This window comes from Marinomonas gallaica (assembly GCF_049821165.1).
Lineage (GTDB): Bacteria > Pseudomonadota > Gammaproteobacteria > Pseudomonadales > Marinomonadaceae > Marinomonas > Marinomonas gallaica.
In genome coordinates this window covers 2,607,284-2,722,626 of record NZ_CP187511.1, presented here as the reverse complement: position 1 = coordinate 2,722,626, position 115,343 = coordinate 2,607,284, and the positions used below count along the sequence as shown (strand labels likewise).

Below are 115,343 nucleotides of genomic sequence, written 5' to 3'. Positions count from 1 at the left end.
AATGTTGCCGGAGCAAGAAGCAACGCAGATTGTGGTGCTGGCATTGTCCTCCATGGGTATTTCCGGTGATGAATTATTGCATGCGGGCAATCTTGTTTGTCCTGTCACTCCCTTGGCACCTTTACCGCAATCCATTTTAGAATTAGAGAAAACACAAGCGGGTTATGTCTAACATTGTATTATACGGCACTTTAGGGTGTCATTTATGTGAAGAAGCAGAGATATGGCTACGTCATTTCTTTGGTGATGTTGGTCTAACGCATATTGATATTGCTGATGATGAACAGTTAGTTAATCAATACGGATTGCGTATTCCTGTGCTTTCAAATGGAGTAATCGAAGCAGATTGGCCGTTTAACGAGGCTAAAGTTGATAAAGTGCTGTCGACACACTCAACGAGTCCGGTCATTCCTGCAAACGATCCCAAATCTGCGGACATTTCAGTCCGCAAACCTCGGCGTATCTTCTTGGTGGGCTCTTCGAAGTAATCAAATTAACGGGTGTTAGAAAAACAACGCGTGAGTATTACGGTTGGCAGCGTTGATCACATCTACCAGTGAAACATGTTTAACATCAGCCACCCCTTGAGCGATGTATTGCAAAAATTTCGGGTGATTTCGTTTCGGCCGAGGCCGAATATTACGTGGTAATAAATACGGCGCATCGGTCTCAAGCATGACTCTGTCTAATGGAAGATATTTGACAGCTTCGACAAGCGCTTGGTTGCGACGCTCGTCTAACAGCCAGCCTGTAATACCCACATACAATCCAAGATCAAGATATGTTCTTAGTTGATCCTTATCTCCAGTAAAACAATGGATCACCCCTTGTCTGGGTAAGTGAGCTTGAGCAAGCCGTTGGGTTAGCTCCGCAAATGCGTCCCGCTCATGTAAATAGACAGGTTTATTGGCTTGGCTGGCAATAGTAAGCTGCGCCTCGAACGCATAGATTTGTTCGTTGGGGGTCGAGTAGTTACGATTAAAATCGAGTCCCATTTCACCTACAGCGATGGCTTTTGAATCAGTTTTGAAGGTTTCTAATAAAACTTTAGTGTGGCTATCTTGCCAAGTCGAGGCGTGGTGTGGGTGGCAGCCAAATGTATAGTGCATGTCAGGATAAGGCGAACAGGTTGTGACTAACTTTTGAGCTTCTTCTAAGTTCGAAGCGATACAAATAATACCCTCGACCTCAGCTTGTTGGTATTGCTCTCGAAAAGCGTTTAGGTCTTTAAGGTAAGATGAGTGATCTAAGTTAACGCCAATGTCTAGCATACTATCTCCAAGTTGATCTTTGGTAACATTTTACCAGCCTATGGTGAGCGAACAGAATCCTTTGTCGTAGTTGTGTATCGAAATTGTATGAATTTCTTTGTAGATCATGACTTAACAGTTTTATACTGCAAAAAATTACTGTTATGTTAGGCATAATTAACTATCATTATTAAAGTTGTACCTTGAGTATAAAACTTACGTTTCGGAGTATGTTATGGCGGGAATGTTAGATGCAGTAGACCAGAGAACACAGCTGGTTGGTGAAAACCGACTGGAGTTGTTGATGTTTCGTCTGGGGGGCATGCAGCTATTTGCTATCAACGTATTTAAAGTGCAGGAAGTGGTTCAGCTGCCTCGTCTGAATTTAATGCCGCACCGTCATCCATCTGTAGCAGGCGTGACCCATTTTCGTGGCCGTACTGTACCTGTCATCGATTTGTCTGAATCGATTGGGCTTCGTCCGATTGATAAAGATAAACCCTGTAATCTCATCGTGACAGAGTATAACAACACAGTTCAAGGGTTCATGGTTGGTGAAGTAGACCGAATCATTAACATGAACTGGAGTGAAATTCTCCCACCACCCGATGGTACGGGCCGTACGCATTATCTAACTGCGATTACACGTGTGAATGATCGCCTAGTGGAAATCATAGACGTAGAGAAAGTGCTCGCGGAAATATCGCCATACGACACTCGTGTGTCGGATGAAGTCATTGACAAAGATTTATTGAACTTAGCCGATGGTCTCGAAGTTTTGGTGGTAGACGACTCATCTGTTGGTTTAGCTCAGTGTCGTTCAACCCTAGATCATTTAGGGATCGCAGTGCATACAGCCACAGATGGTAAACGAGGTTTGGATCTGCTTAAAAAATGGGCCGCTGAGGGGGAAGATGTTCCCAACAAGCTGCTCATGATGATTACCGATGCAGAGATGCCGGAGATGGATGGCTATCGTCTGACTCGAGAAATTCGTGAAGATCCTCGCTTGAAGGATCTATACATTGTGTTGCATACCTCTTTGAGTGGTAGCTTTAACAAAGCTATGGTTCAAAAAGTAGGGTGTGATGATTTTTTATCTAAATTCCAGCCAGATAAATTAGCGACCGTGATTCAAGATCGAATCCGTAGTGTTATGGAAGCGGAATAATTTGCCCCATTAAAACACCCTGATTGATCAGGGTGTTTCTCCTTATGCTGTTATCTATATATATTGTTCTATCTTCGCTGTGTGCTGTAATCGTAAATAAACGATTACGCTTAGACCCATTTATTATTATCATCCCGTGCAGTTTGCTCGCTTTAGACGACGTCACAACCTTGCTTTCGCTGTTTGTGAGTTTGATGCCTTTCGCTCTTACTTACGCAGGATGTTGCGTCTTTAAAGAGCGGCAAAGTCTAAATATAGAGTCCGTTACCCGTTTAGGGGCAGGATTGTCACTTGGGAGCTTTGTCGGGGTTCAGCTAGTCTTTTTATTGCCATGGGGTTTTGTCGGACTGCTGAGTTTATTAGGCTTAACAACACTGGTAAATTTTATAGGGTGGCGCTGGCCAAAGCTGGATTTGCAGAGAATCCCTCAACGACTGTCAATCATTGTTGGGCTGCTTATCGGTCTCCCTCAATGGCTCGGATTAAGCTCAGGAATGTCAATTTTATCGGGGTTAAATCAACATACTAACTCCGCGAATCGTTGTGCATTATGGTGTTTTTCACTCATTGGCGCATTGGTTGGAATACTGGCTCTACCGGCTGGAATGATGTTTGATTACCTGTCGCCACTTATCGCTTTAGCTGGGTTGGTAGGTCTTTTATTAGGACTGCTACTGTCACAACGTATTCATGTTAGTCAATTTGAATCCAAAGTACTGGATTGGATCGTATTGGCGATGTGTCTAAGTGTCTGGGCACACTTGATTTTTAAGCACATTATCTTTTCTACGTAACGGAATGACTATGAATCAGAAAAAAAGTTTAATCGGTGTGTTACTTATTAATTTAGGAACACCGGAAGCACCCACTCCTAAAGCTGTGCGAAAATACTTGAAGGAGTTTCTCTCTGATCCACGAGTTGTTGATGTGAATCCTTTGATTTGGAAGCCTATTTTAAACGGTGTTATTTTGAATATTCGTCCTAGAAAGGTAGCCAAAGTGTACCAAGAAGTATGGATGGATGAAGGCTCACCGTTACTGGTGTTAGGCCAGAGATTAACCAAGAAACTGGATGAAAAATTAAATGCCGATGGACAGCGTTTTGTAACGATCATGGCTATGACGTATGGTGAACCCAGCGTCGAGGCAGCAGCTAAAGTGTTTCGGCAACATCATGTTGAACGCATTGTGGTATTGCCAATGTACCCTCAGTTCTCGCGTTCAACCACTGCGGCGGCTTATGATAGGTTGATGTCATCCCTAAAGCGTTGTCCGCATTGGCCAGCCCTCAATCTGTTGCAAGATTATGCGGATCATCCGCAATATATCGACGCGCTTGCCGCAAGTATTGAAAAGCAATGGGCCGTTCAAGGCAGTAAGCGACATTTGATGTTTTCGTATCATGGCATACCAAAACGTTATGTGACAGAAGGCGATCCTTACCAATCTCGTTGTGAAGCAACTACACAAGCTGTGGTGGCAAAGCTTGGCTTAAATGAGTCAGAGTATACACATGCCTATCAATCACGATTTGGTCGAGAAGAGTGGTTAAAGCCTTATGCTGATGAAACCATTCGTGCGATGCCTAAGAAGGGGATTAAGTCTTTGAATATGATCAGTCCAGCATTTGCTATTGATTGTATTGAAACGCTTGAAGAAATAGACCTGCAATTACGAGACGAGTTTATGGACGCTGGTGGAGAGGCGTTTGACTACATTGCTGCACTTAATGACAGCAAAGATCATGTTAGTCTTTATGAAACGCTTGTACTTGAGAACACTCAACACTGGATGAATTGATTTGCAAAAACCTATTATTACCACCATAGCCTTTGATGCCGACGATACGCTTTGGCGCAATGAAGATGTATTTCTGAGCACCCAGCAGACCTTTGTTCAAATGCTTGAGCCGTATCACTCTCGAGAGTACATACTTGAGCGTCTGAATGAAGTTCAGATTGAGAATTTATCGAACTTTGGCTATGGCATTAAGGGTTTTACACTTTCTATGATTGAAACCGCGATCGTGCTGACAGAAGGCCGTATCACTGGTTACGAAATCCATGAGATTATTCAGTTGGCGAAGCAAATGCTGGCTGCGCCGATTGAGCTGCTGCCAGGCGTAGAGGCATTATTGAAATCACTAAAAGGTAAATGCCAGCTTATGGTGATTACCAAAGGCGATTTGCTTGATCAAGAAGGTAAGCTGGCTCGGTCTGAATTAAGTGATTACTTTGATTGGTATGAAGTCGTTAGTAATAAAAATACACCGACGTATCAAAAGTTGTTTGAAAGTCTGCAAGTCGAGCCAAGTGAACTGTTAATGATCGGAAATTCAATGCGGTCGGATATCCTGCCTGTGATGGAGGCAGGGGCACATGCATTGCATGTGCCTTATCATACTACGTGGAGTCATGAGCAGGTTAGCGAAGCGGAATTAGCGCAGTACCCTGATATATCAGCAGTGTCTTCCGCAGAGCAAGTAGAGGACTGGATTCGTAAGCATTTTACGTTGATTGGTGAGGTTGATTCATGAAGGTTTTTAAATGTATGCCGGCTATAGCCGTCATCTTTGCAGTTTTTGTCTTGCCAGTGCAGGCGAATGAGACTGTTGATGGTATTCGCGACACAGCCAGTAAAGTGGTTGAGAAAACACGTGAAGTAGCAGGTAATGTGGCAGATCGTACTCGCGAAGTGGCAGGCGATGCGGCAACTCGCTCTAAAGAAGTAGGCAAAGATGTTGGTGAACAAAGCGCTAAAGTATGGGATAAAGTAAAAGAGGCGGGTAGTGCGACGGCAGAAGCTGCCCGCGATGGCGCAAATAAGGCGAAAGACTATATCAATTCAAATGCTTGTGATAGCAAAGATAAATTGAACTGCGTTGAGGAATAACTCAATTTGAGTCGGGATACACCAAAACCTACACATCATTCTCCTAAGCCCATAACAGATGCTTGGGAACAAGAGTTCTTGTCACAAGATGGCTCTGGCTACATTGGTGCGCCAAGTAAGCGTTATCGATGTCCAAAGTGCCAAGGTGTATTGTTGCTTAAAAGTGGTAAAAATGGTGCGTTTTGGGGGTGTGAAAATTTTCCCAGTTGCGATTACACTGCTAATAACGATGAAGGGCGTCCTGTACGTGCCAAAAAATTCTTTTGTCCATTATGCAACGGACAACTGCGTAAGAAGTCGCATGGTGAAAACGTATTTTGGGGGTGCAGTAATTACCCAGAGTGCAAGTTGACGTTAGATGATCTAAATGGCGAACCGTCATCGTCCAAAAAATATCCGTGTCGCGCTTGTGGCCACTACCTTGTCCGTAAGAAGGGTGCAAAAGGGTATTTTTGGGGGTGCATTAAATACCCAGAATGCAAGCACACACTTCAAGATGACAAAGGTCTTCCCGTACCCAGAAAGCTTCGTCCAAATAGTAGCGATTAAAGCCTCATTTAATTGAGGCTTTTTAATGCATCATCAAGCTGCGCGTACTCAAACTCGAAATGTTGATCCAACAGGGCTTTTGGCACAACATGTTGACCTTGTGTCAACAAAGAGCTCATATTTCCAAAGATAGTTTCAAGAACAAACGCAGGGGTTGTAAACGGCGTAGGTCTCTTTAGAGCGTTACCGTAACTTTTAGCAAACTCTGCTTGAGTGACACTGTGTGGCGCGACTAAGTTATATTTACCCTCGTAGCGGTCGTCCTCCATGGCAGACAAGATAAAGCGGCATACATCATGAATATGAACCCATGGGAAATATTGCTTACCGGAAGCGATTTTACCGCCCATTCCAAACTTGTAAGCCCATTTCATTTTCGCTAAAGCACCACCATCACCTAATACAACGCCCAAACGGAAAATGACTGTTCGTACACCCGCTTCCGCAAATCGTTCTGCTTCCTTTTCCCAAGCGGCACATAAATTATGCGTAAAACCAGAGTTGGGAGCAGTGTCTTCCGTAAATGTCTTATATTGATCGAAGCCGTAATAGCCGACAGCCGAAGCATTCAATAGGACGTTAGGCTTATGTTTCAGTTTATCAAACAGTTTATGGGTAAGTTGTACACGGCTATCAAATAGCTCCTTTTGGCGTGCTGGTGTCCAGCGTTTATCGGCAATGCCAGCTCCAGCTAAATTAACGACGACATCGAAAAAATGTTCGCCTAAGTCATCTAAATGTAAAGTTTGCACGTAACTGGGTATGGCGTTTTGATGCTTATGAACCAGTGCGAAGGTTTGATGGCCTGCAGCGGTGAGCATTGGGTACAAATTGCTCGCAACAAAGCCGTTAGCGCCCGTGACTAAAACTTTCATATCTGGCTCCTAAAAGTGAAGGTTTTTTAAGTTTACGCCATATTTTGAAAAATAGATCAATTAGATACGTGTTTTAATTCCTTTAAGGTTGGGTAATCCCTTCTTTTTAAAGGGGTAAATCGCTAAAATGTCCTCATGTAAAGAAAGGTAAAACCATGCAACTAGAGCAATATGACCATATTATTTTATTGGCCCACGGCAGTAGCGATCCGCGTTGGAAAATACCTTTTGAGCAGTTATTAGCAAGGGTCACTGGTGTCGTATCAGAAGATAAGGTAACTTTGGCTTATATGGAATTGTGCAAACCATCGATCGAGGATGTGTTGGCTATACTTCCACCAGAAACGGCAAACATCGCTGTATTCCCTTTGTTTTTTGCTCAGGGTCGTCATCTACGTGTTGATGTGCCAAAACAACTAGAAGAATTGAATACCGAGCAACGTACTTTGACGCTCCTTAATCCTATTGGTGATGATCCCGAAGTGGTGAGTGCCATGGAAAAAGCGATAACTTCCAAGCTGACCGATGACTAAATTTAGGGTGGGTCAGCTTTAATATAATGAATGGATTGGTTCTGAATGCTATTCACCCATTTGCCCGATGAGATATTCCAAGCTTTATCGGGCTCCAACAAAACGCTAATAGAAGCCGTTTTATTTGATCTATCCGATGTCTTTTATGACCACGCGGAAGATCCGATAAAAGACAAATCAGCCATAATTGAAGCGATAGAAGACTCGCTTCACAAGATCGATACACTCGCTTGGCATGATGATCACAAGGATGGCTTCGATTCCCCCAAAACAATACACGAATACGCTTTACGTATTTATCATCGTTTAGTACACACAGGTTGGTTGATCGAAGAGCAAGAGCTGTATCGCGTAAGTGTATTGATGTCTCCGCAAGTTTCCATGCTGTTGCGCTCGTTGGTTGAAATCAGTCGACACGGTAAACGTAACTATGGTGCGACCGTACTGAGTATCTTAAGCAACCTTGAGTCCGTGGCCAATCATCCGCAGGAACGAGGGGTCACGCTTAGTCAAACCGCTGAGGCATCGCGTGATTTCTCTGCGCATTTGAATCAAATTCTGTTAGGTATTCGCAGTTTACAACGCGACTTGTTTGCTAAGCGTGACCCAAAAGAAATCGTGGCAGGCTTTTTTGACCTGTTTGTCGAAGGTATCTTGATCGCCGATTATAAAACGATCAAAACCAGCAATAACCCATTTCGTTTTCGTCGCCAGATTTTGGAGCTCACACAAGGCTTTTTAGCCGAGCCAACATTAATGGGCAATATTGCGCAATGTTACGCTGACCAACAGTTAATTTCAGTAGATCAAGCGCTCGCCGCGGTTGAGAAAGATTGTCGCGACATCATTCAAACATTTACGACGATTGAGCAGCGCTTAGAACGCATTGACGAATACCGATATCGCCTTGAGAAGCGTGCTGCAGATACCGCGCGATACATGGATTCTTCTCGCCCAGGCTTAGCAAACAAAGTCGCTGGTATTATTACGGATGTAGCAAAATTCGAAACCTTACCTGTTTTGAAAAATGTGGTTGGTGTCAAAGTGGTTGGTGTCGAGTCAAGTGCGCAACCGGCCAAGCGCCGTGAAGCTCCGCCACCGCGTGTCATAACGCAAGCGGAAGTGTCGCAATCGGCAATAGCCTTTCGCGATCGTCAGCGCCGCTTCCATGAGGCTCGCCAAGTCAGTGTTGCCAAGTTACAAAGCTATTTAGACCGACAGTTATCTGAACAGTCCACCATGCATATTTTGGACTTTACCATCGATTCTGTTGAAGATTTTGTCTGCTTTGACCATTTACGTTACATCGGCTCATTAGGTGTGAATGCTAAGCGTATTGAAAAAACCTTTGATGTCATTTTTACAGATCAATATATCAATGTTCACGAGTTCGTAGAATGTCGAGAATTTAATGTAGTACGCAGGAGCAAATCGAATGCTTAGAGAATTAAAACGGGTCGTAGAAGAGTCCGGTAAAGACCCACAAGAGTTTCAGCAGACTGCGAACTATTTACTTGCTAACCAATTTGTCAGTGCTTTCAAACATGGTCAACGTCGCCATTTTTTATTAGTCGAGATGTACCAGCAATACTTTGGTAACCTGTTTGATGCCTTAGGTATGAAGCTATACGTGAACGAAAATGAACGTTTAGCTGGCTTATTGCCGATAGAGCGTGAAGCGTTTGTTCGTTTGAAAACGGATGAAACACTTTTCTTATTGGTTCTACGTCAAATCTACGAAGAAAAAGTAGAAAATTTTGAAATTGATAACGGTTTTGTAGCCACTAACAGCGTGGCCATTCTTGAACGCTATGTGCAGTTGGTGAAACGTGAAATTCCAACGGAAACACGCTTTAAAGACATTTTAACGTTGTTTAGTAAGCATGGTTTGATTATCCGAGGCAAAGCGTTCGAAGAGGATGCAAAAAACATCATGGTTAACATCACGCCAGTGGTGCGCTTGGTGGTAACGGAAGCTTACTTACGTCAACTTGAATCCTTCAATGGAACTGATCCAGAAGAAGATGAAGTCGTTGACGAGCAAGTTGAACAGAGCCCAGAAGCACAATAGGAAATGGCATGAAAAAGTTAAATCGAATTGTTCTTATAAACTGGTACCTATTGGGCGCGGAAGAAATCAATATCCGGGGTAATACGGCGATTATTGGTCCTACGGGTTCTGGTAAATCGTCATTACTCGACGCTATTCAGACAGTGTTAACAGGAGCCAGTAAACGTCATCTGAACTACAACGCCAGTGCCAACGACGGTAAAGCATCAGGACGAAGTATTCGCTCCTACATTTTAGGTATGATCGATTCGGGTCAGGCGAGCGACAAAGTCAATGGCGCACAAACACGTCAAGATGCGATTTCTTACCTAGCATTGGTATTCGAGGATTCGAATACAGGCAAAGAGTCGACCGTTGGCCTGTGTTTAACGGCTTCTTTAGCGAGCCCAGAGGAAGACGTATTAGGACGTTTTGTCTTGTCCAACTACGGTGTTCGTCGTGAAGATTTCATCGATGTGATGGGGGAAAAACAATACAAATCTAAGTCTTGGCCTGAAGTGCGCGAAGCAATGAAGAAAGTGTGTTTAGACCCCTACATTAAGTCTGGTAGCGCTTCTGCAACGCAATACATGAATCGCTATTTAGAAGAGCTAAGCCCAAGCGCTGAGCAATTGATCACGCTGGACTCTTTTCTTAAAAACTTTAAAAATGCCCTTAAATTTGTACCGATTGCATCTCCTACGCGGTTTGTTCAAGACTTCGTACTTGCAGAGCAGCCTCTACAAGTGGGCGCGTATCAGAAGTCTTTGCTGGAATATCGCCAACTAGAAGCAAAAACTCAAGAAGTAGCGAAACGAATTGATGATTTGCAAGCCATTCAAGTTGAGTGTGACAAGAAGCATCAACAAGAACAAACTGTCGTCAATTATCAGTGGATCGCTACAGAAGCCCGTTTCGATCAGCTCGGTAGCAAGCAAGATGAGATCCAAGATCAATACGAAAACTTCAAAGAACGTGAAGAGGAAATTGACGAAGAGATTGTCGCGCAAGCGAACCTTGTTAAACAGTTGCAAGGGCAGTTAGTTCGTCTAGAGCAGCAATACGAACACTCTGATGTTGGCCTGAAACTGCAGCAGCTTGAGCAGAGCAAAAAGCTGCTGACTCTTGAGGGTCAACAAGACCGTAAAACAGTGATTCAGGCGCATCAAGTGTTGCAGCTGCTTGGCGCTTTGCAAGTGTTTGAAGATGTCTTGCCGAAAGACATTTGCGCGATGATTAGCGAAGCGCAATCGTTAGCTAATAGCATTGATGCAGACGGTAACATTGTTGGTAATATCAAAGCCGTTAGTAAATTATTGGGGCGAATCAATGATGCGTTTGATGAAGGTAAAAGCGCTGTTTTCCAGCAGCGTACCCAGTTAAACCGCAACATCTTAAATCTCAAAGATGAATGTCGCCAGCTAGAAGCGGATGTTAAGTCTTTGAAAGGCGGATCGAGTCCACTATCTCCCAACGTCAAACGCTTAATTGATTTACTTGACCAAGCTAATATTAAAGCGACGCCACTGAGTCACTTAGCAGAGGTTACAGATCACAAATGGCAAGATGCCATTGAAGGTTATTTAGGTGGGCAGCGCGAAGCGTTGATCGTTGAACCGGATGATGCTGAAGAAGCGATTCGTATTTTCCGAGCGCACCGTCGTCAATTGATGGGCTGTCGTGTGATTGACACGACGCAAACCCGTCTGTGGTTGAACCGTGGTGATAACAACTCGGTTCTACGCTATATTCGTTGTAATAATGATCATGCTCAAGCGTATTTAAATCGTCGCCTTGGTGGTATCAAGCCAGTCAATACGGAGCGTGAACTATTACGTGAAGACAGCGCTATGACGGCCGATGGCATGTTGAAGTTGTCAGGCACGATCTCGACCATTCGATTCCAACCACATATGATGGTGGGGATTAATACCGATGGCATGCGTCAATCGCGTGAAGCTCAGCTGCAACAGCTCAGCGGCGAGTTGATGGACTACATGAAAACTGACCAGCGTTTAGAAAAAGCGGATTCTATGCTGGGGCGCGTAATGGCCTCCAATCAGTTTGATGCGGAATCACTGCAAGACGCGGGGGCCTCCAATACGCGTGTTGCGCAAGACCTGGCAGACGTTGAAGCGCAAATTGCCGCTTTACAGCAACGTGATGACACGGATTTACAAGAGCGCATCGATGCCTTGAAAGCACGTATTGCCTCAATCGAATTAGAGCGTAAAAAACTGGACCGTGAGCGTCAGCAAATCGCTGAGCAGTACGGCTCATTGAATACTCAGAAAACACAGCTTGCCGAAGCCTTGTCGGCACTGGATGAAGAGCGAACAAGAATTACCTCAAACGCTTTATTCAATGCCGAGTTCGCCAGCGAGCGTTATGAGTTGCTAGAATCGAGTATGGTAAACGGTGCTGCGATTTACAAAGAAGCGCTGAGTCGTGCCGAGAAAGCCACTGAAAAAGTCAAAATATTCGATCAAAAAGTCCGTAAAGAAGTGGCCGATCATTACGCGAAATACCACAACAGCAGTATGGACGATGATATTCAATTGGATTACTTAGAGTCCAAATTTGAAGAGTTTGAACATTACGTCACACATCAGATTACGGTGCTGAGTGAAACTGAGCTTGCAAAGTATGCGAAGCGTGCTGAACTTGCCCGTCGTGAAGCAGAAGAAACGTTCCGCAGTGATTATGTGTCTAAACTAAAAGACTCATTGGACCAAGTGGCGCTGATTATCAAAGAGCTTAACAGCAGCTTGAAACGCCGCCCGTTTAACCAAGAAGTATATCAATTCCGCTTTTACCCAAACGGCGATATGAAAGATATCTTAGATTTGGTGGCCAAGTTCAGTTCAATGGATCAAGCTAATGTAGGCGGGCTATTTGATCCGGAACAAACAGGGGACCCAGAGCACGCTAGAGCAATTGCTGTGATTCAAGAGCTGATCACCGATGAGGAAAAGCAAAAAGACCTTGCTGATTACCGTAAGTTTTATAACTTTGAAGTCGATATTTTGGACACAGAAGGCAATAAGAAAACGACTTTATCTCAACGAATCCAAACCGGTTCGGGTGGTGAGCACCAAATTCCGTTCTATTTGGCAATTGCGGCCGCTTTATCGACCACTTACCGTCTCCATGAAACCATGGATGGTGACATAGTTGGTGGATTCTCGCTGGCCATGTTTGATGAAGCCTTCAACAAGATTGATATGGCGAAAACATCGACCTGTATGGGCTTCATGCGTGACATTGGCCTACAGGTGATTGCAGCCGCACCGGATGATAAGCGCGCGGTGATGGCGGCCAATATGGACACTATTATCAGCGTTTGGCGTGAAGGTGGCGCGGTATCGATTGATGTCGCTTACCCTCAACAACGTGGTCAGGCCTTGCTAAGTGGTGACCATGAGTTAGATAATGCAAACAAAGACGAATTAACGGAAGCTGAATAAGCGACTCGTGGAGGAAGTATGAGTAGTATTGAGAATGAAATTCGAGAAACTATCCAGCGAGCGTTTAATGTTGATCACATTGAGCTGGAAAACGAAAGCTACAAACATAATGTGCCGCAAGGCAGCGAATCTCATTTTAAGATGACACTTGTGAGCAACGCGTTTACTGATAAACGAGCGGTACAGCGTCACCAGCTTGTGTACGGCGCATTAACTGATCAAATGCAGAAAATACACGCATTAGCGCTACACTTATATACAGATGAAGAATGGGAAGCTCGCCGCTTTGAATCCCCACAGTCACCAGATTGTATGGGAGGCGGCCATTAAGCGGGATCGCGAAGGTCAGAATATATGAGTATTACTGTTACCGAATATAAGAACAAAGGAATGGTCGAAATATCTGTTGTAGGTAGCTTTGACTTCTCTTTATTCAACGATTTTAAAGAGGCTTACGAACAGTTTGTGGACAGTCGCTATAAACACTTCACGATCGATATTGAGAGTGTTGAGTATTTAGACAGTGCCGCATTGGGGATGTTGCTTAGTATGAAGGCTTCGTTAGGCGAAAACGTCGATATTAAAATCGCAGGGGCAAACGGCTTTATTCGCAATATCCTGATGATCTCTCGTTTCGATAAGCGGTTCACGATTGTGTGATATCCAGTAAGCTCCGGCAGGTAGTTGTTGGAGCTTACTCCCATGTAACACCTATCAAGCTGTTTCAATAAATTTATGCATGTAAATTTATTGAAAATCTCAAACTTACCTCTTTTGCAATTTACTTAGCCTTTTGTATAGTAGCGCTCCTCTAAGGAGCGTTTAGAAAAGGATTTCATACATTGTTTTCGTAGAGCCGTAGTTTACGGTGTCTCGAGGTATTCCCGCCCCAAACCTTGCCTTTTGCTCCTTGAGATTCTTTTAACGTCTATAGAATCAATGAAGGATTATCATGCTTGAGCACACTCTGTTAAGTATTTTACGTTTTTGCTTATATTTCGGCTCAGCGCTGGTAGCGCTTGTCATTTTTAAGTCAGTCTATACTCTGATTACACCCCAAGATGAGTGGAAGCTTATTAAAGAGCAACGCAACGTAGCCGCCGCTATTGGGCTGGGTGGTAGTGTTGTTGGCTTTTCATTGGCCTTAGCCAGCGCCATTAGTAATTCAGTTTCATTGTGGGATTGCATCACTTGGGCATTTGTTGCGCTGTTGGCACAAACATTCGCTTTTGCCATCGTGCGTTTTATTTACATGCCGAAAATAGTCCAGCGTTTAGAGGAAGGTGAAGTCAGCGCAGGAGTGATACTAGCGTCGGTGAGCATTGCGGTAGGAGTCCTTAACGCCGCCTGCATGACGTACTAAGGAAGGTAATATGAAACGCACCAAAAAAATTAATACGTCACGTTTTCTGAAACGCTCTAATTTACGTCGTGCGCCGCTCGTGCTGTTTGCAGGCGCTTTTATCTACAGCACCTTTTTTAACGAAGAAGAGGTGACGTACGTAGAAAACGTTGATGACTGTATGGCTGATACGTCTCTAAGTCAGCAAGACTGTGAGATGGCGTATAAGAATGCCCTTGCCGAGTCGGAAAAAACAGCTCCGAAATTTGATACTCAAGCTCGCTGTGAACAAGATTTTCGTGAAGATGGTTGTTATGAAAGTGACAACGGTACTTTTATTCCTATGATGAGTGGCTTTATGATTGGCTCGGCTTTAAATCGCTACGATCGAAATCGCTATTATCATCCAGCGTATTCATACTTATCATCCTATGGAACTCAAAAAGTGATGTCTGATGGTACACCATTGAATAGAGCAGGAGGTTCTCGTTATACAGTGCCTAGGGGAACAACTGAAACGTCGAAGCCGCGCTCTACCTCAACCATCTCGCGCGGAGGGTTTGGGCAAATCGCTTCACGAAATGCGTCCTATAGCTCAAGTCGTTCGAGCTGGGGAGGGTAAGATGTTTCGTATTCCTATCAAAGAACGAGACGATTGGAAAATGTTAGCCGAAGAGTACGGTTTTCATTTTCATACCATGCATGGTGAACGCTATTGGGATGAGTCTGCTTATTATCAATTTACCTTAGCGCAAATTGAACATGATCTAGAAGCGCCCAGTGAAGATATTCATCAGATGTGCTTACATGTAGTGGATAAAGTAATAAAAGACGAAAATTTGATGCAGCGCTTTGGTCTGCCTGCTAAACATTGGGATTTCATTGCCCAGTCATGGCAGGCAAAAGCCCCAAGTCTTTATTCGCGACTAGATTTTGCCTACGATGGAAAAAGTCCTGCGAAGCTTTATGAAAACAACGCAGATACCCCCACGAGTCTTTACGAAACGGGCTTTTGGCAATGGCTATGGTTAGAGCAAAATGTAAACCAAGGCCGTTTAAGCATTGATTGTGATCAATTCAACAGTCTTCAAGAAAAGTTAATCGCTAGACTGAGGCAAATTCTTCAAATTGAACAAACTAAGCGAGCAGGGCAAACACTGCATTTCGCCTGCTGTAAAGACTCTATTGAAGATCGTGGCACTGTTCAATACTTAGAAGACTGTGCCGCCGAAGCTGGCATCGCCACAGAGTTTGTCTATGTTGAAGACATTGGCCGCGACCTTGCAGGTCAACTAACCGATAGTAAGAACCAAGTTATCACTTGGATATTTAAACTGTATCCATGGGAGTTTATGCTCAACGAGAGCTTTGGTGACTTGCTCGGACGTCACCCGGTGAGCTTTATTGAGCCGCCTTGGAAAAGTCTGCTTTCTAACAAAGCCTTGTTGCCCATGCTATGGCGCGAATTCCCAGATCACCCCAATTTACTGCCAGCTTACTTCGGAGATGAAATACACAATGTTACCAGCGAAAGTACTTGGGTGAAGAAGCCCCTTTTTTCTCGAGAAGGTGCTAATGTTTCGATTATACAGTCTGGAAATACCGTGGTAGAAACCGATGGTCCATACGGCCAAGAAGGCCATATATACCAGCAAGCTCACATGCTACCGAAATTCGATAACAGCTACACCCTGATTGGAAGCTGGCTTGTTAACGACCAAGCCGCGGGGATATCGGTCCGCGAAGACAGCAGTCCAATCACTCAAGATATGAGCCGCTATTTGCCGCATGTCATACGTGGTTGAAAGTTGCTTTGTTGTTTAAGTCATAATTTTGAACTGAAAAGGTTCAATTTTTGCGTGTGATGCTTTATGGTGCACGCTTCAAAAAATGATGGTGTATCTTCATGGCTTCAAGTACGACTCCGACGCTGTTCCAGCGTTATATGAATAGTAGCTTAGTATTGCTGATTATTTTGGGTATTGTATGCGGTGTGGCCTTGGCGTCCGTTTCGCCAAGTGCAGGTCAGACAGCTGGTATCTTGGGTGCTTTTTTTGTTAAAGCGCTAAAAGGTATCGCACCCATTCTTGTTTTTCTCTTGGTGGTAGCATCGATTGCAAATCACAAAAAGAACCAACAAACCTTTATTAAACCGGTGTTGGTGCTTTACGCAGCAGGTACCTTAATTGCTGCCTTAACAGCGGTCGTATTCAGTTTTGCATTCCCAACACAACTAAGTCTGGTGTCTGCGGAGCTCGGTCGAGCTGCGCCACAAGGCATTGGTGAAGTGCTTGGCGCTTTGGCGTTTAATATGGTTGATAATCCCGTCAATGCTTTGGCGACGGGTAACTTTATTGGCATTTTGGCGTGGGCCATTGTAATTGGTATTGGCTTACGTCAGTCGTCTGATACAACCAAAGTGCTGCTACAGAATATTGCTGACAGTATCACGACGGTGGTTGGCTTTGTTATTCGCTTAGCCCCGTTTGGTATTTTCGGCTTAGTGGCGAATACCGTTGCGACTACAGGCTTTGATGCCTTGCTTGGTTATTCACACCTTTTGATGGCATTGATCGGTGCGATGTTATTCATCGCCTTAGTGACAAACCCATTATTGGTATTTCTTGCGACGCGAAAAAATCCCTACCCATTGGTGTTTAAATGTCTAAAAGAGAGCGGCATAACTGCGTTCTTTACGCGTAGCTCCGCGGCGAACATTCCAGTGAATATGTCTTTATGTGAGCGCTTAGAATTAGACGAAGACACGTATTCGGTATCCATTCCCTTGGGCGCGACTATTAATATGGCGGGTGCAGCGATCACGATCACTGTTCTAACATTAGCTGCGGTGAATACCTTAGGTATCCCTGTTGATTTCGGCACGGCTGTGTTACTAAGCATCATTGCCGCTGTGTCGGCTGGCGGTAGCTCTGGTGTAGCGGGTGGTTCGCTATTACTGATTCCGTTGGCTTGTAGCTTGTTTAGCATACCAAATGATGTCGCCATGCAAGTGGTTGCGGTTGGCTTTATCATTGGTGTATTACAAGATTCTGCCGAGACAGCGCTAAACAGCTCTACCGATGTATTGTTTACGGCAGCGGCGTGTCATAAAGCTTAATCACAACAGAAATATCTAGTGTTTCCAAAAAAGCGAGCTTCGGCTCGCTTTTTTGGATCTGATTAGACAGGTTTAAATCACGCGCTGGAAAAAAGCGCAATTTTGTCCAATCGAAGGAAGGTGGCAGTCGCTATAATCACTGTGTTGAATAAGAACAGAGGCTGTGGTTGAAGATGTCTGAAGACAACCGATTCAAATTCATTAACAGTGATGGTGTCGATCATCTGATGTTACTGCACGCATCAATGACAGACTTTGCGTACAGTACCCACGCCCATGAAGAGTATTCCATCGGGGTGACTTTATCGGGCCGCCAAGATTTTTACGCTCATGGAGCGTTTCATCACAGTCACCCAGGACAAATAATGGTGTTTAATCCTGGTGATGCCCATGATGGAGAATCGGGGGCTGATGCGGTACTGACCTATACTATGTTGTATGTTCATCCTGATCAGTTGATGCCTTCCCTTGAGGCACTTAATGTAACATCACCGGAGCTGTTTCGTATTCAAGATGCTGTCTTTAATGATCCTTTGGTAAAGCAGCAAATTATGCGTCTAGCGCAATTAATTGAATTGAATCATGCCACCGTTAGTGAATATGAGTCACTGCTATTCGAGCTGACAGAACAGTTGGTACGCTACCAATCAAAGCAGTCTTTGCTGCCGGAGACACGCCGCCAACGGCTGCTAGATCAAGCGAAAGATTACTTGCAAGAGCATTACCAAAAAGAAGTCTCACTTGATGACCTTTGCCAAGTTGCTTGTATGTCAAAGTACCACTTTCTTCGCAGCTTTAAAGCCTACACCGGCATGACGCCACACCAGTATTGGCTGAATGTACGCATTCATCGCGGCAAGCAGGCGTTACGCGCTGGCGTATCTGTCATGAACGTTGTAGATCAACTGGGATTCAATGACTTAAGCCATTTTAACCGCCGCTTTAAACCGGTGTTTGGTATGACGCCCCGACAATATCAGCGCTTACTGCTAGCGCGCTAAATTTCAATCAAACCTAGCGTTTTTATATCCATTGAGTGACCGTTGGAGGCTGCTTTATGCTCGAAATATTCCTGTTTGCACTGGCGATGATGTACAGTCCAGGCCCGGTTAATATGCTTTCTCTGTTTGCTGGTATTACAAACAGTAATTGGCGTGTACTGAGGTTTTGTGCGGGAGTTGGTGTGGCCATGACAATGTTATTTGTCATTACTGGTTATTTAGGCAGCTCGATTATGACGCCCAGCTTACAAGGCGTCGTTGCATTAGGTGGTAGCGCTTACATTGCTTACTTAGCAATTAAAATCTTTATGGCGAGCTTTAATAAGCACCAGGCGATTCAAGAAGGCCAGCGTAATTTCTCTTTTATCTCTGGCTTTGTAATGCAATTAACCAACCCAAAAGCCATGATTGCGGTGTTACCCATTGTCACCATTCAGTTTCCAAATGCGCACATTGAAGGCATTTCCATCTTGATGATGTCGATAATATTGGGGGCAATGGCCGGCGGTGCACCGACCAGCTACTTTATTGCAGGTAATAAGTTAAAGCATGCCGTGCTTAACCCCAAAATTCTAAGCACTGTAAAGCGATCAATGGCGGCCTTATTGTTGTTAGTATCTGGTCAGTTTGTTTATGAAGCGACTCAACTCCTTGGGTAGTTGTAGCAAAGAAGAGGCTTAGTTTATGTCCTATTGCCATATCCGATATCTTGTATCGGATATGGCAAATCGATATGGTCTAGACTTAATTTTTAGCTTTGTAATAAAAGTCAAAGCTGATGCTTTGTAAGTCAAGATTGTCGCTATGCTTTTCACCGCTCAGGTGGCTGAACTCTATACGATAACGCATGTCTTTATTCTCACCTTGAATGCCCATGTCATTGCGCTCTGTGTCTTCGGTACTTGCCGTAAACAATTGGTAAGCAAATGCTTTTAAATCCAAGCTAACAGGCTCCATATCGGCTACAGTAACAATTAGGTTTGGTGCATTGAATTCAACGTTAAAAGTCTTTTCATTATCAAATGTTAACTCATATTTATCAAAAGCTTGCTTATCCGAAAACTTGTGCAGGTAATTGTTTTCAATTAAGCGATCATAGCCAGCGATATCCTTATAGTTATAACTTTTCGAGTTGAATCTAAATTGATTTTCATCGACGAATTCTTCGAATGAGTAGACAAATTCAAATCCCATTTCTTCGGTTAAATCGTATTGGTCACACTGAAACTCAGTATCTTCTTTTGATGGTGTAAACCAGATTTCAATCAGCTCATCTCGTTTCGTTTGGCACATATAGGCAAGGATAGAGCTAATATTTTTTCGCGCTTCAAAGCTTGGCTCACTCTTTGGAATGACTACTTTATCATTAATTAAAATGTTGTTTTCTACTAGTAGTGTTTCCAACCTTGCCTTTTGGCTCTGTCCTGAAACAGACACAGCACTCCATGGGCCAACCGTTGCAACTAACATTAATATTGCCAGCGACATAGGCACAGCTCGTAAAGGTAGACGCTTGAGTGTTCCTGCAACGGCCAAATACGCAAACCATATGGCAGAAATTGCCAGCATATAACGCGACTCGGTGACACCGTATGCACTGACTCGCTCCCAAATCGCATAGAAATGAAACGCGACAGGCACAATCAATGCGGGAAATAGGATACGATAAAATAAGCGTAATTGGGGTGAGCTTTCGTCACGTAAAGGGTGTGCTAATAGATAAGTAATGATTCCAGCGCCAATAAAGCCGCTAATCATATAAGCCAAATGTCCATTCGGCACTTCGCCTGTCACAAGGATCTTAATAAAGTACGCGTACAGAACACCAAGGTAGAGAAACACCATCGGTGCTGAAATCCAGTTAACAATAAACTTCAACCCAGAAGGGGCGTTGCAATCTTCCTTGTTAAACGTAAAGCGTTCTGGCACCCAGCTGAGTGCATACAAAGGTCCCAAAACTAAACACGCAAACGCCCAAATGTCGCTATATACTTCCTCCACTATGTTTACATCAAACAGTACATGCACTGCCCATAAAGCGGTACAGAGACCACCCGCGAAAAGCAGTAAAGCCACATAAGACACCACCACTCCGAACCACATGCTGCCGTTAAAAAACCAAACCGAAAGATCATCTCCAGCTTTTATATAAGGGGCAAACATCAGCACAAGCAAAAGTGCTGGCACCAAATAGTAAAAATGCATCCACCATAGAGTCGGTAACCAGGTTAATGCAATAACCCCAACCGCACACAATATGGATATACTGTATTCTTTGGTGCGACTTAAGCCTTGGCTTTGCGCCGTTAAACGAGTGATCCCGAACATAAGGTAGCAGCTACCAAGAAAAACGAATAATCGCTGAATAAATTCGTCTTCAATGTCCACCACGTTATGGATCAATAGAATGCACATCACAAACAGCGACAATGCAGATAGCACAGATAAGGGAAAACGCTTCACAGTCCCCATCAAATCATCGAGTGGGAATAGTTTGTTTATTAATTTCAAAGTGGTAAATCCTTTTAATTACTGAGGCCCTTAAAACAGGCTTTGTTAGCCTGTCATAAAGAAAGAAGTGAAGGTGAGAGTTAGGCGTGATGTTTTGTCACACTATCAACGTCTAACTAATTTTAAGTGGTTTTAGCGTTTGTAAACGTAATGCTTCTGTAAGCTGATTGAAAAGTCTAAGTGATGGTCATCGAATTCATTGGTTTGACGGTGCCCCAGTAGCGCGGAATATTGTTACACAAAAAAAGCCTGATTTTCGTTATCATTAGGTCATGTCTGAACTGAATCTCGTACAAAAGACATTTGAACATCTATTAGCTAGAAACTGATTCATTGGAAGCTCAATAGCTCGCGAACTACATGCAGAGTCGACAGTTGGGAATAGGGGAATAGTCAAAGAGTAACTATAGCTGTAGTCACGTTTTTAGTAGCAATGAGCCCTCGCACAGCCAGGTTATATGGACCCGCCCGACTGTTGCAAGCTATTTCGATAAGACAGAGTAAAGTTGCACGCTTATATTCGACCTACTTTTATTGAGCATATCTGCTCGGCCATAAAGAGATGTGCGCTCACTTTCTCTAAACAGGTACTCGGCTTCGTTGAGCCAGCGGGTTGCTCAGGGTGAGTGAACCGATTTTATCTGTTCTGTCTTAATAGTCTGCGCAACGCTTTGGGTGTGCCTGCTATAAACTTTTTATTTCTTCATTTAATCTTTTAATAACTAGCTCTGATAGTGTGCGTCTGCTCTTGAAAGCAAACTCCATGCGATTCGAACCAGCTTGTTTGCTAGTGCAACGACTATCTTATTCGTATGCTTACCACCGCTTTTCATGCGCTTTACCCATTCCGCCAAACGGTCAGTTGCTCCTTCTTTTTGTAGGACGCGATACGCTGCTCTAGCACAGCGAACCAACTGTTTTCTCAAATATTTATTGCCCTGCTTACTAATCCCTTTATGCTTTTCTTTCTCGCCACTGGACGGTTGTTTAGGCACCAGCCCTAATGAGGCTGCCCCATGCCGACCACTTTCGAAGCGTTTAGCATCGACGATATAACACCAGAGCAGTGAGGTGTTTATGATGCCAGACCAGGAATCTCCATCAGCTTTTGGCATTCCTCATTGCCTTTTGAGTACTCTTTGAGTATCTGATCGTAACGCTTCATATGCGCTTCTTTTTCCAACCATTGCGATCTCAGATTATCCAATAACAATCGTCCGCGATGACTAATGGGGTGCTCGGCATCCTCCAGTAATACAGGTTTAATAGCCGCGTCACTGTTTGGTATAACAACCCCCATATCTGCTAGTAAGTCACGGATTTCATTACCTGTTGCAGCGTTAGCGGCAGCATCTAGTTGATCGTTCTTATTAACACGTACAAATGGCTTAATATACTGAGGTGCCAGTAGTTTTACTTGGTGCCCCATCTTCACAAACTGTCGAGCCCATACATGGATATCAATGCATGCTTCCATTGCAATCAAACAAGGAGGCAAATTGGTGATGGTGTTTCTCAGCTCTTCTCGACGCAGTGTTTTTTTAGAACCTGTTTGTATTGTTTGTTCTAACCATGCAATTAGAAAACATTTTTCGCCAAATCGATGCTTAAGATACTAATGTTCTTCATAGGGCTCGCTCCTTTTAACTTGGATGCCGGCAAAGGCTTTTGTTTGCACATTAAGCATGGCACATAGATAGGAGGGCGAGTCCATCTTATTACGTACGAGCAGATTCCATCTGCGACCAAACAATGCGCTTGAACGAGCACATCACTTGATATGCGCACTGTGACCAGTTTGTCCTAGTGCCGTAGCGATTTGGCAGCGCTTGAGAAGTATGAGTGTAAAAAAAGAGTAAATAATTACTCGTTTCATCTGGTTGATGCTAGCATTGCAGCCACTTTTAATGGGATTTTTATAAAGAGAAAGGAGTATCTCATGTCTACTGAACAACATCTTTTAAACTTCGGTATCTCCATGGCCGAGGCAAAAGACTTCCTCTTACAGAACTTAGATCGTCCAGGTTTTATCTTTTCTACGGCCGAGTCGTTTGGTATTACTAACGAAATGTTGGGCGATATTTATGGCGGTGCCAGTCAATCTGATGTCGTTGACTTTTTTCAAACTCAAGGTATCGATAGCACCGTATTAGAATCGAACGCTGAGGATACGATCTCTAACTCAACGTCGGATCGCTCTACTGGTGCGTCTCAAGTGAACTACTGGTTGCTTAACCAAGATTCTTCTGACTATGTGAATGCACCGCTTTTAAACAGCGGGCGTGCAGGGGTGAGCTTCACGCTGGACGATCAAGCGTACAACGTCATCATAGAACCATCTATTGCCGAAGCCGCTGACACTTGGGAAGCGTTCGCAGCCGCGCTCCAAACTGTTCTTGACAACACTGTTGCCGCCGGCAATACCGATCTTGAAGGTCTAAATGTAACGATTGATGAAACCAACACAGACGTTACATTTACCGATGCGGGTGAGCGTGTAATCATTCCAGCGATCACAATCACTGACGCTCAAGGTCGTGACTTAGTGCCGACGGGTTTCGTCAGTCTGGAAGATCAACCCTTTGCGTTCAACGTTTATGGTCATTTCAACAATGCTCAACCTGAAGCCCAAACTGAACCGGCGTCTTTCGATGCCACTCCGGATACAGCGGATGTCAGGGCGGCCATCGATGCAAACCGAGCGGATACCTTCGAGTTGTCCTCAGTGGATGACACCGTCACCGTCACAAATTCTACGGTTGATGCAGGCTTCTACTTAGGTGAGGGCGATGACTTGAACGCTCTAAACATCACGGGGTTTCAAGTGGCAAACGTGGCATTGTCTGACGGTGTGGCAGAGTCTACTCAGGCTTACATGGATCAAGCGATTGAAGAGCTGGCTGCTGGCGAAATGGGCTGGTTCCAATATGACGGTAATACTTTCATTGTCGTGGATCAGTCTGGTGCGGACGTTTACCAAAATGGTACGGACGTTGCGATCATGATGACAGGGCTGGTTGATCTATCAAACACTGCGTCATTCAACGCCACAATGGATGCGTTAGACATCGCCTAGTCTCTGTAAAGAGAACGACAGGCTTCTCGCCATTAACGAATACGTGAACTCTAAAAAACCATCTCTTTGAGATGGTTTTTTTATCCGAACTCCCTTCCCAGTAAGGCTTAAAAAATCAAGCGTTTAGGCCGACCAAAAGGCTCATTGCGCATGCAATGCACTCGTACAAAACGAAAAAGGCGAATCCTCGGATTCGCCTTTTTAATGTCTTAACTAGCCAGAGATTAGTTCTGGTAGCTTTCTACTGGTAGACACTCACAGAACAAGTTACGGTCGCCGTAAACGTTGTCAATACGGCCCACTGGTGGCCAGTATTTGCGTGCTTGAATCCATGGTAGAGGATAAGCTGCCTCTTGACGTGTGTAGGCGTGTGACCAGTCACTTTCAAGCAAGCAAGCCGCTGTGTGTGGTGCGTGTACTAGAGGGTTGTCTTCCAGTGGCCATTCACCCGCTTGTACTTTTGCAATTTCAGAGCGAATCTGAATCATAGCGTCACAGAAACGGTCTAGCTCATCACGGCTTTCAGACTCAGTCGGCTCGATCATCAGTGTGCCAGCTACTGGGAATGACATGGTTGGCGCGTGGAAGCCAAAGTCCATTAGACGCTTCGCAATGTCTTCTTCAGAAATGCCTGACTCTGCTTTGATCGGACGAATGTCGATAATACATTCGTGTGCAACAGTTCCGTTTTTACCCGTGTAAAGAACAGGGTAGTGCTCACCAAGACGCTTCGCTATGTAGTTCGCATTTAGAATGGCATTGAACGTTGCATCACGTAGGCCGCGATCGCCCATCATCTTGATGTACATCCAAGTGATCACAAGAATACTTGCGGAACCGTAAGGTGCTGCAGAGACTGCGCCGTGTTGCGTTTCGTTCTGTAGCACAGGCGATACAGAATGGCCTGGCAGAAATGGTGCTAGGTGTGATTTCACACCGATAGGACCCATACCTGGACCACCACCACCGTGTGGGATACAGAATGTCTTGTGTAGGTTCAAGTGCGATACATCGCCGCCAAAGCTACCTGGAGGTGCAATACCTACTAGGGCATTCAAGTTTGCGCCGTCGATGTACACTTGGCCACCATGATTGTGAACAATGTCACATACGTCACGGATTTGCTCTTCGAACACACCGTGAGTGGAAGGGTAAGTCACCATGATACAGCTTAGGTTGTCTGCGTGCTTTTCTGCTTTTTCAGTCAGATCAGCAACGTCAATGTTACCGTTCTCGTCACACTTAACGATCACAACCTTCATGCCTGCTAGCGCAGCTGACGCTGGGTTAGTGCCGTGTGCAGAGCTTGGAATTAAACAGATGTCACGCTGATCGTCGCCACGAGATTTGTGGTATTTGTCGATCGCGATTAGACCTGCGTATTCCCCTTGCGCACCAGAGTTTGGTTGCAATGAAATTGTGTCGTAGCCAGTCGCTTTAGAAAGCATCGCGATTAGGTCGTTAAGCAGTGCTTGGTAACCTGATACTTGTGCTTTTGGTGCGAATGGGTGGATGCGGCCAAATTCTTCCCACGTTACAGGGATCATCTCAGAAGCGGAGTTTAGCTTCATCGTACATGAACCCAGTGGAATCATGCTTTGATTTAAAGCGATGTCTTTAACTTCCAGCTGACGCATGTAGCGCATTAATTCTGTTTCGCTGTGATGCGTATTGAATACTGGATGCGTTAGGATTGCATCGTCACGTAGCATGCTTTCTTCTATGCCGAAGTCTACTTCTGAGTCTAATAGGTCTTCAGAAAGTTCAACGCCGAAGCTGCTTGCTAGGTTGTATAGGTCTTCAACGGTGCTGGTTTCACTGAACGAAAGTGATAGTTCAGTGCTGCTAGCATGGTACAAGTTGATGTTCTTTTCCGCAGCGCTTTTTAGGATTTCATCGGTTTTATCAAGTGTCTTGACTACCAAAGTATCAAAATGCGTGCCGTTGAACGAGTAAGTGCCTTTAAGTGCTTTGGCAAAAATACTGGTGAAGCTGGCAACACGTGACGCAATTCTCTTTAGACCGTCAGGACCATGGTAAACCGCGTAGAAGCCCGCCATCATGGCCAGTAAAGCTTGAGCCGTACAAATATTGGATGTCGCTTTCTCGCGACGAATATGCTGTTCACGAGTCTGCATTGCCATACGTAATGCTGGCTTGTCATGGCTATCTTTTGATACACCGATAACGCGACCTGGCATAGAGCGTTTGAATTTGTCTTTTGTCGCTAGGAAAGCAGCGTGTGGGCCACCGAAGCCCATCGGTACACCAAAGCGCTGAGCACTTCCGACTACGATGTCAACACCCATCGCAGCAGGAGATTTCAATAGAACCAAAGACAACAGATCCACTGCAGTGGTTACCAAGGCGCCTTGTTCATGAGCTTGGTTGATTGCATCGGTTAGATCGGTGACGCTACCATCGATGCCAGGGTACTGTAGGATGGCACCAAAGACATCGTAGTTTGTTAGGTTTTCTAGGTCATCTACTATGACTTCAAAGTCCAACAACTCTGCACGTGTTTTGACAACGTCGATGGTTTGCGGCAAAACATTGCTGGCAACAAATACCGTGCTCACTTTCTTTTTGCTGGAGCGCTGCATAAGCGTCATAGCTTCTGCTGCGGCTGTTGCCTCGTCTAATAAAGACGCGTTTGAAATTTCCATACCCGTTAAATCAATAATCACTTGTTGGAAGTTCAACAATGCTTCCAAGCGACCTTGCGAGATTTCTGGTTGGTAAGGTGTGTAAGCGGTATACCAGCCAGGGTTTTCTAGCAGGTTGCGTACGATTGGAGTAGGTACGAATGTGTCGTGGTAACCCATGCCGATGTAACTGCGGGCAATCTTATTGCGCCCTGCAATTTCTTTTAGCTGCGTTAGTGCTTCGAATTCACTGACTGGCTGCTTAGACATATCAAGATTGGCCAAACGGATCGCGTTTGGAATGGTGTTCTCAATCAGTTTGTCTAAGGAGTCATAGCCTAGAGAATTGAGCATCGATGATTGCTCGTTCACATCAGGTCCGATGTGGCGCGCAATGAATTCGTCTTTGCCTAACAAATCGCGGATACACGAAGTCATGGAAAGTCACCTATAAAAGAAATTGCAAGAAATGGGGGAGAGTTATAAAACACCCCTACGGAGTAGGGGTGTTGGTATCGATTACTCGATAGAGCTAGCGTACGCGTCTGCGTTCATTAGCTTGTCTAGTTCGCTAGGATCGCTAAGCTTGATTTTTGCAATCCACGCATCTTCGAAAGGAGATTCGTTAACAAGTTCCGGAGAATCGTCCAAAGCTTCGTTTACTTCAACTACTTCGCCTGATACAGGGGCATAGATGTCTGATGCGGCTTTTACAGACTCAACAAGTGAGAATTGCTCTGCGGCAGTAGTTTCAGCACCCACTTCTGGAAGTTCAAGGTAAACAACGTCACCTAAAAGTTCTTGGGCGTGATCCGTGATGCCAACAGTTACTGTGCCGTCACCGTTGTCTAGGACCCATTCGTGTGAGTCTGCATATTTCAAGTTTGATGGAATGTTGCTCATGGCGATCTTTCCTATTAAGTAGCCCGAGGGATCACCTCGGGCGAGAGCGAATTAGCGGTATAGAGGGAAGCGTTTGCAAAGCTCTTGTACTTCTGCTTTTACGCGAGCTTCTACTTCTGGGTTGCCTTCAGGCATTTCTACTAGACCGTCAAGAACGTCACTGATTAGGTGACCTACTTTACGGAATTCTTCTTCACCGAAACCACGTGAAGTCGCTGCAGGTGTACCTAAACGGATACCAGAAGTGACCATTGGTTTTTCAGTGTCGAAAGGAATACCGTTTTTGTTACAAGTGATACCAGCGCGTTCTAGTGCTGCATCTGCTGCGTTACCTTTAAGGCCTTTCGGACGAAGGTCAACAAGCATTAGGTGCGTGTCAGTACCGCCAGTAACGATATCACAACCACGCTCAACCATTACTTCTGCAAGTGCTTTAGCGTTTGCTACAACTTGGTTGATGTAGTCTTTGAATTCTGGTTTAAGAGCTTCACCGAATGCAACCGCTTTACCAGCGATAACGTGCATTAGTGGGCCACCTTGGTAACCAGGGAATACTGCAGAGTTGATCTTCTTAGCGATGGCTTCATCGTTAGTCAGGATCATACCACCACGCGGGCCACGTAGAGTTTTGTGAGTTGTTGTTGTTACAACGTGTGCGTGACCGAATGGTGTTGGGTGAACGCCTGTCGCTACAAGACCTGCGATGTGTGCCATGTCTACCATTAGTAGTGCGCCAACTTTGTCAGCGATTTCACGGAAACGAGCGAAATCGATTTGACGTGGAATAGCAGAACCACCAGCAATGATAAGCTTAGGCTTAGTTTCGATTGCTTTTGCTTCTAGTGCATCGTAATCGATTAACAGAGTTTCAGGGCTAACTTCGTACTGAACAGCGTTGAACCATTTGCCAGATTGAGCAGGCGCTGCACCGTGAGTCAAGTGACCACCAGAAGACAGTGACATACCCATAATTGTGTCACCAGGCTGTAGAAGTGCTAGGAAAACTGCACCGTTCGCTTGTGCACCTGAGTGAGGCTGAACGTTTACGAAATTACAGCCGAACAGTTGTTTAGCACGGTCGATTGCCAGTTGCTCAGTAACGTCAACGGCTTCACAACCACCGTAGTAACGTTTTTCTGGGTAGCCTTCAGCATATTTGTTCGTAAGAACAGAACCTTGAGCTTCGATAACCGCTTTAGATACGATGTTTTCAGAAGCGATAAGTTCGATGCCTGTTTCTTGGCGTTCTTGTTCTTCTACGATAGTGGCGTATAGCTCAGCATCGCGGTCTTTAAGTGCTTGGCTGAAAAAGGCTTCAGTGTTAGCCATGTTAAGATCCTCTTATTTGAATATTCATGTCGATGACATCCAGAGACGACGTTTATTCTAACATTTGTATACACAAATGAAGTGAAAAAAGATCATCTCACCTTTCGTACTAATCATCTGCATTGTTATGAGATTTCTGCATCATAAACAAAAAGTTTCCGATTGGAAACACGTCTGCTCCAACAAAATTTGAAGTTTTTCGAAAAATGTCGCAAAGAGAAAAATTGATCACGCGAATCTTTTTATTTTGTTCTTCCATAGAGTTTACGCGTTCAGCCGATTAAACGTAGTGGTTTGTATCATATAGTTGCAATCAATAAAATTTACTAAGATACTTTGTTTCCGATTGGAAACACACACAATAGATTCATTGTTAACCAGAGGTGCTCATGAAACGTACTCCTTTATATCAAGCGCATGTAGATGCTGACGCGCGCATGGTCGAATTTGCTGGCTACGAGATGCCAGTTCAATATCCATTGGGGGTGAAGAAAGAGCACCTTTGGACACGCGATTCTGCGGGTCTATTTGATGTGTCGCACATGGGACAAATCGTTTTACGTGGCGATAACGTCAAGACAGAACTTGAGGCATTGCTGCCAGTTGATGTACTTGGTCTTGAATTAAATCATCAGCGTTACGGTGTGTTTACGACCACGAATGGCGGTGTTTCAGATGACCTAATGTTTACGAATCTTGGTGACCATGAGATTTACATGGTGGTCAATGCTGCATGTAAAGAGCAAGACATAGCTCACCTTAAAAACAATCTACCTACAACAGAAGTAGAGGTTGTTGACCGTGCTCTTGTGGCTTTGCAAGGCCCGAAAGCACGCGAAGTGGCCGCTCAAGTTTTACCTGAGCTTAAAGATCTATTGTTTATGCAGTCGACTAAGCTTGAATGGAACGGTATCGAGCTTTGGGTTAGTTGCTCAGGCTATACAGGTGAAGACGGTTACGAAATTTCCGTGCCAAATAACGCCGCGATTGAATTTTGTGCGGTATTAACGGCGTACGATGAAGTTGAGTGGATTGGTCTTGGTGCTCGTGACTCACTTCGCTTAGAAGCTGGTTTGTGTTTATACGGTCATGATATGGATCAATCAACAACGCCAGTTGAAGCGTCTATAACATGGGCCATTCAAAAAGTTCGCCGAGCAGGTGGAGAGCGTGAAGGTCATTTTGTTGGTGCAGATGTGATCTTAAGTCAATTTACCAAAGGCGTTTCGCGTAAACGTGTTGGCTTCATTGTTGATGCTAAAGCGCCCGTTCGCGAGGGTGTTGATATCGTAACGGAAGCAGGTAATCTTGTGGGGTCCGTGACCAGTGGCGGTTTTGCTCCTTCTCTTGGCAAGCCAATTGTTATGGCGTATGTACAAACTGACCGTTTAGATCAGCCGCTTTTTGCATCGTTACGTGGTAAACTTATTCCATTAACACCAGCAAAAATGCCTTTCTTCCCATCACGTTACTACCGTGGTTAATCATTAAGCCACGTTTAAGCCTTCGTGTGGGCACGAAGGCTTAGATTTAGAGAGAAAATGTGAACGCAAGTTTTTTAGAAAAGACGTTTCACGACGTCTTTTTTTCTGCTTATAGCACCGTCTTAAAAGGCGGTTTTGATGAGCCTTTTTATCTAGCAAAAGACCCTCAAGGTATCAGCCAAATTCAATATCGCTATGATTACCCTTCCAGTGCTTTGCACGAAGTGAGTCATTGGTGTGTGGCGGGTTATGAGCGTCGCAAGCAGGATGACTTCGGCTATTGGTATGCAGAAGATGGACGTAGCCTAGAACAGCAAAAAGAATTCGAGCGCTTCGAAGTTCAGCCGCAAGCTTACGAGTGCATTTTTCATTGGGCTTGCGCAATGAGTTTTGAGGTCAGTGTCGATAATCTGGCATTGCCTGATTACGATGCAAAGCCATTTCGGAACGCAGTGTTAGAAAAAGTTCGTACGTTAATCGATAGCGACATACCTGAGCGGGTATTAACGTATGCCGAAGCTCTGTATACCAATCATTATCAAGCACCTGCTGCAAGTCTGTTGCACCATTTAAGAGAATGCCATGAAAATTATTGCCGATGAGAACATGCCTAATGTTGTCTCATTATTTAGCGATTTAGGGGACGTTACACTTGTAAACGGAAGGTCTCTAACAAAAGAACAACTCATGGATGCGGATATTCTGCTCGTACGTTCGGTTACTAAAGTTAATGAGGCATTATTAAGTGGGACGCCCGTTAAGTACGTTGGCAGCGCGACGATTGGTACAGATCATATTGATACGAATTATTTGACCGAACAGGGCATTGGCTTTAACAGTGCGCCGGGATGTAATGCAGATGCGGTCGCAGATTATGTTTTCAGTGCGTTGTCATATTTGTATATGACCAAAGGTGTGCGTTGGCTTGATGCCCGCATTGGTGTGGTGGGGCAGGGGAACGTAGGTCGATGTGTGGCATCACGTTTCGTTGCACTAGGATGTGAAGTGGTCGCTTATGATCCCTTCTTGCAGAAAAGTGTCCCAGGTGTCGCGCTGACAGATTTGAAAGATGTTATGGATTGTAATGTTGTCTGTTTACACGCACCGTTAACTAAGGCGGGCTTGTACCCAAGCTTTGATATGATCAGTGATGAATATGTCAACAAGTTAAAATCTGGCCAGACTATTATTTCCGCGGGTCGTGGTGGTGTGATTAATGAACCTGCATTGATCAAGCAGTTCCATGCTTTAGACGGTAAGCTAAACTTAGCGATAGATGTTTGGCTAGGTGAGCCCCATCCTAATATGGAGTTGGCTGCGCTGTGTGATATTGCTACCCCGCACATTGCAGGCTATAGCAAGCAAGGACGAGAAAAAGGCACGTGGTATATTTATCAGTCCGTTTGCCAATTCTTTGATATTTCGCCAAAAAGTAGTTTTGCTGACGCGATCAGTCAGGGTAGTATTTGTGAAATAAAGATGAATTCAAGCCTCGAACGAGATGAAACCATCGCGCGTGCCATTCAATCTATATTCGATGTTGCCCGTGACAGTTCACGATTTAAACATGTGATGTCGAGTGGTATGGATAGAGGCTTTGATTGGCTACGCAAAAATTATGTTGAGCGTGATGAGTTTAATACCACTTTAGTGAAGCATCCTAAGTATTCGCGTGAATTGCATGCACTAGGTTTTCTTCAGAATAGTCAGTAGGAGTTGTAATGGCGGAAGTCACTCAGGTTGATTTTAAAGATATAGTCGTCCCAATGGGGACGAATATTCAAATTGAGTTTATTTCGCCTCCTGGTCGTTATTCAGTGCGCGTATTAGGTCGTATTCCGGGCAGATCATTAATTGTTTCCTGCCCAAAAGTAAATGGCAAAAATATCATTGTGCGCGACAATCAGATTGTAAATGTGCGTTTGATGTCAGCCACTTCAGTGTGTGCATTTTCGACTAAGATTGCCAAAAGCTTTCTAGAGCCTGCAGGGCATTTGCATATCGCTTACCCTGAATATGTTGAGACCTCTGAAGTACGTCAAGCGGTGCGTGTTGAGGCGCGCTTAATTTGCTCTCTCGAGCCAAATGGCGAGCAACCAATCTATAGTCAATCAACTGGCGTGGTCGTTGACCTCAGTACAGGTGGTTGTAAGATTGTGTCAAAGGAGGATTTTGGTTCGGTCAATCAAACCATGAAACTCGCATTAAACCTACAGATAGGCGAATTTAAGCATATCCTTAAATTGGATTGTGAGATTCGTAACCAAGAAATTCAAATGATGGAACAGCTTCAGGCGAGCATTGCCGATAATGCTTTTTTATCGCGCATGGGGGTTGAATATATGTATGTGTATGGCATTAAATTCAACAACATTGAGAAAGAGCAGGGCATTCCATTGTTGGCATATATTTTAGATGCGACGGCTAAAAAGCAGCGATAGGTTCTGATACAGCTAAAAAAAGGTCCGTTAAGGACCTTTTTTGTTATGTGAATGATTTCAGTTAAAGTTTTTGCAGCGCGGCAATTCGGTCGTTGATGGGTGGGTGGCTTGAGAAAAGCTCACCAAAGCTAGATTTGCGTCCGCGGCGAATACCAAAAGCCACCATGGTGTCAGGCATATGCGATACTTCGTGCTCGCTTTGGATGCGGGCAAGTGCTGCAATCATTGCGCCTTTTCCTGCTAGACGCGCACCAGCCTCATCGGCACGAAATTCGCGGTAACGCGAGAACCACATCACAATCATGCTTGCCAAAATACCGAATAAAATCTCAAACACCATTGTCGCAATGTAGTATCCCCAGCCAACAGACCCTTCACCTTCGTCATCGCGGCGCAAGAACTGATCGACGGCATAGCCAGCAATACGGGCAAAGAACATAACAAATGTGTTCACAACGCCTTGAATCAGCGTCAAAGTGACCATATCACCGTTGGCTACGTGGCCGATTTCATGAGCCATGACGGCACGGATCTCGTCAGGCGGATAGCGATCTAGCATGCCACTTGAAACAGCTACCAAAGCGTCATTTTTATTCCAGCCTGTTGCGAAAGCGTTGGCTTCGTGTGCTGGGAATACCGCTACTTCAGGCATTTTGATGCCTGCTTCATTAGCAAGCTCTTGCACCGTAGTTAATAGCCATTGCTCTTTATGATTGCTTGGCTGTTCAATTGTTTGCGCTTTGGAACCCCATTTCGCCATTTTCTTTGAGAGTAGTAGGGAAATGATACTGCCAGTAAAGCCGAACACAGCACAAAAGATCAGTAGAGAAGTTAGATTTAAACCGCTACCAGAAATGTAGCGCTCAACGCCCAAAACACTCAATACAATGCTGGCAACGACCAGAACTGCAATGTTGGTTAAAAGGAATAACATAATACGCATTATAGTGATGCTCCAGAGTGAAAGTACTATGGAGCATCATAGGGGCAGTTAGTTCCTTTTCAAGAGCTAATTAGTTGCGCAAACGAGATAAGAAAGCAGCAAAGCGTTCCATTGCTGGTTGCAGTTCGATGACGTGAGGTAAAAACACGATGCGTAAGTGATCCGGGGTGGGCCAATTAAAGCCCGTACCATGTACCAAAAGCACCTTCTCTTCTTTTAGGAATCGCAATGCAATGTCTACATCGTCTTTGATGTGATACATCTTTGGATCAAGTCGAGGAAATAAGTACAGTGCGCCTTCAGGTTTATGGCAGTGCACACCAGGAATGCTATCCAGTATTTCCCAAGCGAGGTTACGCTGTTCGTACAGGCGACCGCCAGGCGCTGTGAGTTCGTCAATTGTCTGGTAGCCACCTAATGCAGTTTGTACCGCATGTTGAGCGGGTACATTGGCACACAAGCGCATAGAGCTTAGCATGTCGATGCCGGAGATGTAGTCTTCAATACCGCTAGTAGGCCCCGTGATAATCATCCAGCCAGAACGGAAGCCCGCTGTACGATACACTTTTGAAAGGCCACCAAATGTTACGCAGGGCACACGTCCTTCAGTCAGTGACGCTGTTGGAATGTGCTTGGCACCGTCATACAGAATACGATCGTAAATTTCATCTGAAAACAGCAGCAATCCATGTTCTTCAGCCAACGCAACCAACTCTTTTAAAATAGCTTCGGAGTAAACCGCGCCAGTAGGATTGTTTGGGTTAATGATGACAAGTGCTTTTGTTTTGTTGGTGATCTTAGATTTAATGTCGGCAATATCTGGTTGCCAACCTGCATCTTCATCACATAGATAATGCTTAACATATCCACCTGAGAGTGTCGCAGCCGCTGTCCAAAGTGGGTAGTCTGGCGCAGGAATAAGAATTTCATCCCCATCATCAAGCAAAGCTTGCATGGCCATTACGATCAACTCACTGACACCGTTGCCCATCCATACATTTTCAACGTTAGCAGAACGAATGCCCAGTGCTTGATATTTTTGCATGACGGCTTTGCGTGCAGAAAATAAGCCTTTTGATTCACAGTAGCCTTGTGCATTCGGTAAGTTTTTAATAACGTCCACAAGTATTTCATCCGGCGCTTCAAACCCAAATGGTGCAGGATTGCCGATGTTTAGCTTAAGAATGCGGTGGCCTTCATCTTCCATACGCATGGCTTCTTTGAGGACAGGGCCTCGGATTTCGTAGCAAATATTGGCGAGTTTGTTAGATTTACGTATTTGCACCACGCTTCCTCATATCTAGTGATGGAATCAGTTATAATTTCAAGACGTTAATTCGGAGTCTTTATTATGAGCGATGATCAAAAAACTTCTCAATTCAAGGCACTTACCGACGAGCAGTGGAAAGAACGTCTATCTGAAGAAGTGTATCAAATAGTACGCAAGAAAGGCACTGAGAGAGCATTTACTGGGCGCTACGAAAAATTTTACGAAGCCGGCAGCTACTTCTGTGTTTGTTGTGGGGCGCACTTGTTTGATTCAAGTACAAAGTATAACTCGGGGTCGGGTTGGCCAAGCTTTTATGACGCTGATAAACAGAACATTAAAGAAGTTGTCGATAACTCGTGGATGATGCGCCGCGTTGAGATCGTTTGTGACCAATGTGAGGCACACCTTGGTCACGTCTTTCCTGATGGGCCAAAACCAACGGGAGTGCGTTACTGTGTAAATTCAGCGTCCCTTGATTTCAAACCTGAAGAGCCTACTTCTTAATCCCTCATACAGTCGACTAACTACGAAAGAAAGCTACTTATCTATAGTAGTTAGTCGATATGCCTATTTAATAGCTTAAAAGTGCGATCAGTTTTTTATCATGAAAGGCACGATCAATGGTTTTACCGAGTAATTGATTAATTTCTTCTTCTACGACCTCTCGATCCGGAAGCGTTCCATATTGATCAATTTTCTCTGATTTGAAATTGGCACTGTATGTTTGATCGCCTTTCACAACGGTTGCTTTAATGTCAGCAATTAATGTGGCTTCGGTTTTTAGTGCGATGGTACGTGTTGTGTAACTTAAATTAGACAGCTCGATCATAAAGAGTGTCGCGGGCAAAGATCCCTGATTTGATTGAAATCCATAATCGGCTAATTTGCTGCTCAAGGAAGCTTCTAATGCAGAGCGTACGTTGTTGCCTACAACGATAGTCGCTTTTTCACCGATGCCTGTTTTGATATTGCCTATTTTGTTAACTGAAAAAGGCTTCACTGAGTAGTGAATTTGGTGTTGATTGCTATATTGTTGATCTGCAACGAAGGTTTTAGGTTCTATGTTGATAGTGTGAGTTGTGTTGGCGCAGCCTTGAAGTGCCATTGCTGCAAAAATAACCGATCCAAGTAACAATTTGCTCATAAGAGTGAACTCCTGGTGTGTTTTTAGCCATGAAAGCGTTTTTTTTCGCTTAGATTACATGTATTTAAAAAAAGGTGTTGATTTTCCGCTTTGTAACAGTAATATACGCACCCGCTTACACAGCGAAGGCAATCAAGTGTCCCATTCGTCTAGAGGCCTAGGACACCGCCCTTTCACGGCGGTAACAGGGGTTCGAACCCCCTATGGGACGCCAATCTACGGATCGGCATAGCAACGATGTAGCTTAGCTAAAAAGTGTGAAAGCATAAAGCGGGAATAGCTCAGTGGTAGAGCACAACCTTGCCAAGGTTGGGGTCGCGAGTTCGAGCCTCGTTTCCCGCTCCAAATTCTCCTTGTGAGAAAATCCTCGAAAGAGGGCGTTTCTACGGAAACATACGATGTGTCCCATTCGTCTAGAGGCCTAGGACACCGCCCTTTCACGGCGGTAACAGGGGTTCGAACCCCCTATGGGACGCCAACTAACGTAAGTTGTAAAACGACGTGACAGTATGCGGGAATAGCTCAGTGGTAGAGCACAACCTTGCCAAGGTTGGGGTCGCGAGTTCGAGCCTCGTTTCCCGCTCCAAATTCTCCTTGTGAGAAAATCCTCGAAAGAGGGCGCTTCTACGGAAGCAATGATGTGTCCCATTCGTCTAGAGGCCTAGGACACCGCCCTTTCACGGCGGTAACAGGGGTTCGAACCCCCTATGGGACGCCAACTAACGTAAGTTGTAAAACGACGTGACAGTATGCGGGAATAGCTCAGTGGTAGAGCACAACCTTGCCAAGGTTGGGGTCGCGAGTTCGAGCCTCGTTTCCCGCTCCAAATTCTCCTTGTGAGAAAATCCTCGAAAGAGGGCGCTTCTACGGAAGCAATGATGTGTCCCATTCGTCTAGAGGCCTAGGACACCGCCCTTTCACGGCGGTAACAGGGGTTCGAACCCCCTATGGGACGCCAACTAACGTAAGTTGTAAAACGACGTGACAGTATGCGGGAATAGCTCAGTGGTAGAGCACAACCTTGCCAAGGTTGGGGTCGCGAGTTCGAGCCTCGTTTCCCGCTCCAAATTCTCCTTGTGAGAAAATCCTCGAAAGAGGGCGCTTCTACGGAAGCAATGATGTGTCCCATTCGTCTAGAGGCCTAGGACACCGCCCTTTCACGGCGGTAACAGGGGTTCGAACCCCCTATGGGACGCCAACTAACGTAAGTTGTAAAATGACGTGACAGTATGCGGGAATAGCTCAGTGGTAGAGCACAACCTTGCCAAGGTTGGGGTCGCGAGTTCGAGCCTCGTTTCCCGCTCCAAATTCTCCTTGTGAGAAAATCCTCGAAAGAGGGCGCTTCTACGGAAGCAATGATGTGTCCCATTCGTCTAGAGGCCTAGGACACCGCCCTTTCACGGCGGTAACAGGGGTTCGAACCCCCTATGGGACGCCAACTAACGTAAGTTGTAAAATGACGTGACAGTATGCGGGAATAGCTCAGTGGTAGAGCACAACCTTGCCAAGGTTGGGGTCGCGAGTTCGAGCCTCGTTTCCCGCTCCAAATTCTCCTTGTGAGAAAATCCTCGAAAGAGGGTGCTTCTACGGAAGCAAATGATGTGTCCCATTCGTCTAGAGGCCTAGGACACCGCCCTTTCACGGCGGTAACAGGGGTTCGAACCCCCTATGGGACGCCAACTAACGTAAGTTGTAAAACGACGTGACAGTATGCGGGAATAGCTCAGTGGTAGAGCACAACCTTGCCAAGGTTGGGGTCGCGAGTTCGAGCCTCGTTTCCCGCTCCAAATTCTCCTTGTGAGAAAATCCTCGAAAGAGGGTGCTTCTACGGAAGCAAATGATGTGTCCCATTCGTCTAGAGGCCTAGGACACCGCCCTTTCACGGCGGTAACAGGGGTTCGAACCCCCTATGGGACGCCAACTAACGTAAGTTGTAAAACGACGTGACAGTATGCGGGAATAGCTCAGTGGTAGAGCACAACCTTGCCAAGGTTGGGGTCGCGAGTTCGAGCCTCGTTTCCCGCTCCAAATTCTCCTTGTGAGAAAATCCTCGAAAGAGGGTGCTTCTACGGAAGCAAATGATGTGTCCCATTCGTCTAGAGGCCTAGGACACCGCCCTTTCACGGCGGTAACAGGGGTTCGAACCCCCTATGGGACGCCACCGACTTTCTTTTATGAATGTGGCTCGGTGTAAAATATAGTCACTGAAGTACGCTTCAATTACGTCCCATTCGTCTAGAGGCCTAGGACACCGCCCTTTCACGGCGGTAACAGGGGTTCGAACCCCCTATGGGACGCCATTCTTCAATCTGATATGATTCACCTTTCGTTTGAGATCAATCATATGCAGTGGTTCAGAAACTATCTTCCTGACTCCTCGCTATCCATCACTGACCGTGGTGTATCCTACGGAGACGGATTATTTGAGACAATTGCAACGCATTCAGGATACATCCCAAAACTCGCTATTCATCAAGCTCGCATCAAACGCGGCTGTCGCCGATTAGGCTTTAATATTTCGCCTGAGCAATGGCAAATTTGCTGGGCCTTTATTGCTCAACAAGCGCTTAAAAATCCCAATTGCGGCATCAAGCTCATGCTCACGCGTGGTTCCGGTGGGCGAGGTTATAGACCGCCTACGGATGCAGCTTACGAGTTCCTTGTCGGTGTCTTTGATGCGCCTAATTACTCACAGCAACGCAGTGAGGGGGTATCGCTTGTTACGTCTCGTATTCAAACATCGATTAACCCTTCTTTAAGCGGCATGAAGCATTTAAATCGATTGGAAAACGTACTTGCCAAACAAGAACTGGCTGATCGTGCTTATGAAGCGGTTATGTTGGACGCGAATGGACATGTTATAGAATGTGTTCAAAGTAATATATTTTGGATTATACGTGGTGAACTGTTCACGCCAGCGCTTTCAAAATCAGGCGTTCAAGGAAGTTGTCGAACAAGTATACTGTCAAATTTTGTCGGTAGTGTTAATGTCGGTCATTTTTCATTGGCCAGTCTTCAGCAAGCCGATGAGATCTTTGTTAGCAATGCCCTTAGTGGTATTTTGCCTGTTGTAAAGTTTGATGATCGTATTCTTCAGCTTGGTAAACTAACCCGAACACTAATGGATCAAGTAAATACATAATGAAATTCGTTAAATGGATCGCCCTCGCTATCGTATTAGCCATCACTTTAACTGCAGTTGCTGCAACATGGGCCTATAATGCGCTAACAGAGCCTATGATGGTGTCTGAAAAAGCAACCTTTGATGTGAAACCCGGGGCGTCGATTATAAAGCTTGGCCATCAGTTGTCAGAACGAGGATGGATTCAGTACCCTCAGCTTACCCGTTTGGCATTTAAGTTGGATCCAACCTTGGTGCCTAAAGTGGGGAAATATGAGATTAAACCAGACATGAGTTTAATGGATGCCTTGGCCTTATTTGATTCTGGCGACACATTGTTTTATCCCATTACCTTACTGGAAGGTCATACATTTCGTGATTATCTTGCTGCGATGAAAGCGAAGGGTAATATCGAAATGACCTTATCCGAGCTTACGGATAAGCAAATAGCTGAAAAGATGGGGTTAGAGAACAACTCGCCAGAAGGTATGCTGTTTGCCAATACCTATCGCTATCACGATGGCGACACGGACTTAGATATTTTCATGCAGGCGAATGCATTGCTTGAAGCCGCGTTAGATACAGAATGGTCTGGCAAAGCGAAAGACTTACCGTACAAGACCCCTTATGAAGCATTAATCATGGCGTCTATCATTGAGAAAGAAACTGGTGTGCCAGAAGAGCGCCCTTTAATTGCACGTGTCTTTATCAGTCGCTTAGAAAAAGGCATGCGTTTGCAAACCGACCCAACGGTGATCTACGGTATGGGCGATCGCTACAAAGGTAATATCACTCGTGCCGACTTACGTCAGCATACACCTTACAATACTTATCAAATCAATAGATTGCCGCCAACACCGATTGCCAATGTGGGTGTTGAGGCAATTAATGCAGCGTTAAACCCAGGTGAAACCAAAGCACTGTATTTTGTAGCGAAAGGCGATGGTTCGCATGTTTTCTCGAATACATTGAGAGAACACAACAATGCGGTTGCACGTTACCAGCGTTTTCAAAGACGTAAAGACTACACGTCTGCACCGGCGCAATAGAGGTTATTATGAACGCACAATTTATTTCTCTTGAAGGCGGTGAGGGGGCAGGAAAAAGCTCTGCGATTCAGTGTATCGAAGCGTGGCTAACTGAGCACGAAATTCCGTATGTATTGACGCGAGAGCCTGGTGGCACACCGATGGCTGAAGAAATTCGCGAGTTAGTTCTGTCTGCTCGTGATGAGCAGGTGGCTCCTAATACGGAACTGTTGTTGGTCTTTGCCTCCAGAGTTCAGCATTTGAATGAAAAGATACAGCCAGCACTGGCACAAGGAAAATGGGTTATCAGTGATCGTTTTGTTGATTCGAGTTATGTCTACCAAGGTGTAGCGCGTGGTATTAACGAATCCGTTATTGATAACTTAGTCGACACCTTTCTTAAAAATCAATTGCCGAATAAAACGTTGTTATTAGATGTCCCGGTAGAGTTAGGGCTGCAGCGCGTACAATCGCGCGGTGAATCAAACCGTTTGGATGGCGAGTCGTTAGCGTTTCATCAAAAAGTGCGTGATGGTTTTTTGCATCGGGCCAGTCAAGATCCAAAGCGTTTTGCGGTAGTGGATGCCAGTCAAGCTATCGCATCGGTAGAAGCTCAAATAGTGGCTCAGCTAAATGCACTCTTGGCTGGACATAACGCATGAGTGTTTTAGCGCCTTGGCTTATGGCTTATTATGAGCAAGCGCAAGAGTGGCGCCGTTCGGGCAAGTTTCATCATGCATTACTGATTAGCGGTATTAACGGTGTTGGCCAGAATGCCTTCGCAGAAGCGCTAACGAAGCTTTTATTGTGTGAACACATTGACCGCGCACCCTGTGGCAAGTGTCATAGTTGCCAGGTCGCACAAGCGGACACCCATCCGGACTTACAAATACTTGATGGGCAAGACGGCGGAATAAAAGTGGACGCCGTTCGACAAGTGGCAGCAAAAGTCGCCAATAAACCGCAGCTGGGTTATTCAAAAGTTGTGCTAATACATGAAGCGCATCGTATGAACACCAATGCGGCTAACGCAATTCTGAAAGCGCTCGAAGAGCCGCCAGCGGCTACCTACTTTGTATTGACTACGCATACCTCCCGCGCCCTAATGCCTACCATTTTGAGTCGTTGTCAGCGGATGTTGCTCCCGACACCGAGTGAAGTGCAGGTGACGGAGTGGCTATACCATGAAGCTAAGGTAGATGTTTCCAAACTCATGTGGTTCTCGCAGACGCCTTATCATTTGTTGGCGTTATCTACGTCCAATAGCTTTGATATGTTACAGCAGCTTCCTGATTGGTTAGAGCAGTGGTTGCAAGGCGGGATGCGTACTGACGAGTTTGCTGGGAAGGCTAATAAAGACAATACGGCTGATTTTATTGATGGCTTATTAGCTTTACTCAGTGCCGCGGTGCAGTATTCTGCGTCGGGACAATGTAATGCTTTAGTGCAAGGGGCCTGTACAAGCTTATTAACACGTTACGATATCTATCGATTAATGGGCTTTGTTCAAAGTCTAACCGAATTGAAATCGCAACTTGATAAAACCCATTTAAACCCCACTATACAAATAATTGGCGAATTAAATTCTTGGTAAGGTAAATGTTAGTAGATTCTCACTGTCACTTAGACAAACTTGATATAAATGCTTATGAAAACGGTACCGAAGGTGCTATTGATGCGGCACGTGATGCGGGGGTAAGTCAGATACTGACAATCTCTGTGGATCTTGACAGCTTTGAGAATGTTTATAAGTTTACAGATCGTTCTGGAATCATCGCCAGTTGCGGTGTTCACCCATTGCATAAAGAAGGTTTGCTGCAAGATCCTGAATCGTTGCTTGAACTGGCACGTCGCCCCAAAGTTGTGGCCATCGGTGAAACAGGGCTAGACTATTTTTATGACAAAGAGCCGGAGCTGCATCAAGCGCAAAAAGACAGTTTTGCCGTGCATTTAGATGTGTCGGGGCAATTAGCGCTACCGACGATCATTCATACTCGTGATGCGAAGCAAGACACGTTAGATTTAATCAAAAGTCATGGTGATCAAAACGTAGGTGGCGTATTGCATTGCTTCACCGAAGACTATGCCATGGCTAGGAGTGCTTTAGATTTAAACTACTTAATTTCTATCTCAGGCATTGTTACATTCAAAAATGCTGAGGATTTACGCGACACTGTGCGCAAATTACCCTTAGAGTCATTGATTGTAGAGACGGATTCTCCCTATTTGGCTCCCATTCCACATCGAGGTAAAAAGAACGAGCCGAAGTATGTTCGTGATGTGGCTCAGTTCGTTGCGGATATTAAAAAAATTCGCTTAGAAGAACTTATGGAAATCAGTTCTTCTAATTTCCATCGTAAGTTCTCTAAAGTGAATCGTAACGACGTACTTAACTAATAATTACACCATAATACAGTGTTCAGTGAGCCTGAGCGCTGTCCTCAAAAGGACCTGTTAGATGTCAGAAATGGTTCAACCTTTAGCGCCGAGCGCGCTGGCTGCCAAATTACAAGTAGGCAAATTGCCCTTCAAAACATTAAATGAATTAGAGTCACTAAGCGGTATTTTAGGTCAAGAGCGAGCAGTAGAAGCGATTCAATTTGGTGTGGCAATGCACCGCCCAGGTTACAATATTTTTGTCATGGGTGGGTCTGGAACTGGGCGTTCATCTTACGTGACTAGCTACCTAAAAAGCGAAGCGAAACGTAAAGAGTCGCCAAGCGAATGGGTCTACGTCAATAATTTCAAAGATTACCGCACCCCAAAAGCGATCGAATTTAAACCTGGTCAATCGAAAGAATTTGAGCAAGACATTCGTGCACTGATCGATGGCTTAATGGGAACATTCCCAGCAGCGTTTGAAAACCCAAACTACCAAGAGCAAAAAGGCGCTATTGATCGCGTCTTCAATGAACAATATGAAACAGCGATCAACCGAGTTGAGCGTCATGCTTCAAAGATTGGCGTGGCCATGTTTCGCGATGCCTCGTCAGTTAGCTTTGCGCCTATGCGTGAAGGCAAAGCATTAGATGAAGCTGACTTTGCCACCTTGTCAGATGAAGAGCGTGATGCGTTCCAAGCGGGTGTGTCTGAATTAGAAGGCATGTTGAACAATGAGCTGCTTAGCCTGCCAACATGGAAACGAATTTCTTACGAGCAACTGCGTGAGCTGAATCTTGAAACAGTGAAAGAAGCACTGGATCCATTGATTGAACCGCTTTTCAACAAGTATCTTGAAGAAGAAGCCGTTCAAAGCTTCTTAAAAGAAATGCGCGAAGACTTAGATAAAGTCATTATCGACCAGTTTGTTGACGATAAGGCATCTGATAATCGCGATGAAACCAGCCGTCGTGCCATGTACGAAGAAATGTACCTGCCTAATGTAGCGGTGACACATACTTCAGATGGCGGTCAGCCCGTGGTCTATGAGCCACATCCAACGTATCGCAACTTGTTCGGTCAGGTTGAGTACAGCTCTGATCAAGGTATGTTGATCACAAGCTACCGTTTGATCCGCTCTGGCAGCCTACATGCTGCGAATGGCGGCTATCTGATTCTAGACGCTGAGAAGCTACTGACAGACCATTATTTGTGGGAAGCACTGAAGCGCGCTCTAAAAAGCAAAACGTTGAAGATTGAGCACCCCTATGCAGACATGGGTCTAATGAATACGACTACCTTGTCACCTGAAGACCTTCCGTTGCAAGTGAAAGTGGTGTTGATTGGCTCTCGTGATATTTATTACTTATTACAAGATGCAGATCCTGATTTCCAAGAGATGTTTCGCGTATTAGTCGACTTCGATGACTCGCTAAAACGTAACGAAGAAACAGAATTGGCGTTCGCTCGATTGTTAAAAGACCGTATTGCCAAAGAAGGGTATTCCGATGTCTCGCAAAAAGGTGTCGCGCGTCTGATCGAATACAGCAGCCGTTTAGCTGAACACCAGAAAGAAATGGCGGCTAAGATCGGCGATGTATTTGAGTTATTAGGTGAGGCGGACTTTAACCGTCAACTTGCGAAAGACGATGTGATTACTGATGTGCACGTAGCGCGCGCATTGGCGGCTAAAAAAGACCGTACCGGCCGTGTTGCCGAGAAAATCATTGAAGAGATCGTAGACGGCACCATCTTGCTTGACAGTGATGGCGAAGCCATCGGTAAAATCAATGGCCTTACTGTCATGCAGATTGGTGACAGCAGCTTTGGTGCGCCCGCTCGTATCTCTACTACAGTGTATCCAGGTGGTAAAGGCATCATCGATATCGAACGTGAATCCAATTTAGGGCAAAACATTCACTCTAAAGGCGTGTTGATTTTGTCTGGTTTCTTGGGTCATCGTTACGCGCAAAGATACCCACTGGATATTTGTGCATCGATTGCAATGGAGCAGAGCTACGGCTATGTCGATGGCGACAGCGCTTCAACCGCTGAGTTGTGTTGTTTGTTGTCAGCATTGGTGAATGTACCATTACGTCAAGATCTAGCGATTACAGGCTCATTGAATCAATACGGGCAGGTTCAGGCGATCGGTGGTGTGAATGAGAAGATTGAAGGTTTCTTTAACGTTTGTAGTGCTCGTGGCCTAACGGGAACGCAAGGTGTCATTATTCCTAAATCAAACGTGATCAACTTGATGTTGAGTGATGAGGTGATTGAGGCCGTTGAAGCGGGTAAATTCCATGTTTACGCGATTGAAAATGCCGATGAAGCACTGCATTTGCTAACGGGAATTGAACCGGGTGTTCAAGATTCGGAAGGCAATTACCCAGAAGGCACATTATCGAATATGGTTTTGAATCGTCTAGAAGAGATTTCTAAATTGGGTCATGAAGACGATGAAGAATCAGATGGCGAGTCGGACAAAGAAAAAGCTAAGTCAGACAAAGATAAATCAGACGACACTAAAAAGTCTTAATACTTGCCTTGGGTGCGTTTGATGAAGCCTGCTTTGCAGTCATCTGAAACGAGCCAAAAAAGCGTGTAATAGAGGTCGCCACTACGAAAGTAGGTGGCGACTTCTTTTCGTTTACTGGGATGGTGACGCTTAAGAACTCTTGGTTTTCGAAAACTGTCGCCACCTACAATACTCCCCGAAGCCTGCATTGCGGCTTCAATAGCATTTCGATCAGAGCATTCCGCGGCCTTAGCTGTATTTAAGGAAAAAATACCGACTACGATAATGAATGCTGCGCACACATGTATATACTGTTTTCTGTTCATGGCATAACATTCAGTTATAGGATTAGGGGATTGTTTAACATATCTGCTGATTATAACGATTTCTATAAAACTTCTAAATAAAATGGAGTGGTCAATGACTCTTAGGCGTAAATTTTCAATGTTGGTTTTTGGTTGTGCTGTTTTGACAGCATTTGTTGTATGCAGTATCAGCTACATACAACTTAAAAGCTCTATTGAACAAAATATACGTAATGAAATATCTGCCATAGGTAATGGGCAAGTTGAAAAAGTAGTCGAGTGGACATCGTCTAAAGAAGCTGCCGTATCCGCACTTGCAAATTACTTGTCCACTTCAGAGGTTTCTCAGCAGTCTTTACAGCAAGCCACTGAAGCGGGCCGTTTTGCAATTGCCTATTTTGGTTCAGAGAAGGGTGTGATGCTGCAAAGCGATCCAAACGACATATTGCCTTCCGATTACGACCCAAGAAAGCGTCCTTGGTACAAAGCGGCTAAAAGTAAACAGGGCGTGATTTTTACATCGCCTTATGTGGGCGCTTCTACAGGTAAACTGATGATTACAGCTGCACAATCTGTCATTAAAAATGGGCAGCAAACGGGTGTCGCTGGCGCTGATATTAATCTTGATGATGTCACCAGTGGTATTCTGGATGTCAAACTGGCAGGCAATGGACACGCTTATTTGGCCGACAAAGACGGTTTAGTGTTGGCAGACAGTCAAAAAGAAAATTATAACAAGCGCGTGGAATCAGTATTTGGTTACTCATTATCTGATCTTACTAATGGGCAATTGGTGACGCTTGATGGTGATCTAATTGCTAAGTTTGATGTGCCGAACAGTAACTGGACGATTGTGTTTGAATTGGATCGTAAGGCTGTCATGGCGCCACTTAATACATTGCTATTCACTTTAGTGCCCGCGGCACTGGTGATTGCATTAATTATCTCAATGTTAATTTCGGTCATCAGTTCAAAGTTGCTTGTTGGTATTACTCAAGTCAGCGCAGCCTTAGAGGAAATCAGCAAGGGTGAAGGGGATTTAACGAAACGAATTGAAGTAGACAGTAAGGATGAGGTCGGCCAATTAGCGGCCCACTTTAACGGGTTCCTTGGTACGTTGAGCGGTTTGATTGCTGACATTAAATCGATGTCCAGTAGCCTGAACACGTTAGCGCACGACTCTAAAGCGTTATCGCAACAGTCTAGTAAAGAGCTTAACGTACAGCTGAATGAAATCACTATGGTCGCAACCGCAGTCAGTCAGTTATCGACTGCCACTCAAGAAATTGCTATTAATGCTGAACATACGGCCGGAGCCTCTCAAGAGGCGGCTGAAAACAGCAATGAAGGCAGCCGTATTGTCAATGTTGCCCAGACTGAAATAAAAAGCTTGGCGGATGAGGTGCATCAAGCTTCAGAGATAATTGCTAATCTTGGCGTGCATGTCCAAGGGATAAGCTCTATTTTGTTAACCATTCAAGACATCGCTGAGAAAACCAACTTGTTAGCCTTAAATGCGGCGATTGAAGCTGCTCGGGCTGGAGAGCAAGGTCGAGGTTTCGCGGTTGTGGCTGATGAAGTGCGACTGTTATCTCAACGCACTCAAAGTTCAACAGAAGAAATTCGTGATAAGATTGAAGGCTTAAATTCTGTTACATCTAGCGTAGTATCTTCAATGGAGCGTTCAACTACGATTGCGGACGGTGCAGTAAGTGAGTCAGCGGCCGCGGCCATCGCCTTGGATTCTATTCTTCAAGCGGTGCACAAAATAAGTGATATGGCGATGCAAATAGCCAGTGCGGCGGAAGAGCAAAATATTGTGACGACAGATATCTCTAAAAATAGCGAGTCAATTCAAGAGATTTCTCAGCGTTTATCGGGTGAAGCGAACAAAACGGCAGACGGTGCGGAGTCACTGGCGCAGCTCGCTGATCGCCTAGAGCATCAAATTGCACGCTTTAAAGTGTAAACAATAGGTTCCTGCAGCATTTTTTTATACGTTTCAGGAACCTTAATGCATAAATCGGTTCTATAGAGTGTTTTTCGAAGATAACTTAACAAATACAGGAGAGAGAGGATGTTAAGTAAGAAAGTTCTAGTAAGTGGATTACTGTTATCTGTTAGTGGCTTGACGTTTGCTAATCAGTCCTGTGATGACACGGCACTTCATGAAGACATGTCGACGTTGAAAACTGAAATGAAAAGTCTGGCTTTTGACGTGAAGAAAGACAATTACGCGTCTGCTGAAGAGCGTATCGACACGATTATCACGGTATTGCGTGATGCTCGTGAAGAAACGCCTTATCTTTTTGAAGAAAAGGGTCTGAGTGGAGATAAGTTGGCCGCACGTCAAGCCGATTACCAATCCGTTATTGATGACACTATTGCCGCCTTCATGGCGTTAGATGGTGCGTTAGAAGCGAAAGACGGCAGTAAAGCTAAGACCATGCTGGGTGAAATAGGCAACTTGCGTAAAAAAGGTCACCGAGCATTCAAAACTGATTGCTAATGAGTTTGTGTTCAGCGTGACCTAATTGAACTTGATTGCTACAATAGGTGTCTTGTTAGAGAGGTTAATTATGGCTCGCGTGAAAAAGTCCCGTAGTCTGAAAGGGAAACTTGGTAAAACTGGTACCAAGGAAATGCATAAAGAGCAGAAGAAGGCTCGCAAAGCTGCGAATCCTACTCGTTTTGATGCAAAGAAAGAAAAGCAACGTAAAGAGCAAGCTAAGAAAAAGCTTGAGCGCCTTGGCCTATTGCCAGAGCCTGAGGCAGTTCAGCAAAAAGTTCGCCCGAAACGCTTCACGTTTACTCCTAAAGTGGATGAAACAGCGAAGAAGGTGGATACGAAGGTTAGCGAAGAAGACACTGTCGTTAACGATTTGCTTGATGCGTTCACTGAAGAAAACTAATAATAAAACTAAAAGGCTGCATTCCTATGCAGCCTTTTTTTGTGCTTGATATTTTTAAGGAAGCTTTGGATGGAAATAAAAGCGACTGTTCCTGCACAGAGTGTTCGATATCTTCTTAATGCGGTTGAAAATCAAGGTTGTGATATTGCACCGCTGTTAAACGAAGTAGGGTTATCGCGCTCTGAAGTAGAAGAAGCGAAAGGTATCTCTGTATACCTTTATGGTTTGTTATATCAACGTATCATGCAGATGATGAACGATGAGTCGTTCGGTATATTAAGCGGTGGCCGAATGCCAAAAGGCTCATTTCGTATGATGTGTCTGTGTATTCTGCATTCAAAAAATCTTGGCCAAGCCCTTAAACGCTGCAGTGATTTTTATGAAATCTGTCGTGGTCCAACCATCAAGCCAATCGTCGTTAAAAAAGGGCGCTTCGCGAAAGTGACGTTTGCTCCGATCGAGTCACTTGAAGAGGGCGCTAATATTTCTCTAGATAAGGCGTTTGATTCCCCAGAACGTGTTCGTACCACCCTCTCAATGTGGCATCATTTTATCAGTTGGTTTATTGGTCGCCGTTTGGTATTAAAAGCGGCTTATTTTACCGCCACACGTCCAGACGACGTGGAGTATTATCAGACGCTATTCCAATCTGATGTGAAGTTCTCGCAACATGGCAATGCATTAGTATTTCCTGCCTCTTATCTAGACATGCCTTTGGTGCAGAACGACGACAGTTTACGCAGCTTCCTCAAAACGGCACCTTATCAGCTGTTAGTAATGGTCGATAATGACAACAGTTTGAAGTCTCGGGTGATTTCCATTTTGGGAAAAGATTTCTCACAAGAAATGCTGTCAGCCGAAGAAGTTGCATCCATGTTGAATATGAGTGTTTCAACGTTACGTCGTCGCCTGACTGACGAAGATACCTCTTTTCAGCAAATCAAAGATGAGTGCCGTAAAGAGGCGGCGATCACCTATATCAATGCACCGCAGCTGTCGTTTAATGAAATTGCAGCATTGATGGGATTTGAGGAGCCGAGTGCTTTTTATCGCTCGTTTAAGAAGTGGACGGGCATGACACCAGGTGAATATCGTAAACATGCCGATTATCAAACACTGAATTAACCCGTGTTGCCTGTGAGCCTATTTGTCAGCAAATTAGCAACCATTTGCCATTGTTGAATAGGCTCTAATTATCCACTCTTAAAAATAAAAATATGAGGAGTCGATCAATGAGTGGTTATCGCTATCCAGCCCAAGAAGTACAGTTTTGCTTAGAGCATATTGCAGGCATTGAGCGACTGGAACCGCATTTCCCAAACTATGGCGCCGACCTTCTTGAGCCTATTTTATCCGAGGCCGCTAAGTTTTCTGAACAGATCGTTGCGCCGAGTAATCGATTAGGTGACGTAACACCTCCTAAAATGGTGGAGCGTTGCGTTCAAGAAACGCCAGAATTCAAAGCGGTATACGAAGCCCTCCAAGACGCAGCATGGACAACACTGAGTGCCCCAGAGCAATACGGTGGACAAGAACTTCCGCGCGCACTAGAAGTCGCCTTCAACGAAGGTATTCAGTCTTCTAATTTATCTTTTTCGTTGTGTCCGCTGCTGACTCAGGGGGCTGTTGACGCGATTGATACCCACGCGAGCGATGAGTTAAAAAACACTTACTTGCCAAACATGGTATCTGGTAAATGGACCGGCACCATGAACTTAACTGAGCCAGGTGCGGGCAGTGATTTGGCAGCCATTAAAACCAAAGCGGTTCGTGATGGCGAGCAATATCGAATTTACGGACAAAAAATCTACATCACTTGGGGAGACCACTTGATGAGTGAAAACATCATTCATTTGGTGTTGGCTCGTCTACCGGATGCACCTGAGGGTGTGCGGGGAATTTCGTTATTCTTAGTGCCTAAATATCTGTTGGACGACAACGGTCATCCAGGTCGCCGCAACGACGTATACCCCTTATCGATCGAGCACAAAATGGGCATTCATGGATCACCGACCTGTGTGATGCAGTTTGGCGAAAGCGAAGGCGCTATTGGTTACCTTGTCGGCCAAGAGAATAAAGGCCTTGCCGCCATGTTTACGATGATGAACAACGCGCGCCAGAGTGTGGGATTACAAGGCTTAGCCGTAGCAGAAGCGGCCTATCAAATGGCTTTGGATTATTCCTTTGATCGTGTTCAAGGTGCAGCAAAAGGTTCGAAAGAAAAAGTTGCTATTGCTGAGCATGGCGATGTGAAACGTATGTTGTGGCAAATGGCGAGTACTTTATCGGCGATGCGAGCCTTGATGTATACCGCCTCAGTGGAAAGCGATTTATCTGACCAAGATGGTCAGCATTTGGCTCGAACCGAACTCTATACCCCGATTGTTAAAGGCTGGCTGACAGAAATGGCGCAAGAGATCGTTTCGCTGGCGGTGCAGGTGCATGGCGGCATGGGTTACATTGAGGAAACTGGCGTGGCTCAGCTCTTTCGAGATGCGCGAATCTTGCCTATCTATGAAGGAACCAATGGTATTCAGGCGTTAGACCTTGTGGGAAGAAAACTTCAGGGAGACCAAGGGTCTGCATTAACGGCTTTAATCGAAGACATTCGTACCGACGTCAGTCATTTTAGTGGAACGGCGCATTCAGATACTCTTGCTGACTATGTGAAGCTTATTGAGCAATCGAAAGCGATGTTGTTAAACAATGAGGTTGAATCCAGCGAAGCGGCATACGACTTCATGATGCTCTCTGGTTTTACCATTGGTGGCTGGTTGCTGCTGAAAGGCAATCAAAGTGATCAAGCAAGCGCCGCTTGGCAAGCCAAAACCGAATTTTACTTTAAGCATGTCATTGGTCGTGGGCGATACTATTTTGATTCGCTTAAACAATTTGGACCTAGTGAGCCAATACCTTCTGCAGAACTGTTAAAGTAATAATAATCGTAAATAATATATTTATATTACGTTACTGTGCGGGCAGTGATTGCCCGCTATAACTGAAAATAATGATATTTTATAAAAACCATCACTTTCCCTATAGCCAAACAAACGCTGAGTCCGCAATAATAGAACTCTTAGTTAAGGAGTTCTCAATGCAAATATGGGTGGACGCCGACGCGTGTCCTAATGCAATCAAGCCAATTCTTTTTAAAGCGGCTGAACGCTGTGAAGTGCTTTGTACTTTTGTTGCGAATATGGCTGTCGCCTTACCACCGAGTAAATGGCTGGTGCGAAAAGTTGTGCCAAGTGGTTTTGATGAAGCCGATACCTACATCGAAGAAAATGTTTCCCCTGGTGATGTCGTTATTACCTCCGATATCCCGCTTGCCTCTGACTGTATTGCCCGTGGTGCGTTAGTGTTAACGTCCAAAGGTGAGCAGTACACCACTGATAACATCAAACAAAAGCTTGGTATGCGTGACTTTATGGATCAAATGCGTTCTAGCGGGTTTGATACTGGCGGCGCTGCGCCGTTTGGCGATAAAGATAAAGCAGCCTTTGCCAATGCGCTGGATCGACTGCTAGCGAAGCGCGTACACTAAATCATTCCTCTGTTGAGGAATGATTTGCTAAGCAATCCCAATGCTTAGCAAATCATTCACAGTTTGGGGTTTAATATGAAAAAAATTGTAGTATTAGGTGGTGGTGCAGGGGGCTTAGAACTTGCAACCCGTTTAGGTCATAGCCTAGGCAAGCGTAAGCATGCTCAAATCACCTTAATTGACCGTTCTCAGACGCATATTTGGAAACCGCTGTTGCATGAAGTGGCCACCGGATCCATTGATATCAACACTGATGGTCTTAACTATCGTGCTCACTCGACGAAACACCACTACACATTTAAGCTGGGCACCGCCTATGAAATTGACGCCATTAACAAGACGATTAGCCTTACTTCTATAAGCGATGATAAAGGCCACGAAGTCTTACCTGCTCGAAAAGTTGATTACGATATTTTAGTGTTGGCTGTAGGCAGTGTTAGCAATGATTTTGGCACGCCTGGGGTGGCAGAACACTGTTATTTTCTAGACTCTCATCGCCAAGCGGAACGCTTTCAACAAGCGCTTTTAACGCAGTTCTTGCGAATTCATCAACTTCCTGGAGATCAAAAATTAAATATCTCTATCGTAGGAGGTGGTGCAACTGGCGTAGAGTTATCTGCTGAGCTTTTCCATGTGGCAGAGCTGCTTAAATCGTATGGCATGGAAGAAATTACTTCTGAAAAGGTAAACGTGGAGCTCATTGAGGCAGGGGCTCGAATTCTTCCAGCGCTCCCTGAACGTATCGCTAACAACGCTAAGAAGGAGTTGGAGCAACTTGGTGTAAATGTCCTCGAAGATACCTGTATTACTGAGGCAAGTTACGAAGGCTTGATGACAAAAAAAGGCGAGCTTCACAAAGCAGATTTAATGATTTGGGCAGCTGGTGTAAAAGCGCCGAAATTTCTCAGCGAAATTGAAGGCCTTGAAACCACTCGTAACAATCAAGTGTTGGTAAAAGGTACGCTGCAAAGCACGAGTTATGACGATCTGTATGTGATTGGTGACTGCTGCGCCTGCAAGCAAGCCAATGGCTCATTCGTGCCGCCGCGGGCTCAATCTGCTCATCAAATGGCGGCTTTAGTACACGATAATATTGTGGCTAAGTTTAAAGGACAGCCCCTCCAAGAGTACGAATACAAAGACTATGGCTCATTGGTTAACCTCAGTAAATACAGTACGGTTGGCAGCTTAATGGGTAATTTGATGAAAGGGTCTATGTTTGTAGAAGGCCGCTTGGCTCGTTTCGTTTACGTATCCCTGTATCGCCTGCATTTGATTGCCATTCATGGCTGGTTTAAAGCAATTATCATTATGGCAGCACAACGTGTCGGTAAAGTCGTTAAGCCAAAACTTAAGTTGCACTAAAGCCTAATGCTGCAAGGCATCCAGATTAAAAAAGGGGTCACTTCATAGAAGTGACCCCTTTTTTTAATCCCTATTTAATGAAAGCTGTATGCTTGTACAGTGTTAGGTTTTATATGATTGTTTTGGTGATCTTACCAATGTACACCGAATTAGAAGGCAGTATGAGTTTGCGGTTCTCAAACTGACCGATCCTTAATCCCTCAGGCATAACGATATCTTTGACTTCATAACTTAAAGGAGAGGTAAAGTGCCCCTGATCACCTACGTTAATACCGACGAGAAGCATTTCTTCATCATGAGTACGGGTAAAGACCAAGATATCCTTATCGCTAAACAAGAACTCGATGTCACCTGAGATAAGTGCCGGGTGGTGCTTTCTGAAATGTAAAAAGTCCCTATACGCGTGCAAAACAGAATGACGATCACCTTGTTGCTCGGAAACCGCTATAGGTAGATGCAAGTCGCTGATTGGCAACCAAGGGGACTGATTATTAGAAAACCCTCCAGTCGATTTGTTCTCCCATGGCATTGGGGTTCGACAACCATCTCGACCTTTAAATTCGGGCCAAAAGTTGATACCAAATGGGTCGACAAGTTGTTCAAATTCTAGCTGCGCTTCAGGTAGGCCCAGTTCTTCACCTTGATATAGACAAACGCTACCACGTAAAGATAAAAGCATGGCCATAAACACCTTACTCTTAGCTCCAGAGGCTTTTCCATCATTCCAGCGTGAAGCGACACGTTCAACATCGTGATTGCTCATCGACCAGCAAGGCCAGCCATCACCTAATCCTTCTTCGATGGATGTCATGGTGTTATGGATATGCGTCATGCTACTGTCATGCGTGAGCAGATCAAACGAATAACACATATGAAGCTTGTTGTTACCTTGTGTGTATTCAGCCATGGTTTTCAATGAAAAATCACAACCTACTTCGCCAACCGTTGTTATGCCTGTATATTCATCCAGTAGCGCTCGCAGCTGCTCTAAAAAGGCAATGTTTTCGGGGCGTGATTTATCGTACAGGTGCAATTGGTAGCCATAAGGATTGTCCAAACTGACGCCAATACTGCCTTCGATAACCTCTTGTTTTGGTGGATTATTGCGCAGTTCAAGATCATGGAAAAAATAATTGGCCGTGTCTAAACGGAAGCCGTCGACACCTCGATCTAACCAAAAGCGTACGCTGTCAAGTAATGCGTCGACAACATCAGGGTTATGGAAGTTTAAATCAGGCTGACTGTCTAAAAAATTGTGTAGATAGTACTGTCGACGACGGCTATCCCAATGCCAAGCCGGGCCACCAAAAACCGATAGCCAGTTATTGGGAACGGTGCCATCCGGCTTAGCATCTACCCAGACATACCAGTCTGATTTATCGTTATCTCGGCTAGAACGGGACTCTTTAAACCAAGGGTGTTGATCCGATGTGTGATTGAGCACTTGGTCAATGATGACTTTAATATTGTGTTGGTGAGCTTTTGCAATGAGTTCATCAAAATCGGCTAGCTCACCAAAGATTGGGTCAACGTCGCAATAATCCGATACGTCATAACCAAAGTCTTTCATGGGCGAAGTAAAAAAAGGTGACAACCAAATCGCATCGACACCGAGGGATGCAATGTAGGGCATTTTTTGTGTGATGCCTTTTAGATCACCGATACCATCGCCATTTGAATCCATAAAACTACGTGGGTAAATCTGATAAATAACAGCTCCACGCCACCAATCCGTCGTTTCTTTACTCATCGCATACCCCTTATAAAACAAACATCTATATGTTTACCCTAGCACTAATTTTCACTAAAGCGTGTGAATTTTGATTAAGGATTAGGAATTCATTGATTGCGCTTGTAACAGTTCAATAAAGGCCGATGCTGCTCGACTTAGTGTTCTTTGCTTATGATGAATCACGCCCAGTTTACGTTCTACGTTTAAGGCGGGTAGGTTTACCACCGCTAATTGGTCGTTGACCACCGTCGATGGAATTAATGACCAGCCCCAGCCAATACTGACCAACATCGCTAAGGTATCAAGGTTGTTGGTGTTCATTTTGACTTGTGGACGAACGTTATTCACCGCAAACACTTTCTCGGCGATCTGGCGAGTAAAGGTGTTTTCGTGTGGCAAGACACATGGGTACTTGGAAAGTTCGATCACATCTACGTCGTCTAACTGAGCCAGCGGGTGATCAAGGCTGACCACGCATTGTAACGGGTCCGACCAAATCGGAATGGCATTGAGCATGTTTTCTGAATGGGAGGACAGGGTGATGATGCCAATTTCCGCTTCGCCCTTGATAATTTGACGGTGCGCATCTTCTGATTGAGTAAACTCAATTTTTATTTCCGCCTGCGGATATTCAAGCTGAAAACGCTTCAGCGTTTTAGGAAGGCGATGTAAGCCAATATGGTGACTGGTAGCAATGTTCAGCTCACCAGACACATCGTCCATTTGTAACGTCATGCTACGTTTAATATCATTTAAGTCATTGGCGAGGCGCTTTGCTTTGGGTAGCAGTCGCGTTCCGGCCTCGGTTAAGTGTATTTGACGGCCAATGCGGTCAAATAATTTTACATTTAAATTCGATTCGAGTGCGGCAATGCGTTTGCTGACCGCAGGCTGGGTGATAAACAGCGCATCGGCGGCATCCGAAAAAGAATGCGTTTCCGCGACTTTGATAAAGGTTAAAAGCTCTTGTATGTCCATCATTCCAAATAATTATCCAAAACATGAAAAATATGAATTGGAGTAATTTAAGTACACGCAGTACTATTACGCAATGCTTAAGTAGGAGAGAAAGCAATGGCAAAAACACTTTACGACAAGTTGTGGGATAGCCACCTTGTTCAACAGCGTGACGATGGTAGTGCTTTAATCTACATCGACTTACAACTGCTTCACGAAGTAACGTCGCCACAGGCGTTTGAAGGTCTACGCCTTCACGGCCGTAAACCATGGCGTTTAACATCAAGTCTTGCTACGCCAGATCACAACGTTCCAACGACAGTAGAAGAGCGTAAGAGCGGTGTGAACGGCATCGCCGATCCAGTATCGAAAATCCAAGTAACCACTTTGGATGATAACTGTGACGAATTCGGTATCACAGAATTCAAAATGACCGATATACGCCAAGGTATCGTTCACGTAGTAGGCCCAGAGCAGGGCGCAACGATTCCGGGTATGACGGTTGTGTGTGGTGATTCGCATACATCGACTCATGGTGCATTCGGTGCATTAGCACACGGCATCGGTACGTCAGAAGTGGAACACGTGCTAGCCACTCAGTGTCTAGTTCAGAAAAAAATGCGCAACATGCTTGTACGCGTAGACGGTGAGTTATCACCTTACGTCACGGCGAAAGACGTTGTGTTGGCGATTATCGGTGAAATCGGTACGGCCGGTGGTACCGGTTACGCCATCGAATTCGGCGGTTCAGCGATTGCATCGCTGTCAATGGAAGGTCGGATGACCGTGTGTAACATGGCGATTGAAGCCGGCGCACGCGTGGGTTTGATCGCCGTTGACCAAACGACCATCGACTACGTTAAAGATCGTCCGTACGCACCGAAAGGCGCGCACTGGGACATGGCTGTCGAAGCATGGAAAGATTTAGTGTCTGACAAAGACGCTGAATTTGACGAAGTGGTTGTGCTAAATGGTGCCGACATCAAGCCACAAGTAACTTGGGGTACGTCGCCTGAGATGGTAATCGCCATCGATCAAGACATCCCGCGTCCAGAAGACCAAGCTGATGCAGTGACACGTGACGGTTACGCACGTGCCTGGAAATACATGGGCCTAGAAGGCAAGAAAACTCTTGCGGACATTACGCTAGATCGCGTGTTCATTGGTTCTTGTACCAACTCTCGTATTGAAGATTTACGCGCTGCGGCAGAAGTCGTAAAAGGCCGTAAAGTCGCTGACACGTTGAAACAAGCCATCGTTGTACCAGGTTCTGGTTTGGTGAAAGAGCAAGCCGAGAAAGAAGGCTTGGATAAAATCTTCACTGAAGCGGGGCTTGAATGGCGCGAGCCAGGCTGTTCCATGTGTCTTGCGATGAACGCTGACAAGCTTGGCCACGGCGAACATTGTGCGTCAACGTCAAACCGTAACTTTGAAGGTCGTCAAGGCTTCGGTGGTCGTACGCATTTGGTGAGCCCTGCGATGGCCGCCGCCGCTGCGATTGCTGGTCACTTTGTAGACGTAAACGAATTGGTTAAACACTAGGAGTCAGCGATGCGCCCATTTACAACACACACAGGTATCGCAGCGCCTTTAGACTTGGCCAACGTTGATACTGATATGATCATCCCAAAGCAGTTCTTGAAATCCATCAAGCGCACAGGTTTTGGTAAAAACTTATTCGACGAATTACGCTACGAAGACGAAGGTCAGCCAGACCAAGAGTGTACTGGCCGTCCGCTACGTAAAGACTTCGTTCTAAACCAAGACCGTTACCAAGGCACCAGCGTCTTGCTGGCCCGCAGTAACTTTGGTTGTGGTTCAAGCCGTGAGCACGCGCCTTGGGCATTGGATGATTTCGGTATTCGCTCCGTGATCGCGCCAAGCTTCGCGGACATTTTCTACAACAACTGTTTCAAAAACGGCTTACTTCCGATTGTACTTAAGGAAGAAGAAGTGGATCAGTTGTTCGAAGAAGTCGAAGCAAACGAAGGTTATGAGCTAACCGTTGACCTAGAAAATCAGACGGTTATAACACCGTCTGGCACAGAATTCAGCTTCCAAGTAGACGCGTTCCGTAAACATTGTCTATTAAACGGTTTGGATGACATCGGCCTAACACTACAGCAAGCCGACGCGATCCACGCCTACGAAGAAAAACGCATTCAAACAGCGCCTTGGTTATTCGAAGCGCGCGCATTGTAAGGAAAGAACATGTCTAAGAAAGTATTAGTATTGCCGGGTGACGGTATTGGCCCTGAGATCGTTGAACAAGCGGTTCGCGTACTAGACGCAGTAAACGCTTCTTTTGACTTAGGTATCGAGCATGAGTCCGCATTAGTAGGCGGTTCTGCCTACGATGAAACGGGTTCGCCACTGCCTGAAACAACGTTAGACAAAGCCAAAGCCGCTGACTCGATCCTATTGGGTGCGGTAGGCGGCCCGAAATGGGATGGCCTAGACATGTCCGTTCGACCTGAAAAAGGTCTATTGGGTCTGCGTTCTAACCTTGAGCTATTTGCCAATTTGCGCCCAGCGATCCTATACCCACAATTGGCCGATGCGTCGAGCTTGAAGCCTGAAATCGTTGCAGGTCTAGACATTTTGATCGTACGTGAATTGACTGGTGGTATTTACTTCGGTCAACCACGTGGCATCCGCACGCTTGAAAACGGCGAGCGTGAAGGCTTTAACACTTACGTGTACAGCGAGTCTGAAATCCGCCGTATCGCGCATTCTGCCTTTGAAGCAGCACGTCAGCGAGGCAAACGCGTTTGTTCTATCGACAAATCCAACGTACTGGAAGTGACGGTTCTGTGGAAAGAAGTCATGGAAGAAGTCGCAAAAGAATACCCAGACGTTGAACTGTCGCACATGTTGGTCGACAACGCTGCAATGCAGCTGGTGCGCGCGCCGAAGCAATTTGACGTCATGGTAACCGGCAACATGTTCGGTGATATTTTGTCAGATGCGGCAGCCATGTTGACAGGCTCTATCGGTATGCTACCTTCTGCTTCTCTGAACTCAAAAGGTCAAGGCATGTACGAGCCTTGTCACGGTTCAGCACCCGATATCGCAGGCAAAGGTATCGCAAACCCATTGGCGACGATCCTTTCTGTTGCTATGATGTTGCGCTACTCATTAAATGCAAAAGATGCAGCGGACGCGATTGAAGCCGCTGTAAGCAACGTGCTTGACCAAGGTCTTCGCACAGCAGATATCGCTTCAGAGGGAAGCGAAACAGTAAGCACATCACAAATGGGTGATGCTGTACTTGCTGCATTAAGCGCTTAATTCATAATAATTAAGCATTAACTCGGGATACTGCTCTTGGTATGAGTAGACCCACCCTAAAAAAGGTAAAAAACCATGTCAAAACACACTGTAGGTTTAGTCGGCTGGCGCGGAATGGTAGGTTCTGTGCTGATGCAACGTATGCGTGAAGAGAACGATTTCGATCACATTGATCCAGTGTTCTTCTCTACGTCCCAAACGGGTCAAGCTGGCCCAGATATTGGTAAGGACATTCCACTTCTACAAGACGCAATGGATATTGAGTCATTGAAAAAGATGGATGTCATTATTACGTGTCAAGGTGGTGACTACACCAAAGCGGTCTACCCACAGTTGCGTAATGCTGGTTGGAATGGCTACTGGATCGACGCCGCGTCTTCGCTGCGTATGGACAAAGATGCCATCATCGTCCTAGACCCAGTTAACCAAAACGTGATCAAGCAAGGTTTGCAAGATGGCGTTAAGACTTATGTGGGTGGTAACTGTACTGTTTCATTGATGCTTCTTGCTCTGGGTGGCCTGTTCGAAAAAGGCCACATCGAGTGGATGACATCCATGACATACCAAGCGGCTTCTGGTGGCGGTGCACGTCACATGCGCGAATTGATTAACCAGTTTGGTCTATTGAATGCAGAAGTGGCGTCTGAGTTGGCTGATCCAGCAAGTGCGATCCTAGACATCGATCGTAAAGTGGCAGAGAAAATGCGCTCTGGTACACTTCCGACTGACCAGTTCGGCGTACCGCTAGCAGGTTCTTTGATCCCTTACATCGACAGCCAACTTGATAACGGCCAAAGCCGTGAAGAGTGGAAAGCACAAGCGGAATGTAACAAGATCCTAGGCATTGACGGCAACCCAATCCCAGTGGACGGTCTATGTGTACGTATCGGTGCGATGCGTTGTCACAGCCAGGCGTACACCATCAAGCTAAACAAAGATATCCCAGTTGCGGACATCGAAGGCTTGCTGGCAGAGCACAACCAATGGGTTGATGTAGTACCAAACGACAAAGAAGCAACAATGCAGCGTCTAACGCCAACTGTTGCGACTGGTACACTTGGTATCCCAGTCGGTCGTATCCGTAAACTGAACATGGGCCCTGAATACATCAGCGCCTTCTCAGTCGGTGACCAACTACTTTGGGGTGCAGCAGAGCCACTACGTCGTATGTTGCGTATCCTGATTGAAGGCTAACTGGCTTTTGGTTGGATTGAGTTAGAAAGACCCGCTGTCGAGAGATAGCGGGTTTTTTTGTTTACTTAGTTTGGAGGGTGCTGATTGCACTTATGTTAAGGGCTGCTGCCTAGAATCAAAAAGAAGAAAACCATTCATTTGGACTGTACTTAAGTACGAAAGCATTAGTATTACGCTTATTGTACACTTTTACTTTAATTGATTCTAAGATTGAAATTACATGCTTTATCAATGACATATGCGTTAACATGTACTGTATAACATGAAACAAAAAAAGGGGGTTTGCATATGATTAAGGCATTTCTTTCTCATTCAAGTGCAGATAAAAATGGATATGTTAGAAAAGTTGCTGAGTGGCTTGGGAAAGATAATATCCATTATGATGAATGGACCTTTGAAGAAGGTGGGAAGCCTTTAGATGAGATCCTTTCAGGATTAGGTCGGACTGATTTGTTTGTGCTTTTTTTATCCCAAAATGCATTGAAGTCTAAGTGGGTTCAACGTGAAATTTTAGAAGCAAAAACTCTTTTAAGTGAAGACAAGATTTCAAAATTTTTCCCAATAGTTATTGACGATATAACCACGTACAAAGACGAAAAAATTCCAGATTGGTTAAGGAATTACAATCTTAAGCCGATTAAAAGAGCAGTTGTAGCTTCGAAGAAGATACATAATAAGCTTAGAGAGTTAAGCTGGTCCAAGCATCCTGAACTAAAAAAACGTCATAATATGTTTGTTGGTCGAAATGATAAGCAAGATGAGTTTGAAGAACGAATTCATGATTTTTGTATTGAGAAACCATCTGCAATCTTCGCTACAGGTTTATCTGGGGTAGGTCGTAGAACATTCTTACATAGAGCATTAGTTAAAACAAATGTGTCAGAAACATCGCACAAGCCATCTTCAATATACTTAGATGATAGTGTTTCTATTGAAGATTTTATTTTAAAGTTGAATGACTTAGGTTTGACAGATTTAGGTGAGGATGTACTTAGTTTATCTGAAAAAACTATAGAAGATAAGAAAGGTATTATTCACTCAATAATGCATGAGGCTTATAGAAATAGAGAGATTATTTATGTTTTAGATGATGGATGTTTGATAAATTATCAACGCTCTATTACTGATTGGTTTAAAAATGTAATTGAAGAATATGACGGTTCTGACTTTCCTGTTTTTGCTATAGCATCAAAGTTCAAGGTTAACTTTCGAAATAGACCTAGAAATAATATGTTTTTCTTTGTTGAATTGACAGAGTTAAATCCGAAGGAGAGAATGAACTTACTTTCTCAGCTTTTAAGACTTTATGATGTGGATATATCAAAAGAAGATTTTAAAATGGTTGGTGAATTACTTTTTGGTTTGCCAGACCAAATTATGTTTGCTGTTGATATTGTAAGAAACGATCTTGATACAAAGCTAATTGACAAGCTCCCTGTGTTAACTGAATATAATACCGATAAAGCTTCTATACTTTTAAGAAAATATGAAGATAATGAAACGGTTTTGGGCTTTATAAGGCTACTAGCTCAATTTGAAATAATATCATCTGACTTTATTTTTAAAATTGTTGATGAGGGTTTTTTTTACCCAATACTTGAGGGCTTAGTGTCAGAAAGTATTTGTGAATTAATAGGCTTGGATGGTGAAATTATTCGACTAAACGATGTGATTCGTGACTACATCAAAAGAAATCAAATTAAGTTGAGTAGAGAGTTTAGTGATAAATTAGATGAGCAAGTTAAACGTTTAGTCGAAGAAGATGACGTCTTTGAAAGAGATTCATCAGAATATATCTATACAGTAAAAGAGGCCTTGAAAAAAGGCTATGATATTGATGAAAAATTGTTGATTCCCTCTCATTATCTAAGGTGTATGAAGGATTTATACTTCAGCAGAGGGAGTTTGGAAAGAATAATTGAACTTGCAGATATAATTCTTCAAAAGAATAATTATTTAGATATCAGAGTTGAAAAAGACATTCGTTACTATTTATGTCTTGCACTAGCTAAGAAAAAAGATTCAAGGCTGCTTAGCGAAGTTCATGAGATACGTGGAGATGAGCATAATTTCCTACTCGGGTTCTATTATAGGCTTACAGGAAGATATGAAGAAGCTTTAAGTCGTTTTACACCTATTGCAAATGCTCCTTATGTTGGGTCTCGAGCTAAGCGTGAAATTGTTCAAGTGTACGTTCAATTGGAAGAATATGAAAAAGCTCTTACATTTGCAAAAAACAATTATGAAGAAAATAGAGGTAATCAATTTCATACTCAAGCGTATTTTCATTGTTTAATTAACTCCGATAATGTTCAAGACAATAAGTCAACGCTTGAAATGTTAATTGGTGACTTAAGGAATATTGATTCAGAGCAGTCGATTGAAATGGCTGATATTGCTAGTTCACTATTTGAAGCAAAAGTTAATAATAATAAGCAGAGAGCTATTGATTTAATAAGTGATGCTGTAGATAGGTATCCTGATACCTATTATCCATTGCTCACATTTTGTGATTTGGCAATAAAATATGAAGATAAGGATATGTTGAGTAAAGGTGTTTCAAAGTTAGAAGAGATTTCAAGAATGAAAAATATTTCATCTAGAACTTTTAATAAATATAAATCTTATCTATATGCATTCGATGGTGATTTCTCAGAGTCAATAAAAACTATTGATAAAGAGTTGAATCGTTATCCTTTAGAAAGCAAGGATAGAATTATAAATCGCTTGCGAGATATTTCGAATAAAAATAATTGATTCCACCTTTGAGTAAAGTTAATTAAGACATCCACCTTAAAAGGGTTAATCAAGACACCCACTTTAAAAAGTGACTGGTACTTCAATTCTAACCAGTGCCAAACGCCTAGCCAGTTTCAATCGAGACTGGCTTTTTTGTGCGTGTTAGTTGGGAAATTGGCTTTATTTGAACTGTTCTGTTGAATTTGAGGCGAGTGGGTGCCTTACCAGTAAGGTAATAGCAAAAGGGCGAAGGGATTAGTTATTGAGACACCCACCTTAAAAAGTGACTCGTAACTCAGTTTTAAGCAGCACCAAATATCTAGCCAGTTTCAATCGAGACTGGCTTTTTTGTGCGTGTTAGTTGGGAAATTGGCTTTATTTGAACTGTTCTGTTGAATTTGAGGCGAGTGGGTGCCTTACCAGTAAGGTAATAGCAAAAGGGCGAAGGGGATTTGTTAGACTAGTAGTTGTCTCTTTGGCCTTCGTTTGTAGCCTGCATTTTGATAGTAGTTAGATAGGATGGTTTCGGTGTCGACGGCGGCGAAGGTGTGTTGTTCGAATTGGGTGGCGATGGTGAGCCAGTTTTCCGATGGGATATTGAGGCGTTGTAATATTGGGGCAAAGGATACGCCTATGCTACCGCGTTTATGTTGGCGCACGATACGTCCAGTGAGATCGACAAGTTCTAGGTAGTCTTCCAGTTTAAAGGGTAGACCTTTGGGTTGATTTTTTCGTGGATTGCCAATAAATGGATGGAGTGTTTTAGGCTGTTGGTTTTGCTTGGCGCTGTGAATGTGTTTTTTAATACTGGGTTAGTCTGAGGTTTTAACTGTGTCGGCTATCTAATAATCTGTACAAACATGTACACAATGGTGGGCATCTCATCAAGGGATTAAACAGCCTGATGTCGTATTCAATAAATTACGTCAGGCAGTATAGGAAAGTGCAGCACTTCGGACTTTAATTAACTCATGGCTACTGAGTAACTTTAGTAATGTGCTGTTGATGGTATAAGCTCCATCATAAGATAAGGGCCAGATATTGGCTCTTATCTTATGATTAAGGTGCAAAGATTTAACTATTGAGGGACTCTAGGCCTTTGAGAATGATATGGATGCATTCATCGATAAAGGGCGACTCAAATAAGCGTTTATACTCCTCTTCGTCTAGTCCAGCATTGCTTGCGAGCTGATTAAGGTCGATATTTTCTAGTTTAGGTTTAATCACTTCGTAATCCGCATGATGACCTGTTCGTCTGGCCTTTTCTTGCAGTGCTTGGTAGCCCTCGTTATTGTGAGTTTGCCATGTTTCGGTCAGTGGTTCGGTTATCTTATTTTGTAAAATTGATTGGCAAACTTCTGTAACTAGACCACCAAAGCCTCCAAGCAAGTAAATAGGTTTATTTTGATCAAGAGATATCAAGACTTCTTCCAATATACCGGGCATCATGCCTAAATAGCCTGATAGCTTGCCACCTGCACAAACTCGTGCATCGGATTCAGCAATAGATTTCTCCCGCATTTCAGTTAAGCAGCGTGACCAGATATAGCGGTTATCTGTCGTAGAGGGCTTTAGGTAGATATTTGGGTCAATTGAGTTAAGTATATCGTTAGGAGCATCATGCTCTTGCATATTGATAATATTGTAGTATTTAGCGCGCCATTCAATCAGCTTTTCGTCCTCGATATGAATGGGCCAAGCAATGTGATTAATAATATGAATGCTGTCTGAGTCGAGACGTGATTTAAGGGCAACTGCTTCATCAAGGATGAATTGTGTGAAGCCATCGTCTCTTAAATCTCCACCATAGATTAATGTCCCTGCGCGTGCTAAGAGGTGACGGGCTAGATCCTGTGAAAAGCGTTTTAAGTGATCGGAAGGCAAATGGTGGCTGGAGAAGCTGTCGTTTGGTGCTGCCGATATAGAAATACCGATATGAATATTCTCTAAAATATCTCGCTTTTCTGGAGACCAAAGAGGAGTAAATGCTTCGACCTCAAAATATGAGAGCCAATCTGCTTCTTCCATATAAAGTGCTGGGTCAGGATAGCAAACCTGAGTTTTTCCTTCCTGTTTGGCTTTGGCTATTTGTCGAATTTCAGGCGGTCTTGGCAAAGTTATACAATCTTTTGATATCCACTTTTGTTTTTGGTATTCCGCTAAGGCTTTTTGTGTATGTTGATGGCGGATAGTTTCTAATAGCGCAGCATTTAAGATACGTAATATATCTTTCTCATTGAGTGGTGTATTGGCTGTGATATGGACGCAAGGTATATTTGAGCTAGCGGGAAATATGCGGTCTTCATATTCTTCCAGGCAATCCACTGCAAGAATAGGACGTTGGTGTTCTTTTGCACACAGAATCTCCCGTTGGCACCAATAGCGAGAAGAGTAATCGTCAGAGCCGATAGTGACCAAGGTTGAGTCTTGAATATGCTTAATGATTTCTTCATTAAACTTAAAGCCTGGTGATATTTCTGTAGCATCGAAAAAGCGAGACATATTCGTTGTATCGATATATCGGTAAATAGCTTCGGCGTGTAAACGTCCAGTATTTCCCGATTTGGCATGGCTTAAAAACAATTTGATCGACGAATCTTTACCGGGGCGGGTTGGGTCTATCTCTACAAAGCCATAACGATAGACTTCATGGGCGATACGAACTAACAAAGCTTGTTTTCGGTGCTCGCCTTCAAAGCTGTATGCTCTAATGAAATTAAGATTGGTTAAGCGTCCGTTACTTCCGTGTTGTAAGCCCAATTCGTCAAGTGCGATAGGGAGAGCGCAAAGTGAGTTGGACAATGGGAGCTGATCAAAATATGTTTGCCACGCTTTGCGTCCTGATGTGTTTTTACTGGTCAGAATAAAGACAACATCTCGCTTAGCAATTGAGATCGGCGAGCCTTCAGGAACCGCATTAGGCGATGCCGAACTATAGAAAAACAATGGAATATTTAACCCCCGAGAAAAGGGGCGATCTACATCACGAGCAAGGTATGATTGCACTGCATCAAGAATCGGCTGAGCCGACTCTTGATCACTAGGATGCCAGATAAAATGCAACGCGAGAGGGGGCTTAAACTCGGTATTCATTATTAAGGCTGCCATTGTTTTTGGAACTCAGATCGGTTGCTTGCGAAACTATCTCGGCGATTTGTAGGCAAGCAAGTTTTGTCATCGCGTTTTAGGTAAGCATCGTGAATCCACTGGCGTAACTCATCGCCACTACGAGGCCAAGAGTAAATTTTGGCAAAGCCACATTCCACATTGTCATAAAGACGAGGGGGGATGGTATGAGGGTTATAGAATTTACGACCGTCTACAGTTTTCTTTAAAGAGGAGCCACTGGCGCTGTAGCTCGGTAATAAAATACCAATTAGTCCGGTTCTAGGGTTGTTTTTTGTATTGCGAATACTGGAAGCTATTTCCCAGTCCACATGCTTTCTACGCCAAGTACCTTGTCCGATGAGCACCACAGTCACCGTTGCATCCTTAATAAATTTTTCTCGTATAATACGACGAATATCATCTGTTTTTTTATTAGGATCAATATCGCCATCTTGTACAGAACGAGAAACAAAGCCATCAAACTGTTGGCTAAATTCCTTTTCAAATTTATGGCGTTTTTCGTCGTCGGCATGATGGAAGCTGATAAAGGTTTTGTGTTTTGATGTTGTTGATAAGGGGATATTCAAGTGCATCGAAAATTCCTTTTTGTATGAGATATAAAATGGTTGTTAGATTTCAGCAAAAACCGACACAATTAGCAATTAATTGAGACACCCGCCTTAAAATATTAATTAGGGTACCCACGATTAATTGAGACACCCATCATAAAAAGTGAATCACCACTCGGTTTTAATCAGATCCTCTAAAACAGCCAGCTCTAACTAGAACTGGATTTTTTGCGTCTAAATTGGCACATAAAGGAGCTGTTTCGTAGATTTTAATGGTTAATCAAGACACCCACTTAAAAAAGTGACTGGTAACTCAGTTCTAACGAGAAGTTTATTGAGACACCCACCTTAAAAAGTGACTCGCCACTCAGTTCTAATCAGATCCTCTAAATCAGCCAGTTCTAACCAAAACTGGATTTTTTGCGTCTAAGTTGATACATAAGGGGCAGTAAAGTTATTGAGACACCCATCTTAAAATTGACTCGCTGGTTAATTAGGACACCCACCTTAAAAAGTGACTGGTAACTCAGTTCTAACGAGTGCCAAACAACTAGCCAGTTTCAGTCGAAACTGGCTTTTTTTATGCATTTTAGTTGAGAGGTTGGCTGTATCAGCGCTGTTTTGGCGGTTTTAAAGCGAGTAAGTACCTTACTCGTTAGGTAATGGTAAAAGCGAGGAGGGGAATAGCCCGATTAGGCCAGTAGCTTTTTAGATTTCCTGATCTTGGGCCTTCGTTTGTAGCCGATGTTTTGGTAGTAGTTGGATAAAATGATTTCAGTGCCCACGGAGGTGAAGGGAGTGTTGCTCAGGTTCTACGGCAATAATGGCGCTTCAGTTTATAAAACGCCATTTTGATGTAAATTAATTGCTACATGAAAAATTAATCATCAATTCTTGAGAAGTAATGAGCTCTGAATCAGTGCTTAAAGGCAGTAACATTTCTTGAGATGATAAAACTGAAACCTTAGAGCTTAGGATTTGAAAAGGTCCTTTATTACTTTTCATATCAACACTATAATCAAGCATCATAGATCTACAGCCGCACTCATAAGTAGGCTTTTCTACGTTAGCTTTAATACTCATTAATACAGAATTTTTTTCATTTCTAGAGCTAATGGGGGAGAAAGTAATACACTTTTCTACAGTATTATTAATTTTTATTTCATTGGAGATAGCTTCATTAGCATGTAAAGAAATACTAAGCGTAAATGCTAAAAAAACAATGTTATACTTTAGTGCCACCATTTGTTGAAAATCCCTTGTATGCTAGGGCGAGCGCATGACTATTTTTTAACCAGAAAAACACATTTCAATGAACATAATTCGATCAAAACCAGGTCAAAAACTCTCATAAAGAGATCCATTGTCTAACGCCCTCTGATATTTTTTGTGTAAAGGCTGTTATTTTTTTAAAAAACAATCTATTTTTCTATACAAATTATGTTCATGCACTCGCCCAGCCTTGTATGCAACTTTTAAAATTAGTATTTTACGAATTTTTCGGCATTTCTGGTAAATTTGGTATCTGCGAAGGATAGCTAGTTCATGGTTGGTAGTAATCGTAGTCGGCTGAGTCGGTAAAATTTTCTCATGTTACCGACTTAATCGCATGTCCCTTAATAATTAGGCTTTTATATAGTTTGTATCAAGATCTAGGTTCTCGACGAAAATCAATGACTTTTGGATATAATTATTCTCGAGTGTGATTATATTTTAAGGTCTTTATTACATTCATGTGTTTTTTTCTGTAAAAGATAAAACCTTTGTAATAGCTGCTGTTTATAATAAATATAGATAGCACTCCTATTGCTACGATAAATATATTAATGGAGGCAACCCCCATAGTTATAATGCCAATTGCTTGGATTGCTATGGAGGTGAATTGATATAAAAGTAACGCAGTTACGAACTTATTCTTGCCAAGAATTAAAGTTATATTAATAGCGCAAAATAGAAGCGCATATATTAAAACTATGGCCAAGCGCGAAAAAGAATCACCATTTAATAATTTTACAAGTATAAAGGCGGAGGAGCCGCCAGATATCATTGAAAATAAGGTTACTAATAAAAATGCAGTACTTAATCTCCAAGGAGGAAAGGGCCAAAGAAAGTCTTGATTATTCATCCCACACTTCCTCCCAAACTCCAACTGCTAGTGAGTTTATTTTTCCTGAATAGATACTTCCTCCAATTGATAAAGAAGCGCTTACTGCATCGCTAAGTTGTATGGCATAAGCTTTTTTTATAGCAGACGAGGAGTAGCGTTTAGGCTTCAACCCGATCCCCATCATTTTCTTAAGGACACTATTGCTTACTCTTGGATTATTCACACGAAGAACTTCTAATGTTAGTCGTCTTCGCTCTGCACGTGAAAGCCCTTTCAGTAAAGCAGTGTAATCCTTACCAGTGCTAGCTTTAAATAATTTAAGCGACTTCAATGTGGTAGCTGCCGCAGCACTTGCGGCAGCAAGTGAAATGTACTCAAGTGCTGAAGACATTAATTTATACCATGCTTGTTTGGATAGTTCGTCGACTTGTTGGCCATTCCCTTCTGCCTCTTCATGAACTCTATACATACCATTAAAGCACTGTACCGTTCCAGCAACTGCTGCTCCATATGATAAATAAGTGATTACTGTCGATCCTCCTCCTGAAATAGGTACCATACCAGCTGATCCAATCACAGCAATCCAGCCTAATATTGCGCCAGTACAACTTATCGCTGTATTAGTGATCTCTTCGACTAGCTTTTGTTCTCTAACGTTGCTCTGATTTTGTTTGAGGAAGGATGCAAATTCGCTTGAAGAGAAATCTTTAGGGGGTTCTCTAAAGACAACGTAAGTGGGATACTTCAAACAGGTTTGTGCAAAAGGACGCAACTCAATTATGGTATATTCTGAGTCTATATATTTTACCCCGGCTCCGTTTAAGTCTGGAGTCTTATCTATTTTATCGAAAAGATCTTGAAAATTAACCGTAAGTTCTATGTTGCTACGTAGTAGACTTTCTTTGTAAGACTCAATTCCTTTAATGGACATTCATTTACTCCTTTAAATTATTTGTATGAAGTTATCAGTAAGTAACTCTTTTTTGTATCTAAAAAAAGTAATTTTTTTGTAAGGTTTTGGAATTAATTACAGTTAACAGTTAACAGTTAACAGTTAACAGTTAACAGTTATTAGAACGCCCACCTTAAAAAATGCCTGGCGCTTCAATTTTAATTTCCACCAAACAGCTAGCCAGTTTCAATCTAAACCAGATTGGTTAATTAGGACACCCACCTTAAAAAGTGATTAATAACTCAGTTCTAAGTAGCACCAAAACTAGCCAGTTTCAGTCGAAAGTGGATTTTTTGTGGTCAAAAGTTAGGGAATTAGCCGTATCTTCGCTGTTTTGACGAGTTTAAGGCGAGCGGGTGTCTTGCCATTTGGCAATTGAATAGGGAAGCAGGAGATTAGTTAGGCGAGTAGCTGTTTCGCTTTGCTGATCTTAGGCCTTCGTTTGTAGCCGGCGTTTTGGTAGTAGTTGGATAAGATGGCTTCTGTGCCGACGGCGGCGAAGGTGTGTTGTTCGAATTGGGTGGCGATGGTGAGCCAGCTTTCCGATGGGATGTTGAGGCGTTGCAGTATCGGTGCAAAGGATAGGTCGATACTGCCGCGTTTATCTTGGCGCACAATGCGGCCAGTCAGATCGACAAGTTCAAGATAATCTTCGAGTTTAAAGGGTAAGCCTTTGGGTTGATCTTCTCGCGGATTACCAATAAATGGATGAAGTGTTTTAGGCTGTTGGTTTTGCTTAGCGCTGTAAATGCGTTTTTTGATGCTGGTATGGTCAGAGTGCTCAGGTGTATCAGTCATTTTAGCGCGTACTGGATTTAGATCGACATAGGCCATGCAAGCCATCAGTGCAGCTTCGTCGAGTAAGGCCTGGGATTTGAATCGACCTTCCCAGAACCTATCTGTACATTGGTCTTCGAAGTTGGCTTGACGTGCGATATTTTCATTTAGTTCTCTCAGAAACCAGCTGATGTCCATTTCGATGTTCATAGCTTTGTCCGGCGAGAGGGTCGTGTCCGCAAAGAAAAGTCCGTCGCACACAGCGTGAAACGCAGTGATAGTAGGGCGTGTCGGCAATACTTATAAGTTGTCTTCTTGCCGTTTATGAGTACGATCAGGGAAATAGCGTCTAGGGTAGGGTCGGTGCCAACGGTAGAAGAAGTTTTGGTAAAACGGATAAGGCTATTCGAAGCTGATGCTTATAGATATTTTACGTATAAAAATTATCGTTTTTATCTTTTGTGTGCTGCAATAAGTGTTCGGTACTTTGCTGGTGTAATCTTAACGATGCTCTTAAATTCTCTCACTAGATGAGACTGGTCAGAGAAACCGCATTCCAAAGCGATTTGAGTTAGAGTGCTGTCTGTTTTTGTTTTGATCTCATTCATTGCATGGCGAATACGATATATCCGCTCCAAATGCTTTGGTGTAATGCCACACTGATGCTTGATATGTCTTTCTATCTGGCGCTGACTAACGGGGATTTGACCGAGAGCATCAAGAAGAGAAGTGTGCTCGCTGAGTTGTTGGATAAAAGCTCGCGTGAAATCGGCAATATGATCATGCGTTTGGCTAAAGTCAAAAAAAGGCTCTAAAATTTTTTTAAAGTCTGTTAAATCGGAGCAGCATCTTACTTTTTTCGCAATGAAAGCTAGGTTTTTAGGATCAGTTAGAGGATGTCCGAAAGATTCTAATTGAGTGAAGCCTGCAGGTTGAAAGCGAAGCCCAAAAAGTAACATTTCAGATGAGTAACTAAGCTTTTTGGATTGTATAGAATGTCGTTGGAAGTCATAGGCGTATTTGATTGGTGCATTGTCAACGAGGTCACTTCCTTTTATTAAAAATGTGACGCCTGTCCCAGCATCACTTGGAAGCCATACCTCTCCAGCCAAAGCGCTACGTGCAAGCCAAATGGCCTGCACATACTTACTGGCATCACCTTGAGGTGCTTCTATATCGAGAGAAAGCGCTTCAGTCATTGAAGTCCACGTTTGGCTTAAACATTTTGACGACTCGATTCCAGCTATTGATCGCATTAATAGCAATCGTTAGGGTCAACAAAGCCTTATCATCGAATTCTTGGGTCAGTTTTGCATAAAACATATCGTCTATAGCTTCAGATTGCGTCAGTTTTTCACATAACTCAAGCGCTAGGCATTCTTTAGTGGTGTAAAAGGGCATATCACGCCATGCACTCAATCCAATAATTCTATTATTATTTTCCCCATACTGTCGCGCTTGTTTCGTGTGCATTGCAATACAGTAGGCACATTGATTTATTTGTGATGAGCGTAGCTTAACTAACTCCCAAATCGAGAGACCAAAAGTTTCTTCAGCTTCTTGCTTGATCAATGCTTCTTGATCAAAAAGGTAATTTAGTAAGGTAGAGGGTAAATTGACGTAATCAGCTCTTTTCATTGCTTCTCTCCGTTAGGTTTGAAAAGCAGTATAAGTGCGAAGATTGCTGAATAATTGAATAAAATCGACGTTTGTTCTGAATTAAACCTGTCATCAATAATTAATGGCAGGGCGCTATTTTCCCGAATCAAGTGCGAGTATCTTGCGAGGTGAGCAATATTGTCTTTAATTAGGTAAGTTATATGTTGCTATCGGATGAGTAACGTATTAGCTAAGCCTCGACACAGGCTTGGTTGTCTGTATCGAGGTTAGTTGAAAAGAGATAGTTATAAATTTCTGACTCCGCCATCTACCAGTATTTCTGTTCCAAGCATGTAAGAAGATTCATCCGATGCGAGGAAAACGGCGGCATGCGCGATTTCTTGTGGTGTCCCCATTCTGCCAAGTGGTACGAGCTGCTTAACTTCTTCAATCAGTGCTTTTTCTTGTTGCTCTTCTAAACCAAATTTTTTAAAGGCTGGGGTATGTGTCGGCCCAGGGCTAAGCACATTAAAACGTATGCCTTGAGCATGTAGCTCGCCCGACAGCGTTCGACTTAATGACATTAGAGCAGCTTTGCTGGCGGCATAAACGCTACTCTGTGCTAAACCAATATGAGCAGACACTGTGCCACATAAAATGACCGATGCTCTATTTGAAAAAAAGTCTAGGCAAGCCTGTATTAGAAAGAACGGGCCTTTGAAGTTGGTATCGACAATTGTGTCAAATCTAGTCTCGTCCCAGCAATTCATTGGCATATGTGTTACGTCACCAGCATTTATATGAAGAATATCCAGTCTTGGCCAGTGTTGCTTCAGGCGGTTGATCACGTCCAACTGAACGCTGGAGTTTTTTTGCATCGCTTTGGAGTAGAAGAACTTTGTCACCGAGTACACACTTGGCGTGCTCAAGAGCTTCTCGATTTCGACCAGTAATCGCAACGCTCGCACCTTCATGGATAAACATTTTGGCCGTTTCTAAGCCGATCCCAGAGCTGCCTCCGGTAATCAGTGCAAATTTACCCGCTAATCTAGTCACAGCTTTTCTCCGTTATTAAATTGATGGCCTTATTGTGATCTCTTTAGTATTCTTTAGATAGTAGGTACCAATTGGATACTAAAGAGAAATATTTTATGACTTCACAGTTCGATTCGCCTTGCCCGATGGTTGATTTTGTTAATATCGTTTCAGGGAAGTGGGCAATTCCTATTTTGTATAGGCTCATTATTACGGAAGGATATATTCGTTTTAACTCGCTGCAGCGTGCGATAGCACCAATTACCCAGAAAGAGCTCACAAAACAATTGCGCTCTTTTGAAGCACTTGGCCTAGTGACAAGAACAGTGCATCCCGAGATGCCGCCAAGGGTGGAGTATAAAATTACAGAGCTAGGCAAAACGCTAAAACCGACCTTAGATTCGCTCGCTCAATGGATGACTGAGCATCGAGCGAAATTGCAGTCAGGGCATTAGTACTAAACAAGTCACACACTAAAAAAAGTGATAACTAGCTAAGCTTTCTGAATTGCTAAATGTGTCAGTTATTGTTGTAAACTAGGTTTTTATTGACAGGGATAAACATTAAAAATGTATTTTTTAAGTGAATTGATTTGCAAAAGATTACTAATACTTCTTTTTAGCAGTCTAATTTTTTCGATGACAGCGCATGCTGTTGGCTTTCGAGAAATCTCAACAGAGGGTGTAAGTCTCAGTGCTTGGTATCCAAGCGAAACGCCACCAGTAAACCAGCGTTTAGGGCCGTTCGATGTAGAAATAGCTAAGGATGCACCAATCTTGACGGGTAAGCATGAAATAGTACTGTTTTCACATGGCTATAATGGTTTTTATAGAAATCATTATTTAACAATTCAAGCGCTTGTTAATGCTGGGTATGTTGTGGTCGCTCCTCAGCATGAGGCTGACTATCTACTAGGAGGCAGTGATACTGCAGCCGCGTTGAATTACAGATACTTTGAACTCTCTAAAGCACTTAATGCTGTTATTAAGTCGTCGGAGTTCAGTAATTATGTAAATGCGAATAAAGTACACGGTTTAGGTTACTCTCTAGGGAGTGTTTCTATTATGTTGGCATCGGGAGCCACATTTTCATCACAACGCTATAAAGATTATTGTGACCAGAACCAGTCATTGGATCCAAGTTTCTGTGAGGATCCTGGTTGGATCTATCGCCTCATTCAGTCCTTTCGTCACGATGTTGTGTTGACCCCCATAAGTGATTCGTTTAAGGAACAGCCGTTAATTACTGGGAAAGTTGTATTGGTAGCCCCAGTTTTTCAAGGGATTGAGACTACTTCAAAACTGTCTATGAGTGATTTGGATGTTATTGCATTTGACTCCGACAGTATAGCCATACCTCAATACCATGCTCTTCCATTGTATATAGCTTTTTCATCTAATATGCCCAGTGAATATCATGTTGTAAAAGGGCATCATTACGCTTTTATAGCGCCTTTTCCTAAGTGGCTAACAGAAGAGGAAGATATCTCTGTTGCTAAAGACCCTGAAGGATTTGATCGTTCTGTATTCTTGCGTGATTTAAATGCAAAAATTGTTGAGATAATGACGAGTAAATAAACGTTAATCTTAGTTGATAGCATGCGAATTCAACTTATATGATAGCTTCTTGGCTGCTTGAATTCTAAACACATTCTTAGTCGATAATTTGTTCGATGTAGAGTATTGATCTCCATTACCTTTATCAGGCCTGCGACTTTCAGCCGTTGGTAAATTTGTTTGCTCCACAAACCTATGGTTGACGCAAAAAAGCATTTTTAGAGATGAATCCGAATAGGTACGCCTTCTTCTAATGCGATAAAATTACCAGCACATTCATAGGTCTATTTAGGTGGTGTTTTGGGCTTTTTTAATAACTGGAATACGGCTGGTAAGATTGGTTACGTGATGCATGGGTTAACCGTTGAGCAGGGGGCTTCTCTTAAGGAAGGGGCATGTCACTCTGTGGTGAAGGCCTATGGCTGGAAGCAGGCTACGTTGTTAGTGGAGGAGCTCAAGTTAAGGCTGGATGAGTTTGAAGCCTATCGTGTGGTGTCGAAAATGATTGCTTACTACGTATATGGCAGAGCACTAGGAAGCCAAGATGCGCAAGCGGCGGCGTATGCTTTTTTAGAAGGGACAGGTGCGCTTAATGATTTGAACTGGGAAGATGAGAGCGATCCAGTTGTGTCTAGAATATTGGCTCAGCAAAGTTCATCTGACAACGCTAAAAACTAATTTGAATCCTATATTTTGATTATATTTGTCAATTTAGCGCACAAAGTGGATCTTAACGTCGGTCGGTATTCAAAGCATTTTATTAGGCGTAGCATGGGTTGCAACATTTAAGACGAATAGCGTCTTTTATTGAATGCAGGCGTTCCAACATTTAAGACGAATAGCGTCTTTTATTGAATGCAGGCGTTCCAACAAGGAGTACCAGATGCAACCTAAATTTACTGTTCAAATTGATTCTTTCAAGAAAATTAAGCAGATCGATAATGCGTGGTCTGATTCTGACTATAAAGCCATGCTCGCGTTGATGGGCTTTGATGATGATGTCGAAGCGATGAGTTCGTCGGAGCTGCGCGAAATGTGCATGATGTCATTTAACGATCAAACACCTCAAGAGGCGGCAGCGATTGTACTAACACATCTTTTCCCTGAGTTGACAGAAGGTAAGGTAGATCAAATAAGTCACGACATGCTGGATGATCGCGCTTGGGAGCAGTATCCAAACTGCCTTTATCACGAATCTTTGTTTAGCGCCTACGCACTGTTGCGAGAAGCCTTCAATGGGACCTTTGCGCAGCCAACGGGTGTTGCATTAGAGCTGACGGTATCGGCGGCCAATGACGAGGATATGGAGATTTTTGATACCTCACCGCAGTCTGCGATGGTGCGTTTATTGGCCAACGGTCAAAGTGAAGATGCTTTAATACACCGCCTTTATGAAGATCAGATACAAGGTGATACGTTCGCAGAAGCACCTGGCATTATTTGGCAGCTGCAACAAATCACTGATAACGGCTCATCTCGTCAATTCAGCTTGCTGAGCTCTGAGTTTTGGTTTGGAAGTTTTGAAGACATCGAAACATTTGAAGCTACATCACATGCGGATTCTTAAATTTCAATAACCTCCACTGACATTTTTTGCAATCAGCCAGCTTTATTAACAGCTGGCTTTTTTATAATGCCATTAAAGTGGCATAGCCATATTTTGGTTCTTTGATTGTAGTCTACATTTTCAGCATCCTAATCCTAGATAAGGTACCTGCTTACTAAAAAGTAAATTTCGTAATTACACTAATCAATAGTATTTTCAGACTTATCTGCCGCGGCATCCATTTTAACGGATTTGACGGCTTGATCTGTTACCAAGCAGAGTCCTTTAGCATGCTCGACGGCATCGCCAGCACTTTGAATAAAAGCAAAAGGTACTTGGTAATCAGCATATTCATTGGCTGCGGACGTGATTTTTTCCGATCGATCGTTCGGTTTTAAGTCACGAATATAAACGGCTAAGATCCTGTCTGGATAAGCTTTAGCAATCTTTAAATAAGCGTAAACATCCTGCTGTCCTGAATCACCGACCAAGACTAATTTTAAGTTTGGGTATGTTTTTAAGATGGTTTTGATACGATCAGTTTTATAATCTTGGTGGCCACTTTTAAACCAGCGATCTTCACGTAAGCCAAAATCTTTTAGCAATATTGGCCCTTTTGGAAGGTTGTTGATACGTATAAATTCGGCGATCAAATCGTAAATATTCCACGGGCTGCTGGAGACATAGAAAAACGGGTTATTAGCGTTACCCGTAGTGCCTTTATGCAAGGCGCTGTAAAACTCCGACGTGCCAGGTAATAGCGTGCGACTGTGGGCATTGTTGAACAGGACGGTTTTTGTATGTTTCAAAAAGCTTGTGGCACCTGTGTGCATGATGGTGTCGTCCACATCGCTGACTACGCCAAACTCGGTATTATCATCAGGTATGGATATCTCTGCCACGGTATACATTTGCGCTTTGGGCAGCCCAGTGTCAGCGGGTTGTAACGTGACTTTTGTCCAAGGTTGTTCGACATCTTTTTTGGGTGGAGTAGGCCATCGGTAGTGAAAATAGCCATTGCCATCGGTATAGACATTACGTTTGTCAGCACCAAGTGTCAGTTGAATTTCTGTGAAAGGGATTTCCGCGCTCTGGTAACGACGCATCATGTGTACGAAGTTTTTCCAGTTACTGTCCTCGATGGTTCCTTGCACACCCTTGGCTTCTAACAATCGACCGGAAACCCATAATTCATCTCTCGTACCGTAGGTCATATAAGGCTCTACGACCACTGGTGCGTAGCCACGCCAACGCTTGAAGCGATGCTTGAGCTTGTCATAGCGCCTCTCAAGGCGGTATACACATCGGCGAACAGTTTTATGCATTCTAAATAAGGCCTGATGATAGTTGAACGGTGGTTTATGCTGTGAGGCTATCAAATATGCTACGTATAGTAAAAAATAACGTACTAGTCTTGTCTTTGATGACCATTGTTCGATGAATTATAGGGGGATGAAGCCGTATTCTTTGAACATTGTGTTTTTAGCGTACTTCTTTGCATATTCGAAGAAAGTCATCCAATCATTGAGACAGCGATAAGTTACTGCGTCATTATTAGTTTACACGTTACGAAAGGAGTAAATGAAGATGAGCAAAGATGTTGCTGAAGTAATCGTTGAAACATTGGCTAACGCTGGCGCAAAGCGCTGCTACGGCGTTGTTGGTGATACAATCAACCACTTTACAGATAAAATTCGAACCTCTGAAATAGACTGGGTTCATGTGCGTCATGAAGAGGTTGGGGCATTTGCTGCTGGCGCAGAAGCCTACATGACTCAAGAATTAGCGCTTTGTGCAGGAACATGTGGCCCAGGCAGTCTTCACTTCATCAATGGTATTTTTGAATCTCATCGAAATGGATCGCCCCTAGTATTTATTGCTTCGAACGTGGATCGCCAAGAAGAGGGGCTTAATTTTCCTCAAGAAGTTGATCAAACCAAGCTATATGAACAATGCTCTGTGTTTTGTGAAAGAATATCTCATCCTGATCAAGCTCAACGAATTGTCACGCAAGCGGCTCAAGCAGCATTAGCCCATCAAGGTGTGGCCGTTGTGGTTGTAAATGGTGATATGTTCAAAGAAAAGATGCACAGTGATATGCATTGGTCAGTGCATCGAACTCAGCCTGTTACTCACCCAAATCCCGAAGAGATGGATAAGCTAGTTGGGCTTATCGATGAGGCCGAAAAGATTACGCTCTATGCGGGCATTGGTGCAAAAGGTGCCAACGAAGAGCTTATTCGATTAGCGAAATGTCTTAATGCTCCGATCGTCCACAGTACGCGCTCCAAAGAATTTATTGAGCCAAATAACCCTTTTAATGCTGGAATGACAGGGATTTTGGGTAATAAAGCAGGAATGGAAGCCGTTCTGGATTGTGACCTATTAATTTGTTTGGGAACGGATTTTGCCTATACACAGTTCTACCCGACAAATGCCAAAATCGCACAGGTTAATCTCGATACCACCCATCTGGGTAAACGCTGCCCAATTGACTTGGGTTTGACGGGTGATGTAAAGGCAACCATCCAACAGCTGTTGCCAAAATTGAGTCAACGCAGCGATGAAGCCCATCTCGATAAAGCTCTAAAGCAATGGCAAAAAGATTTAGAGGGTTATCGCAAAGAAGAAGTTTCAGATCACTCTTTGATACATCCCCAAACAGTGACACGAAGACTTAATGAGTTAGTCGGTGATAATGCTATCTTTACCGCAGATGGTGGCTCACCAATGGTATGGTTATTGCGCCATTTAGAAGCAAAAGGGTCACGCCGTTTTCTTACTAGTTTATCTCATGGCACTATGGCCAATGCTTATCCCCAGGCAATGGGGATTGCGAAAGCGTATCCTGATCGTCCAGTCATCGCACTTTGTGGTGACGGCGGCATGACCATGTTGATGGGGGATTTATTAACCTTGGTGCAGGAAAATATCCCAGTAAAACTGCTTATTTACAACAATGAATCCCTTGGTTTTGTTGAAATGGAGCAGCGCGTTGAAGGGCAGCTAGACAGCTTCACTAAGTTGCAAAACCCTGATTTTGCAGAAGTAGCGAAAGCAATGGGCTTGGATGCTTGGCGGGTTGAGAAGCCGGAAGACATTGATAACGCCATGAAACAATGGCTAGCTTCAGACAAACCTGCTTTGCTGGATGTCAAAGTCAGCCCTATGGAGCTTGTTATGCCTCCTAAAATTGAGGCAGGCCAAGTTGCTTCAACCGCCTTGTTCGGTATTAAAGCGGTACTAAACGGTCGTATGAGTGAAGTGACAGATTTGCTTAAAGATAACTTTCTTCGCTAAAAATCGAGCTCATTGAAGTGATTTTTACGCAATCAGAACTCCCCATGAACAGCAACCATGTTCATGGGGATTTTTTGACCTCTATTTCTGCTAGAGATATGGGCGAAGAAATCGAGACACTGGCCAAGCAATTCGCCAGCTAAAAAGAAACGCTCATCTTTCTCTTGGCTGTTTATTCGGTCGTTGAGTCCTCTTCGCGACTCGTTAAGCTCAAAGGTTCCTTAAACGTCAGTGTGCGATATGGGAACGGAATTTCAATACCAGCGTTATCAAGTCCATATTTGATGGCAGTAACGACTCGATCGCGACTTACATGCATGCTTAGCGGGTCAGATTTCGCCCACCAGCGCACGGTAAAATCCAGCGAAGAAGCGTTAAATTCTCGGGCGTATACTTCAATACCGCGGTCTTGATCGATCTCTTCAATGTTTTCAAGTGCTCCAATGATGACCTCACGTGCTTTGTTAACATCCTCACCGTAGGCCACACCAACGACAAGGTCGAAACGCCGTATTGCAAGGTCTGTCAGTATATAAACAGGGTTTTTAAACAAAAAACTGTTCGGCACGACAATAAGTTGATCATCGACTTCACGAAGATAAGTTTCTCTAACTGTAATTTTTTCAACTCGACCGCTAATGCCTTCGCACTCGATGTAATCGTTGATGCGCATAGGCTTTCGAAGCATGATCAAGATACCCGCAAAAAAGTTTTCGAAGATATCTTTAAACGCCAACCCAACAGCAACGGAGCCTAGGCCTAATACTGTAAGTAATTTGGCCGGAGTGAGGCTTGGGAATATAACAGTGACCGCAAGCAATACACCTATCGTCCATAGGGTTACTTTCGTTAAGGTAATAAATAGGTCTCGTAACGAAGGGCGTATATTGGAGCGTTTGAAAGATTGTCTGAGTAGGTGTGTTAAAACAGCGGATACACACCAAGTAAGGAATAAAACGATGGCGGCAATAAAGAACAAAGGCAACATTTCAATTGTTCCCAGCCACATGCTGTGAGCTTTCTCTTGCAGAGGCTCCATAAATTTCATCAGTATACTCCTTAAAATGACTGAAACTTGAATGCCAGCGCTCAGATTGGGGATGAATTCTAGGTCGATTATAGAACAAAGTAGGCACGCCTCCCACGCAAAAGAATTGATTTTGAGGTATCCCTTGGACTAGAAAAATACGTGTAGAGAAATGAAATGGAAAGAATGAACAGTATCCATAAAAAATAAAGCAATTTATTTTAGTTTTATGATCTGGGTGAATATCAGGCGCACTGCTACTGCAGTGCGCCGCGAGCCCAAAGTATGTACTTGTCTCGATCTAATGGACTGATGCCACGGTAAGCAGTAGTTTGTCCTTGTTCGGGCGAGCAGATCTCATAGCCTGATAAGCGTGTGCTCATTTTTGCATGGCCCCCACTCAATGAAGCGAGTTTTATTGCGTAGTCTAGTGATGTAGCAGCAGGGAATTTTCCTCGTATGATGACGCGATTTCCTTGGAACTCTGGAGCGTCAAAATGCCCGCGCATTTTAGTGATGTCACTGGTGAGGGTACCAAGCAGCTCACTATCCGCTTGAATCTGAAAATCTAGAATAGGCTCGAGTAAATCGGTATCAGACTCGTTTAAACCATTCATGATCGCCATCGGTGTGGCAATTATAAAGTCACCAGGGCGGCTGTGTTGAACATGATCGGAGCCATCGATGAGGGTAATCTTAACATCCGTGATGCTCCAACCTTTGATACCTTGTTTTAACGCTTTAGCGAGATTGGCTTGAATCTCATTTTGATACTTTGCAGCGATTTGATTAACGCTGACTTTTGATTCGTAATGCACACCTGAGCCTCTTTGAGCTGGCTCAATCAAGAACCTTACAATAGCCCAACAAGGTTTCGGCATCCAGTAACACTCGTACCCTTCAACAGGTTGGGTCGGAGTTTCTTTATAGATAATACTGGGTTGCTTGAATGTAGCTTGAATAGCAAAACGCTGTTGAAGTATTGCTTGCAACACTTCTACTTGAATCCAGCCATTGATGTTGACGTGAAGCTCTCGTTGTTCGACTAGCCATTCAAGATTAAGCAGCGGATCTTCATCAGCGAGCTCCGTTAGTGCACTTGCCAGCGCGCTAAAATCTTTTTCATTATCTGGTATTACTTGAACGGTTAAAAGTGGCGCTGAGAGCTGATAGGCATCAGGAACAGCATCACCAAGCCCTAATATATCACCTATTTTTGCGGACTGGAGACCACTGACAACGCCAATATCACCTGCTTCGATACAATCCATATCTTGATATTTACCGCGTATCACACGCTTAACTTGGCTTGCTTTGTCTTCAATAACATATGCTTCGTGACTACGAGTAGCGTTGTGAATTTTATCTCTTGCGTTGAGAGTGCCTTCAAACACTCGAACATAAGCCATTTTGCCAATACGCTGATCATGCTCAATTTTAAAAACGATCGCTGAAAGTGCGGCATTATTATTTTGTTTAGCATTAGGTAAGTAATGAATTATGGCGTTTAGAAGTTCATTGATGCCAATTCCTGCTTTGGCAACACCCGTGAATACAGGATAAATTTCGTTGCAAGAAATAGCATGACTAAGTTTCTGGTCCACTTCCTCGAATGTTACTGGCACACTCTCTATAATGGCCTCAAGCAACTCATCATCTAACTCGGTCAAGCGTTCAAGCAACGGCTGTAACCATGGTTCAAGTTCTTCACTTGTGAATTGGCTAGGGCAGTTTGCTTTAAACCAGCTATCCGATATTCCGGCATTCGTTTGACCTAAGTTGCTTGGTTGCTGTAATAAGACAGCATTGGGGCTGAGATTTTGATGGATTTCAGCCATGACACGTTCAACATCTGCACCTGCTCGATCAAGCTTGTTTATAAAAATAAGTGTTGGGATATTGAGATACTGTAGCGCATCAAAAATGCTGCTGGTATTGGCTTGAACACCTTCGACTGAACTAACGACAAGAATGGCGCAATCTAACGCGCGCAAAGAGCGTTCCACTTCCGCACTAAAGTCAACATGCCCTGGGGTATCAATCAGATTGATTTGATGATCGTTCCAATAGAAGGTTTCTGTTGCTAATCGAACAGAAATGCCTCGCTCACGTTCTACTGTTAGAGAGTCCGTTGCTGTCGTACCGTCATCGACACTGCCCACTTTTCGAGTCGCGCCTGAAGCAAATAGCAACTGTTCAGTTAAGGTGGTCTTGCCAGCATCTACATGGGCCACAATGCCAATATTTTTACAAACCTTCGTCACGTGCAATCTCTAGCTAAAAATAAGCGCATAGTTTACTTTGGTTAATGCAGGAGTTCGAATGACAAAAGATTGTGAAGACAGTGAAAATAGGTATTAACGTTAATAAGTCGGATGTTTGGTCTTTAATCGACACAATCCAAGCTGAGCTTTTCAATTGCCTTAAACTAAAAAGAAGGATCTCATTTTTAAAAAATGGGTGAGATCATTCTTTGTCTAAATAACTACTTATAGACTATCTTTAATGTTTAAGCGAATCGTGTAGCGCTTTAAGACGCGCAGCTAGATCGTCTAGCTGTTCGTCTTGAACTTGAGAAACACAAGCTCGAATGCCATCGGTATGCTCCGAACCGGTATTTGCTAAGGAAATTGCACTGATACCGAAGCACAACAGCGTTTTCATTAATGTGTCGCCATCCATGTCGGGATGAGACAAAGTGAAGTAAAAACCATCACTTAATGATTCGCCATTGTCATTTTCGTAAACCAACTTGAAGCCGTTTTCAAGAAACATTCGCTTCATCTTTTGAGCTCTATCTTTATAGATTTTTGTGATCTGCAAAAATGGAAGCTCGCCATCACTGGCAGCCTTTAACATTGCGGCCAACCCATATTGTGCTGAGTGAGTGACACCCGAAGAAAAGTTATGCAAAGCCCCTAATGTGATGGCTTTACCAAACAGAGTTTGACCAAGTGATGGTTTTAATGTCGGGCATTCTCGCGCAAACAGTGCGTCTGATATCACTAAACAACCGACCCTTTGACCTGCATAGCTGAATACCTTAGAGCTAGAAATCAGCAATATATGTTGGTCTGTATAGAGGGCAATGCTTGGTTGGAATGGTGCTTGGAAAGGCTTTGCATAGTCCTTTCGATAGTCCATTCCGAAATACGCCAAATCTTCAATGACAATAACATCATAACGCTTTGTTACTTTGGCAATGATTTGCAGTTCTTTCTCATCAAAGCAAATCCAAGCTGGGTTATTGGGGTTTGAGTAAAGCAGCGTTGTATACTCTCCACTAGATAAGTGTTTTTCTAACGCCTCTTCAAGTGCATCACCCCTGTGTTCGTAAACATCAAAGCTTCCCCATTGTTGCCCTAGCATTGTCAATTGACGCTTTTGGTTAGGAAACCCAGGATCAATAAACAGTGTTTTTCCATTTTCGCGAAGTCGGTTTGCCACCACAAATGAGGCTAGGGCGCCTTGAGCAGAACCAACGGTTGGAAAACACCCAGCTTGATCTACTTGAATATTTAGAAATGCTTTACAGAAGCGACTAATCTCATGCTTTAAAGATGAAACACCCTCAATCATAGGATATTTAGACGCTACACCAGATTTTAAGGCTGTGATTTCAGCCTCAATCCCAATTGAAGGAGCCTCTAGGCCTGGTACGCCCATTTCCATTCGAATAAACCGCTGCCCTGACTCGGTTTCAAGTTGATTAACCAAGGACACCAGCTCTCGAATACCTGCACGAGAAAGTGCAGAGATGTTTGCTTTGTCTAATGCGTTGTTGATCAGTTCTTTGTCGATAAGAGTTGTCATTGAATAAGCTTCATTATCAAATTTGTGAATGTTTGAAAGATGCTAACTCAACCCACCTAGTAGAATGTAACGATTAAAATGCATCAAATCACAAGATAAAATTGCGGAAAATAAATTGAAGGGGTTGCTACAGTACAACGAAGTGCCTTAGAGGCGGGCGTTTTGACAACACTCCGGCAGCCACTATTGATACTGAAAACTCGAATGTTCTAACGTTTCATTTGGATAGGTCTTAATAGACTATTCATTTTAATATAAAACAATCAATAGTTTTTAAATTTTTTAGGGTACGAGTCAATAAAACTCGTACCCTAAAAATGTATTATCGGTATTCTGGATAATCGGTATAACCATTTTCATCACCACCAAATAACGTTGAACTATCCAGTTCTGCTAGTGGTTGCTCATGCTTAAAACGTTTTACCAAGTCTGGATTAGAGACAAAAGGTCTTCCGAACGCGACTAAGTCTGCATAGCCTTTCTGAAGTATTTTTTTTGCTAGTTCTTGGTTGTAGCTGCCGGCAACAATAATAGTATTGGTAAAGAGCTCACGAAGCTCAATACGAAAGCTCTCAGGGATAATTGGAGCGTCATCCCAGTCGGCTTCCGACAAATGTAGATAAGCAATATCACGTGATTGAAGCTGTTTTGATGCCTCCAAGATCGTCGGCACAATATCTGGGCAGTTCATATCCTTAAACGTGATAAAAGGGGCCAGACGAACACCGATCTTATCAGCTCCAATGACTTCACTAACGGCATCAACTATTTCTAGTAAAAAACGAATACGGTTTTCTCGTATGCCACCATAGTTGTCATTTCTATGATTAGAGTTGGTGCGTAAGAACTGGTCAATCAGATAACCATTGCCACCATGAATCTCCACACCATCAAAGCCCGCCTCAATTGCGCATTTTGCTGCATTAGCAAAATCACTCACGACACGGTTAATATCTGATTGCGTCATAGCTCGTGGTTCCACGCAATCTACCATGTTGCCATTACCTTGCTCGTCGGCTATCCATACTTTTGTTTCAACAGGCTTACATGCTGAAGGTGCAATGGGTTGCTCACCATTTTGAAAAACAGGGTGAGAAACACGACCAACATGCCATAGTTGACAGAACATTGCGGCACCTTGCTGCTTTACTGCCTTAGTAACAGCTTTCCAGCCAGTGACCTGCTCATTAGTATATACCCCCGGTGTGAATGAATAACCTTGTGAGTCATCAGAGATTTGCGTTGCTTCAGAGATAATTAAGCCTGCCGTGGCACGTTGTTTGTAATACGTTGCCATCATTTGATTTGGAATATTACCTGGCTGACTAGTTCGTGCACGAGTCATTGGTGCCATCACTATACGGTTCTGTAGTGCCAACTTTTTAATGTGTGTCGGCTCGAATAGAGTGTTCATGGTTACCTTCTTATTTACGTAATAGTGTTTATTGCTAACAGATTAGATCTAACTTTACACGCCAGTGATGCAGTACAATTGAGTACTAATCGAAATGCGTTCTGTTAGCACTTACTATTAATACCCCATATATTGTGTCGCATTGGCCCACTTTGTTGCCTGCTGAGATGACGTCATTCTCCTGTCATCACTTCGATAAGGAGATTATAAGTATTGAATTTGATATTTATAATTGAGTAATATTTGAATTTATTATTCAAGTAATCCGAATAATGATATTTGAGGAGAGGGTATGGACAAGTTTTCTGATATGACATTGTTTGTCAGTATCGTTAAAAATCAGGGCCTGGCTGCAGCCGGCAGAGAGCTAGGCTTATCCCCCGCAACTGTAACGGCAAGAATGCAAGCTTTAGAAAGCCGCTATGGGGTTAAATTGCTTAACCGTAGTACCCGACATATTTCTCTGACAGACGCAGGTGCTATGTACCATCAATCCTGTATAGACATTATTGACAGGGTTAAGGAAACGGAAAATATACTCCATACAGGAATAATTGAGGTTCGGGGAACTTTGAAAATCTGTGCCCCTAGAGACATTGGAAAACAGTACATTTCACCTATTATTTCAGAATTTTGTGAATTGTATCCTGATGTGATCCCTTACCTATATTTGAACGACAACCTATCTAACGTGATGGAATCTGGTCTAGATTTAGTCATTCGTTACGGTGAATTAGCAGACAGCAACCTCGTTTCTCGTAAGCTTGTCTCTAGTCAACGGGTTTTATGTGCATCTCCAAAGTATCTAAGAAAAAGAGGTACTCCGATAATTCCACAAGACTTAGTAAACCATGACTGCTTAGTAATGGTACGTAGTAACGAAGAGCTAAAAACATGGTATTTTCAAGATGCCGAGCATCGTAAAGCGATTACTGTGATACCGAAGCGTTTTTCAGATGATGGTGAAATTATTAGGCAGTGGGCACTAGATGGCATAGGTATCGCTATGAAATCATATATTGATGTGCAAGAAGATATAAAAACACAGAGATTGGTTACTGTACTCAACGCTTATACAAAGAACTTTAATTCGTCAACTTCATCTGCTGGGGCTGACTTAAATGTTATTTATCCAAGTCGTCAGCATCAACCTAAAAGACTTCGCTTGTTTGTTGATTTTTTGATCGCTCATTTTTCTGAAAATACTTAGTGTCTTGTGTGCTTGGTTCAAATTTTTATGGCTTATAAAAACTCAAACTTGAAAATGAGTTGAGGCATAACAAAGTAGTGAGTGTGCCCACTATCGTGGTGATCACAACCGACAGTAGCGACCCAATCAATACGTATTCAGTCATGCTGCGATCATCGGATTTATTTAGCTCGCCAAAACGAAAGATGGATTTTGCGGCAATAACAAAGCCTACGGCGGTATAGCTTCCGGTTAATGTAAACGTCAAAATGAGTGTTCGCTCTAAATAACCGATTAGTTCACCTCCGGCGATGAGACCATTGGCTTGTGTGCTGCCTTGGCTTGATAAGGGGTATTTCTTCAAGATACTGCCTATCACAATCGATGTTGGTTTTAAGATCAACAAATATGCGAACGATACCAGCATGACATTATCAAGGTTTTTGCTTTGAACTAGGGCCGCTACTGAGACACCATCGCTGAGAAAAAAAGCTATGCAAACAAGAACGAGGATATGTAAGACTTGGTCAATCAAAAAATACGAAAAAGAGTCACCTTTTGGCATGACGACTTTCCAGAGGTCAATCGCGAAATGTGTGGTGGTAACCAGCGCTATCGCATAGATGATAAGAGTCCAATCAATTCCGAATATCAACGCTGGAAAGATCAACCCTGCGCCATGTAGCAGGGAGTGGATATACAGAGCCCAAGATCTGTATTTATGCGTTCGTTTTGCTATAACCCAGCTTTTGGGCTGCAAGTAAAAGTCGAAAATCACATGAATCAATAAGAACGACGCAATTAGACCGATGAAATCAGGCATTTTTGTATTCCAGCACGTGGTTTTTAAACCTTATGATCAGTTCATCGATCAGCTTCCAGCCAGAAGCTTTAAGGGATTTACTGGCGGTCGCGGTTGCAATATCAAGTTTGGTGGCAAGCTCACTGACAGTCAAATCATCATCACTTTGCAGCATCGTCAGGAGGACTTCACATTGGCGCGAGGTCAGCTCAGATAACTGTTTATCTAGATATTTAAGAAGCAGTTCAAAGTGCTCGGTGAGGGAAAGGCTATCAGACGTAAAAATAATCCGATCATTTTTAAGTGCTTTTAAAGCTCGTCCAGAGAGTATAAATGCCGTCCCCATTGATTCCGAAACTGAGCTACGTATATCTGCATGGGCGGCGATGGCAAGACTAATACGACTATCGAATGGTTTGCCTAGCGATTTTATAGCAACACGATACACGATCGCATAACGTAAAACATTCTCTATGTCTTGCTGGATCACGGTTTGAAATTCATCACCTCTGTCAATACTGTGAGCATTACTCGCATTTTTAGCGGTCACCCAAGCTTGCACAGTTTTAATCCTGTCTAACACTTCCTCAAACTGATGGGTGGTCAATTTAGTTGAGTTAACCAAATCACCCGTTATAACGGCTATTGAACTGTCGGTGTGCTGCACATCAGTGCTCCTAGACGGCATTTGTTAAAATTTAGCCAATTATAGCTAAAAATTCAAATTTTCCTTTTTATGGCTAATTTTTAACAGTTAGCCTATTTAGGCTTAATTTATATCGAACTAAAAATGTCATGGTGATGTCGACTGTGATCGCACTAAGCTACTGAATCTCGTGAGTAACTGTAGTTGCGACGCAGCTGAATCAGGGTTATCTATCACGCGCTTCCTGCGAATCGAAGAGTAAGAGGCTTGGCCCCAAGACTCGGTATATTATAAGCGATATTGTTTAGCGGATTATTGGCCTAAAGGACGAACCTTTTCGCCTAGTACATCGCATATATAAAGCATTTGTACGAGGACAATCATTGATACTAGCAATGGGGTAGATAAGGCTAAACCCTGTAAGCCGAAAATAGCCCCCATTAACATTTGGCCACTCAACATAACCGCTGGCGGAAGTGACACGGCTTTCGTTTGAACATAAGGCGTTAGAACATTACTTTCCAGTAGTTGTACTGAAAAATAAACAATAACAACATATAAAGCTTGGGTTGGGCTATCAATGAAGCCAACCAAAACAGCTGGAATAGCTGCTGCAATAGGACCAATAAAAGGCACAAATGACAGTAGGCCTGCTAACAAGGCGAGAGCCATCACTAATTGCATATCGAGTAACCAGAGACCTAGCGCTGTTAACACCCCGACAGCAGCCATTGATGTTGCTCGCCCGATTAACCACCATTTTAATGCATGGTAAACTGAGAGATTAACCTCGTTCAGTCGCTCGCGTTTGTCACGCGGAAACAAATACAAGAATCCCTGAATGTAAGGCTTTGGATGCAGGGCTAAGTAAAAACCAATAAAAAACATAACGAACAAATCAGCAAAGGCACCAAATATCGTTGAAAAAGCGCCGGTCACTTTGCCCATTAACTTTCCTGGTGACAATGGGGCTTGCTCCCACTGTTCTCGAGCCCAACTTATAAGGGGCTCTCCCCATGCTTGATTTTTTAGATACCCCTGTATCTGATTAAGACCACCGCTTAGTTGCTCACTTAATTGTACCATTTGGTCAGCAATAGCAGGGCCGGCCGTTAAAACAGCAAGCAGTGTGAGACCAAAAAATAAGGCGGTTACGAGTAATACTGAGCCCCATCTAGGTAGTGGCAAAATTGCTTGAAGCGGACTAGCAAGGCCAGTCAAAAACACACCAAACAAAACGCCGCCAAAAATCAATACAAGCACATAAGCTAAATGCCAGAGTAATAAAAATAGGCTCAACGCTACGGTAATAATACCTACGGTAGCCAACAAGCGCCGCAAATATTGGCTATATTCAGATCCCATCTATTACATCCTTTGTTTGTGTAGACATCTCGACAAGGAGAAAAATTAAATAAACCGTGACACTTCGCTACAACAACCAAAGCACAGCGAGAAGTGACGTAAAGTAAGTCGTACCGCGACAATATCAGATTCATGCCTGCTTAGACCAATGTATAAGTTGTTACATAGTATATGCTTGATAATTATGATTCGTTAAGGCAACACTGTTTAAGGCATTGATTTCAACTGTGGTATGAATTTTTACAGAGGTTGGGGTGACATCAGGAAGGAGATAGAACCAGAATCTGAGACTCTGGTCCAAAAAGTACTAGTTTTGCGAGTATTTCACTCGGATTTTACTGTCATCAATGTTGGCATGGTGCAGATTTTTTAGTGCTGTATCCGCTTCTTTTTGATCTGGCATTTCAACAAAGGCAAAGCCTTTGGACAAACCTGTTTCTTGGTCTAATACCAAGGTGCATTCTTCAACAGTGCCATGAGCAGTGAAAAGAGTGCGAATTTGTTCTTCAGTTGTGGTGCGCGCAAGGTTGCGGACTAAAAGTTTCATAGAGATGTTTGCCTATTGTAATTAGTGTCTATTATCTCAGTTCTGTATGACCAAACCAAGTAAAGAATAAAATCCATCATTACTTAGCGGTGATAGAAAATGCTTGAATGGCAAAGAGTAGGGGCGAGGCTGTGGTGAATTGAGCTGCTTTTGAGTATTACGCTGGTGCAAAGCAAATGCGGAACTAAAAAAACACCGAGAGCGCCGGTTGTGACAGTCTCGGTGTGAAGGGACTATTGTCCATTACCTTTTAGGGGAAGGTATTTAAAAGTCGAAAAACTTTCTATTAGAAGCTGTACTGAGCAGAGTACATTACACGAGTAGCATCTGCATCGCCGCCATTGTAGTAATCGCTCTTGAAGTAACCAACCTCAACGCCCATCATAACGTTGTCAACTGGGTACCACATGTAGTTAACGAAAGCGTTAGAATTAGATTCGTTATTACCGCCAACGTTACCTAGGTCGTTATTCATATCGTCTAGGTCCATTTTCACTTTACCGTAAACAATATTCAGGTCACCATCACCCACTTTAGTGGATAAACCAATTGTGCCGCCATAAGCAGAAACTGTTTCTAGGTCGCCGTTATGAAGGTAAGCATCGGTTCCACCGAAGTTTCCACCTGAGCGGTATAGGTACGCGTTTGCGCCATCAGAATAGTTAATTGCAGCATGAAGTGTCACTGTACCCATGTTGACGTTAACGCCAGTAAATGCACCTACACCTACAGCAGACTCATCAGTAGTGCCATCATCAGATGCCAGCATGCGGCCTAAACCTGCTACGACAAAATTTACATTATCACTTGCAGAGCCTTCATAACGTGCAGTGAATGTAGGCATGCTAGACTTAGTTGTAGCGCCATTACCTAGGTTTGGATAGTAGTCTTTCTCTAAAGAGAACGACATGCCGCCATCAGTGTAACGTACTTGTTCAACACGATCCTGTACACCTGGGCTACCCGCAGTTGAATCGAAATCTAGAGTCGGTGTCCAGCCAGTCCAGCTGTTGTAGTTAGACCAAGTTTTACCAACAGTCCATTTTTCGTAAGAACCGTAAGCATGGCGTAGACGGAAAGTGCCACCACGGAAATCACCCTCAACAACGACTTTAGCGCCGTCTTTGTGTTGAGCAGAGATACCAATACGAGATTGCTGTGCATCAGCGTCAAAGTGACCTTCAGCTACATTATTAGCATCTGTTAATCCGCTGAATTGGCCAGCTTGAGTTGTAGAGCCGATGTCTTCGTTAACGTCATAAACAGCGTTTAGTTGAGCGTAGCCGTATACATTAGCTGTCACATCACCAGCATTGATATCAAATGCGTGAGCGGCTTGAGAAAGACCTAAAACACTTACACCTAGCGCTAAACATACTTTGGATTTGATCATAAATCGTTCCTATTTATTATTTATTCCGAGTTAATTTGTTATTGCCCAAATGTTTGGGGCAGAAATTAACAAATTCGTAATAAAACATATCATGCTTAAATTGTGCACGCCAATAGCAATTTATAAACAAAGTTTATTTAAATCTGATTTTTTAATTAAAAATGAATGTTGATTCGAACGGTCAGAACTCATTAACTGACATAGTATTACCACATCGATAAATATAAAACATATCTATATTTATCAGTAACTTATGATTTATATGTTTGAGTTTATTTAGCGTAATTCATTAATAAATTCATATATTAGGTTTCAATAAAACGACAGTATGAACACTAATAACGACCAACAACTAATCAATTAAATTAATAAATTATGTGCAAAAAATATTTATACTTTTTTTATCTATTAATAATCATTAGTCTCAAAACGACAACTATTGAGTATTAGCGACAAAATTTACTTTCAACTCAATGTATTGCAACATGAAAATCAAGGTGACCTGATCAACTAATTGATCAATAACACCTTTTTGCCGGTCAGCGTAAGAAGGGGTTGTAAGCCTGTTTGGTTTTCAAGTCTTAAGAAACACTACCTAGATCCGTTCGCTAAATACTTCACGAAATGAAGCAGCATTCTGTAAACATTACACAAGTGCTCTCCGAGCTCTTTATGAGCCTTTCATGACTACATAGTATGGGGAGACCGTTTAAATTGGATGGATTGATCACCTAGGTTAGGTGCATTTTCAAAATTAGGGATAAATATGAGTCTTATTGATACGCTCAAGCAGCACACTGAAAGCATCGTAAATTCAAAGCACATGCTAAAAGGCATCACTCTGGCGTCTTTTTTTGAGTCCACCATTGTCCCCATTCCTCTCGAGGCCGTGATGATTCCACTTATGCAGGCGCGACGGGAAAAGCTTTGGCTGATTGCCTTAATGGCGACCATTGGGTGTATCGTCGGTGCTATAGCTGGCTATGCATTGGGGTACTACTTGTTTGACTTGGTAGGAGACTGGATCATTGAAACGTTTTCAAATCAGGATCAATTTGAACAAATATCCAGCAGGATGGAAGATCAGGGCTTCTGGTTTGTTCTAACGCTTGGAATCGTCCCCATTCCTTTTCAAATTGCTATGTTAGCGGCAGGCGCGACGAAGTTTTCTTTGATGTATTTTCTGGTTGCGACTGCGATCGCACGTTCGCTGCGTTATTTCGGGTTGGCGCTAGTGGTATTTTTAGCCGGTAACAAAGCAGAAGAGCTTATAAGGACCTATAAAACGAAAGCTATTGTCATCATAACAGCAATCGTAGCATTGCTTTGGTGGCTATCTACTTTGATTTAAAAAAGGCATGGGGTGATTTGCCACATGCCTTTGTATCTTTATGAATTGGCTATTAGATACTAATCAGCACCGTCAGATTTAATCATCGTCATTCGCGTTAGCGATTCGGTCTAAGCGGTCTTGCTCTTCTTCAAAAGCAGCTTCAATCTCGATGAGAACAGAATCTACATCCGCTTCTTCTTCCGGCTCATCGAAATGACCTGTTAACACCGTTTCGGTGGTTAACTTGCCAGCTTCGTAGATCGACCAAATTTCTTTCGCGTATTTTGTCTCTAACAGTTCGGGAGCGAAGGTGCCGTAATAGTCACGCATATTGTTCACATCACGTTCTAACATCCATTCTGCGTGGTTGTTAGCAACCGCATCAACGGCTTGTGGTAAATCAATAATGACTGGTCCATGGGAGTCTACTAAAACATTAAACTCTGATAAATCGCCGTGAACTAAGCCAGCGCATAGCATGCGTACTACGTCATTAATAATTTGTGCATGGTCTGCACGCGCTTGCTCAGGCGTGAGTACCACATCATTAAGACGAGGAGCGACTTCACCGCTGTCATCTGTCACTAGTTCCATGAGTAAGACGCCATCAAAGCAGCCATAGGGCGTTGGTACACGCACGCCAGCTTGGGCTAGTTTGTATAACGCATCGACTTCAGCATTATGCCAAAGCGTTTCCTGCTCATCACGACCAAACTTAGAGCCTTTCTCCATGGCACGAGCGCGTCGACTGTTTCGTACCTTGCGACCTTCGCGGTATTGAACGGCTTGTTTGAAGCTGCGTTTGCCGGCATCTTTATACACTTTGGCACAACGAATGTCGGATCCACAGCGCACCACATAAACAGTTGCTTCTTTGCCACTCATTAATTGGCTGATCACATCGTCAATCAACCCATCTTCAACAAGAGGTTGAATTCGTTTAGGAATTTTCATTGGGTTCCTTTTGATAGGGTTTGACGACTCATAGCGCGAGTGTAGTTATAAATTGAAATGACTTGATACCTTGTAATCTGAATGGACAATGTTTCAAATAGCGAGTATCGGACGCTTGAACGCTTTATACAATAGCGCACCGCTTAAAAATTCATTTAACCATCAATTATAAGTAGATCAATAACAAAAAAGCCTAATATGTTGGCTGTTGAAAGTGAAATAAAGGTTTATGTCTCAAGTTCAGTTAATCCAAGATGCACACTATATTGCCTTAATATTGCCTTGTGAGTGTAAGGTTCTAAGCTCTTCTGTTTTAAATGGTGGATTGAGTTGTGCGAAGTCTTTCTTAAATTTGAAAGTAGATCAATATGCTCCTCCCCCTTGGCCTGCCCCAAAAGAGACATTACGTAGTAAGGCAATGGAATTGACTCTACCTCAGCCGACTACGGCCATGATGACAGCGGCTTCAATGGATTCACTAGGGTACTGTGAGGAAAGTAGGGCGGAACTAAGGGTTGAGTGCTGGGTAACGGCTGGATTGAGTAACGTTCGCCGAGTTGGAGACCGTTCAAGTGAACAGCCAAGGGCAGGTACCATCAATATTAGTTTATACATCAATCATGTTTTGAGCGATGCAGCGTTAGTGGAAGCATTAATGATGGTGACTGAGAGTAAAGTAACAGCCATTCGTGATGCGGGAATTGTTAGTCCAATTTCAGGTTTGCCAGCCAGCGGCACAGGGACCGATAGTCATGCTGTGTTTTGTGAAAAACAGGGTGAGGCGCTTAATTATTGTGGTAAGCATACTCTGATTGGTGAATTAATCGGCAAAGTGGTTTTGAGTGCCTGTTCTATTAGCATAGAAAAATGCATGGCCCAATAAAAATATGTTCGGCTGAGACAGGAGTTCAATTAATGATCAGATGAAATCATAAATTAGCGCCTTTAATGAGTGTTTTTGATTAATACTTGATCGAATTCGTAAGCGCTGTATTTAAGTAATTGTCTTATAAATGTTTCTTTGTATTGAGGGTGTCTTAATTTTTATCAATATTTCTTTCCCTTTTTACATAAAGGGAGTTGAAAAACATCTCTAACGGCCTTACGTTATTAGTAGTGGCAATGAAACGCTAAACGTCCCTAACCGAATGGGATAGGTAGAAGGAATATAAATTATGTATACATTAGATATCAGCGGTCACCATGTTCACACGACTGAAGAAGTTCAACAAACAATCAAAGAAGGAATGGATCAGCTAGCCGACATTAATAGCAACATCACCTCTATTAAAGTCATTGTTAATTCAGAAAGTCATCAGAACAAAAGTGAGCTGATTATTGAGGCTCGCGTCCATATTCCAGGTCACGATTTATTTGCTTCTGTAACAACAGACAAACAATTGAGTGCTGCTGTTGACGCTCTAGTTGAAAAGCTTGAAAAGCAGCTTCTAAAACATAAAGCGAAACACGAAGGTCGTAAACATCATCCAGATGCACGTGATGTAGAAACAAACGAAGAACGTGAAGAGCAAGAAGAATTCAATGAATTAGAACGTCGCGACGTCGTTTAAAAAACGTGCGACCTAATCTAGATAGAGAAACCCGCCCCGGCGGGTTTTTTTATCTCTGTCTGATGGAGTAGATAGACCATAAGGGCAGATCAGTAGCAGGCAAACAATAAAAAGCCGATGTTGATTCAACATCGGCTTCTTTTTAATCAAACGTTAGCGATCGCTATTAAGCTTACGCAGAAGCGTCAGTTGCAATAACGGTTGATGCTTTCTTAACGTACTCGCTCATCTTATCGAAGTTTAAGTAGCTGTAAACTTCGGCAGACATGCTGTTGATCTTGTTCGCGTATTCTAGGTACTCAGCAGGCGTTGGCAATTTACCCATTAGGGAAGCTACTGCCGCTAGCTCAGCAGAGGCTAGGAATACATTCGCACCATTACCTAGACGGTTAGGGAAGTTACGCGTTGACGTCGAAACAACCGTTGATTTATCCGCCACACGTGCTTGGTTACCCATACATAGAGAACAACCAGGCATTTCCATGCGTGCGCCAGCTTTACCGAAGATGCTGTAGTAACCTTCAGCGGTTAATTGCTGTTGGTCCATCTTAGTCGGTGGCGATACCCAAAGACGTGTTGGTACCACTTTACCCGCTGATTCAAGCAGTTTACCTGCTGCACGGAAGTGGCCAATGTTTGTCATACAAGAACCGATGAATACTTCGTCGATTTTCTCACCTTGTACGTCCGACAATAGGCGAGCATCATCAGGATCATTTGGCGCACAAAGAACAGGCTCTTTAAGGTTATCAAGATCAATTTCAATAATTTGCGCGTATTCAGCGTCTGCATCCGCACGCATCAAGCTTGGGTTGGCTAGCCATTGTTCCATCGCGTTAGCACGACGCTCAAGCGTACGTGGGTCACCATAGCCTTCAGACATCATCCAACGAAGCATAACGATGTTAGAACGTAGGTATTCAGCAACCGACTCTTCAGATAGGTTGATGGTACAACCCGCTGCTGAACGCTCTGCAGAGGCATCAGAAAGTTCAAATGCTTGTTCTGCTGTTAAATGTTCAAGACCTTCGATCTCAAGGATACGGCCAGAGAAGATGTTCTTCTTACCTTTTTTCTCAACCGTTAGGTGACCTTCTTGGATAGCTTGGTAAGGAATCGCATGCACAAGATCACGTAGTGTGATGCCTGGTTGCATTTTACCTTTAAAGCGAACCAAAACAGATTCAGGCATATCAAGAGGCATTACACCTGTTGCTGCAGCAAATGCTACTAGACCAGAACCCGCTGGGAAAGAAATACCTAGAGGGAAACGAGTATGTGAGTCACCACCTGTACCGACTGTGTCAGGAAGCAACATGCGGTTCAACCAAGAGTGGATAATACCGTCACCTGGGCGTAGAGAAACACCACCACGGTTCATAATGAAGTCTGGAAGCGTGTGATGAGTTTTTACGTCAACAGGTTTAGGGTAAGCCGCTGTGTGACAGAAAGACTGCATAACAAGATCTGAACTGAAACCAAGACAAGCAAGGTCTTTCAATTCGTCACGCGTCATTGGTCCTGTTGTATCTTGTGAACCAACAGTTGTCATCTTAGGTTCGCAGTAGGAGTTAGGACGAACGCCTGCAACACCACATGCTTTACCCACCATTTTCTGAGCCAGTGTGAAACCTTTATCAGAACTTGCTACTTCGCCAGGTTTTAAGAACAACTCAGAACCTGACAAACCTAGAGATTCACGTGCTTTGTTAGTTAGACCACGACCGATAATTAGAGGAATACGGCCACCAGCACGTACTTCGTCTAGTAACACTTGAGTCTTAAGCTCAAAAGTCGTGATAACGTCATCAGTGCCGTGTTTTTTCACAACGCCTTCGTATGGGAAAATGTCGATGATATCGCCCATTTCCATACCGTCTACATCCATTTCGATCGGTAAGGCACCCGCATCTTCCATGGTGTTGAAGAAGATCGGAGCAATTTTACTACCAATACAGACACCACCAGCACGTTTATTAGGGATGAAAGGAATGTCATCTCCCATGTGCCATAGTACAGAGTTCGTTGCAGACTTACGGCTTGAACCTGTCCCCACAACATCACCAACGTAAGCAAGAGGGAAGCCTTTCTCTTTTAGTTCGTTGATTTTAGTGATAGGGCCGATTTCACCGTCTTCATCTGGTGTGATGCCATCGCGAGCCATTTTAAGCATCGCATTTGCGTGTAGAGGAATATCAGGACGCGACCATGCATCAGGTGCAGGAGATAGGTCATCTGTGTTGGTTTCACCTGGCACTTTGAATACCGTAACAGTGATTTTATCCGCAAGTTTGGGTTTCTTAGTAAACCACTCGCCATCTGCCCATGACTGAATGATTTGCTTAGCAAACTCGTTACCTGCTTTTGATTTCTCGTCAACATCGTGGAATGCATCAAAGATTAAAAGTGTGTGAGAAAGAGCGCTTACAGCAATCGGCGCAATTTCAGCGTCGTCTAGGCAATCGATCAACGGCTGAATGTTGTAGCCACCAAGCATACTACCAAGTAGTTCAGTTGCTAACTTTTTATCGATAAGTGGCGAAGACGCTTCACCTTTAGTGATGGCTGCTAGGAAGCCTGCTTTAACGTAAGCAGCTTCGTCAACGCCGGCAGGAATACGGTTTTTCAGTAGGTCAAGTACAAACGCTTCTTCACCTGCTGGCGGGTTTTTAAGAAGCTCAACAAGTGATGCTGTTTGATCTGCATCGAGCGGCGTCGCTGGAATACCTTGAGAGGCACGTTCTTCGACGTGTTTACGGTATGCTTCTAACACAATAGATCCCCTTATCTGGACATCAGTGTAATCACTAATGTTGTTAAGCGTTGACTCTGCGGATTCGAGTTAATCTATTAAGAGTTAACTCGAGCAAAGCTCAGCACTGGCAAATTAATCTGTACGCACATTCTATATAAAAATCAGCATCATGAGTGGGATATCACCATACATATTTAGAATAGGTAATATTTACCTTACTTATTCTGTCGCCGTTTCTTTAATAGCTACGGTGATATTAGTCGTACGATTCGGAAGCCCCAATTGCTTGCACGTAAGGTTGGCTCTGCACGATAACGTGTCGCGCTTCGGCCTACTGTGGGAACATCAAACCAAGAACCACCTCGTAATACTCGCCCATCGCATTGATCAGACAACCACACCTGATTTGTGCTCGGAGCGCCAGCGTAGTTTTCGTGGTAACAATCTTCCACCCATTCAGCAACGTTACCGTGCATATCGAAAATCCCCAGCGGGTTACTGGCTTGAGAGCCTACAGGTGCGGTTGAAATGCCATCCCATTGGCTGCCACAACTATCACACACGCTGTAGCCAGGTTGAACCTCATTACCATACCAATAAGCTGTCGGAGATCCTGCACGAGCGGAATATTCCCACTCAATTTCCGTTGGCAATCGATACTCAGAGCCAGTCTGTTCCGATAGCCAATTGGCATACGCCTTTGCGTCATACCAACTAACATTTATTACCGGACGATTACCACGTCCCCAGCCGTTGTCTGGGGGGGCAGGGCGTCCTGTAGCGGCAACAAAGCGATCATATTGAGCAAAGGTGACTTCATTTTTACTGAAGTAGAATCCTTTAGGAATGTTGACCTCATGAACTGGCGACTCATTTTCATCGCCAGCGCCATTTATGTCACCCATCTGGAAGGTTGCTGGTGCGATTTTTTCAACTTTAGGCGCTTTGCCACCATCGTTTAAGTCTTCCTCCAATACTTGAGGGAGCCCGTCAAAACGACTTTCTGCCGTCACTTTGGGAGTATTTTCTGTCGTAGTGTTAGCAGGAGGTGGTGTCGGCCATAACAGTGTTGCCGCGATTGCGGTAACGGCGACTAAGCCAAGTCCAGCACCAGCATACAATGCAACTGGTTTCTTATTTCGTGGCGGCGGCGGAGCATCTGAATTGGCCTTAGAGCTGTTTACAAATAAGTTTGCTCGAAGCAAGCGCATCACTTCGACAAGTGATTTAGGACGATAGCGTTCAGCAGGTCGCGCCCAACCTTTAATTTTTTTCCACGTTGCTTGGTCAAGCGTTTCGACATGATCAGGCAAGTTATTAAGCTTACCGTTATCCAGCCAAGATTCACCCACAAGAGAAGCGATTAATAATCGCATAAACATATAATGATCGGATGAAACACTAATGTTTGGATTGCGCTTAGTGTATTCAGGCGGGATAAAACGGCCATCCATGTCTTGATCAGTAATTTTGTCTAGCCAACTGTGGGTGCCAAACCCTGTTAATATGCCTGCACCGTTTACAACATGAACACTGCTGAGATCTAGATGACCATGGATATAGCCATGCTGATGCACTTGGTCTAGTGCTTTGGCAATGGGATCAAAAATACTTAATACGATATTGAGTGATGCACCATCTGGATATTTGCCTAAATAGCTAAAAAGACGTTCGCCTCCACATAGGTTGTAAATAGAAAACACCCATAAATTGGAATAAAATGGTGGATAGCTACGCGTGATAGCCGGATGTTTAAGTTTTGCGTGACGGCGGGCGATGGAAAGAAACTGGTTTACATCGCCACGTTCCGAACGATAAAAGCGCAACACAAATGACTGACCGCCTTGATCGGCAACCCAAACACTTTTGTCGTCACTTAATGGATAGTTAAGAACGTAAGGGTCAACCTCTACGCCAACTTGTTGTCCAATGCTAAGTTTTGATACGTCATAATATTGATTCATTAGCGAATTGATATCCAAATCAATGTTTTGCTTCTGCTGATTAAAAGGCCTAATCAGAGTATAATCCGTTTTTTTTCAGAGAAAAGGTAGCTTTGATGTTAACTGATTATCCCGAACTGGTAGAGTTTTTACCATGTGAATCCCCAAAAGAATGGGTTCAATGGGCATTGGAAAACGAAACTTTACTATTAATTGATCATGCTCACTGTGAAAAGAAGGCTGCTTCAACTGCGATGAGCCTTATGTATCGTTACGTTGATCGGGAAAATCTGCTGCATAAAATGTCACAGCTTGCCCGTGAGGAGTTACTGCATTTTGAGCAAGTACTGAAGATCATGCGTAATCGTGGTGTAGAGTACTGTCATTTGCAAGCCTCTCGTTACGCGGATGGGCTTCGTAAGCATATCCGAACTCACGAACCGGCCAAACTCATTGATACTTTAATCATAGGCGCGTTTGTAGAAGCACGGTCATGCGAACGATTTGCAGTTTTAATCCCCCACCTCGATGAAGAAATTGGTAAGTTTTATAAATCTCTACTGAAATCTGAAGCACGTCATTTTGAAGATTATCTGTCTTTAGCAGAAGAATACGCTGGGCATCCTATTGATGATCGTATTGCGTTCTTTAGAGAAATTGAGCACCAGCTCATTATCGAGCCAGATGACGAGTTCCGTGTACACAGTGGACCACCAAAAGCGGCTTAAATTAAAAACTGGATACAAACGTTTACGTAATTAGATCAAACGTTTGTACAGTTTTCCCTTCACAAACCGTTTTGATGTGCTAATCTCGAAGTAACTACTCTCACAAGAGGAGGGCGTAAGATGGGCACACAAATGAATGATTTACTGCCAGATGTTACTTATTGGCTAACTCTACAGATTGCTAAAAGCGATCCAGGTATTGATCTTGAACAGGTCTATCAAGGTACTGTAGAGCTTGATTACTTATACCAAGTATTAACCAGTAAAGCTCAGCAGCACTGGTGGTCTACCTATGGTGTAGAGTTGAGCCCGGTAACGGTCAATAATGCATTTTTCCGTGCTATTGCCGTCCTCCATGATCGTAACCTAGAGTACAAACGATCAAAAAACCGATCTGAAACGGACTGGGTAAGAGAGTTACTACATTTATAAAAGAGCAGTGTTACTGCTCTTTTTTATGTCCGACATAAACCATTGAGGCCGTATTATCCTGTTAATGAATGGATTTTCTGCCATTCCTTAAAGCATGGTTGATCTGACAAATAATAGTCAACCAGCACATTAAGATGCTCAATGCCTCGGTCATCCATGATGGCTAACCAAACATGCTTATCCCAGTCACCAAGCACGAGACGACTGTACGTATTCGCTTTATGCAGCGCAGGGCGGTGGGTGTGACCGTGAATCAAAAGCGATACGTGTCCTACCGCACTTTCTTCAACTGCGAGAGCGTTAACATCCATAATAGCGTCTTGCTTGTCTGCAGACATACTCTTTGAGTCGTCACGCAGCTTTTGTGCTAAGGCGAGTCGTTGTTCTAACGGCATGGCTAAGACTTGTTTCTGCCATACGGGTTGTCGAACCATAGCGCGAAACTCTTGATAAGCATGATCGTCTACACAATATTCATCGCCATGAGTCAGCATAATGGCCTGCCCGTTTTGATGAATGATGTGCTGTTCGGCCAACGCTGTAACGCTATTACGCTCAAACCACGCATCACCTACCAAGAAGTCACGATTTCCAGCAATGAAATAGGTCGCTATATTTGCGCTTGCTAGCTTGGCAAATTGAGCATCTAGAATCTTGATCCACTCAGGCTGGTAGTCATCGCCTATGTAGGCTTCAAAGAAGTCTCCGAGAATATACAATTCTGAAGACGGCTCTTCGCATTGGCAAAGTTGATCCGTCAGATACACAAACGCCTGGATTAAATCCAGGCGTTTGTCACTCAAATGAAGATCTGAGATGAAGTATCGAATCATGAACTTATTCTTTGATCAGTTCTGCAGACTCAATGATAACGTCTTCCGCTGGAACATCTTGATGACCTGCTTTGATCGTTGTTTGAACTTCTTTAATTTTGTTCACAACATCCATACCAGCCGTCACCTTAGCGAATACCGCGTAACCCCAACCATCTGGTGTTTTAGCGCGGTGGTTTAAGAAGCTGTTATCAGAAACGTTGATGAAGAACTGCGCAGAAGCTGAATGCGGATCCATCGTACGCGCCATTGCTAGAGAGCCCACAACATTTTCTAGGCCATTGTCCGCTTCGTTTTCGATTGGCGCACGCGTTTCTTTCTGTTTCATACCTGGCTCAAAACCACCACCTTGAACCATGAAACCGTTGATGACGCGGTGAAAAATAACACCGTCGTAAAAACCTGATGTTACATATTCTTCAAAGTTTTTAGAGGTCTTTGGTGCTTTTTCGTAGTTAAGTTCGATTGTGATGTCGCCAAAATTCGTATGAAAAACGATCATGTAACTTTTCCTTTAGTAGGTTAGGTGTAATAAATTAATCAATGCCAAGCATTTTATGTGTTTGTAAACTTAGACGCCACTGTGGATTCTGTAAACAATAGCGAATTGTCTGGGCCTGAGCGTCATCAATGCGTGCTTGACCGGCTGGAAGTGCACTTTGATCCATGGGTTGGAGATAGAAGTGCTCAAATTCAAGATCTGTAAACAAATTTGGTGGCAAATGCTGTTGAGGAAAAATAAGTTTTAATTCACTGCCTCCGTTTACGACCAATGGCTCAGCTGTTTTAGGGCTGACACATATCCAGTCAATGCCTACGGGGAGCGGTAATGTCCCGTTGGTTTCAATCGCAAGAGTGTAATTAGATGCTTTCGCGGCTTGAATTAGCTCATCATCCAGCTGGAGTGCAGGCTCCCCCCCGGTGAAAATTAAATATTTATGCTGTGTATTCTCTGGCCAAAGTGTATCAAGGTGTGCGATCAGAGTATCGGCGTCATGAAATTTGCCGCCATTTTGACCATCTGTGCCAACAAAGTCTGTATCACAAAACTGACATTGAGACGTGGCGCGGTGTTTTTCTTTCCCGGTCCACAAGTTGCATCCTGTGAAACGACAGAAAATTGCAGGTCGACCCGCATGCGCGCCTTCTCCCTGCAGGGAATAAAACGCTTCTTTAATTGAATACATGGTTCATCCTTCAATCACCCGAAAACAGTCGGGGCTGACAGTGATAACGATCACTAGCAAATTGCTTGGCAAAAGCTAATGCTGGTTAATACTATACTTCGTATGACAGAGGGTCCGTCACACCTTGTTCGTTAAATGCTTCCATACGCTCATTACAAGCGCCACATTTGCCGCAGGCTTTTTCACGACCGTTATAACAGGTCCAAGTATCACCGTAATTTAGGTCCATAGCCAAACCAGCTGCCAAGATTTCACCTTTGGAGCTGTTTAAGAACGGTGTAACAATTTCAACGGGTTCATAATTAGCAATTTGCGATACTGCATTCATGGCATGAACAAATTCAGGTCGACAGTCCGGGTAAATATGATGATCGCCTGCATGCGCGCCGTAATAAACTTCAGGCGCTTCAAGGGACACAGCGTAAGCAATGGCCATTGATAAAAGCACCATATTCCGGTTCGGAACGACGGTATTTTTCATGCTGTCTTCAGCGTAATGACCTTCTGGTATCTCAATGTCATCCGTTAGAGAAGAACCGGCCATAAGACTGTTGATAGCAGAAATGTCGACGACTTTGTGTGGAATGTTGAATTTTTGACAAACCTTTGCCGCAACATCCAGTTCTTTGCTATGGCGCTGACCATAGTTAAATGACAGTGCATACACATCTTTGCCCGCAGCCAGTGCTGTATGAAGTACGGTGTAAGAGTCCATTCCTCCTGAATAGACCACAACGGCTTTGTTTGACATGAGTTGACCCTTTTATTTGCAAGGGCGCGGATTATAGCAAATCACGTTTGAGTAACTAGCCTTTGTTAAAAAATTAAAGTGAATGAGTCACAATGGCTTGCCGGTAACTGGTTACGCATATAATATAGGTAACCAGTTACCTATATTATTTAATGCATAGTTTTTGAGTAAAATTTATGGAGCAGTTTGGTGTTTTGTCTTTAGGCAGTCGTCTAAAGCGATTGAGCGATTTCTTGTACAGTGAAGTGCAGTCCGTATATCTAGCGGAATCGTTGATGATTTCATCAACGTACTTTCCCATTTTACGTCTGTTACAGCAGCAAGGCGCTTTGTCTGTTATGCAAATAGCGGAAGGTTTGGGGCTGTCTCATCCAGCTGTCAGCAAACAAGTCAGTAAAATGCTAAAAGAAACCCTGTTAGTGAAAATTCCAGATCAACACGACCAAAGAAGATCTGTTATTTGTTTATCAGAATTCTGTTGCCAAGAAATGGTGAAAGTTGAACCGGTACTTGAAGCAATAGGTAAAGAGCTCGAATATTACTTAGATGCGCAAACGGGATCGTTTTTAACACAACTGTCAGGGCTTGAATCACAGTTGTTGAATGGCCCTTATGCCATTCGGGTCATTCTTAGGCTGCACCCCGAAAAAGTTGACATTCAATCACTGAGCTCAAAGACGGACTGCCTAGTGTTTAAGCAACTGAATGAAGCTTGGCTACAACGTTTTTTCCCAAACGACATTTATGAACGCGATCATCGTATTCTTAATGACCCTTACAGTGAGATCATTGAGCAGGGCGGAGTTGTGCGATTAGCTTTCGTCGATGGAAAACCCATTGCGAGCTATTACCTTATGCCATCAGACAATGGTTTTGAAATTGGCAAGCTGGCAGTAGATGAACGTTTTTCCGGTCTTGGTATAGGTGAGCGCATGCTTAAAGATGCGCTGACTAAAGTCGTTGAAAGGGGTGGGCAATATGTCCATTTAGAATCCCACACATCCTTGGTACCGGCGTTAAATTTATATCAAAAACTAGGTTTTACTATTGATGAATCCTGTGCCGTATTCAGCGTACCAAGAGCCAACCTTCGCATGACTAAAAAACTTGGAGGCAAGGTGTGAATTCATTTCAAAATGCACAGCGCGGGGCTTTAGCGTCAATCCCTATGATTATTGGTGGCATTCCATTTGGTCTACTTTTTGGCTCTCTGGCGGCCGCCAATGACTTAAGCATTTGGTTTGCGGTAGCCATGTCGAGCATAGTGTTTGCTGGCTCAGCTCAATTTGTGGCACTGGGCCTGATTGCAGCAGATGCGCCACTTTGGGTCATTATACTGACGACTTTTGTTGTTAACTTGCGTCATATTCTCTATGCAGCCGATTTATTACGCTATGTGAGGCATTTGCCGCTCAAACTTAGGCTTTTAATGGGCTTTGGATTGATCGATGAAACTTATGCTGCGGTTAGGCCTATGTACGACATGGGATCGGCAGATAAAAGCAATGGTCATCAGGTCTATATTGGATCATTTTTAAGTTTCTATTTGATGTGGAATATCACCACAATAATGGGTGCGCTCGCAGGAGAATTTATTCCTGGACTGAGTGAATGGGGCTTAGAGTTTGCGATGGTGGCCACCTTTATCGGCATTGTAACCCCTTATTTAAAATCAACTCCTTACTGGGGGGCGTTTGCTGTCGCCGTGGTGTGTTCGGTGGTCTTCCGTGACATGCCGAATCAGATGGGATTAATCGTAGCAACGTTATTAGCCGTTGCCACAGGGTACCTACTGGATACAAAGGCATCAAACAAGAAAGCAAAGGAGCCTGCTCATGTCTAATGTTGAATTACTGTTAATTGTTGTAGGGATGTTTCTAGTGACTTATGGCATTCGTGTAACGCTGTTCGTGGGCGCTAATCGTGCTGAAATGCCTGAGTGGCTTGATAAAGCGCTAAAATTCGTCCCAGTCTCGGTCCTAACGGCCATTATTGCGCCCATGGCGTTAACCAACGATAACGGATTGGCAGTCTCTCTGCTGAACCCTTGGTTTGTCGGAGCATTTGCTGCACTGATAACGGGGTTAGTATTCAAGCGACAGCTGTTAACCATTTCTATCGGCGTGGTCGTATTTTTTCTGATGAAAATGGTAACAGGCAATTAGAATTACGTTTGGGCGTACCCATCTTTGAATAAAATCAGATATACTTGAACGCTATTATTTCTATTCGTTACATGAACACCAATTGGGATTCGAACATAACATGTCAGAAGCGTCTAAACCTGGGAATTTCATCACCCAAATCATTGATAAAGATACCGAAGCTGGCAAACATGGTGGCAAAGTGCATACACGCTTCCCGCCAGAGCCAAACGGTTATCTTCACATCGGCCACGCAAAATCTATCTGTCTAAACTTCGGTATTGCAGAGCGTTACCAAGGCCAATGTAACTTGCGCTTCGATGACACTAACCCTGAAAAAGAAAGCGTTGAATACATTGAGTCGATTAAGCGTGACGTTGAGTGGCTAGGCTTCGAATGGGCGGATGAGCCTAAATACGCATCCGATTACTTCGATCAGCTTTTTGCCTTTGCCTGTGATCTTATCAAATCAGGTAAAGCGTATGTCTGTGAACTTAACGCAGAGCAAATGCGTGAATACCGTGGCACATTGAAAGAGCCTGGAAAAGACAGTCCTTACCGCGACCGCTCACCAGAAGAAAATCTAGCGCTATTTATGGAAATGCGTGACGGCAAATACGCTGATGGCGAAAAAGTCTTGCGCGCTAAAATTGATATGGCAAGCCCAAACATCAACATGCGTGATCCGATTATCTATCGTATACGTCATGTACATCATCACCAAACTGGCGATAAATGGTGTGTTTACCCGATGTACGATTTCACACACTGTTTATCCGATGCGCTGGAAAATATTACTCACTCAATTTGTACGCTGGAGTTCCAAGACCATCGTCCGCTATATGACTGGACTCTGGATACACTTGAAACGTTCCACCCGCAACAGATTGAGTTTGCTCGCCTAAACTTGAACTACACAGTTACAAGTAAACGTAAACTGAAACAGCTGGTTGATGAAAACCACGTTGAAGCATGGGATGATCCTCGCATGCCGACGATTTCAGGGATGCGTCGCCGTGGTTTTACACCAACATCTATCCGCAATTTCTGTGAACGTATTGGTGTAACAAAATCTGACAGTGTGGTTGATTTTGGCATGCTTGAATATGCGATTCGCGAAGATTTAGATGCGAACGCTAATCGCGCTATGGCTGTACTAAATCCGATCAAGGTGACGTTGACTAACTACCCAGAAGATAAAGAAGAAATCTTCTCAGTATCGAATCATCCAAAGAACGATGAAGCCGGTAAGCGCGAAGTGCCTTTCAGCAGAAATCTATTTATTGATGCCGCAGACTTCGAAGAAGTACCGCCTCGCAAGTGGAAACGCTTAAGTCTTGGAACCGCTGTTCGTTTACGTGGGGGTTATGTAATCACCTGTGACGAGGCGATCAAGGACGAAGAGGGTAACGTCGTTGAGCTGCTATGCAGTTATGATGAAAACACGTTAGGAGTGAACCCTGAAGGTTACAAGCCAAAAGGTGTGATTCACTGGGTCAGCGCAAATCATGCGGTGGATGCGACGGTGCGTTTGTATGATCGCTTATTCAACGAAGAAGCCCCAGATGCAAAACACGAAGACAAGACCTTCTTAGATTTTATTAACCCTGAGTCTATGACCGTGACAACTAATGCGAAACTTGAAGCATCATTAGCGAAAGCAGAGCCCGGTGTTGGCTTCCAATTCGAGCGTGAAGGTTACTTCTGTCGTGATCTAAAAGAAACGGGCATGGTATTCAACCGTACCGTTACGTTGCGTGATTCTTGGGTAAAAATCGAAGCAAAGGGATGATTCTGTAATGCTTAAAATTTTTAATACTTTGAGCGGTAAGAAAGAAGAATTCAAACCGATCGAAGACGGCAAAGTAAAAATGTATGTGTGTGGCATTACGGTTTATGACTATTGTCACATTGGACATGCTCGAGCAATGATTTCATTTGATGTGATCACACGCTTCTTGCGTCATGTGGGTTACGATTTAACCTACGTACGCAACATTACGGATGTTGATGATAAAATCATTAAGCGTGCCGCTGAAAACAATGAAACACCAAGCCAGTTAACAGAACGCATGATTGCTGCACAAACGGAAGACGAAACAGCGCTGGGTAACAAAGCGCCAGATCAAGAGCCGAAAGCGACAGAGTTCATGCAGCAAATAATCGACATGATTCAAGTGCTGGTCGATAAAGGCTACGCCTACCAAGGTGAAAGTGGTGACGTGTATTACCGCGCAAGCAAGTTCGCTGATTACGGTAAACTGAATAACCGTAAAATCGAGGACATGCTTGCTGGCGCTCGTATTGAAGTAGAAGCTTCTAAAGAGCACCCTGCGGATTTCGTGCTATGGAAACCGGTAAAGGAAGGTGAAGTTCATTGGGAGTCGCCTTGGGGCAAAGGTCGCCCTGGTTGGCACATTGAATGTTCAGCCATGTCGACACATTGTCTTGGTTCGCATTTTGATATTCATGGTGGGGGTCCAGATCTTAAATTTCCACATCATGAAAATGAAATCGCTCAGTCAGAAGCGGCTACGGGTGAGCAATACGTAAATTACTGGATGCATTGTGGCGCAGTACGCGTAAACAACGAGAAGATGTCTAAATCTTTGGACAACTTTTTTACCATTCGTGAAGTACTTGAAAAGTTCAATCCAGAAGTAGTTCGTTACCTGATGGTGTCTAGCCAGTACCGTAGTAGCATTGATTACTCCGATGCTAGCTTGAAAGATGCTAAGACGGCGTTAGAGCGTCTATACACGGCGCTTCGCGATCAAGAAATTGCCTCAAGCTTTGTTGCAACAGAGTTTACAGAGCGCTTTGAAGACGCCATGCGTGATGACTTCAATACGCCTGTAGCGCTGTCTGTTATGTTTGAGCTGGTCCGAGAGCTCAATAAAGCACGTGCAGAAGGCAGCGACACAGCTGCTACGCTTGCCGCTGAATTAAAAGCGCTTGCTGAGGTGTTGGGGTTGCTTTATCAAGACCCTGAATACTTCATGCAAAACAGCACCGTGAATGAAGGCTTGTCAGCTGAAGACATTGAGGCCTATATTGTTGAGCGTGCTCAAGCACGTAAAGACAAAAACTTTTCTCGTGGTGACGAGATCCGTGACCTATTACTGGAGCAGGGTATTACATTGCTTGATAGTCGCGAAGGCACAACGTGGACTCGTGGCTAACTAGCTTATAGGCCATAAAAAAGGGAGACTCGCTGAGCCTCCCTTTTTGCTTGTTATAAAAGACAGTTAGCGCTAACTCTCCGATTTAACGCGCACAGCAAGCACATCACACGGCGCACCGTGTAATACGCCATTTGCTGTTGAACCTAGTAACAGAGCTAGCCCGTGGCGACCATGACTGCCGACGACAATTAAGTCAGCGCTCGATTCTTCTGCAACACGATGAATTTCACTTTCAATACCACCTTGAGTAACAATAGTGGAATGAACAGGGACCTCTAGTTGATCAACGAGTACCTGCATACGGCTTGTGGCCGTAGTGTGGAGTTGTTCTTGAATGTCACTTACGTCAATTGGCACATCACCGCCGTAAGCGTAGTTAAGGGATTCAATTACGTGAATAATAGTGAGCTGGCCGTCGAAGGCTTTGCACATGGCAGCCGCCTTGTTGGCAACAAGGATACTTTGGTCCGTTAGGTCCACCGCCAAAATAATGCGTTGGTAGGGCATGGGATACCTCCAATTTTGGGTTCCATTTATTCTCAACATTTTAAGAGTAAAGCAATGACAGCTTTAATTGTAGTATTTATTACCCTTTCCTTGATGGGATCGGCATTATGGATCATGCCTACACGGCGTGAGCGTGAAAAAATGGCATTACGCATGCAGGCTCGTCAACACAATATTACCGTACAGCTAACAAGTGTAAACCTGCCAGACAAGTGGGATAAGATAAAGGTCAAAGAAAGTGGTCTTTGTGCTTATCATAAATATCGTGAAAAGCCGCTTAAAGACTTTTCTGATATCAATATCTACCCTTATGAGGTATGGAAACACGAGTCAATTTGTGAGGGCTGGTACGCCAATTTGCCGTTTTCACTGGATTCAGATATAGCAAATCTACTGGAAAAGCATCACGCTGTCTTTGTGGCGATAGAGATATCGGCTAACAGCGTGAGTTTGTACTGGAGAGAAAAGGGTGACGAAAGCACCGTAAACGATGCTAACACCATCATTACTCGTCTTTTAGAGGTTCGCTAGCAACGCCTGCGGACAGATCCTCAATGGAGTGGACAAGCTCTGAAAGCACTTCTTCAGGGTTTTCTGCTTCTTGAATCGCCATAATTTGCGGAGCCAAGATTTCTTGCATCCGTCCATCAACAAATTTTTCTAACTCTTTTTTCTCTGGTCGATCCACATTGTTGGACTTTAAGTGTGAGTGAATAACACTGTAAAGGGTTTGCGCAACGCGCATATCACCAGAATGAAAGTTCTTATTAGCCTGAACGATTTGGCGATTCAACTGAATCCAAAGGTTCAGCCAGCGTAAGTAGACATAGCAGAGCTTGTAATGGGTATTGCTTATACGGCCTTTGCGGCGCATATAAAGCAGCATTTTTGCCGCTTTGGTTAACCGTTCTTTGTATTTTGTTTTCTCATGAAAACTCATTTCATCTGGTTCAACATTCATATGTGCTGGGGCTTCTTCCCGTTCAGCCTCAGCCTTAGCAATACGCTGTTCTATTTTTTCTGGGTCATCCGTATATGAGATGAGCTCTCGTAAATTTTCTAAATAAAAGTCATAAAAAACATCGCTGACGATCATATCGGTATTAATTGACCGTAATCCGATGATATGTTGCTCCATGCGATCAGCGCGGTTTTTTAACTGTAGAAGTTTTAATCGACGTTCTTTTAACTCCAGCTCTTTTTGATGAGCACGCGAGCCAACGACCACTGAAACCAGCACGATTATGAAAAGAATGACTATAGTTAGGATCTGAAGCGTAGCCATGATTGTCCTTTGTAAGTGATTTCAGTATGTTAAAGGGCAAATGCTAGACACAGCAATAGGAATGTTGCGAATCTCTCAGGGATTGCTTGTCATATATTAGCGCTTTGCTTAATATCTGCGCCCCTAAGGTATTCTAAGCACGTTCATCTTTCAAAAGTAATTAAGGCTCGAACAACCCAATGGCAAAATCTCTGGTTATCGTGGAATCGCCAGCTAAGGCAAAAACAATTAACAAATATCTCGGCAACGACTTCGTCGTGAAGTCGAGTGTTGGTCATATCCGAGATCTCCCGGCTGGTACGACGTCCACATCTACACCGCAGGAACGTGCTAAACAAGCCGCGTTGACGCGCAAAATGAGCCCGGAAGAGAAAGCGGAACACAAACGCACAAAAGCACGTAAACAGCTGATTAACCGTATGGGCGTGGACCCTGAACATAACTGGGCTGCACAATACGAGATTTTACCCGGTAAAGAAAAGGTTGTTGAAGAACTACGCCGACTAGCTAAAAATGCTGACACCATCTATCTCGCAACCGATTTGGATAGAGAAGGTGAGGCCATTGCATGGCATTTACGTGAAGCCATTGGTGGTGATGATAATCGTTATAAACGGGTTGTCTTCAATGAAATCACAAAAAATGCCATTACATCGGCTTTTGAGACACCATCAGAACTAGACATGAATCGCGTTAATGCTCAACAAGCGCGCCGCTTCCTCGACCGCGTTGTAGGGTTTATGGTGTCACCGTTACTTTGGGCAAAAGTAGCTCGTGGATTGTCCGCTGGCCGAGTTCAGTCGGTTGCAGTGCGATTGATTGTTGAACGTGAAAAAGAAATTCGTGCTTTTATCCCAGAAGAGTTCTGGGAACTTGACGCTAATTTAGCGACTCAAGATAAAGCCAACATTCCTTTTGTCACAGTGAAACATCAAGGCAAAGAATATCGTCCGACTTCTCAAGAACAGTCAGACGAACACGTTAAACGTCTAGAAAACGCAGCGTTCAATGTTGTCAGTCGTGAAGATAAACCGACTCGCTCTAAGCCGTCGGCACCTTTTATCACATCAACATTGCAGCAAGCCGCGAGCACTCGCTTGAGTTTTGGCGTTAAGAAAACAATGATGCTTGCGCAGCGTTTGTATGAGGGTGGTTATATCACCTACATGCGTACAGACTCGACCAATCTAAGCGCTGAGGCCGTTGAAGCTGCTCGTGAGTACATTCAAAGTAAATTTGGCGACGCTTACTTGCCACCGGAAGCATTACGTTATTCGAGCAAAGAAGGCGCTCAAGAAGCCCATGAGGCGATTCGTCCTTCTAGTGTGGATGTAACCCAAGATATGCTGCAAGGCATGGATAAGGATGCACACCGTCTTTATGATCTGATCCGCAATCAGTTTATTGCATGTCAAATGACGCCCGCAGAATATACCTCTACTACCATTACTGTGATTGCAGACGAATACGAACTACGAGCAAAAGGCCGAATCTTACGCTTTGATGGTTATACTCGTGTTATTACACCGGTAGGTAAAAAAGTCGAAGACACTATTTTGCCAGATGTGAAGCAAGGTGAGCAGTTAACATTGATTAACTTAGACCCTGAGCAACATTTCACCAAACCTTCGGCACGCTACAGTGAAGCCAGCTTAGTAAAAGAGTTGGAAAAACGTGGTATTGGTCGTCCATCAACGTACGCGTCAATTATTTCAACCATTCAAGACCGTGGTTACGTGCGTGTTGAAAACCGCCGTTTCTACGCAGAAAAAATGGGTGACATCGTTACCGATCGACTGGTAGCAAGCTTTGATGACCTCATGGATTTCAGCTTTACTGCGCAAATGGAAGAAAAGCTTGATGATATCGCAGAGGGCGAAAAAGATTGGATAAAAGTACTGAATAGCTTTTATGCTGATTTTAGCAAAACCCTAAATAAAGCCGAAGCGGTTGACGGCGGTATGGCACCAAATGAGCCAACGCCAACGGATATCCCATGTCCAACGTGTGAACGACCTATGCAGATTCGAACTGCTAGCACCGGTGTATTCTTGTCCTGCTCTGGTTACGTATTGCCGCCAAAAGAGCGCTGTAAAGCAACCATCAACTTAGTAAGTGGTGATGAAGCGGTTGCGGTCGATGACGAAGAAGGCGAATCTAAAGCCCTGATTAACAAGCGTCGTTGTGACATTTGTGGATCAGCGATGGACAGTTACTTGGTCGATGAACACCGCAAATTACACGTTTGTGGTAACAACCCTTCTTGTCCAGGTTTTGAAGTCGAAAAGGGGACATTCAAGCTCAAAGGCTACGATGGCCCTACACTTGAATGCGATAAATGTTCTTCTGAAATGCAGCTAAAAACTGGTCGTTTTGGTAAATACTTTGGCTGTACTAATGAAGAATGTAAGAACACACGTAAGCTATTGAAAAATGGCGAAGCCGCGCCGCCAAAGATGGACCCTGTTCCGATGCCTGACTTAGCATGTCAAAAGGTGGAAGATCATTATGTTCTACGTGACGGTGCAACGGGGCTTTTCCTTGCGGCCAGCCAATTCCCACGCAAGCGTGAAACGCGTCCGCCATTAGTAAAAGAGCTAAAACCTTACATGGATCAAATTGATCCAAAATATCATTACTTTGACAGTGCTCCATTGCAAGATGAAGAGGGTAACCCAACCGTTATTCGCTTCAGTCGTAAAACGAAAGAGCAATACATTATGACTGAAATAGAAGGCAAGCCTACAGGCTGGAAAGCCTTCTACGAAGGTGGTAAGTGGAAAATTGATCACGGTAAAAAGAAAAAATGATGTCATCTAGTTTGGCAAGTAGCACTAATCAACGCTTAGATGCGGCGCGTCGCCTGCTGGTTCAAAGCCAGCAGGAAGAAGGCGAATGGCTCATGAACAGCTATGAATCTTCTGCAGTGTTCCAGCTACGCAGTGGTTTGAATGGTTTACTTCAAGAGGTGATGGCTTCTTATAATCTTTCCTGCCAAGTTGATATTGACGTCATGGTTCGTGCCAGCGAAGAAAGAGGGATTGCTATCCCAGTGCTGTTAGAGTTAATGCAACTTAAATCATCTAGGCAGTCTTGGTTGTCTCAATTGCTAGATACATTTGATGCAGCACTTGAGTGTCGTGCTGCAAATCAGGCATACTCCGCAGCGGGTAATGTTGAGCTGATCGGTCGAGGTTCTGATGCTGGTAGCTCAACCAAACACATCTTAAGCTCTTTAACTGAGCTCGTCTTACGTTTTCGTGAAGACGCCGCAGAATATTAATGATGAAAGATACGTATTTAGAAATAGTAGAATTAGAAAATGGCGAGATTGTCTTGCGCCCAGCAGGGGAAGACGACGATAAAACACCGATTGCCACACTGACCATTTCTGATGACACGAAAGACTTTTTGAAGGATCGTTATTTTGAATTGGCTAAATGTATGTTCCATGCGGGCATAGATTTTGTTTATTCAGATGACTTCGATGGTTTAGATGGCTCTGATTCCGATGTGTATGATGAAGAATTCATGCCTCGGATATTGCACTGATAATTAAAGTTAAGGGTTAAAATTCATGGCCGCTATAAGTAAAACACTTAAAGCAGCCATGATGGGGTTCTCAAGTTTTACAACCCACGTCGAATAACACCAACCGATAAGCCTTCAATAGCGAAATCTTCGCTTTCAAGATCAACGATGATGTCACTGAACTCTTCGTTTTCTGGAATCAGTCGAACTTCACGACCTTTTTGCTCGAAACGCTTTACTGTTACTTCGTCACCAATGCGCGCAACAACGATTTGTCCATTACGAACCGTATGTGTTTTATGAACGGCTAATAAGTCACCATCCATAATGCCGGCATTTTTCATACTCATACCGTTAACCGATAATAGATAATCAGCTTT

105 protein-coding genes, 18 tRNA genes and 2 pseudogenes (2 of these 125 running past the window's edge) are annotated in these 115,343 nt (G+C 43.7%); 82 read left to right on the top strand and 43 right to left on the bottom strand.

The genetic code is table 11. From position 1 onward, the window contains the following. Both ACPUEK_RS12820 and ACPUEK_RS12815 read left to right on the top strand, forming a co-directional pair. Positions 1 to 172, top strand: partial view of a TetR/AcrR family transcriptional regulator gene (locus ACPUEK_RS12820; RefSeq protein ID WP_425640989.1) — the final stretch only. 494 nt of this gene lie to the left of the window's left edge; only the last 172 of its 666 coding nucleotides appear in the window; its start codon lies beyond the left edge, outside the window; it ends in the stop codon at positions 170 to 172. Then, complete coding sequence (locus ACPUEK_RS12815; protein ID WP_067219597.1) at positions 165 to 488, top strand: glutaredoxin family protein; 324 nt, start codon at positions 165 to 167, stop codon at positions 486 to 488. The genes ACPUEK_RS12820 and ACPUEK_RS12815 overlap by 8 nt, the downstream gene beginning before the upstream one ends. A 15-nt stretch (positions 489 to 503) precedes the next feature. Here the strand turns inward: ACPUEK_RS12815 and ACPUEK_RS12810 are convergent, their stop codons facing one another. Beyond that, entirely contained in the window at positions 504 to 1,271 is a 768-nt protein-coding gene (locus ACPUEK_RS12810) for a TatD family hydrolase (RefSeq protein ID WP_425640988.1), read from the bottom strand. 214 nt (positions 1,272 to 1,485) lie between these two features. Between ACPUEK_RS12810 and ACPUEK_RS12805 the strand changes: the two genes are divergently transcribed. The 6 genes from ACPUEK_RS12805 to ACPUEK_RS12780 are packed head-to-tail and all read left to right on the top strand — an operon-like array spanning position 1,486 to position 5,862. Next, positions 1,486 to 2,421, top strand: coding sequence for a chemotaxis protein CheV (locus ACPUEK_RS12805; RefSeq protein WP_067219604.1), 936 nt, complete (start codon positions 1,486 to 1,488; stop codon positions 2,419 to 2,421). A 44-nt stretch (positions 2,422 to 2,465) separates the two neighbouring features. Then, positions 2,466 to 3,215: a hypothetical protein gene (locus ACPUEK_RS12800; protein ID WP_425640987.1), complete on the top strand. Its 750-nt coding sequence runs from the start codon at positions 2,466 to 2,468 to the stop codon at positions 3,213 to 3,215. Positions 3,216 to 3,225: 10 nt separating this feature from the next. Further along, a complete protein-coding gene (hemH, locus tag ACPUEK_RS12795; protein ID WP_425640986.1) occupies positions 3,226 to 4,221 on the top strand; it encodes a ferrochelatase in 996 nt (331 codons plus the stop codon). Between the two features lies 1 nt (position 4,222). After that, positions 4,223 to 4,957, top strand: coding sequence for an HAD family hydrolase (locus tag ACPUEK_RS12790; protein ID WP_231872595.1), 735 nt, complete (start codon positions 4,223 to 4,225; stop codon positions 4,955 to 4,957). Next, the gene (locus ACPUEK_RS12785) at positions 4,954 to 5,313 is read left to right on the top strand and encodes a hypothetical protein (protein WP_425640985.1); all 360 of its coding nucleotides are present in this window, start codon (positions 4,954 to 4,956) and stop codon (positions 5,311 to 5,313) included. The genes ACPUEK_RS12790 and ACPUEK_RS12785 overlap by 4 nt, the downstream gene beginning before the upstream one ends. Positions 5,314 to 5,319: 6 nt before the next feature. Beyond that, positions 5,320 to 5,862 carry a DNA topoisomerase family protein gene (locus ACPUEK_RS12780; RefSeq protein ID WP_083202989.1) on the top strand — a complete coding sequence of 181 codons (543 nt, stop codon included), beginning with the start codon at positions 5,320 to 5,322 and terminating at the stop codon, positions 5,860 to 5,862. An 8-nt stretch (positions 5,863 to 5,870) separates the two neighbouring features. Here the strand turns inward: ACPUEK_RS12780 and ACPUEK_RS12775 are convergent, their stop codons facing one another. After that, positions 5,871 to 6,737, bottom strand: coding sequence for a TIGR01777 family oxidoreductase (locus ACPUEK_RS12775; protein WP_425640984.1), 867 nt, complete (start codon positions 6,735 to 6,737; stop codon positions 5,871 to 5,873). A gap of 155 nt (positions 6,738 to 6,892) precedes the next feature. Here ACPUEK_RS12775 and ACPUEK_RS12770 point away from each other — a divergent pair, with 155 nt between their 5' ends. The 12 genes from ACPUEK_RS12770 (at position 6,893) to ACPUEK_RS12715 (ending at position 18,907) form a co-directional block, all read left to right on the top strand. Continuing rightward, positions 6,893 to 7,270, top strand: a complete 378-nt coding sequence (locus ACPUEK_RS12770; RefSeq protein WP_067037873.1) for a sirohydrochlorin chelatase — start codon at positions 6,893 to 6,895, stop codon at positions 7,268 to 7,270. A gap of 45 nt (positions 7,271 to 7,315) precedes the next feature. Beyond that, positions 7,316 to 8,713, top strand: a complete 1,398-nt coding sequence (locus tag ACPUEK_RS12765) for a Wadjet anti-phage system protein JetA family protein (protein WP_425640983.1) — start codon at positions 7,316 to 7,318, stop codon at positions 8,711 to 8,713. Next, positions 8,706 to 9,341, top strand: coding sequence for a DUF4194 domain-containing protein (locus ACPUEK_RS12760; protein ID WP_417506413.1), 636 nt, complete (start codon positions 8,706 to 8,708; stop codon positions 9,339 to 9,341). The genes ACPUEK_RS12765 and ACPUEK_RS12760 overlap by 8 nt, the downstream gene beginning before the upstream one ends. 8 nt (positions 9,342 to 9,349) lie before the next feature. After that, entirely contained in the window at positions 9,350 to 12,787 is a 3,438-nt protein-coding gene (locus ACPUEK_RS12755) for an SbcC/MukB-like Walker B domain-containing protein (protein WP_067219625.1), read from the top strand. Positions 12,788 to 12,805: 18 nt separating this feature from the next. After that, positions 12,806 to 13,117, top strand: a complete 312-nt coding sequence (locus tag ACPUEK_RS12750; RefSeq protein ID WP_067037881.1) for a BolA/IbaG family iron-sulfur metabolism protein — start codon at positions 12,806 to 12,808, stop codon at positions 13,115 to 13,117. Between the two features lie 24 nt (positions 13,118 to 13,141). Next, positions 13,142 to 13,447 (top strand): STAS domain-containing protein, encoded by a 306-nt coding sequence (locus tag ACPUEK_RS12745; RefSeq protein WP_067037883.1) that lies wholly within the window; start codon positions 13,142 to 13,144, stop codon positions 13,445 to 13,447. Between the two features lie 292 nt (positions 13,448 to 13,739). Then, a complete protein-coding gene (locus ACPUEK_RS12740; RefSeq protein WP_425640982.1) occupies positions 13,740 to 14,150 on the top strand; it encodes a DUF350 domain-containing protein in 411 nt (136 codons plus the stop codon). A 10-nt stretch (positions 14,151 to 14,160) separates the two neighbouring features. Beyond that, positions 14,161 to 14,751, top strand: coding sequence for a DUF1190 domain-containing protein (locus ACPUEK_RS12735; protein WP_067219627.1), 591 nt, complete (start codon positions 14,161 to 14,163; stop codon positions 14,749 to 14,751). Between the two features lies 1 nt (position 14,752). Continuing rightward, positions 14,753 to 15,934 (top strand): glutathionylspermidine synthase family protein, encoded by a 1,182-nt coding sequence (locus tag ACPUEK_RS12730; RefSeq protein WP_425640981.1) that lies wholly within the window; start codon positions 14,753 to 14,755, stop codon positions 15,932 to 15,934. A gap of 101 nt (positions 15,935 to 16,035) precedes the next feature. Continuing rightward, a complete protein-coding gene (sstT, locus tag ACPUEK_RS12725; protein WP_425640980.1) occupies positions 16,036 to 17,247 on the top strand; it encodes a serine/threonine transporter SstT in 1,212 nt (403 codons plus the stop codon). Positions 17,248 to 17,420: 173 nt separating this feature from the next. Further along, positions 17,421 to 18,248: an AraC family transcriptional regulator gene (locus tag ACPUEK_RS12720; protein WP_425640979.1), complete on the top strand. Its 828-nt coding sequence runs from the start codon at positions 17,421 to 17,423 to the stop codon at positions 18,246 to 18,248. A gap of 56 nt (positions 18,249 to 18,304) precedes the next feature. After that, the gene (locus ACPUEK_RS12715; protein WP_425640978.1) at positions 18,305 to 18,907 is read left to right on the top strand and encodes a LysE family translocator; all 603 of its coding nucleotides are present in this window, start codon (positions 18,305 to 18,307) and stop codon (positions 18,905 to 18,907) included. Between the two features lie 85 nt (positions 18,908 to 18,992). On the opposite strand, the gene ACPUEK_RS12710 is transcribed toward ACPUEK_RS12715, so the two are convergent. The 3 genes from ACPUEK_RS12710 to ACPUEK_RS12700 all read right to left on the bottom strand — a co-directional run bounded on the left by ACPUEK_RS12710 (position 18,993) and on the right by ACPUEK_RS12700 (position 22,236). Next, a complete protein-coding gene (locus ACPUEK_RS12710; RefSeq protein ID WP_425640977.1) occupies positions 18,993 to 20,759 on the bottom strand; it encodes a DUF4153 domain-containing protein in 1,767 nt (588 codons plus the stop codon). 722 nt (positions 20,760 to 21,481) lie between these two features. Continuing rightward, entirely contained in the window at positions 21,482 to 21,874 is a 393-nt protein-coding gene (locus tag ACPUEK_RS12705; protein WP_425640976.1) for a transposase, read from the bottom strand. Further along, positions 21,835 to 22,236, bottom strand: coding sequence for a hypothetical protein (locus tag ACPUEK_RS12700; protein ID WP_425640975.1), 402 nt, complete (start codon positions 22,234 to 22,236; stop codon positions 21,835 to 21,837). The genes ACPUEK_RS12705 and ACPUEK_RS12700 overlap by 40 nt, the downstream gene beginning before the upstream one ends. A 462-nt stretch (positions 22,237 to 22,698) precedes the next feature. On the opposite strand from ACPUEK_RS12700, the gene ACPUEK_RS12695 reads away from it, so the two are divergent. Then, positions 22,699 to 23,835 carry a hypothetical protein gene (locus tag ACPUEK_RS12695; protein WP_425640974.1) on the top strand — a complete coding sequence of 379 codons (1,137 nt, stop codon included), beginning with the start codon at positions 22,699 to 22,701 and terminating at the stop codon, positions 23,833 to 23,835. A 224-nt stretch (positions 23,836 to 24,059) separates the two neighbouring features. On the opposite strand, the gene gcvP is transcribed toward ACPUEK_RS12695, so the two are convergent. From gcvP to glyA, 3 genes are all read right to left on the bottom strand, one after another. Next, positions 24,060 to 26,918 carry an aminomethyl-transferring glycine dehydrogenase gene (gene gcvP, locus ACPUEK_RS12690; protein WP_425640973.1) on the bottom strand — a complete coding sequence of 953 codons (2,859 nt, stop codon included), beginning with the start codon at positions 26,916 to 26,918 and terminating at the stop codon, positions 24,060 to 24,062. Between the two features lie 81 nt (positions 26,919 to 26,999). Further along, a complete protein-coding gene (gene gcvH, locus ACPUEK_RS12685; protein ID WP_067037905.1) occupies positions 27,000 to 27,383 on the bottom strand; it encodes a glycine cleavage system protein GcvH in 384 nt (127 codons plus the stop codon). A 51-nt stretch (positions 27,384 to 27,434) separates the two neighbouring features. After that, positions 27,435 to 28,712, bottom strand: coding sequence for a serine hydroxymethyltransferase (gene glyA / locus ACPUEK_RS12680; RefSeq protein ID WP_067223987.1), 1,278 nt, complete (start codon positions 28,710 to 28,712; stop codon positions 27,435 to 27,437). 389 nt (positions 28,713 to 29,101) lie between these two features. Here glyA and gcvT point away from each other — a divergent pair, with 389 nt between their 5' ends. From gcvT to ACPUEK_RS12660, 4 genes are read left to right on the top strand one after another with little or no spacing between them, the layout of a single operon-like run. Then, positions 29,102 to 30,196 carry a glycine cleavage system aminomethyltransferase GcvT gene (gene gcvT / locus ACPUEK_RS12675; RefSeq protein ID WP_425640972.1) on the top strand — a complete coding sequence of 365 codons (1,095 nt, stop codon included), beginning with the start codon at positions 29,102 to 29,104 and terminating at the stop codon, positions 30,194 to 30,196. Between the two features lie 59 nt (positions 30,197 to 30,255). Further along, complete coding sequence (locus ACPUEK_RS12670; protein WP_425640971.1) at positions 30,256 to 30,798, top strand: elongation factor P hydroxylase; 543 nt, start codon at positions 30,256 to 30,258, stop codon at positions 30,796 to 30,798. After that, complete coding sequence (locus ACPUEK_RS12665; protein ID WP_067223979.1) at positions 30,779 to 31,909, top strand: 4-phosphoerythronate dehydrogenase; 1,131 nt, start codon at positions 30,779 to 30,781, stop codon at positions 31,907 to 31,909. Before ACPUEK_RS12670 ends, ACPUEK_RS12665 begins: the two co-directional genes overlap by 20 nt. An 8-nt stretch (positions 31,910 to 31,917) precedes the next feature. After that, positions 31,918 to 32,637: a flagellar brake protein gene (locus ACPUEK_RS12660; protein WP_067037915.1), complete on the top strand. Its 720-nt coding sequence runs from the start codon at positions 31,918 to 31,920 to the stop codon at positions 32,635 to 32,637. 61 nt (positions 32,638 to 32,698) lie between these two features. Here the strand turns inward: ACPUEK_RS12660 and htpX are convergent, their stop codons facing one another. Further along, the gene (htpX, locus tag ACPUEK_RS12655; RefSeq protein ID WP_425643037.1) at positions 32,699 to 33,583 is read right to left on the bottom strand and encodes a protease HtpX; all 885 of its coding nucleotides are present in this window, start codon (positions 33,581 to 33,583) and stop codon (positions 32,699 to 32,701) included. A gap of 67 nt (positions 33,584 to 33,650) precedes the next feature. Continuing rightward, entirely contained in the window at positions 33,651 to 34,865 is a 1,215-nt protein-coding gene (locus ACPUEK_RS12650; RefSeq protein WP_425640970.1) for a pyridoxal phosphate-dependent aminotransferase, read from the bottom strand. A 66-nt stretch (positions 34,866 to 34,931) separates the two neighbouring features. Here ACPUEK_RS12650 and msrB point away from each other — a divergent pair, with 66 nt between their 5' ends. Beyond that, positions 34,932 to 35,354 carry a peptide-methionine (R)-S-oxide reductase MsrB gene (gene msrB, locus ACPUEK_RS12645; RefSeq protein WP_067037921.1) on the top strand — a complete coding sequence of 141 codons (423 nt, stop codon included), beginning with the start codon at positions 34,932 to 34,934 and terminating at the stop codon, positions 35,352 to 35,354. 67 nt (positions 35,355 to 35,421) lie between these two features. On the opposite strand, the gene ACPUEK_RS12640 is transcribed toward msrB, so the two are convergent. After that, complete coding sequence (locus ACPUEK_RS12640; protein WP_425640969.1) at positions 35,422 to 35,994, bottom strand: YajG family lipoprotein; 573 nt, start codon at positions 35,992 to 35,994, stop codon at positions 35,422 to 35,424. Between the two features lie 138 nt (positions 35,995 to 36,132). Here ACPUEK_RS12640 and ACPUEK_RS12635 point away from each other — a divergent pair. From ACPUEK_RS12635 to ACPUEK_RS12520, 24 genes are all read left to right on the top strand, one after another. Further along, positions 36,133 to 36,208, top strand: a tRNA-Glu gene (locus ACPUEK_RS12635). A 56-nt stretch (positions 36,209 to 36,264) separates the two neighbouring features. Next, positions 36,265 to 36,339 (top strand) — tRNA-Gly (locus ACPUEK_RS12630). Positions 36,340 to 36,396: 57 nt separating this feature from the next. Then, a tRNA-Glu gene (locus tag ACPUEK_RS12625) sits at positions 36,397 to 36,472 on the top strand. A gap of 33 nt (positions 36,473 to 36,505) precedes the next feature. Then, positions 36,506 to 36,580: transfer RNA gene (locus ACPUEK_RS12620), tRNA-Gly, on the top strand. Between the two features lie 56 nt (positions 36,581 to 36,636). After that, positions 36,637 to 36,712 (top strand) — tRNA-Glu (locus ACPUEK_RS12615). Between the two features lie 33 nt (positions 36,713 to 36,745). After that, positions 36,746 to 36,820, top strand: a tRNA-Gly gene (locus tag ACPUEK_RS12610). A gap of 56 nt (positions 36,821 to 36,876) precedes the next feature. Further along, positions 36,877 to 36,952, top strand: a tRNA-Glu gene (locus ACPUEK_RS12605). Between the two features lie 33 nt (positions 36,953 to 36,985). Beyond that, positions 36,986 to 37,060 (top strand) — tRNA-Gly (locus ACPUEK_RS12600). A 56-nt stretch (positions 37,061 to 37,116) separates the two neighbouring features. Further along, positions 37,117 to 37,192: transfer RNA gene (locus tag ACPUEK_RS12595), tRNA-Glu, on the top strand. Positions 37,193 to 37,225: 33 nt separating this feature from the next. Next, positions 37,226 to 37,300: transfer RNA gene (locus ACPUEK_RS12590), tRNA-Gly, on the top strand. A gap of 56 nt (positions 37,301 to 37,356) precedes the next feature. Next, positions 37,357 to 37,432, top strand: a tRNA-Glu gene (locus ACPUEK_RS12585). 33 nt (positions 37,433 to 37,465) lie between these two features. Continuing rightward, positions 37,466 to 37,540, top strand: a tRNA-Gly gene (locus tag ACPUEK_RS12580). A gap of 57 nt (positions 37,541 to 37,597) precedes the next feature. Beyond that, a tRNA-Glu gene (locus ACPUEK_RS12575) sits at positions 37,598 to 37,673 on the top strand. A 33-nt stretch (positions 37,674 to 37,706) separates the two neighbouring features. Then, positions 37,707 to 37,781 (top strand) — tRNA-Gly (locus ACPUEK_RS12570). A gap of 57 nt (positions 37,782 to 37,838) precedes the next feature. Continuing rightward, a tRNA-Glu gene (locus ACPUEK_RS12565) sits at positions 37,839 to 37,914 on the top strand. 33 nt (positions 37,915 to 37,947) lie between these two features. Beyond that, positions 37,948 to 38,022: transfer RNA gene (locus ACPUEK_RS12560), tRNA-Gly, on the top strand. A 57-nt stretch (positions 38,023 to 38,079) separates the two neighbouring features. Next, positions 38,080 to 38,155: transfer RNA gene (locus ACPUEK_RS12555), tRNA-Glu, on the top strand. A gap of 63 nt (positions 38,156 to 38,218) precedes the next feature. Beyond that, positions 38,219 to 38,294: transfer RNA gene (locus ACPUEK_RS12550), tRNA-Glu, on the top strand. 44 nt (positions 38,295 to 38,338) lie between these two features. Next, complete coding sequence (pabC, locus tag ACPUEK_RS12545) at positions 38,339 to 39,136, top strand: aminodeoxychorismate lyase (protein ID WP_425640968.1); 798 nt, start codon at positions 38,339 to 38,341, stop codon at positions 39,134 to 39,136. Then, complete coding sequence (gene mltG / locus ACPUEK_RS12540) at positions 39,136 to 40,164, top strand: endolytic transglycosylase MltG (RefSeq protein WP_425640967.1); 1,029 nt, start codon at positions 39,136 to 39,138, stop codon at positions 40,162 to 40,164. The genes pabC and mltG overlap by 1 nt, the downstream gene beginning before the upstream one ends. Positions 40,165 to 40,172: 8 nt before the next feature. Then, on the top strand, positions 40,173 to 40,805 hold the full coding sequence (gene tmk, locus ACPUEK_RS12535) for a dTMP kinase (protein WP_425640966.1): 633 nt from the start codon (positions 40,173 to 40,175) through the stop codon (positions 40,803 to 40,805). Beyond that, positions 40,802 to 41,737, top strand: a complete 936-nt coding sequence (holB, locus tag ACPUEK_RS12530) for a DNA polymerase III subunit delta' (protein ID WP_067219691.1) — start codon at positions 40,802 to 40,804, stop codon at positions 41,735 to 41,737. The genes tmk and holB overlap by 4 nt, the downstream gene beginning before the upstream one ends. Positions 41,738 to 41,742: 5 nt before the next feature. Beyond that, positions 41,743 to 42,540 (top strand): TatD family hydrolase, encoded by a 798-nt coding sequence (locus ACPUEK_RS12525; protein ID WP_425640965.1) that lies wholly within the window; start codon positions 41,743 to 41,745, stop codon positions 42,538 to 42,540. A 61-nt stretch (positions 42,541 to 42,601) separates the two neighbouring features. After that, the gene (locus ACPUEK_RS12520) at positions 42,602 to 45,061 is read left to right on the top strand and encodes a Lon protease family protein (protein WP_425640964.1); all 2,460 of its coding nucleotides are present in this window, start codon (positions 42,602 to 42,604) and stop codon (positions 45,059 to 45,061) included. Here the strand turns inward: ACPUEK_RS12520 and ACPUEK_RS12515 are convergent. Continuing rightward, positions 45,058 to 45,366 carry a hypothetical protein gene (locus tag ACPUEK_RS12515; protein ID WP_425640963.1) on the bottom strand — a complete coding sequence of 103 codons (309 nt, stop codon included), beginning with the start codon at positions 45,364 to 45,366 and terminating at the stop codon, positions 45,058 to 45,060. The genes ACPUEK_RS12520 and ACPUEK_RS12515 overlap by 4 nt on opposite strands. A gap of 94 nt (positions 45,367 to 45,460) precedes the next feature. Here ACPUEK_RS12515 and ACPUEK_RS12510 point away from each other — a divergent pair, with 94 nt between their 5' ends. From ACPUEK_RS12510 to ACPUEK_RS12480, 7 genes are all read left to right on the top strand, one after another. Continuing rightward, positions 45,461 to 47,314: a methyl-accepting chemotaxis protein gene (locus ACPUEK_RS12510; protein ID WP_425640962.1), complete on the top strand. Its 1,854-nt coding sequence runs from the start codon at positions 45,461 to 45,463 to the stop codon at positions 47,312 to 47,314. Between the two features lie 108 nt (positions 47,315 to 47,422). Next, complete coding sequence (locus ACPUEK_RS12505) at positions 47,423 to 47,854, top strand: cytochrome b562 (RefSeq protein WP_425640961.1); 432 nt, start codon at positions 47,423 to 47,425, stop codon at positions 47,852 to 47,854. Positions 47,855 to 47,924: 70 nt separating this feature from the next. Beyond that, on the top strand, positions 47,925 to 48,257 hold the full coding sequence (locus ACPUEK_RS12500) for a hypothetical protein (protein WP_067219708.1): 333 nt from the start codon (positions 47,925 to 47,927) through the stop codon (positions 48,255 to 48,257). Between the two features lie 69 nt (positions 48,258 to 48,326). Further along, entirely contained in the window at positions 48,327 to 49,382 is a 1,056-nt protein-coding gene (locus ACPUEK_RS12495; protein WP_067037942.1) for an AraC family transcriptional regulator, read from the top strand. A gap of 107 nt (positions 49,383 to 49,489) precedes the next feature. Further along, complete coding sequence (locus ACPUEK_RS12490; protein WP_425640960.1) at positions 49,490 to 51,193, top strand: acyl-CoA dehydrogenase family protein; 1,704 nt, start codon at positions 49,490 to 49,492, stop codon at positions 51,191 to 51,193. Positions 51,194 to 51,351: 158 nt separating this feature from the next. Continuing rightward, a complete protein-coding gene (locus ACPUEK_RS12485) occupies positions 51,352 to 51,801 on the top strand; it encodes a YaiI/YqxD family protein (RefSeq protein ID WP_067037946.1) in 450 nt (149 codons plus the stop codon). Between the two features lie 75 nt (positions 51,802 to 51,876). After that, positions 51,877 to 53,166: an NAD(P)/FAD-dependent oxidoreductase gene (locus tag ACPUEK_RS12480; RefSeq protein ID WP_425640959.1), complete on the top strand. Its 1,290-nt coding sequence runs from the start codon at positions 51,877 to 51,879 to the stop codon at positions 53,164 to 53,166. 109 nt (positions 53,167 to 53,275) lie between these two features. Here ACPUEK_RS12480 and ACPUEK_RS12475 read toward each other — a convergent pair whose 3' ends face one another. Further along, a complete protein-coding gene (locus ACPUEK_RS12475; protein WP_425640958.1) occupies positions 53,276 to 54,916 on the bottom strand; it encodes an alpha-glucosidase in 1,641 nt (546 codons plus the stop codon). 81 nt (positions 54,917 to 54,997) lie between these two features. Continuing rightward, complete coding sequence (locus tag ACPUEK_RS12470; protein ID WP_083202991.1) at positions 54,998 to 55,879, bottom strand: LysR family transcriptional regulator; 882 nt, start codon at positions 55,877 to 55,879, stop codon at positions 54,998 to 55,000. A 93-nt stretch (positions 55,880 to 55,972) separates the two neighbouring features. Here ACPUEK_RS12470 and leuC point away from each other — a divergent pair, with 93 nt between their 5' ends. From leuC to ACPUEK_RS12445, 5 genes are all read left to right on the top strand, one after another. Then, on the top strand, positions 55,973 to 57,397 hold the full coding sequence (gene leuC / locus ACPUEK_RS12465) for a 3-isopropylmalate dehydratase large subunit (protein WP_067037952.1): 1,425 nt from the start codon (positions 55,973 to 55,975) through the stop codon (positions 57,395 to 57,397). Positions 57,398 to 57,406: 9 nt separating this feature from the next. Then, the gene (gene leuD / locus ACPUEK_RS12460) at positions 57,407 to 58,057 is read left to right on the top strand and encodes a 3-isopropylmalate dehydratase small subunit (RefSeq protein ID WP_425640957.1); all 651 of its coding nucleotides are present in this window, start codon (positions 57,407 to 57,409) and stop codon (positions 58,055 to 58,057) included. 9 nt (positions 58,058 to 58,066) lie between these two features. After that, complete coding sequence (gene leuB, locus ACPUEK_RS12455) at positions 58,067 to 59,146, top strand: 3-isopropylmalate dehydrogenase (RefSeq protein WP_067037956.1); 1,080 nt, start codon at positions 58,067 to 58,069, stop codon at positions 59,144 to 59,146. A 75-nt stretch (positions 59,147 to 59,221) separates the two neighbouring features. Beyond that, the gene (gene asd / locus ACPUEK_RS12450) at positions 59,222 to 60,340 is read left to right on the top strand and encodes an aspartate-semialdehyde dehydrogenase (protein ID WP_425640956.1); all 1,119 of its coding nucleotides are present in this window, start codon (positions 59,222 to 59,224) and stop codon (positions 60,338 to 60,340) included. A 288-nt stretch (positions 60,341 to 60,628) separates the two neighbouring features. Beyond that, positions 60,629 to 63,097, top strand: coding sequence for a TIR domain-containing protein (locus tag ACPUEK_RS12445; RefSeq protein WP_425640955.1), 2,469 nt, complete (start codon positions 60,629 to 60,631; stop codon positions 63,095 to 63,097). A 1,056-nt stretch (positions 63,098 to 64,153) separates the two neighbouring features. Here ACPUEK_RS12445 and ACPUEK_RS12440 read toward each other — a convergent pair. From ACPUEK_RS12440 to ACPUEK_RS12400, 9 genes and pseudogenes are all read right to left on the bottom strand, one after another. Next, on the bottom strand, positions 64,154 to 66,172 hold the full coding sequence (locus ACPUEK_RS12440) for a hypothetical protein (protein WP_425640954.1): 2,019 nt from the start codon (positions 66,170 to 66,172) through the stop codon (positions 64,154 to 64,156). A gap of 2 nt (positions 66,173 to 66,174) precedes the next feature. After that, positions 66,175 to 66,780, bottom strand: coding sequence for a TIR domain-containing protein (locus ACPUEK_RS12435; RefSeq protein WP_425640953.1), 606 nt, complete (start codon positions 66,778 to 66,780; stop codon positions 66,175 to 66,177). Between the two features lie 837 nt (positions 66,781 to 67,617). Then, the gene (locus tag ACPUEK_RS12430; protein WP_425640952.1) at positions 67,618 to 68,001 is read right to left on the bottom strand and encodes a DUF2195 family protein; all 384 of its coding nucleotides are present in this window, start codon (positions 67,999 to 68,001) and stop codon (positions 67,618 to 67,620) included. 445 nt (positions 68,002 to 68,446) lie between these two features. Continuing rightward, positions 68,447 to 68,881: a hypothetical protein gene (locus ACPUEK_RS12425; protein ID WP_425640951.1), complete on the bottom strand. Its 435-nt coding sequence runs from the start codon at positions 68,879 to 68,881 to the stop codon at positions 68,447 to 68,449. Next, a complete protein-coding gene (locus ACPUEK_RS12420) occupies positions 68,874 to 69,794 on the bottom strand; it encodes a hypothetical protein (RefSeq protein WP_425640950.1) in 921 nt (306 codons plus the stop codon). Before ACPUEK_RS12420 ends, ACPUEK_RS12425 begins: the two co-directional genes overlap by 8 nt. Positions 69,795 to 70,214: 420 nt before the next feature. Continuing rightward, a pseudogene (locus ACPUEK_RS12415) lies at positions 70,215 to 70,896 on the bottom strand (hypothetical protein). Between the two features lie 148 nt (positions 70,897 to 71,044). Then, a complete protein-coding gene (locus ACPUEK_RS12410) occupies positions 71,045 to 71,791 on the bottom strand; it encodes a helix-turn-helix domain-containing protein (protein WP_425640949.1) in 747 nt (248 codons plus the stop codon). Beyond that, a complete protein-coding gene (locus ACPUEK_RS12405; protein WP_425640948.1) occupies positions 71,784 to 72,230 on the bottom strand; it encodes a carboxymuconolactone decarboxylase family protein in 447 nt (148 codons plus the stop codon). Before ACPUEK_RS12405 ends, ACPUEK_RS12410 begins: the two co-directional genes overlap by 8 nt. 266 nt (positions 72,231 to 72,496) lie before the next feature. Then, positions 72,497 to 73,175 (bottom strand): annotated as a pseudogene (locus tag ACPUEK_RS12400) (SDR family oxidoreductase). A gap of 143 nt (positions 73,176 to 73,318) precedes the next feature. On the opposite strand from ACPUEK_RS12400, the gene ACPUEK_RS12395 reads away from it, so the two are divergent. The 4 genes from ACPUEK_RS12395 to ACPUEK_RS12380 all read left to right on the top strand — a co-directional run bounded on the left by ACPUEK_RS12395 (position 73,319) and on the right by ACPUEK_RS12380 (position 76,349). Continuing rightward, positions 73,319 to 73,681 carry a winged helix-turn-helix transcriptional regulator gene (locus ACPUEK_RS12395; protein ID WP_425640947.1) on the top strand — a complete coding sequence of 121 codons (363 nt, stop codon included), beginning with the start codon at positions 73,319 to 73,321 and terminating at the stop codon, positions 73,679 to 73,681. Positions 73,682 to 73,795: 114 nt separating this feature from the next. Further along, entirely contained in the window at positions 73,796 to 74,803 is a 1,008-nt protein-coding gene (locus ACPUEK_RS12390; RefSeq protein WP_425640946.1) for an alpha/beta hydrolase family protein, read from the top strand. A 279-nt stretch (positions 74,804 to 75,082) separates the two neighbouring features. After that, positions 75,083 to 75,460, top strand: coding sequence for a hypothetical protein (locus ACPUEK_RS12385; RefSeq protein ID WP_417506333.1), 378 nt, complete (start codon positions 75,083 to 75,085; stop codon positions 75,458 to 75,460). 205 nt (positions 75,461 to 75,665) lie between these two features. Then, the gene (locus ACPUEK_RS12380; RefSeq protein WP_425640945.1) at positions 75,666 to 76,349 is read left to right on the top strand and encodes a hypothetical protein; all 684 of its coding nucleotides are present in this window, start codon (positions 75,666 to 75,668) and stop codon (positions 76,347 to 76,349) included. A gap of 179 nt (positions 76,350 to 76,528) precedes the next feature. On the opposite strand, the gene ACPUEK_RS12375 is transcribed toward ACPUEK_RS12380, so the two are convergent. Further along, positions 76,529 to 77,653, bottom strand: coding sequence for an App1 family protein (locus tag ACPUEK_RS12375; protein ID WP_425640944.1), 1,125 nt, complete (start codon positions 77,651 to 77,653; stop codon positions 76,529 to 76,531). A 262-nt stretch (positions 77,654 to 77,915) separates the two neighbouring features. On the opposite strand from ACPUEK_RS12375, the gene ACPUEK_RS12370 reads away from it, so the two are divergent. After that, entirely contained in the window at positions 77,916 to 79,628 is a 1,713-nt protein-coding gene (locus tag ACPUEK_RS12370; RefSeq protein WP_425640943.1) for a thiamine pyrophosphate-dependent enzyme, read from the top strand. Positions 79,629 to 79,800: 172 nt separating this feature from the next. On the opposite strand, the gene ACPUEK_RS12365 is transcribed toward ACPUEK_RS12370, so the two are convergent. From ACPUEK_RS12365 to ACPUEK_RS12350, 4 genes are all read right to left on the bottom strand, one after another. Next, positions 79,801 to 80,676, bottom strand: coding sequence for a mechanosensitive ion channel family protein (locus ACPUEK_RS12365; protein ID WP_425640942.1), 876 nt, complete (start codon positions 80,674 to 80,676; stop codon positions 79,801 to 79,803). 236 nt (positions 80,677 to 80,912) lie between these two features. Then, positions 80,913 to 82,919 (bottom strand): GTP-binding protein, encoded by a 2,007-nt coding sequence (locus ACPUEK_RS12360; protein WP_197467809.1) that lies wholly within the window; start codon positions 82,917 to 82,919, stop codon positions 80,913 to 80,915. Positions 82,920 to 83,157: 238 nt separating this feature from the next. Beyond that, positions 83,158 to 84,468, bottom strand: a complete 1,311-nt coding sequence (locus ACPUEK_RS12355; RefSeq protein WP_067219785.1) for an aminotransferase class I/II-fold pyridoxal phosphate-dependent enzyme — start codon at positions 84,466 to 84,468, stop codon at positions 83,158 to 83,160. 322 nt (positions 84,469 to 84,790) lie between these two features. After that, entirely contained in the window at positions 84,791 to 85,882 is a 1,092-nt protein-coding gene (locus tag ACPUEK_RS12350; protein ID WP_067037996.1) for an alkene reductase, read from the bottom strand. Positions 85,883 to 86,174: 292 nt separating this feature from the next. Here ACPUEK_RS12350 and ACPUEK_RS12345 point away from each other — a divergent pair, with 292 nt between their 5' ends. Further along, on the top strand, positions 86,175 to 87,092 hold the full coding sequence (locus tag ACPUEK_RS12345) for a LysR family transcriptional regulator (RefSeq protein ID WP_067219791.1): 918 nt from the start codon (positions 86,175 to 86,177) through the stop codon (positions 87,090 to 87,092). Between the two features lie 25 nt (positions 87,093 to 87,117). Here the strand turns inward: ACPUEK_RS12345 and ACPUEK_RS12340 are convergent, their stop codons facing one another. From ACPUEK_RS12340 to ACPUEK_RS12320, 5 genes are all read right to left on the bottom strand, one after another. After that, entirely contained in the window at positions 87,118 to 87,894 is a 777-nt protein-coding gene (locus ACPUEK_RS12340; RefSeq protein ID WP_425640941.1) for a DUF3307 domain-containing protein, read from the bottom strand. Next, on the bottom strand, positions 87,887 to 88,540 hold the full coding sequence (locus ACPUEK_RS12335) for a hypothetical protein (protein WP_425640940.1): 654 nt from the start codon (positions 88,538 to 88,540) through the stop codon (positions 87,887 to 87,889). Before ACPUEK_RS12335 ends, ACPUEK_RS12340 begins: the two co-directional genes overlap by 8 nt. Positions 88,541 to 88,831: 291 nt before the next feature. Continuing rightward, on the bottom strand, positions 88,832 to 89,884 hold the full coding sequence (locus tag ACPUEK_RS12330; protein ID WP_067219802.1) for an AI-2E family transporter: 1,053 nt from the start codon (positions 89,882 to 89,884) through the stop codon (positions 88,832 to 88,834). Positions 89,885 to 90,191: 307 nt separating this feature from the next. Beyond that, positions 90,192 to 90,431: an RNA recognition motif domain-containing protein gene (locus ACPUEK_RS12325; protein WP_067219805.1), complete on the bottom strand. Its 240-nt coding sequence runs from the start codon at positions 90,429 to 90,431 to the stop codon at positions 90,192 to 90,194. Positions 90,432 to 90,717: 286 nt separating this feature from the next. After that, complete coding sequence (locus ACPUEK_RS12320) at positions 90,718 to 91,824, bottom strand: DcaP family trimeric outer membrane transporter (RefSeq protein WP_425640939.1); 1,107 nt, start codon at positions 91,822 to 91,824, stop codon at positions 90,718 to 90,720. 766 nt (positions 91,825 to 92,590) lie between these two features. On the opposite strand from ACPUEK_RS12320, the gene ACPUEK_RS12315 reads away from it, so the two are divergent. Continuing rightward, a complete protein-coding gene (locus ACPUEK_RS12315) occupies positions 92,591 to 93,175 on the top strand; it encodes a YqaA family protein (RefSeq protein WP_067219812.1) in 585 nt (194 codons plus the stop codon). A 78-nt stretch (positions 93,176 to 93,253) separates the two neighbouring features. On the opposite strand, the gene ACPUEK_RS12310 is transcribed toward ACPUEK_RS12315, so the two are convergent. Then, a complete protein-coding gene (locus ACPUEK_RS12310) occupies positions 93,254 to 94,111 on the bottom strand; it encodes a PA4780 family RIO1-like protein kinase (RefSeq protein WP_067219815.1) in 858 nt (285 codons plus the stop codon). 229 nt (positions 94,112 to 94,340) lie between these two features. Between ACPUEK_RS12310 and ACPUEK_RS12305 the strand changes: the two genes are divergently transcribed. Both ACPUEK_RS12305 and hpf read left to right on the top strand, forming a co-directional pair. Next, positions 94,341 to 94,994 carry an adenosylcobinamide amidohydrolase gene (locus ACPUEK_RS12305; RefSeq protein WP_067219819.1) on the top strand — a complete coding sequence of 218 codons (654 nt, stop codon included), beginning with the start codon at positions 94,341 to 94,343 and terminating at the stop codon, positions 94,992 to 94,994. Between the two features lie 292 nt (positions 94,995 to 95,286). Next, positions 95,287 to 95,682, top strand: coding sequence for a ribosome hibernation-promoting factor, HPF/YfiA family (hpf, locus tag ACPUEK_RS12300; RefSeq protein WP_067038016.1), 396 nt, complete (start codon positions 95,287 to 95,289; stop codon positions 95,680 to 95,682). Positions 95,683 to 95,854: 172 nt separating this feature from the next. Here hpf and acnB read toward each other — a convergent pair whose 3' ends face one another. Together acnB and ACPUEK_RS12290 are read right to left on the bottom strand one after the other, a co-directional pair. Next, a complete protein-coding gene (acnB, locus tag ACPUEK_RS12295) occupies positions 95,855 to 98,455 on the bottom strand; it encodes a bifunctional aconitate hydratase 2/2-methylisocitrate dehydratase (protein ID WP_425640938.1) in 2,601 nt (866 codons plus the stop codon). Positions 98,456 to 98,682: 227 nt separating this feature from the next. Further along, entirely contained in the window at positions 98,683 to 100,401 is a 1,719-nt protein-coding gene (locus tag ACPUEK_RS12290; RefSeq protein WP_425640937.1) for an SUMF1/EgtB/PvdO family nonheme iron enzyme, read from the bottom strand. Between the two features lie 95 nt (positions 100,402 to 100,496). Between ACPUEK_RS12290 and ACPUEK_RS12285 the strand changes: the two genes are divergently transcribed. Beyond that, positions 100,497 to 101,108 carry a tRNA-(ms[2]io[6]A)-hydroxylase gene (locus ACPUEK_RS12285; RefSeq protein ID WP_425640936.1) on the top strand — a complete coding sequence of 204 codons (612 nt, stop codon included), beginning with the start codon at positions 100,497 to 100,499 and terminating at the stop codon, positions 101,106 to 101,108. 120 nt (positions 101,109 to 101,228) lie between these two features. Next, a complete protein-coding gene (locus ACPUEK_RS12280) occupies positions 101,229 to 101,540 on the top strand; it encodes a hypothetical protein (RefSeq protein WP_067038023.1) in 312 nt (103 codons plus the stop codon). 53 nt (positions 101,541 to 101,593) lie between these two features. On the opposite strand, the gene ACPUEK_RS12275 is transcribed toward ACPUEK_RS12280, so the two are convergent. The 4 genes from ACPUEK_RS12275 to queC all read right to left on the bottom strand — a co-directional run bounded on the left by ACPUEK_RS12275 (position 101,594) and on the right by queC (position 104,311). Further along, a complete protein-coding gene (locus ACPUEK_RS12275) occupies positions 101,594 to 102,373 on the bottom strand; it encodes a UDP-2,3-diacylglucosamine diphosphatase (protein ID WP_425640935.1) in 780 nt (259 codons plus the stop codon). 4 nt (positions 102,374 to 102,377) lie between these two features. Continuing rightward, a complete protein-coding gene (locus ACPUEK_RS12270) occupies positions 102,378 to 102,875 on the bottom strand; it encodes a peptidylprolyl isomerase (protein ID WP_067038026.1) in 498 nt (165 codons plus the stop codon). 34 nt (positions 102,876 to 102,909) lie between these two features. Next, positions 102,910 to 103,560, bottom strand: a complete 651-nt coding sequence (gene queE, locus ACPUEK_RS12265) for a 7-carboxy-7-deazaguanine synthase (RefSeq protein WP_067219839.1) — start codon at positions 103,558 to 103,560, stop codon at positions 102,910 to 102,912. A gap of 91 nt (positions 103,561 to 103,651) precedes the next feature. Next, a complete protein-coding gene (gene queC / locus ACPUEK_RS12260) occupies positions 103,652 to 104,311 on the bottom strand; it encodes a 7-cyano-7-deazaguanine synthase QueC (protein ID WP_067219842.1) in 660 nt (219 codons plus the stop codon). 176 nt (positions 104,312 to 104,487) lie between these two features. On the opposite strand from queC, the gene ACPUEK_RS12255 reads away from it, so the two are divergent. From ACPUEK_RS12255 to cysS, 5 genes are all read left to right on the top strand, one after another. Next, positions 104,488 to 105,435, top strand: a complete 948-nt coding sequence (locus ACPUEK_RS12255; protein WP_425640934.1) for a GNAT family N-acetyltransferase — start codon at positions 104,488 to 104,490, stop codon at positions 105,433 to 105,435. Then, complete coding sequence (locus ACPUEK_RS12250) at positions 105,432 to 106,154, top strand: AzlC family ABC transporter permease (protein ID WP_425640933.1); 723 nt, start codon at positions 105,432 to 105,434, stop codon at positions 106,152 to 106,154. The genes ACPUEK_RS12255 and ACPUEK_RS12250 overlap by 4 nt, the downstream gene beginning before the upstream one ends. Next, positions 106,147 to 106,476, top strand: coding sequence for an AzlD domain-containing protein (locus ACPUEK_RS12245; protein ID WP_425640932.1), 330 nt, complete (start codon positions 106,147 to 106,149; stop codon positions 106,474 to 106,476). Before ACPUEK_RS12250 ends, ACPUEK_RS12245 begins: the two co-directional genes overlap by 8 nt. A 100-nt stretch (positions 106,477 to 106,576) precedes the next feature. Further along, positions 106,577 to 108,247 carry a glutamine--tRNA ligase/YqeY domain fusion protein gene (locus tag ACPUEK_RS12240; protein ID WP_425640931.1) on the top strand — a complete coding sequence of 557 codons (1,671 nt, stop codon included), beginning with the start codon at positions 106,577 to 106,579 and terminating at the stop codon, positions 108,245 to 108,247. A gap of 7 nt (positions 108,248 to 108,254) precedes the next feature. Beyond that, positions 108,255 to 109,637: a cysteine--tRNA ligase gene (gene cysS, locus ACPUEK_RS12235; protein ID WP_425640930.1), complete on the top strand. Its 1,383-nt coding sequence runs from the start codon at positions 108,255 to 108,257 to the stop codon at positions 109,635 to 109,637. A gap of 72 nt (positions 109,638 to 109,709) precedes the next feature. On the opposite strand, the gene ACPUEK_RS12230 is transcribed toward cysS, so the two are convergent. Beyond that, positions 109,710 to 110,147: a universal stress protein gene (locus ACPUEK_RS12230; RefSeq protein WP_067038044.1), complete on the bottom strand. Its 438-nt coding sequence runs from the start codon at positions 110,145 to 110,147 to the stop codon at positions 109,710 to 109,712. 54 nt (positions 110,148 to 110,201) lie between these two features. On the opposite strand from ACPUEK_RS12230, the gene ACPUEK_RS12225 reads away from it, so the two are divergent. Then, positions 110,202 to 110,678 carry a hypothetical protein gene (locus tag ACPUEK_RS12225; protein ID WP_425640929.1) on the top strand — a complete coding sequence of 159 codons (477 nt, stop codon included), beginning with the start codon at positions 110,202 to 110,204 and terminating at the stop codon, positions 110,676 to 110,678. Here ACPUEK_RS12225 and ACPUEK_RS12220 read toward each other — a convergent pair. After that, entirely contained in the window at positions 110,653 to 111,432 is a 780-nt protein-coding gene (locus tag ACPUEK_RS12220) for a DNA topoisomerase I (RefSeq protein WP_067038048.1), read from the bottom strand. The genes ACPUEK_RS12225 and ACPUEK_RS12220 overlap by 26 nt on opposite strands. Before the next feature lie 179 nt (positions 111,433 to 111,611). On the opposite strand from ACPUEK_RS12220, the gene topA reads away from it, so the two are divergent. From topA to ACPUEK_RS12205, 3 genes are read left to right on the top strand one after another with little or no spacing between them, the layout of a single operon-like run. Next, entirely contained in the window at positions 111,612 to 114,242 is a 2,631-nt protein-coding gene (gene topA / locus ACPUEK_RS12215) for a type I DNA topoisomerase (RefSeq protein ID WP_425640928.1), read from the top strand. After that, positions 114,239 to 114,715: a DUF6586 family protein gene (locus tag ACPUEK_RS12210; protein ID WP_425640927.1), complete on the top strand. Its 477-nt coding sequence runs from the start codon at positions 114,239 to 114,241 to the stop codon at positions 114,713 to 114,715. The genes topA and ACPUEK_RS12210 overlap by 4 nt, the downstream gene beginning before the upstream one ends. Further along, entirely contained in the window at positions 114,715 to 114,984 is a 270-nt protein-coding gene (locus ACPUEK_RS12205) for a hypothetical protein (protein WP_231872599.1), read from the top strand. The genes ACPUEK_RS12210 and ACPUEK_RS12205 overlap by 1 nt, the downstream gene beginning before the upstream one ends. 77 nt (positions 114,985 to 115,061) lie before the next feature. Here the strand turns inward: ACPUEK_RS12205 and lexA are convergent, their stop codons facing one another. Then, on the bottom strand, positions 115,062 to 115,343 hold the 3' portion of the coding sequence (gene lexA, locus ACPUEK_RS12200) for a transcriptional repressor LexA (protein WP_067038054.1). The gene runs 342 nt beyond the window's last position; only the last 282 of its 624 coding nucleotides appear in the window; its start codon lies off the right edge, out of view; it ends in the stop codon at positions 115,062 to 115,064.

Excerpts from the sequence above, each read along its gene's own strand:
- ACPUEK_RS12475 (WP_425640958.1), bottom strand. The coding sequence starts at position 54,916 with ATGAGTAAAGAAACGACGGATTGGTGGCGTGGAGCTGTTATTTATCAG.
- ACPUEK_RS12490 (WP_425640960.1), top strand. The coding sequence starts at position 49,490 with ATGAGTGGTTATCGCTATCCAGCCCAAGAAGTACAGTTTTGCTTAGAG.
- ACPUEK_RS12435 (WP_425640953.1), bottom strand. The coding sequence starts at position 66,780 with ATGCACTTGAATATCCCCTTATCAACAACATCAAAACACAAAACCTTT.
- leuD (WP_425640957.1), top strand. The coding sequence starts at position 57,407 with ATGCGCCCATTTACAACACACACAGGTATCGCAGCGCCTTTAGACTTG.
- ACPUEK_RS12815 (WP_067219597.1), top strand. The coding sequence starts at position 165 with ATGTCTAACATTGTATTATACGGCACTTTAGGGTGTCATTTATGTGAA.
- topA (WP_425640928.1), top strand. The coding sequence starts at position 111,612 with ATGGCAAAATCTCTGGTTATCGTGGAATCGCCAGCTAAGGCAAAAACA.
- ACPUEK_RS12745 (WP_067037883.1), top strand. The coding sequence starts at position 13,142 with ATGAGTATTACTGTTACCGAATATAAGAACAAAGGAATGGTCGAAATA.
- ACPUEK_RS12290 (WP_425640937.1), bottom strand. The coding sequence starts at position 100,401 with ATGAATCAATATTATGACGTATCAAAACTTAGCATTGGACAACAAGTT.
- ACPUEK_RS12280 (WP_067038023.1), top strand. The coding sequence starts at position 101,229 with ATGGGCACACAAATGAATGATTTACTGCCAGATGTTACTTATTGGCTA.
- ACPUEK_RS12755 (WP_067219625.1), top strand. The coding sequence starts at position 9,350 with ATGAAAAAGTTAAATCGAATTGTTCTTATAAACTGGTACCTATTGGGC.
- ACPUEK_RS12345 (WP_067219791.1), top strand. The coding sequence starts at position 86,175 with ATGGACAAGTTTTCTGATATGACATTGTTTGTCAGTATCGTTAAAAAT.
- gcvH (WP_067037905.1), bottom strand. The coding sequence starts at position 27,383 with ATGAGCAACATTCCATCAAACTTGAAATATGCAGACTCACACGAATGG.
- ACPUEK_RS12715 (WP_425640978.1), top strand. The coding sequence starts at position 18,305 with ATGCTCGAAATATTCCTGTTTGCACTGGCGATGATGTACAGTCCAGGC.
- ACPUEK_RS12255 (WP_425640934.1), top strand. The coding sequence starts at position 104,488 with ATGGAGCAGTTTGGTGTTTTGTCTTTAGGCAGTCGTCTAAAGCGATTG.
- ACPUEK_RS12425 (WP_425640951.1), bottom strand. The coding sequence starts at position 68,881 with ATGAATAATCAAGACTTTCTTTGGCCCTTTCCTCCTTGGAGATTAAGT.
- ACPUEK_RS12405 (WP_425640948.1), bottom strand. The coding sequence starts at position 72,230 with ATGAAAAGAGCTGATTACGTCAATTTACCCTCTACCTTACTAAATTAC.
- ACPUEK_RS12225 (WP_425640929.1), top strand. The coding sequence starts at position 110,202 with ATGACAGCTTTAATTGTAGTATTTATTACCCTTTCCTTGATGGGATCG.
- ACPUEK_RS12640 (WP_425640969.1), bottom strand. The coding sequence starts at position 35,994 with ATGAGCAAATTGTTACTTGGATCGGTTATTTTTGCAGCAATGGCACTT.
- ACPUEK_RS12495 (WP_067037942.1), top strand. The coding sequence starts at position 48,327 with ATGGAAATAAAAGCGACTGTTCCTGCACAGAGTGTTCGATATCTTCTT.
- ACPUEK_RS12340 (WP_425640941.1), bottom strand. The coding sequence starts at position 87,894 with ATGCCTGATTTCATCGGTCTAATTGCGTCGTTCTTATTGATTCATGTG.
- ACPUEK_RS12740 (WP_425640982.1), top strand. The coding sequence starts at position 13,740 with ATGCTTGAGCACACTCTGTTAAGTATTTTACGTTTTTGCTTATATTTC.
- ACPUEK_RS12205 (WP_231872599.1), top strand. The coding sequence starts at position 114,715 with ATGATGAAAGATACGTATTTAGAAATAGTAGAATTAGAAAATGGCGAG.
- ACPUEK_RS12330 (WP_067219802.1), bottom strand. The coding sequence starts at position 89,884 with ATGGGATCTGAATATAGCCAATATTTGCGGCGCTTGTTGGCTACCGTA.
- ACPUEK_RS12500 (WP_067219708.1), top strand. The coding sequence starts at position 47,925 with ATGGCTCGCGTGAAAAAGTCCCGTAGTCTGAAAGGGAAACTTGGTAAA.
- leuB (WP_067037956.1), top strand. The coding sequence starts at position 58,067 with ATGTCTAAGAAAGTATTAGTATTGCCGGGTGACGGTATTGGCCCTGAG.
- cysS (WP_425640930.1), top strand. The coding sequence starts at position 108,255 with ATGCTTAAAATTTTTAATACTTTGAGCGGTAAGAAAGAAGAATTCAAA.
- glyA (WP_067223987.1), bottom strand. The coding sequence starts at position 28,712 with ATGGCTAACACTGAAGCCTTTTTCAGCCAAGCACTTAAAGACCGCGAT.
- ACPUEK_RS12240 (WP_425640931.1), top strand. The coding sequence starts at position 106,577 with ATGTCAGAAGCGTCTAAACCTGGGAATTTCATCACCCAAATCATTGAT.
- ACPUEK_RS12760 (WP_417506413.1), top strand. The coding sequence starts at position 8,706 with ATGCTTAGAGAATTAAAACGGGTCGTAGAAGAGTCCGGTAAAGACCCA.
- queC (WP_067219842.1), bottom strand. The coding sequence starts at position 104,311 with ATGTCAAACAAAGCCGTTGTGGTCTATTCAGGAGGAATGGACTCTTAC.
- hpf (WP_067038016.1), top strand. The coding sequence starts at position 95,287 with ATGTATACATTAGATATCAGCGGTCACCATGTTCACACGACTGAAGAA.
- ACPUEK_RS12390 (WP_425640946.1), top strand. The coding sequence starts at position 73,796 with ATGTATTTTTTAAGTGAATTGATTTGCAAAAGATTACTAATACTTCTT.
- msrB (WP_067037921.1), top strand. The coding sequence starts at position 34,932 with ATGAGCGATGATCAAAAAACTTCTCAATTCAAGGCACTTACCGACGAG.
- ACPUEK_RS12310 (WP_067219815.1), bottom strand. The coding sequence starts at position 94,111 with ATGAAAATTCCTAAACGAATTCAACCTCTTGTTGAAGATGGGTTGATT.
- ACPUEK_RS12510 (WP_425640962.1), top strand. The coding sequence starts at position 45,461 with ATGACTCTTAGGCGTAAATTTTCAATGTTGGTTTTTGGTTGTGCTGTT.
- gcvT (WP_425640972.1), top strand. The coding sequence starts at position 29,102 with ATGAAACGTACTCCTTTATATCAAGCGCATGTAGATGCTGACGCGCGC.
- ACPUEK_RS12810 (WP_425640988.1), bottom strand. The coding sequence starts at position 1,271 with ATGCTAGACATTGGCGTTAACTTAGATCACTCATCTTACCTTAAAGAC.
- holB (WP_067219691.1), top strand. The coding sequence starts at position 40,802 with ATGAGTGTTTTAGCGCCTTGGCTTATGGCTTATTATGAGCAAGCGCAA.
- ACPUEK_RS12210 (WP_425640927.1), top strand. The coding sequence starts at position 114,239 with ATGATGTCATCTAGTTTGGCAAGTAGCACTAATCAACGCTTAGATGCG.
- ACPUEK_RS12365 (WP_425640942.1), bottom strand. The coding sequence starts at position 80,676 with ATGAAATTTATGGAGCCTCTGCAAGAGAAAGCTCACAGCATGTGGCTG.
- pabC (WP_425640968.1), top strand. The coding sequence starts at position 38,339 with ATGCAGTGGTTCAGAAACTATCTTCCTGACTCCTCGCTATCCATCACT.
- ACPUEK_RS12350 (WP_067037996.1), bottom strand. The coding sequence starts at position 85,882 with ATGAACACTCTATTCGAGCCGACACACATTAAAAAGTTGGCACTACAG.
- ACPUEK_RS12525 (WP_425640965.1), top strand. The coding sequence starts at position 41,743 with ATGTTAGTAGATTCTCACTGTCACTTAGACAAACTTGATATAAATGCT.
- tmk (WP_425640966.1), top strand. The coding sequence starts at position 40,173 with ATGAACGCACAATTTATTTCTCTTGAAGGCGGTGAGGGGGCAGGAAAA.
- ACPUEK_RS12275 (WP_425640935.1), bottom strand. The coding sequence starts at position 102,373 with ATGATTCGATACTTCATCTCAGATCTTCATTTGAGTGACAAACGCCTG.
- ACPUEK_RS12320 (WP_425640939.1), bottom strand. The coding sequence starts at position 91,824 with ATGATCAAATCCAAAGTATGTTTAGCGCTAGGTGTAAGTGTTTTAGGT.
- ACPUEK_RS12440 (WP_425640954.1), bottom strand. The coding sequence starts at position 66,172 with ATGAATACCGAGTTTAAGCCCCCTCTCGCGTTGCATTTTATCTGGCAT.
- ACPUEK_RS12315 (WP_067219812.1), top strand. The coding sequence starts at position 92,591 with ATGAGTCTTATTGATACGCTCAAGCAGCACACTGAAAGCATCGTAAAT.
- ACPUEK_RS12370 (WP_425640943.1), top strand. The coding sequence starts at position 77,916 with ATGAGCAAAGATGTTGCTGAAGTAATCGTTGAAACATTGGCTAACGCT.
- ACPUEK_RS12505 (WP_425640961.1), top strand. The coding sequence starts at position 47,423 with ATGTTAAGTAAGAAAGTTCTAGTAAGTGGATTACTGTTATCTGTTAGT.
- ACPUEK_RS12695 (WP_425640974.1), top strand. The coding sequence starts at position 22,699 with ATGTCTACTGAACAACATCTTTTAAACTTCGGTATCTCCATGGCCGAG.
- ACPUEK_RS12705 (WP_425640976.1), bottom strand. The coding sequence starts at position 21,874 with ATGCCAAAAGCTGATGGAGATTCCTGGTCTGGCATCATAAACACCTCA.
- gcvP (WP_425640973.1), bottom strand. The coding sequence starts at position 26,918 with ATGACTTCGTGTATCCGCGATTTGTTAGGCAAAGACGAATTCATTGCG.
- mltG (WP_425640967.1), top strand. The coding sequence starts at position 39,136 with ATGAAATTCGTTAAATGGATCGCCCTCGCTATCGTATTAGCCATCACT.
- ACPUEK_RS12660 (WP_067037915.1), top strand. The coding sequence starts at position 31,918 with ATGGCGGAAGTCACTCAGGTTGATTTTAAAGATATAGTCGTCCCAATG.
- ACPUEK_RS12410 (WP_425640949.1), bottom strand. The coding sequence starts at position 71,791 with ATGACTGAAGCGCTTTCTCTCGATATAGAAGCACCTCAAGGTGATGCC.
- ACPUEK_RS12420 (WP_425640950.1), bottom strand. The coding sequence starts at position 69,794 with ATGTCCATTAAAGGAATTGAGTCTTACAAAGAAAGTCTACTACGTAGC.
- ACPUEK_RS12785 (WP_425640985.1), top strand. The coding sequence starts at position 4,954 with ATGAAGGTTTTTAAATGTATGCCGGCTATAGCCGTCATCTTTGCAGTT.
- ACPUEK_RS12775 (WP_425640984.1), bottom strand. The coding sequence starts at position 6,737 with ATGAAAGTTTTAGTCACGGGCGCTAACGGCTTTGTTGCGAGCAATTTG.
- ACPUEK_RS12220 (WP_067038048.1), bottom strand. The coding sequence starts at position 111,432 with ATGGCTACGCTTCAGATCCTAACTATAGTCATTCTTTTCATAATCGTG.
- ACPUEK_RS12800 (WP_425640987.1), top strand. The coding sequence starts at position 2,466 with ATGCTGTTATCTATATATATTGTTCTATCTTCGCTGTGTGCTGTAATC.
- ACPUEK_RS12750 (WP_067037881.1), top strand. The coding sequence starts at position 12,806 with ATGAGTAGTATTGAGAATGAAATTCGAGAAACTATCCAGCGAGCGTTT.
- ACPUEK_RS12285 (WP_425640936.1), top strand. The coding sequence starts at position 100,497 with ATGTTAACTGATTATCCCGAACTGGTAGAGTTTTTACCATGTGAATCC.
- ACPUEK_RS12430 (WP_425640952.1), bottom strand. The coding sequence starts at position 68,001 with ATGGTGGCACTAAAGTATAACATTGTTTTTTTAGCATTTACGCTTAGT.
- ACPUEK_RS12480 (WP_425640959.1), top strand. The coding sequence starts at position 51,877 with ATGAAAAAAATTGTAGTATTAGGTGGTGGTGCAGGGGGCTTAGAACTT.
- ACPUEK_RS12770 (WP_067037873.1), top strand. The coding sequence starts at position 6,893 with ATGCAACTAGAGCAATATGACCATATTATTTTATTGGCCCACGGCAGT.
- asd (WP_425640956.1), top strand. The coding sequence starts at position 59,222 with ATGTCAAAACACACTGTAGGTTTAGTCGGCTGGCGCGGAATGGTAGGT.
- ACPUEK_RS12515 (WP_425640963.1), bottom strand. The coding sequence starts at position 45,366 with ATGAACAGAAAACAGTATATACATGTGTGCGCAGCATTCATTATCGTA.
- ACPUEK_RS12700 (WP_425640975.1), bottom strand. The coding sequence starts at position 22,236 with ATGGAAGCATGCATTGATATCCATGTATGGGCTCGACAGTTTGTGAAG.
- ACPUEK_RS12230 (WP_067038044.1), bottom strand. The coding sequence starts at position 110,147 with ATGCCCTACCAACGCATTATTTTGGCGGTGGACCTAACGGACCAAAGT.
- ACPUEK_RS12735 (WP_067219627.1), top strand. The coding sequence starts at position 14,161 with ATGAAACGCACCAAAAAAATTAATACGTCACGTTTTCTGAAACGCTCT.
- ACPUEK_RS12270 (WP_067038026.1), bottom strand. The coding sequence starts at position 102,875 with ATGATCGTTTTTCATACGAATTTTGGCGACATCACAATCGAACTTAAC.
- ACPUEK_RS12665 (WP_067223979.1), top strand. The coding sequence starts at position 30,779 with ATGAAAATTATTGCCGATGAGAACATGCCTAATGTTGTCTCATTATTT.
- leuC (WP_067037952.1), top strand. The coding sequence starts at position 55,973 with ATGGCAAAAACACTTTACGACAAGTTGTGGGATAGCCACCTTGTTCAA.
- sstT (WP_425640980.1), top strand. The coding sequence starts at position 16,036 with ATGGCTTCAAGTACGACTCCGACGCTGTTCCAGCGTTATATGAATAGT.
- ACPUEK_RS12730 (WP_425640981.1), top strand. The coding sequence starts at position 14,753 with ATGTTTCGTATTCCTATCAAAGAACGAGACGATTGGAAAATGTTAGCC.
- ACPUEK_RS12485 (WP_067037946.1), top strand. The coding sequence starts at position 51,352 with ATGCAAATATGGGTGGACGCCGACGCGTGTCCTAATGCAATCAAGCCA.
- ACPUEK_RS12720 (WP_425640979.1), top strand. The coding sequence starts at position 17,421 with ATGTCTGAAGACAACCGATTCAAATTCATTAACAGTGATGGTGTCGAT.
- ACPUEK_RS12305 (WP_067219819.1), top strand. The coding sequence starts at position 94,341 with ATGTCTCAAGTTCAGTTAATCCAAGATGCACACTATATTGCCTTAATA.
- ACPUEK_RS12765 (WP_425640983.1), top strand. The coding sequence starts at position 7,316 with ATGCTATTCACCCATTTGCCCGATGAGATATTCCAAGCTTTATCGGGC.
- ACPUEK_RS12470 (WP_083202991.1), bottom strand. The coding sequence starts at position 55,879 with ATGATGGACATACAAGAGCTTTTAACCTTTATCAAAGTCGCGGAAACG.
- queE (WP_067219839.1), bottom strand. The coding sequence starts at position 103,560 with ATGTATTCAATTAAAGAAGCGTTTTATTCCCTGCAGGGAGAAGGCGCG.
- ACPUEK_RS12325 (WP_067219805.1), bottom strand. The coding sequence starts at position 90,431 with ATGAAACTTTTAGTCCGCAACCTTGCGCGCACCACAACTGAAGAACAA.
- hemH (WP_425640986.1), top strand. The coding sequence starts at position 3,226 with ATGAATCAGAAAAAAAGTTTAATCGGTGTGTTACTTATTAATTTAGGA.
- ACPUEK_RS12245 (WP_425640932.1), top strand. The coding sequence starts at position 106,147 with ATGTCTAATGTTGAATTACTGTTAATTGTTGTAGGGATGTTTCTAGTG.
- ACPUEK_RS12380 (WP_425640945.1), top strand. The coding sequence starts at position 75,666 with ATGCAACCTAAATTTACTGTTCAAATTGATTCTTTCAAGAAAATTAAG.
- ACPUEK_RS12355 (WP_067219785.1), bottom strand. The coding sequence starts at position 84,468 with ATGACAACTCTTATCGACAAAGAACTGATCAACAACGCATTAGACAAA.
- ACPUEK_RS12520 (WP_425640964.1), top strand. The coding sequence starts at position 42,602 with ATGTCAGAAATGGTTCAACCTTTAGCGCCGAGCGCGCTGGCTGCCAAA.
- ACPUEK_RS12805 (WP_067219604.1), top strand. The coding sequence starts at position 1,486 with ATGGCGGGAATGTTAGATGCAGTAGACCAGAGAACACAGCTGGTTGGT.
- ACPUEK_RS12445 (WP_425640955.1), top strand. The coding sequence starts at position 60,629 with ATGATTAAGGCATTTCTTTCTCATTCAAGTGCAGATAAAAATGGATAT.
- ACPUEK_RS12375 (WP_425640944.1), bottom strand. The coding sequence starts at position 77,653 with ATGCATAAAACTGTTCGCCGATGTGTATACCGCCTTGAGAGGCGCTAT.